Origin of the sequence: Geobacter metallireducens GS-15, assembly GCF_000012925.1 — a bacterium.
Taxonomy (GTDB): domain Bacteria; phylum Desulfobacterota; class Desulfuromonadia; order Geobacterales; family Geobacteraceae; genus Geobacter; species Geobacter metallireducens.
Genome location: NC_007517.1, coordinates 341,040 through 455,427, shown reverse-complemented (window position 1 = coordinate 455,427; position 114,388 = coordinate 341,040). Strand labels below are relative to the sequence as shown.

Below are 114,388 nucleotides of genomic sequence, written 5' to 3'. Positions count from 1 at the left end.
CCCGAAGGGGTCCTGGGCCATAAGAGCCACCCGCACCCCCCGAAGCACGAGCATCAGGAACATGGCCGCGATGACGATGACGCCGATGAGCCCCAGCTCCTCCCCAACTACCGAGAGGATAAAATCGGTGTGGGCCTCGGGGAGGAAGAACATCTTCTGTTTCCCCTCGCCGAGCCCCTGGCCGATGATGCCGCCGTTGCCGAAGGCGAGCCAGGACTGGATGATCTGGAAGCCGGTGTTGGTGGGATCCTCCCAGGGATTCAGGTATGCCAGGATACGACGCCGACGGTAGTCAACGTTCATGACGAGGAAGTAGAGAAACGGCAGCGTCAACACCACCATCCCGAGGATGTAGCGGGGCCGCGTGCCGGCGGCGAAAAGCATGAGAATAGCCACCCCGCCCATGGTGAGAGCGGACCCCAGGTCATGCTGCTTGAGAAGGATCGCCAGTAGAATGGCGAGAAGTACCATGTAGGGAGCGAAGCCGGTGGAGAAGAACTTCACCTTTTCCTGCTTCTTGTCGAGGGAATAGGCCATGTACATGATCAGTGCGATCTTGGCCAGTTCCGACGGCTGGAGATTGAAGCCCGGGAACCTGATCCAACGGGAGGCACCCTTGGCGGCACCGCCGATCCCCGGAATGAAGACGAGGAGAAGGAGCAAAAGGCAGCCGAGAAGAATCGGAACGGCATACTCCCGCCACTGGCGATAATCGATCCGCATGGCAACAATCATGGCCGCACAGCCCAGGATGGCGTAGATCCCCTGGCGCTTCAGGAAGTAGAACCCGTCGTGGAACTTCTTGGTGGCCATGACCGAGGAGGCCGAGTAGACCATCACCACCCCGAAGCAGGTAAGGGCCACCGCCATCAGGAGTATGACCAGGTCGTAACGCTCGATCTCTTTCAGGTTCAGTTTGAAGTTCAGGTTCACGGGCGCTCTCCCGTGCCGAGGGCGTTTACGGCCGCGCGGAAACGCTGGGCCCGTTCCTCGTAGTCACGGAACATGTCGAAACTGGAGCAGGCTGGCGAGAAGAGGACTACCCCTCCCGGCTCCGTGAGGCTCGCTGCCAGCTCGACCGCTTCCTCGAGGGTCGTGGCCATGCGGGTGTCGGTAAGGCTCCCCAGTTCCCGGGCCATCCGTTCCTTTGCCTCGCCGATGAGGACCATGTGCCGCACCCGCTCCGTCACCAGGGGGGCCAGGGGTGCATACGATCCCCCCTTGTCCTTCCCTCCGGCAATGAGGGTGATGTCATTGAAACTGGCCAGGGCCTTCTCCACACTTCCCACGTTGGTGGCTTTGCTGTCCTCGTAGTAACGGACGCCTGCCAACTCCCGCACCAGCTCCATCCGGTGGGGGAGCCCGCCGAACCCTTCAACGGCCGCAAGGGCCTGTTTTGCGTCGCACCCCAGGAGGAGGGTCGCGGCGAGGGAGGCCATGATGTTTTCGATATTGTGGACTCCGGTGATCCGGAATCGGGCGGTGGGGAAGCGTTCCTCACGCCCCTGGTGCCGGAAGGTGATGACGCCGTCCCGGTGGAAGACCCCCTCGGCAAGCTCCCGCTGTTGGCTCATGGGGAATACCGTCGCGGCAACCCGCCCGGCAATGCCGGCCACGATGGGATCATCCACGTTCAGCACGGCGTAGTCAGTCGATTCCTGGTTCTCGAAGATCCGCACCTTGGCGTCAATGTACTCCTGGAACGTAGCATAGCGGTCCAGGTGGTCCTCGGTGATATTGAGGAGCACCGCCACCCGCGGGCGGAAGGAGCTGATCCATTCCAGCTGGAAGGAACTGATCTCCACCACCACCCGTTCCACCGTCTCGCCTCCCTCTACAAGCTCGATGAGAGGATTGCCGATGTTCCCCCCCACGAAGGTCCGGAACCCGCAGGCGCTGAAGATCTCCCCTGTCAGGGTCGTGGTGGTGGTCTTGCCGTTGGTCCCGGTGATGGCCACCATGGGGACAGTAACGAACCGGGACGCCAGTTCGATCTCGGTAATCACCTCACGTCCGGCCCTGCGGGCCGCCTGGAGATAGGGGCTCTCCTGGGGGACGCCGGGACTCACCACCACTACGTCGGCAGCAGCAAAATCAGCCTCATCGTGGCGGTCTAGCACATACCGCACGGAAAGTCCTGCCAGCTCCCGGAGGGGACCGGCCAGGGCGGACTCGTCGCGAAGGTCGGTCACGGTCACCCGCGCCCCGTTTCGCGCCAGAAAGCGGGCCACCGCCACGCCCGTGCGGGCAAGGCCTACGACCAGTATGTTCTTTCCCGAAATTTCCATGCTATCTCAGCTTCAAGGTCGAGATCGCCACCAGGGCCAGGATAATGGTGATGATCCAGAACCGCACGATGATCTTCGGCTCCGCCACACCCTTAAGCTCGAAGTGGTGGTGGATGGGGGCCATGCGGAAGATCCGCTTCCCCCGGTACTTATAGGACCCCACCTGGAAGATGACCGACAGGGCCTCAACGACGAACACCCCGCCAACGATGACGAGGAGGATCTCCTGCTTGGTGATGACCGCCAGGGTCCCGAGCCCGCCGCCGAGGGAGAGGGATCCCACGTCACCCATGAAAACCTCGGCTGGGTAGGCGTTGTACCAGAGAAAGCCTATTCCCGCGCCCACCATGGCTCCGCAAAGGACAGCCAACTCGCCGGCGCCGGGGACATAGGGGGTCTGTAAATAGCTGGACAGCTTAGCATTGCCGGCTATGTAAGTAAACAGCAGATAGGTTGCTGCGTTGATGGCCACGGGACCGATGGCCAGACCGTCGAGGCCGTCGGTCAGGTTCACGGCATTGCTCGCCCCCACGATGACCAGCATGGCAAAGGGGATGTAAAACCAGGAAAGGTCGGGGTGGAGTCGCTTGAAAAAGGGGAAGGCGAGCTCAGTCGACATATTCACCACAAAAACGAGGAAGCAGACCGCCATGCCGGCGATCAGCAACTGGCCGGCCATCTTCTGGCGGGGGGAGAGCCCCTTGGGGTTTTTCTCCACCACTTTCTTGTAGTCGTCGGTGAAACCGATAAGTCCGTACCCCACGATCACAAAGAGAGTTGTCCAGACGTAGCGGTTTGTCAGGTCGGCCCACAGAAGCGTCGGAATCACGATGGATGCAAGGATGAGAATCCCGCCCATGGTGGGGGTACCCGACTTCTTCAGGTGGGATTCGGGACCGTCAGTGCGGATAACCTGCCGGGCTTGGAGCGCCTCCAGCTTCCGGATGACCCAAGGGCCGAGAATGAACGACACCAGCAGGGCGGTGATGACGGCGTAAATGGTCCTGAACGTCAGGTACTTAAAGACGTTGAAGATCCTGAAGTCGCTCGCCAGCGGATAAAGGAGATGGTAGAGCATTAGGCCGAGGCCCCCTTCCCGAGGGACGCGACAAAGACTTCACGCATCTTTTCCGCGACCCGATCCATGGCCAATCCCCGGGATCCTTTCACAAGAATGAAATCGCCCGCCGCGGTGGTTCGCCGCAGGTCCGCCACAATGGCGTCATGGCTCGTGGCAACCGTAACTGCATCGTCCGCAAGCCCTCCCTCGAGTGCCCCAGCAGCAACAATGCCGGCCATTCCCCCCATCACGTAGAGACGATCGACGCAGGTGGCTGCCAGAAGTCCCAGCTGTCGGTGGGCCTCCTCGGCCCCTTCGCCCAGTTCGAGCATGTCGCCAAGAACCGCCACCGCCCTGCGTCCTGCGCGGATTTCCCGCAGAGTGGTGAGAGCTGCCGCCATGGAGGCGGGGTTAGCATTGTAGCTGTCGTCGATGAGGATGACGTCCCCCACCTCCTCCAGATTGAACCTCCTGGCATAGGGTGAAAATTCTCCCAGACCCCGGGCGATGGTCTCGGTGGGAACACCAAGGACATGGGCAGCCGCGGCAGCGGCAAGGGCATTGGCGATATTGTGACGGCCGAAGGCCCGCAGGGTGACCGGAACCGATTCCGTGGAAAGCCGGAGAATGAAACGCTGGCCATTGCGCCCAAGATTCTCGACCGCCTCGGCAGTGACATCGGCGTTGTGGAGCCCGAAGGAAACACGACGAACTCCGTCGGGGGAGGGACAACGGGCGATGAGGGGATCGTCGGCGTTGAACACGGCGCACCCCTCTGCAGGGAGCCGCAGGAAGAGCTCTCCTTTGGCCCGTGCCACCCCTTCGACACTTCCCAGGGTCTCCAGGTGGGCTGGATAGGCGTTGGTGATGATCCCCACATCCGGACGGGCAATCTCAGCCAGACGGTCGATCTCGCCAAAGGCGCTCATCCCCATCTCCAGGACAGCCCAACGATGGGAGTTATCGAGGCGAAGAAGCATCTGGGGAAGCCCGATCAGGTTGTTGAGGTTCCCCTCTGTCTTGAGCCCGGGGCCGGTCTGCCCCAGGATGGCGGCCAGCATCTCCTTGGTGGTTGTCTTGCCGTTGCTCCCGGTCACGGCCACCACTGGAATGGCAAAGCGCTGCCGATGAAAACAGGCCAAATCGCCAAGGGCCTCCAGGGTATCGTCGACGGCGACGGCGGAGACACCGGGCGGAAGTTCGTTCTTCTCCAGCCACTGGTGCTCCGCAAGCACAACCTGTACCCCGCGATCGCATGCAGCGCCGAGGTAATCGTGGCCGTCAAACCGTTCACCTCGCAACGGCACGAACAGCTCGCCGGGCTGAACCGTTCGGGAGTCGGTTGACACCCCCTCCACACCGGCAGTTTTCCCTTCGCCGCCGAGGGTGCCTCCCGTTGCCTCACGTATGTCTGCCAGAGAGAATAACACGCTATCCCTGTCCTTTGGATGACAGTTCCCGAAAAGCGGCAGCAACCTCTTCCCGATCGTCGAAGTGGTGCTTCATCGTCCCGATAATCTGGTAGTCCTCGTGTCCCTTGCCAGCGAGGAGCAGAACATCCCCAGGACGTGCCACGCGGGCGGCCAGCCTGATTGCCTCGCGTCTCGATTCCACCGCAGCAAATCCTTTGGCATCGAAACCGGTGATGAGTTCTTCCGCCCCATACTCCCGGAGCCCAAGAGAACGGATACCGCCGAGAATCTCGCCAATAATCGCTCCGGCATCCTCGGTTCGCGGGTTGTCGGAGGTGACGATGGATAGATCGCTGAAACGCCCTGCAATCTCCCCCATGACGGGCCGTTTTCCCCGATCCCGGTCTCCGCCGCAGCCGAATACAGTGATGATCCGGCCGGTGGCGATCTCGGCAACGGTCTTCAGGACATTCTCCAGGGCGTCGCCCGTGTGGGCATAATCGACCAGCACCGTGATCCCATGGTCGTTATCAACCCGCTCAAGGCGTCCAGGGACCCGGACATCCCCCTCGATTCCCCCGCGAATTGCATCCGGGGAGAGTCCCAGGGCCACGCCAGCCGCCACAGCCGCCAGGATGTTGTAGAGGTTGAACCGCCCCAGAAGCCGCGAGTGAAACGGTATCGTACCAAGGGGGGTAACGAGGGTACCAGAGATTCCATCGACAGAAAAGGTGACCATCTCGGCCCGGACCATGACTGAAGGAGACAGCCCGTAGCTCACCACCGGCGCAACCGCGTCACTGGCGAGTCGGGCGCCATAGGGGTCGTCCACGTTAATAACCGCGGCACGTCGGGGTTTCGTGTCGTCCGCTGCCAGAAGCTCGGTAAATAGCCGCGCCTTGCTTTCGAAGTACGACTCCATGTCCCGATGATAGTCCAGGTGGTCACGGGTGAGATTGGTGAAGACGCCGACATCGAAGCGGCATCCATCCACCCGTCGCTGCTCAAGGGCATGGGAGGAAACCTCCATGACCACACCTTGGGCGCCCCGGTCCACCAGATCGCGTATGGTCCGCTGCAGATCTACCGACTCGGGAGTCGTGTGGGGAGCCGGGATAGTCTTGTCACCGAAGCGGTAACTGATAGTCCCGAGAACCGCCACAGGGATGCCGGCTCGGGCCATGACGGCCTCCACCAGGTACGTAGTGGTCGTCTTTCCGTTGGTCCCCGTGATACCGACCACGGGAATACCATCGGTGGGGTTGCCGTAGAAGGCTGCGGCAGCACGGGACATGGCAAGACGCGCGTCATCGACCTTCAGCCAGGTCATTCCTTCGGGGACCCGCGACGGATCCTCCACCACCACGGCAACCGCGCCACGGTCGCGGGAGGCGACAATGTAATCATGGCCGTCTGTCGCCACGCCCCTCAACGCGAAAAAGAGACCGCCGGACCGCACCTGCCGTGAATCGCAGTAGAGCCCTTCGATCTCCAGCGCCAGAGATCCTCCTGCTTCAGAGGGATTAATGACCCGTGCCAGATCTTCCAGTCTCATGTTCCCTCGCCATAGAATTTACTTGTGCTCATTTTCATCTTTCTTCAGCCAGCCTTGTTACGCCGTCGGCGTGAACTTGACCCAAACCTGGTCGCTGGGCTTGATCCGGTGCCCGGGAAGGGGGCTCTGCTCCATGGCCCGCCCGCTTCCGTGAAGACGTACGTTGAGCCCCTTCTCTTCCATAACCTTGAGCGTCTGGCGCATGCTCATCCCCCGGAAGTTGGGCATCACAATCCCCTCCCCCTCCTCGACGATCGCCCCTTCGGCGGCCTCGGTGGCCTCCGCGGCCTCCGGAATTGCCTTGGCTTCCACTGTCTTCGGCTTGCTCCTGACGACGGTGTCGGGCGGAACTTTAAGGTAGCAGAGGGTCTGCAACGCGATGCTGCTGAAAGCTGGAGCGGCCACCACACCGCCATAGGGGCTTGTCTTCGGCTCATCAATCACCACAAGAATGGTGATTCGGGGACGGTCTGCGGGGACAAATCCGATGAAGGACGCGGTCCGTTTCGTGGCGGAGTACCCGTGGGTGACCGGGTCCACCTTCTGCGCAGTGCCGGTCTTGCCGGCAACCCGGTAGCCTTCAACCGAGGCATTGGTTCCGGTCCCCCCCTCGGCGGCAACCCCTTCCATCATCCGGGAAACCGTTTTGGCCGTTTCAGGGGAAATGACCCGTCGGCGCACCTGTGGCTCGAAAGACGTGACTACATTCCCTTCGCTGTCGGTGATCTTCTCGACCAGATAGGGTTTCATGAGAACACCGCCGTTGGCAATGGCCGATACGGCGGAGGCCAGTTGCAGCGACGATGTCGTCACACCCTGACCAAACGAAATAGTGGCGAGATCGATGCCGTACCACTGGCTCCATGGCCGTAGACTTCCCCCCACTTCACCGGGCAGATCAACCCCACTCCTGTCGCCGATTCCAAAATTCTTCAGATAGGTGTACAAGCGTGACGGTCCCAGGCGGCTCCCGATTTTGGCGGCGCCGATATTGCTGGAATACTTGAGGACCTCGGCGATACTGAGCCGGCCGTACTTGTGCGTGTCGTGGATCGTCCTTCCGCCGATCGCGTAGCTTCCTCCCTCGCAATTTATGCCGTCGCCGGGCCGGATCACCTTTTCCTCCAACGCGGCGGCGACCAGGAAGGTCTTGAAGGTGGAACCGGGCTCATAGCTGTCGGCAACGGCGCGGTTACGCCATACCTGCGGAGAGTAGGAGGCATGGGAGTTCAGATTGAAGGTCGGATAATTTGCCATGGCCAGCACCTTGCCGGTGTGGGGATCCATCACGAGCGCGGTACCGGCGCGGGCTCCGCTTTTTTCCACCGCCTGGGCCAGTTCCTTCTCGGCGATATACTGGATGTTCTTGTCCAGGGTAAGGGTGACGTCGTGCCCCATGGCCCCATTCTGGATCACCGTCCCCTTGAGGGCCACGTTGCGTCCCAGGGCGTCCCGCTCGGTCACCAGATAGCCGGTTCCACCAAGGATCGTAGAGTCATAGCGTCGCTCTACTCCCTCCAGTCCCTCGGGGTCCAGGCCGGTGAACCCGATCACGTGGGCAGCCACCTCTGAGTTGGGATAAAAGCGCTTTGTCTCCTTGACGAAACCGATCCCCTCGAGATCCAGGTCCCGGATTCGCTTCACCACATCGGGGGTAAGCCGCCGTTGGAGCCAGACGAAGTTCTTGTTCCCCTGGAGCTTCTTCAGGATCGACTCCTTTGGCATGCCAAGGACTGGCGCCAACTGCGCCGAAGCCTCGCCCAAGTCCTCCATGGACTTTGGCTCGGCATAACAGGAATCCATCTCAACCGAAACGGCCAAGGCGGCGCCATTCGCATCGTAGATCGTCCCGCGAACCGGCGTAAGGGGAATAATCTTCTGGTGCTGCCGATCGGCGAGCTTGAGAAGGTAGTCGCGCTTGATCACCTGAAGGTAAAAAGCTCGGCAGAACGTCAACGCAAAGAGGAGAACGAAGAACCCCCCGATGAAGCGGATACGGAGAGTTATCCATTTCTCCGCGTCGTACCTCATTTCACTACCACCACCTGCTGGTCAGTGGGGAGCGCCATGCCGAGGTCCCCCTTGGCAAGGGCCTCGATCCGGGCCGGAGTTTTCAGGGATGCAACCTCGAGCCGCAGCCTGTTCTGCTCTTCCTGGGCTTCCTTAAGGAACCGGTTGGCCTCGGCGATCTCCAGGTTCAAGTCAATGACCCGCACCCGGGACCACACATGGAAAACCGAAACGAGTGTCAGCAAAACCATGACCGCCAGAAGAAAAGGAAACATCTCCCCCCTCTGGGCATACATCGCCTCAAGCTTTTTCGGTGCCGCCACCTTGGTAAAATCGGTTCTCGCCTGCGCCATACTCCCTCCAATAACTCTCACAGCTTTTCCACTGCCCGCACCTTGGCGCTCCGCGCCCTAGGGTTTGTCGCCACCTCGTCCCCTCCCGCCATTACCGGCTTTCCGGTAAGGATGCGGACGCGAGGTTTGTTGCCGCATACACATCGGGGGAGCATTTTCGGGCAGGTGCATCCCTGGGCATAGCGGCGGAAAACGGTCTTGACGATCCGATCCTCAAGGGAGTGGAACGAAATCACCACCCCCCTCCCCCCCGGGGCCAGACGTTCGATACCGGCCACAAGGCCCCGCTCCAGGCTTCCGAGTTCGTCGTTCACAGCAATGCGGAGCGCCTGGAACGTCCGCGTGGCCGGATGGATTCGCTCTTCCCACGCTGCCCGGGGAATCGCCCCCTTCACACAATCAACCAGCTGAAGCGTACTCTCTATGGGCCCGTGCTGCTCCCTCGCCTTGACGACGAACGAGGCGATCCGCTTCGCCCACCGTTCTTCTCCGTACTCTCGGATTATTCGAGCCAGCTCGTCTGCAGAAAGTTCATTCACCAGATCGGCAGCAGTCTCGCCGGTTTCCGGGTCCATCCTCATATCAAGGGGTGCATCCACCTGAAAACTGAACCCCCGCTCCGCCGTATCAAGCTGGTGGGATGAAACACCAAGATCCAGGAGGAAGCCGTCGATGGTGTCAATCCCCAGCGTGGCAAGCGACTCGTCCATGGCTGCAAAATTTGATCGAACGAGCCTTACCCGGTCCCCGAAGGAGGCGATCCGCTTGCTGGCCGCGGCCAACGCCTCCGGGTCCCGGTCGAACCCGACCAGAACGCCATCGGGCGAAGACGCCTCAAGAATCATCCGGGCATGACCGGCGCCTCCCAGGGTCCCATCCACATAAACTCCGCCCGGCCGGGGGGAGAGCAGGGCAAGCACTTCCGCCGGCATGACCGACAGATGGCCAAACTCGGCCACTAGAGACCCAGCTCCGCCACCGCCTCGGAGTCCGAGGGGAACGCCTTCATATCATGGGCACGCACCTTATCCCATTCGGACTGGCTCCAGATTTCCACTTTTTTCATGGCTCCCACAAACAGGATTTCCCGCTCCAGAACCGCATTCTTGCGAAGGTGCGGGGGCACCAGCACCCTTCCCAGCTTATCGGCCGAACATTCGACCGCTGGCGCAACGATAGTGCGCATGATGCTGTTGCGCTGGGCCGAGGTAAGCCCCTTGCCGTTCAGAAACGACTCCTCAAAGATAAACCATTCCTGATAGGGGAATATAAGGAGCCCCGAGCTATAAACCCCGCCCCCGAGATCCACGGGAACCGAATTCGTGACAAAAAAGCGCTCATCGCCAAAGCTCTCCACGAGCACATCCCTGAACCTGGCCGGCAGGCTCGTCCGCCCCTTGGCGTCGATGGTTGTCTCGTAGATCCCCCGGAACATTCCCGCTCACTCCTTGCCACACTTTACCACAATTTACCACTTCGTGGCACAAATCATACCGACCCCCCCGGGGGTTGTCAAGGCAAAACCGGCCTGCGCCGTGTGTTTTTTTATCCATATTTTTCAATACGTTACCACACACATGACAACAGTGAACCGAGACACCGGATCCCCTGTCGGCAGCAACAGCCCCGGTGACAAAAAACCAACAATTAAGAACACTTAAACGAATTATTCGGGAAGGGAATGATACAACGTGAAAAAGGGAGGAATGAACTGGGAGGGAAAGAGGGGGCCAAGCCCCCCATGAATCACTTGTCTTTTTTTCGATCAAGAAGAGAAACAACTTTCCCCCCCTTACCCTGATCTTTTTCTTCCTGGGGAGTGGGGAAAGGTTGCGGAGGAGAAGGGGCAGAAGCAGAATCTCCCAGGACCGGAGAGACCACTTTCTCCATACGGATAGGAGTTCCTCCCATGGTGAAGGGGGCTCCGTTGATCTGTGCCTCCTCAAGAATCCAAGTATAGATCTCCAGCGGCACCGTCAACACCAGGAGCCTGACTCGCCACCAACCAGCCTTGACATCCGGCGAAATATCCTCGATCCGAGCGTAGAAGCCGGGCTTGCTGTCGATATGAACCAACACAAGATCATTGATCGTTGTCGCCATTGGCACACCTTTCCAGATTATTGGTTGTATCCCAGGATCGCCATCCTTCGCGCCGCACCGGCACGGTGGGCAAAAAGCTGCTCCAGCTTCCCATAAAGAGCCCTGAGTTGCCGTTCGCCTCGGTAGAAAGCCGCAATCCTTTCCGGTTCCCACAGCTCTTCGATCCGCTCGCAATTGAAGGTAATGCAGGGAAAAGGGCGGAGTGATGGCGCCATCATGCAGCCGTAGTCATCGAGATAGGGGCAGACATCGCGGTTAAAGCGTGGGGTAAAGAGGGGTTCTCCTTCTGCCAGAAAAACCAGAATGTCGGCCACGGTGACGTGATACTTTCCCCGCAGACAGCATTGGCCACCGCAGGATGCGCAGATAGTCCCGCTACCCATCTCCTGGGCGAGGGAATGAAGCTCCCGCCTGGCCCCCCTGATCGCCGTGGCCAGCGTCTTCACCTCTCCCTGCAGGGCCGACGGCAAGGCGGCATAGTCGGCAGAGACGGCGGCGATGGCACAATCCCAGCGCTCACGATCGTTCATGGAATACTCTTTAAAAAAATAATTGGCCGAAGCAGCCCATAAGCCGGGTTCTGTTCCCGCCGCGGGTTACCCCTTGGCGGGCGATGACCATTCCTCTGGGACCGCCGTTACCGACGGCCTCAAGCAGCCAACCCGGAAGCTCGGACGGGCCGTCCTTAACGCTTCCCTATTCGGCCTTGCTCCTGGTGGGGTTTACCTGGCATCCGACGTCACCGCCGGACCCGGTGAGCTCTTACCTCACCCTTTCACCCTTACCCGCCTTCGCTAACGCTCCGGCAGGCGGACTTCTCTCTGTGGCACTATCCCTGGGGTCGCCCCCGCTGGACGTTATCCAGCACCATGCCCTGTGGAGCCCGGACTTTCCTCCCTCCGCGAACGGAGAGCGGTCATCTGTTCTGCTTCGGCCAAACCTTGAACTCAGCCAGGACTATTGAGCGTCCTGACGCAGAAACAGCATCCGCTGGCAGTGGGGACAGAGCACCAGGTCATCCCCCCGGAAGAGGCTATTGTAGAGCTGCGGCGGGAGATTCATGTTGCACCCGGAGCAGTTGCCTGCACGCGCCTCCACGATGGCAATCCCCTGGCGCCGCTCACGTAGGGCCAGGTAACGCTTGACGAGGGAGGCGGGGATCGCCTTTACCGTTGTCTCCTTGGCAGCCGCATCGGCGGCGAGCTCCCGGTCGATCCGGTCAAGCCCCTCCTGGATCTCCGCTTTGCGGCTCGCCATATTTTCCTCAAGAGAGGCCAGGTCGGCTTCACGGGCAGCGATATCGGCAGTGAGCTCCTCGGCCTGGGCCGATTTCTGAAGGATCTGCTCCTCCAGTTCAGCCTTAAGCTTGCGCGCAGCCGTGATCTCCTTGACCACCGCCTGGTACTCCTTCTGGGTCTTGATCTCCTTCTGGCGGACCTCGGAACGGGCGATATTCTCGTCCTCCGTGACCAGATTCGCCTCAAGCCCCTCCTTCTCCTCTTCGAGAAGCGCCAGCTCGCCCCGCTTCGCATCGACCGCAAGCCGGGTCTCTTCCACCTGCTGATCCAGCTCCACCATCTGATCGAGCAGCGTCTGCCGCCCTCCCTGACGGCCGTCGATTTTCAAGTCGAGCTCCTGCAACTCCTCAAGCATAAACAGATTCTTGCGCACCAATCAACCTCCCTTAATCCAGTATGTTACCTTCACAGTCAGAGCGATACCGTTATCGCCACGTGAACGGATCACGCTCCACCCTGAAGGGAATAACCTCTGCCTCGAAACGGCGCGACGCGAGTTCCGCCGCCATCCGATTCGCTACACTCTCCACCATGAGTACCTCCGTGCCGAAGTGTCCCCCGTCGACAAGGGCCACGCCAAGGGCTTCGGCATCGCGGCCCTCGTGGTACTTCACATCACCCGTCACCAGCACATCCGCGCCCTGTCGCTGGGCGTCACGCAGCAGCGACATGCCGCTCCCGCCGCAGAGTGCCACCTTCCTGACCGGACGGGCGCCATCTCCGACAAACCGCACGCCGGCAAGGCCGAGGCGCTCTTTGACTTCGTCGGCGAAGGCACTGACCGTAGTCTCCTCCGCAAGGACGCCAATTCTGCCTAGTCCCTGCTCGGGCCCCCGGTTCAGGAGCGGGAAGAGATCAAAAGCGGGCTCCTCGTAGGGATGCGCCTTAACCAGGGCGGTCACGGCTGCCGGAAGGTTCCGCTTCTCAAGAAGCACCTCGATTCGCGACTCCTCCACATATTCACGCCTTCCCACCTGGCCGATGAACGGTTGCGCGCCCGCCAGAGGCTTGAAGGTGCCGGTACCGGCACACTGAAAGGAACAGTCACTGTAGGCGCCGACGACGCCACTGAAGCGAAAGAGAGCATCCCGCACCCGTTCCTCGTGCCCTGTTGGCACAAACACGACAAGCTTCACGAGACTTTCAGAGGTCGTCACTTTTAACGGCCGGCAGTTGCTGACGCCGAGGCGCTCAGCCAGGAGATCATTCATCCCGCCAGAGGCGATGTCGAAGTTGGTGTGGAGAGAGATAACTGCCAGGGCGTGGCTTGCGGCTTTCAGAACGAGACGTCCGGTGGGGTCTGCGGAGGAGATATGCTTGAGGGGACGAAAAATGAAGGGGTGATGAGTGAGGAGAATCTGACATCGGTCGGCGATTGCCGCATCGATTGTGTCCGGAGTGCCGTCGAGGGCCACCATGATCCGGGTAGCGGGCGCCGACGGATCCCCCACCATGAGCCCCACGTTGTCCCACTCTTCAGCGAGGCCATGCGGAGCTATTTTATTAACAATTCCAACTATGTCCGAGACTTTTGGCGTAATCATTCGTGGCGAAAGAAAAAGAGTGCCACCCTTCGGGCCGCACTCTTTTTTGAAACCGTATGAGTGGTCGTTGTTGACCGGTGATTTCGGGGCATCCCCTGCTTCATCCTGACAAATTTCGGGTGGTGGGCCCACCAGGACTCGAACCTGGGACCGACCGGTTATGAGCCGGTTGCTCTAGCCAACTGAGCTATAGGCCCGAAAACGAAGATTCGATACTACGCAAAGGGGCGCGACGTGTCAAGGTTTTTTCCGCATCAACCGGCTGGAGAGCAGGAGATGAAGCCAATAAATTCGCTCCGTTTCCCAATCGGGACATTCAGTACAGATCATACTTCAAGAGTCGGCAGTCGAGGGGGCCGTTGAAAAGAGCAATCCTGCGGGAGGCCTTGAGTCCTACCTCCTTGGCGAGGTCAAGGTTCCCCGTGAACAGCCAGGCAGTGTACCCGGCGCAGCGCTGTTTGAAGACATCACCGATCTGGCGATAAAAGGATTTCAGTTGTTCCTCATCACCCAGACGCCGGCCGTAGGGAGGATTCGTAAGGATGACTCCCGGCGCAGGAGGCGGAACGAGATCTCGCAGGTCCCGCGCCTCAAAGGAGATGAACTTCTCGACGCCGGCGCGGCGACTGTTGCCACGGGCCACGGCAAGAACATCCTCCAGACGGTCGCTGCCGAGAATGGGCACGGCAAGTGTTGTCCGCTCCGTCTGCCGCGCCTCCTCAAGGAGACGCCGCCAACGGGGGACATCAAAGGCTGGCCAGCGCTGGAACCCGAAGCGCTCCCTGACAAGCCCGGGCGCTCGGTTCAAGGCCTTGAGGACTGCCTCTATGAGAATCGTCCCGGAGCCGCAGAGGGGGTCGACCAAGGGAACCGTCCCATCCCAATCGGTGAGAAGCACAAGGGCCGCGGCCAGGGTCTCCCGCAAAGGAGCCTCGCCGGCCTCGGCCCGGTACCCGCGACGGTCAAGTCCGGTGCCGGAACTGTCGAGACTGATGGTGCAACGGTTGCGGACTAAATGGACATTCACCAGGAGATCGGGATCCTTGGGATTCACGCTGGGGCGGCGTCCGAACCGGTCCCGGAGGGTATCAACAATGGCATCCTTGGTCTTGAGGGCCACAAACCCCGAGTGGGTGAGGGCCGAATCGCGCAGCACGCATTCAACGGCAAGGGTCGTGTCAGGGGTGAGATAGCGGTCCCAGGGGAGGGCACGGACCCCGTCGTAGAGATCCTGAGGCGAGTGGCACGGAAATTCGGTCAGGGTGATAAGGATGCGGCTCGCGGTCCTGAGCCAGAGATTGGCCCGGTAGCAGGCGGAAAGATCCCCCGTGAAACGGACTCCCCCCTTATCCATGGTCACTCCGCCGAGGCCGAGGCTGGTCATCTCCCGAGCAAGCACCTCCTCCACCCCCTTGGCGGTGGTGGCAAAGAATGACTGCTCGCCGACGAAGGGTCCGGCCGCTGCTTTTCTCCTGATGATCGTCAAGGGGATTCCTCCGCAAGAACGGCATTGATGGCGGCAACTCCCTCCCGGGCGCCGCAGGGGAGAGAGAGGTGAGGCGCGCGAATCTGGGGCTCCCGCGGATTGATCCGCACGGCCAGCGCCTCGGAACGGGAACCAAGTTCCTCGGTCAGATAACGAATAGTCGGGATGGCGGTGCCGGCCCCCATCTCGACCACCACCAGGCGGCCCCCCCGGGTGTCGGCGAGGAACTCGTCAAAGTTCCGCTGCTGCCGGGCCGAGCGGTCACTCACCCAGCCGTAGTCGCCGAACATGAGGATATTGGGGCGAGCCACGGCGCCGCAGTGAATGCAGCGGGGGACGTGCCCAGCCCGCATGGTCGCCTCGTCCACCGGAATGGTCTCTCGGTTCTCCCAGATGGCCATGGTGCAGGGCGTCGTGCACTGGAGATGGTGGATGGAGCCGTGGACTTCCAAGATACGATCGTCGGCAAACCCGGCCTTCTGAAACTGGCCGTCCACATTGGAGGTGACCACGAAATAATCAAGGCCGTACCGTTGGACCCATTCCCGCAGGATGTCGAAGCCGGCATGGGGGACCGTGGCCCGGTAAAGGTTGGTCCGATGGCCGTAGAATCCCCAGCCGAAGGACGGATCCCGCTCGAAGTGGTCGGGATTCGCGGCCCCCACAAAGGTAATGCCGAGCTTCTGGTAAGGGGGATACGCCTTCCAGAACCCGGTGTCGCCACGGAAATCAGGCAACCCCGAATCAACCCCCATGCCGGCACCGGCGGTCATGACGATGGCATCGGCGTGCTTCACCGCCTCGGCGGCAACGCGAACTTTCTCCTGAAGGTCCATGGGTTCCCCCTCAGATGGCGACCCGAACCAGGGTCGGATTGAGAAGCTTCACCACGTCACGGGGATCAATCCCCACGAGATATCCCCGCTTGCCGCCGTTGATGTAGATGCAGGGCAAGTCAAGGATCGTTTCTTCCATGCAGACCGGCATCTGCCGGCGGGTCCCGAAAGGAGAGGTCCCCCCCACGAGGTATCCCGTATGCTTCTGGGCCGTGTCGGGGGAGCAGGGAGAAACCCCCTTCACCCCCAGAACCCGGGCCAACTCCTTGGTGGAAACCTGGCGGTCCCCGTGCATCAGGACGATTAGCGGATTTTTCGCCTCGTCCTCCATGATGAGAGTCTTCACAACGGCGTGCTCGTCCACCTCCAGCTCCCGGGAGGAGACGGCGGTCCCCCCCTTTTCCTCATAGGCATAGAGGTGGTCGGTGAATGGGACCTTCGCGGCGCGCAACGCCCGCACCGCAGCCGTGACCGGCGCTTTGCTCTCCTTAGCCATAGCTCCTCACACTACGAATGGTCCAGCAATGCGAAAGCCGCGCCGGATACCGACGCGGCTTTCATGGTTGGGATTCGCGGGCGCTATTCCACGAAGCTCTTGAGCTTCTTGGCCCGGCTCGGGTGCCGGAGTTTCCGCAGGGCCTTGGCCTCGATCTGCCGGATCCGCTCGCGGGTAACCTCGAAATCCTGCCCCACTTCCTCCAGGGTGTGGTCGCTCTTCTCGCCAATGCCGAAGCGCATCCGGAGCACCTTCTCCTCCCGGGGGGTGAGGGTGGAGAGGACCCGGGAGGTCTGCTCCGAGAGGTTGGCCTTGATGACCGCCTCTAGGGGCGAAACGACCCCCTTGTCCTCAATGAAATCCCCTAGATGCGAATCTTCCTCCTCCCCGATGGGGGTTTCGAGGGAGATGGGTTCTTTGGCGATCTTGAGAACCTTGCGTACCTTGTCGAGGGGGAGATTCATCCGCTCGGCGATTTCCTCGGGCGACGGCTCCCGGCCGATTTCCTGCACCAGTTGGCGGCTGGTCCGGATCAGCTTATTGATGGTCTCGATCATGTGGACCGGAATCCGGATGGTCCTCGCCTGGTCGGCGATGGCGCGGGTGATGGCCTGACGAATCCACCAGGTGGCGTAGGTGGAGAACTTGTACCCCCGCTGGTACTCGAACTTGTCCACCGCCTTCATGAGACCGATGTTCCCCTCCTGGATCAGGTCCAGGAACTGGAGGCCCCGGTTCGTATACTTCTTGGCGATGGAAACCACCAGCCGGAGGTTCGCTTCAACCAGCTCGGACTTGGCCAGCTTCGCCTTGGCCTCGCCCCGGTCGATGGCGTGGAGGGCGTCGGAAAGTTCCTGGGCCTTGAAGCCCGACTCGTGCTCCAGCTTCTTGAGCTTTTTCTCAGCGGCGCGGATCTTCTTGTCGAGCTTTTGGGCATCCTCAAGGTTTACCTTGAGCCCCTTGGCCTTTTCGTCGCCCTTGGCAACAATCTCCTTGAGGCGTTCGCCGTTGATGCCTGCTTCGGTTTCAACCGCCGCAATCTCTGTCAGAATGGCTTCCACTTTGCCCGAAAGTTCCTTGAGGCGCTGGGCAATCTTGGTGATGTGGCGGTCCTTGAGCCGAAGGGACTTCACGAGATCGGCGAACTTTTCCCTGATCTCGTGCTGTTCGGCGTGGAGCTCTTTTTGGCGTTTCGCAGCAGCGCCCTCAGCGTCGAGCTCTTCGGCAATGGCCTCCATCCTCACGTCAAGATCCCGGATCTCATCGATAATGGAGAGGACGCGATTGGCCTGGACGTCTTCCTCGTCCTCTTCCAGTTCCTCTTCTTCAACTTCCTTGCTGATCTCGGCCGCGCTTATCTGGAACTTGCGGAGTTTGTCGCCAAGGGCGATTATCTCCTTGACGGTAATGGGAGTGGTAAGGATGACACGGGCGATGTCGCGTTCCCCTTCCTCGATCCGCTTGGCGATCTCAACCTCACCTTCGCGCGTGAGAAGCGACACGGAACCCATTTCCCGCAGGTACATCCGGACCGGATCGCTCGTGCGCCCCAGGACCCCCGGCTCGTACTCCATCTCCTCCTGCTCCCCCTCCATCTCCTCTTCCTCTTCGAGGTCGAGCTTCATCTTGGGGATTTTGACCTTCTGCGATGAATCGACGAGGTCGATGTCCATCTCACCGAACATGCTCATTACATCGTCAATCTGCTCCGTTGAGAAGTCGGGAGGCAGCACGTCGTTGACTTCGTCATAGGTAAGGAATCCCTTCTCCTTGCCGATGTCCACCAGCTGCTGCTTAACTTCGTCCGAACTTTTCTTGGCCATCAAATTCACCTCATTGCACGCTGTTCTTATTAAGATAACTGCGATTTACGGTTTCGCAAGGCATCAATCTCAGCCAGGAGATCCCGGTAGCGAGGACTATCGGGGTCGGTCGCCGCCAGTTCCCGAGCCAACTCCTTCATCCGGCCGAGAGAGTTCCGCTCCAGAGCCGCACGGCACTGGTCAAAGGCCTTGTGGACATCAACGTCGGCCAGATGGTCGTCGTTGACAAGAAATGCGGCGATACGGCCCCGTTCCTCTCCCCCTTCCACCAGATCGAGAATCTCGCTCCATTCGACTGGCTTCCCGGCTCCGATACGCTCCAGGATTGCCTCGGCGACGGGAAGGAACTGCGGGCCGAAGATACGCGCAGGGTCGTGGTTCCTTACCCGTTCAGCCACCTCAGGATAGCGCCCCATGAGCGAGAGGAGCATCTCCTCGGGGGTGGCACCCTTTTTCCGGCGAGACTGCGCGGGAGCCCTCTCGTCCCGGGGAGCAGCAGGGGACGAGGAACCACCGATCTTCCGCGCCAAAGAGCGAACATCGACACCGAGAACCCGGGAGATTTCCCGCACATAGAGTTCCCGCTCGATGGCATTGGAGACCCTTGCAAGCCGCGGGGCCATCTCGTCGATGACCTTCACCTTCCCCTCGACGGTACCGGTATCCTCGTCCCGCACCAGCTGACGAAAGAAATAATCAACCACCGGACGCGCTTTTGCCAGACGGGCCGAAAACGTCTCGGCACCCTCTTTCCGGATGAAGCTGTCCGGATCCTCCCCGGCGGTCAGCTCCACCACATGGGCGGGGAATCCGGCATCGAGGCAGAGGTCCATGGCCCGCAGCGTCGCTTTCCGTCCGGCGCTGTCGGCGTCGAACAGGGTATAGACATTCCCCGCGTAGCGCTTCAGAAGCTTGATATGCCCCTCGGTGAGGGCCGTACCGCAGGTGGCGACCACGTTCCTAACCCCTGCCTGGTAGAGGGCCAAATGGTCAAAATACCCCTCCACCACGATGGCGCTCGCCGTCTCCCGCATGGCTCCCTTGGCGAGGGAGACGCCGAAGAGGACCTCGCTCTTGTGATAGATGGGCGATTCGGGAGAATTGATGTATTTGGGTAGCGAGTCGTCGAGAACCCTGCCGCCGAACCCGATGGCACGGCCATGGATGTCGGTGATGGTAAAGAGAAGCCGGTTTCGGAAGGTGTCATAGAACCCGCCTCCGTCCCGACGTCTCACAAGACCTAGCTTCTCCGCCAGTTCCAGCGGCACCGAGCGATGCTGGAGATGACGGGCCAAGAAGTCCCAGCGGTCCGGGGCAAAGCCGAGGCAGTACGCCTCTGCCGTGGCCCGATCCACACCACGTCCTTCCAGATAGCGACGCGCCGTCCCCCCCTCCTCGCTCCGTTCGAGGGCCTCGCGGTAGAACCCCACGGCCAGATCCATGATACCGTGGAGTTCCTCCCGTTCGTCCAGGCGCCGCTTTTCCGCAGCGGATACGGGACGATCCTCGATCTCAACCCCCACCCGCTTGGCAAGAAACTTCACCGCCTCGGGGAACGAGAGCCCCTCCATCCTGGCGATGAACGTAATCGCATTCCCCCCCACGCCGCAACCGAAGCAGTGGAAGATCCCCCGGGCCGGATTCACGTTGAAGGAAGGGGTCTTCTCGCCATGGAAGGGGCAAAGCCCCTGGTAGTTGGCTCCCGACTTCCGGAGGCTCACGTAGTCGGACACCACGTCCAGAATCGAGGCCCGCTCCCGGACCTCCCTGATCTTATCGTCGGGGATCAGTGACATCTTTAGTCCGATTTTCTCCGGCAGGCCGTTTCTCAACAGCATTTTTTCGCCAACCAGTCACAATGTCCTTCCCGCAGTCGGCGAGGGCCCGGGCAGAGCCGGATGCGGCTATCCTGCCCCGTACCCCCTGGGGAACGGAAGGGGAACTGGCCAGATAAAGGACAATACTGAGAAGAAGCCCTCCCTGCAAAAGGCCGAAGACAATTCCCCCGACGCGGTTGACCCCTCCGAGGAGGACAATTTTCAAGATTACGGTGAGAAGGTGTCCGACGAGAAAGAAGAGGAGGCCGATCGCCAGGAGGATGCAGAGGAACGCCACTGCGGACGCCACCCGGGGGGGAAGATGAATAAGATTCCCCAGGAACGCGCCAGCGGCCTGGTAATAGGTAAAGGCCGCCCACCCTCCGGTCACCAACCCGAGGAGTGAGCAGACCTCGCGGACAAAACCCTTCATGAACCCCTTTGCCGCAAACCCCAGCAAAACGGCCCAGAGCAGTATATCGAGGAGGCTCATGCCGAACTCGTAACCTTAACAACGGGCAAAAGAAGAAGGGGGCAATCCAGAGAATCGCCCCCATAGCTCATATTAGTATTGTGATGTCAGAAAAAGAGCGCAACGCTACGCAAGCTTTTCCTTAACCACTACACTGACCAGGGAACCGTCAGCCCTGCCGGTCACGTGAGGCATGATGGCTTTCATCACCTTCCCCATATCCTTCGGGCCCTGGGCTCCACTGTCTGCGATGGCCTGCACGACCAGCGCCTCAACCTCTTCACGGGAAAGCTGCTGCGGGAGGAAGGTGAGAAGCACTGCCAGCTCTTTCTCCTCCTTCTCGACGAGGTCGGTCCGACCTGCCTCGCCAAACATCCGGATCGACTCCCGGCGTTGCTTGACCAAGGTGGAGAGAACCTCCGTTATCTCCCCATCGGTAAGCTCGTGCCGCAACTCGATTTCACGATTTTTGACCGATGAGCGAATGAGACGGATGACGGAGAGCCGTATCTCGTCCCGGGCCTTCATGGCCTGCTTCATCTCATCGTTCAGTCTGTCCCGCAGCATGAATATCCCTGATTAGTCCATCATCTTACGCTGTTTTTTCATGGCACGCTTGCGCGCGGCGATAGCCTTTTTCTTCTTCTTGATGCTCGGCTTCTCGTAATGCTCGCGCTTGCGGACCTCGGAGAGGATCCCCGCCTTCTCACACTGTTTTTTGAACTTCTTCAGCGCAAGCTCAAAAGGCTCAGCTTCTTTTACCTTGACACCCGGCATGCATATTCCCCTCCCTCCTCTATGTAAAGTGGCCACTTGGGCTTATAGAAGAAATTACTCATGGGCCGGATATTTTTTCACAGACCACACATAATATGCGGCTACCGTATTTGTGTCAACAATTTTTTACAGATATTCAGGAGGTTTTCATTCCTTGGGCCGCGACGCCTTCTCGGCGATGCCGGAAGTACCGAAGCGACGGCGCAGTTCCGCGTAGATCTCTTCGGGGTCGATGTCGTAGTAGCCCAGGAGCACGAGAGTGTGAAAAAAGAGGTCGGCGGTCTCGTAGACAATCTCCTCCCGCTTCCCCCCCTTGCCGGCGATGACCACTTCAGTGGCCTCCTCGCCGAGCTTCTTGAGGATCTTGTCGATCCCCTTCTGGAGGAGCGATGCGGTGTAGGAAGAATCAGCGGAAGCGCCCTTGCGCTCCTTGATCACCCGATAAACAGCCTGCAGAATATCGTCACGTTCGTTCATAACCGGACCGGGACCCCCCGCCCACGGAGATACTCCTTCGCCTCGCCGATGGTGTACTCCTTGTAGTGAAAAATGGAGGCGGCAAGACATGCCGAGGCTCCCGCCTTTACGAAGCCGTCGTGGAGATGCTCCAAGTTCCCCACCCCGCCGGAGGCGATGACCGGGATGGAGACCGCATCGACAATGGCGCGAGTCAGAGAGATGTCGTAGCCGTCCTTGGTGCCGTCCCGGTCCATGCTGGTGAGGAGGATCTCGCCGGCGCCGTACTCCTCCATCCGTCGAGCCCACTCCACCGCGTCGATGCCGGTGGGGTTGCGACCGCCATGGGTGTAGACCTCCCAGCGGTTTTCGCCCGGGACCTGCCGGGCGTCGATGGCCACCACGGTGCACTGGGAGCCGAAGCGCTCCGCCGCCTCCCGGACGAACTCAGGGCGATGGACCGCCGCCGTATTGATGGAGACCTTGTCGGCACCGGCGTTCAGGAGATTGCGGATATCGTCCACGATTCGGACGCCGCCCCCCACGGTGAGCGGCATGAAGACCCGCTCGGCGGTGCGGCGCACCACGTCGATGATGATGTTCCGCTCGTCAGACGAGGCAGTGATGTCGAGGAACGTGAGCTCGTCGGCCCCTTGGCGGTCATAGGCTTCCGCGATCTCCACCGGGTCGCCGGCGTCCCGCAGCTCCAGGAACTGGACCCCCTTGACGACCCGCCCCCCCTTCACGTCGAGGCACGGAATAATCCGCTTGGTCAGCATGTTACGCCCCTCCTCGCTTCGTGAGGGCCACGGCCTCGGCCAGGTTGATGGCCCCGGTGTAGACTGCCTTGCCCGTAATGGCGCCGGCGATGCCGCTCGCCTCAATGGTCATGAGGTTCTCGATGTCCTTCAGGGACGACACCCCGCCGGAAGCGATGACCGGGATCGAGATCGCCTCGGCCAAGGCTCTGGTCGCCGCGATGTTGGGCCCCTGCATCATGCCGTCACGAGCGATGTCGGTGTAGATGATTGCGGCGACGCCGTACCCCTCGAACCGCTTCGCCAGATCCACCGCCGTGACGCCGGTCACCTCGGCCCACCCCTGGACCGCCACCATGCCGTCCTTGGCGTCGATCCCCACAACGATCCGTCCGGGAAAGAGGCGGCACGCCTCCTCCACCAGCTCCGGGTTGCGCTGGGCCGCAGTGCCGAGGATCACCCGGCCGATGCCAAGCGATAGGTACGCCTCAATGGTGGGGATGTCCCGGATGCCCCCCCCTAGTTGGGTCGGAATGGCAATGGCCTTGACAATCGCTTCGATGGAGGCCCGGTTTTTCGGCTCACCGGCAAAGGCGCCGTCCAGGTCAACGATATGGAGTAGTTCCGCCCCCTGGCGCTCCCACGCCCGGGCCTGGTCGGCCGGATTGTCGCAGAAGACAGTGTCCTTCTCCATGAGCCCCTGTTCGAGGCGGACGCACTTTCCTTCCTTGAGGTCGATGGCAGGTATGACGATCATTCAAAAAAACCTTTCACCACGGAGGCACGGAGACACGGAGAAAGGCCCATAGGAGAATTACTCCGTGCCTCCGTGTCTCCATGGTGGATTTTATGCTTTTGAAAGCGCGAAATTTTTTAAAATACTTAAACCCACCGCCTGGGACTTCTCGGGGTGGAACTGGGTGGCGACGATGTTGTCCTTCCAGACGGCGGCGCAGAAATCAATACCGTAACTGCTCGTAGCGGCAACGACACCCTCTTCATCGGGCTTTGCGTAGAACGAGTGAACGAAATAAACGTTCGCTCCATCCTCAACATCGGAGAAAGCCGAAGGGCGACGTTTGATGGAAAGCTGGTTCCACCCCATGTGGGGGACCTTGAGATCCTCGCCTCTTTCGCGCATCCCCTCGGGGAAGCGGAGGACGTGGCCGGGAATGACGTTCAGCCCCTGGTAAAGGCCGAACTCCACGCTATCGGTGAAGAGGAGCTGCATCCCGACGCAGATGCCGAGGAAGGGGCGTCCATCCTGGATCACCGTGAGAATCGGCTCCACGAACCCACCCTGCTCCAGGTTGCGCATACAGTCCCGGAACGCCCCCACGCCGGGGAGGACCACCTTCTCCGCCTCCAGGACCACCTTCGGGTCGGCGGTCACCACCGCCTCGAACCCCACCTTTTCGAACCCCTTCTGGACGGAGCGGAGATTACCCATGCCGTAGTCGATGATTGCGATTGTTGCCATATCAGAGCTTGCCCTTCGTCGACATGACCCCTTCGATCCGGGGATCCACCTGGGTCGCCTGGTCCATGGCCCGGGCAAAGGCCTTGAAGCAGGCCTCGACCATGTGGTGGACGTTGTCGCCGTACATGACGTTCACGTGGATATTGGCGCCCAGGTTGTTGACCACCGCCTGGAAAAACTCTCGCACCAGCTCCACGTCAAACTCACCGATCTTCACCTTGGGAAGCGCGACGTGGTAGACGAGGTAGGGACGCCCCGAGATGTCCACCGCTACACTGGCAAGGGTCTCGTCCATGGGGACGCTGGCCTGGCCGTAGCGCCGGATTCCCTTCTTGTCGCCCAGGGCTTCCTTCAGCGCCTGGCCGAGGACGATGCCGATATCCTCCACCGTGTGGTGGAAGTCGATGTCGATGTCCCCCCTGGCGTCCACCTGGAGGTTGAAGAGGCCATGGCGGGCGAAGAGGTCGAGCATGTGGTCGAGAAACGGCACCGAAGTGCAGATCTTCGCCTCGCCCGCCCCGTCGATCTCCAGGGAGAGTTTGATCTGGGTTTCTTTGGTGACGCGTTCGATGGTGGCTTTCCGGGACATGGAACCCTCCTCGTGGGGATCGAAGTTAGCCAATCTCTTTCAGGGCGGCGAGGGTCTGCTCCATCTCCTCCCGGGTGCCAATGGAGATCCTCATCCCATGGGCCAGGAGCGGGTCAGAGAAGTGACGGACCAGGACCTTGCGGGCGTAGAGCCCGTCGTAAACCCGCTTGCCGTCGCGATCAGGGGGAGTGGCAAACAGGTAGTTCCCCTGGGAGGGGATAACGTCATAGCCAATGGAGCGCAGTTCAGTGGTGAACCATTCCCGCGTCTCGCGGATTCTCCGGCAGCATTCCGACAGATATGCCTGATCGCGGAGTGCGGCCACGCAGGCCGCCTGGGCCAGGCGGTCGAGATTGTAATGGTCACGGATCTTGTCCAAGGCCGCAATCACCTCCGGACGGGCAATGGCGAGGCCGATACGCATGCCGGCCAGGGAATAGCTCTTGGAAAGGGTGCGCGTCACCACCACATTCTCGTGTCTTCTCACCAGCTCCAAAGCATTGGATTCGGCAAATTCGGCATAGGTTTCGTCCAGTACCAGCATGCCGGCGCAACGCCGGGCCAGCTCGTCGATGTACTCGAGCGGGAAACTGGGACCAAGCGGTGCGTTGGGGGTGGTGAGGAAGAATACTTTCCCTTCGTAGCGCTCCGGAAAACCGGCGATCCGAAAGTCGCCGGTCAGGCCGAACGTGCGTACCCGGGCCCCCTGGACCTCGGCAAGCGTGCCGTAGTAGGAGTATGAGGGGTGAACGTAGCCGATCTCCTCCCCTTCGGCGGCAAAGGCACGGATCAGGTTGTTCAGCACCTCGTCGGAGCCGTTGGCCATGATGATCCAGGATGGGTCGAAACCGTACAGTTCTCCGGCCACTTCGCGCAGCTTCTGGCTGGAGGCACTGGGGTAGATGCGCAGGGCAGCCCCGTCCGGTCCAAGTTCCTCAAGAATGGCCTTTACCACCTCCGGCGACGGCGGATACGGGTTTTCGTTCGTGTTCAGCTTGATCCACGAGGCGATATCGGGCGGCTGGTAACCGGGGATGTACCCCTTCATGGAGGCGATGTTCTGTCGAAGTGGAATCATTTCCGGGCCTCTCCTTCCCCCTTCAGTCTCACGCTCACCGACCTGCCGTGGGCTTCCAGCCCCTCCAGTTCGGCGATCCGGACGATGCCCCCCCCCAGACGATTCAACCCGCTCTCGCTGAAGTAGACGATGGAGGACTTCTTCACGAAATCGTCCACCGACAGAGGTGAGAAGAACCGGGCCGTGCCGCCGGTGGGAAGGGTGTGATTCGGACCGGCCAGATAATCCCCCGCCGCCTCGGGAGTAAAGTGACCGAGGAAGATGGCCCCGGCGTTCCTGATTTTCGGCAGGACATCGAAGGGGTTCGTCACGGCCAGCTCCAGGTGCTCCGGGGCGATCCGGTTGCTGAACGCGATGGCCTCGTCGAGGCTTCCGGCCACGATGACGGCACCGTACGTTTCCCACGATCTCCGGGCAATGGTCTCCCGGGAGAGCTCCGCCAGTTGCCGCTCCACCTCCGCCGCCACCCGCTCGCCGAAGCCGCGGTCGGTGGTGATGAGGATGGACGAAGCGAGTTCGTCGTGCTCCGCCTGGGAGAGGAGGTCTGCGGCGATGTGGGCCGGGGTGCCGCTTCCGTCGTTGATGACGAGGATCTCGCTGGGGCCGGCGATCATGTCGATCCCCACCTGGCCGAAGACCAGCTTCTTGGCCGTGGCCACGTAGATGTTCCCCGGGCCGGTGATTTTGTCCACCTTGGGCACCGTGGCGGTTCCGTAGGCCAGGGCCGCCACGGCCTGGGCGCCGCCGAGTCGGAAGATCCGGTCCACGCCGGAGAACCGCGCCGCCACCAGGACATGGGGATTGATCTCGCCGCCAGGAGTCGGGGCCACCATGACGACCTCGCCGACGCCCGCCACCCGGGCCGGTACCGCGTTCATGATGACGCTGGAGGGATAGCTCGCTTTGCCGCCGGGGACATAGATCCCGACCCGCTCCAGGGGAGTCACCATCTGGCCGAGAAGGATGTCGGGCTCGCCGGTGGAGAGCCAGGTCTCCTGCTTCTGCTTCTCGTGGAAGCGGGCCACCCGCTCCACTGCCAGCTTGAGGGCCGCGATCTCCTCGTCCTTCACCCGGGCAAAGGCGTAGTCGACCTCGTCCTCGGTTACCTGAAGCGAGGCGACGGAATCGGCCTCAAGCCGGTCGAAGCGCCGGGTGTACTCCAGGAGCGCCTCATCACCCCGCGCACGGACATCGGCGATGATGTCGAGGACCACCTGTTCCACCTCGCGGCCGGTCTCCTCGCCCCGGGCGAGGATGGCGGCGAATTCCATGTCGAAGTTCGTATCCCTGATATCGAGGAATTTCATACGTGCTTCTCCAACCCTTCGATGATCTCGGTGATCCGGGGGTGCTTGGTCTTGAGGCTCGCCCGGTTGACGATGAGGCGCGTGGTGATCTCGGCGATGGTCTCCACCTCCACGAGGCCGTTCTGCCGCAGGGTCTCGCCGGTGGAGACTAAGTCCACGATCCGCTCGGAGAGCCCCACCAGCGGCGCCAACTCGATGGAGCCGTAGAGCTTGATGATCTCCACCTGCACCCCCTTTTTGGCGAAGTACTTCTCGGTCACGTTGGGGTACTTGGTGGCGATCCGGATGTTGCTCCAACTGGAGGGGTCGTCGTCCCTGGCAAGCCCCGCTGGCTCCGCCACCATCATCCGGCAGTAACCGAACTTGAGGTCCAGGGGCTCGTAGAGGTCCTTCTCCTGCTCCATGAGGGTGTCCTTCCCCACGATACCGAGATCGGCGCAACCATACTCCACGTAGGTGGGGACGTCAGTGGCCCGGACAATCATGTACCGCATCCGCTGCTCGCGGTTCTCGAAGATGAGCTTGCGGGTGTTGGAGAGAAGCTCGTCGCAGTGGATTCCGATCTTGCCGAACAGGGCAACGGACTCTTCGAGAATCCGCCCCTTGGGGATGGCGATGGTAAGAAAGTCGCTCATAAAACTAAGGGACCGGGGACCAGGGACCGGGGACCAACAATGGCACCCGCTCCCGCCGCCGGCTCACTCCTTTACACGTTTGATGTCGGCCCCGAGGCCGGCCAGCTTCTTCTCGATGGAATCATACCCCCGGTCCAGGTGGTAGATACGGGAGATCTCCGTGGTGTTGTCGGCAGCAAGCCCGGCCAGGATCAGCGAGGCCGAGGCCCGCAGATCCGTGGCCATGACCGGCGCGCCGGAGAGCTTCTTCACCCCCTTCACGGTGGCGGTGTTCCCCTCAATGGTTATGTCGGCCCCGAAGCGCAGCAACTCCGAAACGTGCATGAAGCGGTTCTCGAAGATGTTCTCGCTGATGACGCTCGCCCCGTCGGCCACGCACATGAGGGCCATGAACTGGGCCTGCATGTCGGTGGGGAAGCCGGGATAGGGACGGGTCTTGATGTTGATGGCCCTGGGGCGCCGGGGACCCTTGACCCGCACCACGTTGTCACGGTTGATGATCTCCACGCCGGCATCCTGGAGCTTGAAGACGAGGGCGTCCAGGTGCTCCAGCTTCATGTTGTGAATCTTGATGTCGCCGCCGGTAATGGCCGCCGCCACCATGAAGGTGCCGGCCTCGATCCGGTCGGGCATGACGTCGTGGACGACCGGCGCCAGCTCCTTCACCCCGATGATCCGGATGGTGTCGGTGCCGGCCCCGTCGATCCTGGCCCCCATCCTGTTCAGGATGTCGGCCAGGTCGATGATCTCCGGCTCCCGGGCAGCGTTCTCCAGAATCGTCTCACCCTTGGCCAGGGCAGCCGCCATCATAAGCTGCTCGGTACCCCCCACGGTGGCGATGTCGAAGTTGATCCTCGCCCCTTTCAGCTTTTTCGCCTTGGCCTCCACGTAGCCGTGCTCCAGCCGGATGTCGGCACCCAGGGCCGCGAGCCCCTTAAGGTGGAGGTTGATGGGGCGGGCACCGATGGCGCAGCCGCCGGGGAGGGAGACCCGTGCTCGGCCGTGGCGCGCCAAAAGCGGCCCCAGGACCAGGACCGAGGCCCGCATGGTCTTTACCAGATCGTAGGTGGCCTCCACGTCGTTCACGTGGGTCGTGTCGATTTTGACGATGTTGCCGTTTCCCTCCACCACGGCGCCCAGGGATTCCAGGACCTTGATGGTGGTGTTGATATCGCGCAGGAACGGGACATTGCGGATTTCGTTGAGTCCGGGGGCGAGGATGGTGGAAATGAAGACGGGGAGGGCCGCGTTCTTGGAGCCGCTGACCGATACGTCACCGGTCAGTTTCTTTCCCCCTTTGATTATCAGCTTGTCCAATGGAATGCCTCTGAAATTGATGTGGGGGTGCAATTCGTTGCACCCGGGACGTGATGAATCACGCCACTACGGAATCCGTCCGCCGACCACCCGGTCGATGCCGTTGAGATCCTTGGCCGTAAAGCAGCCGGTGAAACCGGCCTGCTTAAACATCCCGAGCACCGCCTCTGCCTGGCCGATACCCAGTTCGACCATGAGCCACCCGCCCGCGTTCAAATGCTCCAAAGCGGCCGGGACGATGATCCGGTAGAAATCGAGACCGTCGGCGCCACCGTCAAGAGCCGCGCGGGGCTCGTACTCCCGCACCTCCGGCTGGAGCGTATCCAGGTCGGCAGTGGGGATGTAGGGGGGATTGGAGACGATCAGGTCGAACCGCTGGTCTGCGAAGGGCTCGAAGAGGGACCCTGCGCAAAGGATCACCCGGACGCCGTGGCGCTCAACGTTTTGCCGGGCCAGGGTGATGGCTCCGGCGGACTGCTCCACCCCCCACACCTGGGCATCGGGAAGGTTCTTTGCCAGAGCCACGGCGATGCAGCCGCTCCCGACGCCGATGTCGAGGACCGTGGCGGCGTGGGGGGCACGGCGGAGCGCCTCCTCCACGAGCACCTCGGTGTCGTGCCGGGGGATGAGCACCGCCGGCGTCACGGCGAAGTCGAGGCCGCAGAACTCCTGGGTACCGAGGACGTACTGGAGTGGTTCCCGCTTGGCCCGTCGCGCCACGAGTCCCCGGACCGCCGACAGTTCTTCGGCGTTCAAGGGCTTGTCGAAGTTAACATAGAGTCCCACCCGGTCGAGACCCAGAGCCGCGGAAAGAAGCCACTCTGTCTCCAGACGGGCGTTCTCAACGCCTTTCTCCGCCAGGTATCCTTTGGTCCAGTCAAGAACCCTGCGAATAGTCCAGGTCTCAGGCTTTTCAGTCATTGTGCCGCCTCCGCCGTCCGTGCGGATCAGGCTGCTTCGGCCTGGGCCTTGAGGGCCTCCATCTGGTAATGGGCCCGAAGCGAATCCACCACCTCGGCAATGTCCCCCTCCATGAGGGCATCGAGACGGTAGAGGGTGAGGCCGATCCGGTGGTCGGTCATGCGCCCCTGGGGGAAGTTGTAGGTGCGGATCCGCTCGCTCCGGTCACCGCTTCCCACCTGCTGCTTGCGGTCGGCGGCGATGCGGGCGTTCTGCTCCTGCTGGAGGCCGTCCAGAATCCTGGATTTGAGGACCTTCATGGCCTTGGACCGGTTCTTGATCTGGCTCCGTTCGTCCTGGCACTCCACCACGATGCCGGTGGGAAGGTGGGTGATCCGGACCGCCGACTCGGTCTTGTTGACGTGCTGGCCGCCTGCCCCTGAGGCCCGGTAGACGTCGATCTTGAGGTCCACCGGGTTGATGTCAATCTCGATATCCTCGGCCTCGGGGAGGACCGCAACGGTGCAGGCACTGGTGTGGATCCGTCCCTGGGCCTCGGTCTCCGGCACCCGCTGTACCCGATGGGTCCCCGACTCGTACTTGAGCTTGGCAAAGACCGCCTGCCCTTCAATAAGGGCCACGACCTCCTTGAAGCCCCCCCGTTCCGACTCGGAGGCGGACATGACCTCCACCTTCCAACGGTTGCGCTCGGCAAAGCGGGAGTACATCCGGAAGAGGTCACCGGCAAAGAGGGCGGACTCGTCGCCGCCGGTGCCGGCGCGGATCTCCAGGATGACGTTGCGGTCGTCATTGGGATCCTTCGGCAAAAGGAGCAGCTTGATCTCCCCCTCCAGTTCCTCTTGTTGCCGCTCCAGATCCTCCAGCTCAGCCTCGGCCATCTCCTTCATCTCCGGATCGGCCAGAAGTTCCCGGTTCCCCTCGATCTCGGCAAGGACCTTCTTGTAGCGGCGATAGGCCTCGACCAAGCCCGTCAGGTCGTTGTGCTCCCGGGAGAGTTTACGGAACTCGGGCTGATTGGCGATCACCGTCGGGACGGCCAGGAGCGATTCCAGCTCCTGGTACCGGATTTCAAGTTCTTCTATCTTGTCGAACATCAACGCAATCCTTCAGAAACGAAAATCAGGGCCGGCGGGACATCACACCACCAGCCGGTCGTCCTTGTAGCCGCCATTCTCTTCCAGGGCCTCGGTCATGGAGCGAATCGCCACCTCCACCTGGCTGTCGTCGGGCTCCCGGGTGGTGAGCCGCTGGAGCGCCAGGCCGGGGGCGATGATGAGCCGCACCAGGGGGTGTCGGTCGTTCTTGGCGCTCCACTTGAGGAACTCGTAGGAAACCCCGGCGATGACCGGCAGGAGCGCCACCCGGGCCCCGGCCTTCATCCAGAAGGGCCAGAGCTTGGGAATGAGCGAGAAGATGACGATACTCACCAGCATGACAATGAGGAGAAAGCTCGTGCCGCAACGGGGATGGAGGCGGCTGTACTTCTGGACCGTGGCGGCCGAAAGCTCCTCTCCTGCTTCGAAGGCAAAGATGGTTTTGTGCTCGGCGCCGTGGTACTCAAAAACCCGCTGAATGTCCTTCATGCGGGAAATGGATACGATATAGAGGAGAAAAACCGCCACGCGGATGATGCCGTCCACCAGGTTGAACATGATGTTGGACTGGCCGATAACCGGGACGAGGAGTTTGGTAAGGTAAAGGGGAAGGACAAAAAAGAGGAGGACGCCGAACCCGAGGGCAACGGCCATGGTCCCACCCATGGCCCAGGAGGAGAGTTCCTCCTTCTCTTCCTCTTCGGCCAGCGCCTCGTTGGCGGAAAAGTTGAGTGCCTTGAGTCCTATAATGAGAGAGGAAAAGAGGGCAACCGCTCCCCGGAGGATCGGGAGCTTCACAATGGGAAAGCGCTCCGAGAGTGGGGGGACCTCCTCCCGCTTGACGGCTATCTCGCCCGAAGGGCGCCGGACCGCGATGGCCATGGAACGGGGCGCTCGCATCATGACCCCTTCGAGAACAGCCTGCCCACCTACATTGATCCGCTCCGCAAGGATGAGCAACTGCACCAGCAGCAACCGGAACCACCTCGTCATACGTACATCTCCTTGAATCTCTTCCTGACCTCGACGATCTTACCGCAGGTCATGGTCCCTTCCGGACAGGGGCCGGCAACGCAGCCGGGTCCGGCATCCCGGAAGATGGTGGGGGCAACCCCCTTCACAAGCCGCAGCATCTCCACGGCCATGGCCCGGATCTCCCACTGGGCCCGCTCGCAGCAGCGCAGGCCGAAGAAGTGGAGAAGTTCCCGGGCGTTCATGGTCATGATGATCTTCGTCTCCGCGGCGTTGGGGAGGATGTAGCGGGCGTCCTCGGCCGGGATGCCGGCCTCGAAGAGTTCGGCATAGGTATCGTGGAGCGCCTTCAGCTGCGATCTGAAGCGGGCAGCAAGATCGGGACGCCCCGCGATGGAGGGGGGAATCACGGCAGAGAATTGCTCCGTATGGGTCACGTAGCGCTGGGACTGCTGGGAGTAGGAGGCGATCCGATGCCGGACGAGCTGATGGCTCGTGGCCCGCGATATCCCCTCGATGCCGAAGGTGAAGGAGGCATGCTCCAGCACCGACTGGTGCCCCAGCGACATGATCTTGTCGAGAAACGCGGAAATGTCGGAACGCGACAGACGCTCCTTCAGCTCATCAATGCCGATGGGGGAGTAGCAGAGCCGCGCGGCGAGGGCAACGGCCATTTCGGGATCAGGGGTGTGCTGGAGTAGGGTAACCTTCATGAAGTCCCTTCACGAGGCGATTTGGATACAGCGCTTCAAGAAACAGATAAGGGGATTTCGCCATGGACAAAATCCCCTTCCGCTCAAATCCGCAAGGCCGGGGGCCTGTTACTGCATGCCGTACTTTTTCCGGAAGCGCTCGACGCGGCCGGCGGTGTCCACGAGCTTCTGCTTGCCGGTGAAGAACGGATGGCAGGCAGAGCAGATTTCGGTGGAGATCTCGGTTCTGGTGGAACGGGTCTGGAAGCTGTTGCCGCAGGCGCACTTCACGGTAACCTCGTTGTACTTGGGATGAATCCCTTCTTTCATATCGTCCTCCTTGGGGGCCTTTGCCCCGGTGCCATGTGATCTGTCGGAAAGTTAAAACGTTAACAAACGGGCTATTTTTTTTCAAGACTTTTTTCCGCCACCCCGCAGAGGGAGACGGGACGCCTACCTGCTCATGGAATCGAGAAATTCCTGGTTGCTCTTGGTCTCGGAAAGCTTCTCCAGGAGGAACTCCATGCTGTCCACCACGTTCATGGGATGGAGGACCTTGCGGAGAATCCAGGTGCGGTTGAGGGAGCCCTTTTCCACAAGAAGCTCCTCCTTGCGGGTCCCCGATTTGTTGATGTCAATAGCCGGAAAGGTCCGCTTCTCCACGAGCTTGCGGTCCAGGTGGACTTCCATGTTGCCGGTCCCCTTGAACTCCTCAAAGATGACTTCATCCATCTTGCTCCCGGTGTCCACTAGGGCCGAGGCAATGATGGTGAGGGAACCTCCCTCCTCGATATTGCGGGCCGCGCCGAAGAAGCGCTTCGGCTTCTGGAGAGCGTTGGCGTCCACGCCGCCGGTGAGGATCTTGCCGGAGGGGGGGAGCACCGTGTTATAGGCCCGGGCGAGGCGGGTGATGGAGTCGAGGAGAATCACCACGTCCCGCTTGTGCTCCACGAGGCGCTTCGCCTTCTCGATGACCATCTCGGCTACCTGCACGTGGCGGGTGGCGGGCTCGTCGAAGGTGGAGGAAACCACCTCCCCCCGGACCGAGCGCTGCATGTCGGTAACCTCTTCGGGGCGCTCGTCGATGAGAAGGACGATCAGGTAGACCTCGGGATGGTTCTCCGCAATGGAGTTGGCGATGTTCTGGATGAGCATCGTCTTGCCGGTGCGGGGCGGCGCCACAATGAGGCCCCGTTGCCCCTTGCCGATAGGAGAGACGAGCTCCAGGACCCGCATCGGCATATTATCCGGCGCGGTCTCCAGCTTCAGCTTTTCGTCGGGATAAAGGGGAGTGAGGTTATCGAAGAGGATCTTATCCCGGGCCACCTCGGGTGGCTCGAAGTTGACCGTCTCCACCTTGAGGAGGGCAAAGTAGCGCTCCCCCTCCTTGGGGGGGCGGATCTGGCCGGAAACGGTGTCGCCGGTATGGAGGTTGAACCGGCGAATCTGAGAAGGAGAAACATAGATATCGTCAGGCCCCGGCAGATAGTTGTAGTCCGGCGCCCGGAGAAAGCCGAAGCCGTCGGGAAGACATTCCAGGACCCCCTCGCCGAAGATCATACCGTTTTTCTCGGTCTGGGCGTTGAGGATGGCAAAAATCAGATCCTGCTTGCGCAGGCTTGAGGCACCCTCGATGTTGAGGCCCTTGGCGATTGCCGCAAGCTCATTGATTTTTTTGCCTTTAAGCTCCTGAAGATTCATCGGTTCTCCTGTGGACGGGCGCAACGGGATAGTTGCTGAATGATGGCGGGCTCATTGTCGGGGTCATTCATCGGATAACTGAACGTAACGAAAGCGGGAAACGCACCTGTTTGTGGATACGTGGAATCTGTGCTCTTATGTAATCGAATGTCGTAACTTTTCCGAATAGGCGTAGCGACGCACGTTGATTATGGTTTTGAGTGGAGCGCCTGATTTGTAAAGGAATGAAAGAACGCCGGGGGTATTTCCAATGGACAAATATGAGGTCGTACAGATCTATAAGTAATCCGATTCCTCCCCTCTTGTCAACAGGAATTATCGCAAATCCATCTCAACGAAACCCGTTAAGCAAAACCTTGTCTCACCCGCCATTGCGCGCCACCATTGTCAGCGGCAGACTCCACTTGACTATTGACGCATTTTCCCTAAGGACGTATAGTCCGCAAAGGTACGCACCAGTAAAATGGCGTCACACCGCGAGTGCTGCGACCACACACAGCGCTTCTGCCTCTCCCGGAGACCATCCATGGAAGCATCAACGGCAGGGCCTGACAATCCTGTCAGCCTGGTCATAGCCGGCGCGCTCCTGATCGGCGCGTCGGGCATTCCGGGCCTTTTTCTCCCCAAGAAGCTGGACTGGGGGCAGAAATGCGCCTCTCTCACCGTCGTTCTCGGCTCCATCCTGGGAATCATCGGTGCCCTGGCAACGCTCTTTACTGAACGGACCGTCTCCTACACCCTCGTAAGCTCGCTTCCCTTCGGCCCCCTTGAGGCCGGCATCGACCCGCTCTCCGCCTTCTTCCTCCTCCCCGTCTTCATCGTCAGCGCCTGCTGCGCCGTGTACGGCATCGGCTACTGGCCCGCCAGCCACCACCCCCGCACGGCACCGCGGCTCACCTTTTTCTTCGGCGTCCTCGCCGCTTCCCTGGCATTGGTCCCCCTGGCCCGGAACGGAGTCCTTTTTCTCATCTTCTGGGAGATCATGGCCCTTTCCGCCTACTTTGCCCTCGCCACCGACGATCTGGAGCAGGAGGTTCGAGACGCATCCCTCATCTATCTCGTGGCAACCCACGCAAGCACCCTCACCCTCTTCGCCTGCTTCTCCCTGCTAAAAGCGACTGCCGGTTCCTTTTCATTTCCTGCGACAACGGCGCTGGACGGAACAACTCCCCTTGGGGCCGCCATTTTCGTGACCGCTCTCCTGGGCTTTGGCCTCAAGGCAGGGGTGATGCCGCTTCACGTCTGGCTCCCGGGCGCCCATGCCAGCGCACCGAGCCACGTGTCGGCCCTCATGTCGGGAGTCCTCATCAAGATGGGAATCTACGGCATGGTCCGCATCCTCTCCTTCTTCGGAGTGGTCCCGCCCTGGTGGGGGATGGTTCTTCTTATGGCGGGAATTGTGTCGGGAATCCTCGGGGTTGCCTTTGCCGTGGGACAGCACGACCTGAAGCGGCTCCTGGCCTACCACAGCATCGAAAACATCGGCATCATCGTCATGGGGCTCGGCGTTGCCCTCATCGGCAGGGGAGCGGGACTGCCGCTCCTGGTGGTCCTCGGGCTCGGGGGGGCGCTTCTCCATATCCTGAATCACGCCCTTTTCAAGTCCCTCCTCTTCCTCGGGGCCGGTGCGGTAATTCACGAGGCTGGGACCCGGGAGATCGACAGCCTCGGCGGGCTGGGCCGACGGATGCCCTGGACCGCGGCCCTCTTTCTCACCGGCGCCGTGGCCATTTGCGGACTCCCCCCCCTGAACGGCTTTGTGAGTGAGCTTCTCGTCTATCTCGGCTTTTTCTCCGGCCTCGTGCAGGAAAAGGGGGCCGCGGCCCCCCTGCTGGGGCTGGCGGCGCCGGCCCTGGCCATGGTGGGAGGGATGGCGGTCCTCTGCTTCGTGAAGGTATTCGGCACGGTCTTCCTGGGGTTACCCCGGTCGTCCGACGCGGCCGGGTGCCACGAACCGGGGTGGGCCATGCGGGGCCCCATGATGCTCCTTGCCATACTCTGCGCAGCCATCGGCCTCCTCCCCGTGGCACTCCCACGCTTTCTGGAGCCGGCCCTCTTTGCCTGGAGCCCCCAGCTCCCCTTTGCCGGCGTCCGGCTGGCGGATGCGGCGCCCTTTGGCTGGATTACCCTCATGGGGCTCATCCTCCTTCTGGCGATTCTCGGCATCGGCGCCTGGCTCTGGAAGCGGGTAACGGATCAACCTCGGGGGAGAGTCGGCACCTGGGGCTGCGGCTTTGCCCGTCCCACTGTCCGGATGCAGTACACCGCCTCTTCCTTTGCAGAGATGTTCGTGAACCTATTCGCCGCGGTGCTCCGCCCCCGGGTCCACCCGCCCAAGGTTCAGGGCCTCTTCCCGGGGAAAAGCGCCTTTTCGAGCCATGTTCCCGAAGCGGTACTGGAACTGGTCATCACGCCGCTCCTCTCGGCCATGGACCGGAGGTTCTCTCTGGCCCGCAAGCTCCAGCACGGCCGGCTCCACCTTTATATCCTCTACATCTTCGTGACGCTGGCGCTCTTGCTGGCGTGGGCCTATTAAAGGAGCAGGAAGGGAATGGTCGACGCCGTTATCCATATCCTGATTACCCTGCTCATGCCGCCGCTGCTGCTCGGGGTGATCAACCGGACCAAGGCCATCTTTGCAGGCCGCACCGGTCCACCGCTTTTTCAAGCGTACTACGACCTGGCAAAGCTCGTGCGCAAGGGGTCGGTCTTCAGCGAAACCACGAGCTGGGTCTTCCGGGCGGGACCAGTGGCGGGCCTGGCGGCAACGCTTGTGGCCTCGCTCCTGATCCCCCTCGGGGAGCACCGCCCCCCTCTCTCTTTCAGCGGCGACATGATCCTCTTCGCCTATCTCTTCGGGCTGGCCCGCTTCTGCACCACGGCGGCGGCCCTGGATACCGGTTCCAGCTTCGAGGGGATGGGGGCGGCCCGGGAGGCCACCTTCGCCTGCCTGGCCGAGCCGGCCCTCTTCTTCTCCCTGGCGGTGCTGGCACGGCTCTCCGGCTCCCTCTCCCTGACCCCCATGCTGACCGGGACTGCCGCCACCTCCTGGCTTTCGGCCGGCGCATCGCTCCTCCTGCTGGTGGGAAGCCTCTTCATCGTGCTCCTGGCCGAGAACTGCCGGGTCCCTTTCGACGACCCCACCACCCACCTGGAACTGACCATGATCCACGAGGTGATGGTGCTCGACCACAGCGGCCCCCTCTTCGGCGCCATCCTCTACGGGGCGGCCCTGAAACTCTTCGTGCTGGGTGCCCTGTTCACCGACATCGCCCTCCCCTATGCCACCGGCATCCCCGTGGTGGACTGGGTCCTCTTCGTGATCGCCATGATGATGCTGGCCGTGGGGATCGGCATGGTGGAATCGGTCATGGCACGGCTGCGGCTCCCCAAGGTCCCCCAGATGCTGGCGGCGGCCTGCATCCTGGCGGCGTTTTCGCTGCTCCTGGTGCTGAGGTAGACCATGACTTCCCTGGTGGACCAGCTCATCGTCCTCGTGATGCTCATCAACTTCGCGGCCCTCGGTTCGGGGCGCCTGGCCGTGGCGATCCGCGCCGTGGCCATCCAAGGGGTCATCCTCGGCATCCTCCCGATCCTCGTCCACTCGTTCTCCTGGCACCTGGTGGTCATTACCGGCGGCCTCATCCTGGCAAAGGGAATCATCATCCCGTGGCTTCTGACCGGCGCCATCGTCCGGGCCCGGATATCCCGGGAGATGGAGCCCTACCTGGGGTATGTGCCGACGCTTCTCATCGGCGCCATCACGACGGGGCTCTCCTTTGTCTTCGCCGCCCGCCTCCCCCTGGCTCCGGAGCACCAGGGGCTCCTCTTCGTGCCGGCGGCCATCGCCACGCTCCTCACCGGCTTCATCGTGCTGGTGACCCGGCGTAAAGCCATCTCTCAGGTAATCGGTTACCTGATGCTGGAAAACGGTATCTTCCTCTTTGGACTCCTCCTGACCGAGGCGATGCCAGTCATGGTGGAGGCGGGGGTCCTGCTGGACCTCATCGTCGGCATCTTCGTCATGGGGATCATCATCAACCAGATCAGCCGCGAGTTCTCGTCCATCGACACGTCGCGGCTCACCACCCTCAGGGACTAGCATGATTACCGGCATCCTCCTCATACCGCTTCTGGGCGCCATCACGGCCTGGCTCATCCCTTCTGACCGGAGCCGTCCCTGGGTGCTTCCCGTCGTCGGGACGCTCCACCTGGCCCTGACGATCGAGGCGGCACTCACCCCCACATCCCCTTCGGTGGGGATGTGGCTCCACCTGGACGCCATCGGGAAGCTCGTACTCCTCTCCGTGAGCCTTCTCTTTTTCGCATCCGGGCTCTATGCCGTGGAATATCTCGCCTACCGCCGGGAACGGCCGAACCGCCTCCTCTGCGCCATGCTACCGGTCTGCCTTTCGGCCATGACGCTCGTGGCCTTTGCCCACCACCTGGGGCTCCTCTGGGTGGCCATCGAGACGACCACCCTCACCATGACCCCCCTCCTCTACTTCAACCGCAACGCCCGCTCCATCGAGGCCACCTGGAAGTACATGCTCATCTGCTCCGTGGGGATCGCCCTGGCGCTCCTGGGGCTCCTCTTCCTGGCCTACTCCACCGTGGTGGCCCGGATCGAACCGACGCTTCTCCTGGAACCCCTGGTGGCGAACGCGCGGCTCCTCTCCCCCGCCTGGCTCAAGGCGGCTTTCGTGTTTCTCCTCGTGGGCTACGGGACCAAGATGGGGCTCGCGCCGCTCCACACCTGGAAGCCCGACGCCTACGGCGAAGCGCCCGGACTCGTGGGGGGGCTCCTGGCCGGAGGGCTCGTGACCTGCTCCTTCGTGGGGCTCCTGCGGGCCTACCAGGTCTGCGTGGCAGCCAACGGGACGACCTTCCACCGGGACGCCCTTGTCCTCATGGGCCTCCTCTCCATGGCCACGGCCGCCGTCTTCATGGCACGCCAGGCCGACTTCAAGCGGATGCTCGCCTACTCCAGCGTGGAGCATGTGGGGATCCTGGCCGTGGCCCTGGGGCTCGGCAAAGGGGCTCTGGCCGGGGCACTCCTCCATCTGGTGAACAACAGCCTCACCAAGGGGGTCCTCTTCCTGGCCGCCGCCAACATCCACCGTTCCTACAACAGCAAACGGTGCGAGCAGGTGCGGGGAGCACTGCGGCGTCTCCCCTGGTCGGGAGGGCTCTTCCTGGCCGGGTTCTTCGCCGTCACCGGCTCTCCCCCCTTCGGCCTCTTCGTGAGCGAATTCTCCATCATCTCCAGCGCCATGACCCAAGGAGGAGAGTGGATCGGCGGTCTCATCCTCTTTTTTCTGGCCGCCATTTTCCTCGGCATGGCGCGCACGGTCCTGCCGGTGGTGATGGGGGAATCGAGCCGCATCGAACATACCGGTTACCGGGACCGCTTCCTCACGGTGGTGCCGCCGCTCATTCTTATGGGAGTCGTCCTCATGCTCGGTATCTGGATACCGGAACCACTCAGCCGCCTCATTACGGAAGGAGCGGCCCTATTAGGAGGAAACGTGCCGTGACCCGCACCTTCTCCCTCACCTGCCTGCGCAACGGAGAGGCGGTGCCGGTGGCCTCGGTGCCGCTCCTTCCCCTCGAACAGTTCCTCCAGGATATTATCGACGCCACCGACCGTGGATGGCGGGTCGCCTCCTGTTTCGGGGTCCCCACCGACGCCGGCGCCACCCTCTGGTGCCTCATGGCCGCCCCCAACGACGGGCTTCTGGGGCTCATGCGAACCGAGGCGGGAATGGCCTTTCCCTCCATCTGCCGTCTCGTCCCCCAACTCCACCTTTTCGAGCGGGAGATCGCCGAACAGTGCGGCATCACCCCCGAGGCCCACCCCTGGCCCAAGCCGGTCCGGTTCCACCACCCCTTCATGCCGTCACGTAAAGGTTTAGGCGGGAAAGTGGCGGGTGACACCGACTACTACCGGGTGGAGGGGGAGGAGATCCACGAGGTGGCGGTGGGACCGGTCCACGCAGGGATCATCGAGCCGGGGCATTTCCGCTTCCAGTGCCACGGCGAAGAGGTCTTCAGCCTGGAGATTGCCCTCGGCTACCAGCACCGGGGGGTTGAGGAGGGCATCCTGAAGGGCCCCCACCCGAAAACCCTCTTCCAGATGGAGACCATCGCCGGCGACACCACCATCGGCCACACCCTGGCCTATGCCATGGTCATGGAGGCGCTCGGGGGGACGGTTCCGTCGGCCCGGGCCGAGATCATCCGGGCCATCTCCCTGGAACTGGAACGGCTCGCCAACCACACCGGCGACCTGGGGGCACTGGCCGGGGATGTGGCCTATCTTCCCACCGCCTCCTTCTGCGGCCGGATCAGGGGGGATTTCCTCAACATGACGGCCCATATCTGTGGAAGCCGTTTCGGCAGGGGTATCGTACGCCCCGGCGGGGTCGGTTTCGACGTGGGCGAACGGCAGGCGGGCGAGCTCCTCGATCGGCTCGCCGCCGCGAGCGACGATCTGGAAAATGCGGTGGGGCTCCTCTGGGACACCCAGTCGGTCATGGCCCGCTTCGAGGGGACAGGAAAGGTGAGTCAGGAGACGGCCCGGGAGATCGGCCTCGTGGGTCCGGCGGCCCGGGCATGCGGTATCGACCGGGACGTGCGGCGGGATACCCCCTTCGGCATCTACGGCGTGAGTCCGGTGGCCGTGGCTGTTGAGGAAAACGGTGACGTCTTTGCCCGGGCCCATGTCCGCTGGCGCGAGGCGGAGGCCTCCCTCCACTTCGTAGCGGAGCAACTCCGCCAGTTGCCGGCCGGCCCTCCTGTGACGAATACCGCCACCCCTGCGCCGGACAGCGTGGCCGTGGCTCTCACCGAGGGGTGGCGGGGTGAGATCTGCCACGTTGCCATCACCGACGGCACCGGCCGTTTTGCCCGCTACAAGGTGGTCGACCCGTCGTTCCACAACTGGACCGGACTCGCCCTGGCCCTGCGGAATCAGCAGATTTCCGACTTCCCCCTCTGCAACAAGAGTTTTAATCTCTCCTACTGCGGGTTCGATTTGTGATATAAGAGACGGGTTTGCTTTTTCACTCCACCCGACAGAGGCTCACCGTGCAGAAAAAAGACAAATCCGATTACATGATTCTTGCCGTCTCCCACGCCCTCGATCTCCTGGAGCAGTTCCACGGAGAAGGGGTGTCCGAGCTCGGCGTAACCGAACTGGCAAAGCGGCTCAGGCTCCACAAGAACAACGTATTCCGGCTCCTGGCCACCCTGGAGGCCCGGGGGTACGTGGAACAGAACCGGGTCACCGGCAACTACCGGCTCGGACTCAAAACCCTTGAGATCCGCCAGACCATGATCCGCCAGATGGCGCTCCTCCCCTACGCAAAACCGGTTCTTGAGGAATTGGTCAGGGAATGCGATGAAACCGCTTACGTTTCCATCCTTAAGGAAAACCTGAGCATCTACCTCTACGGGGTCGAAAGCCGTGCCACGGTCCGGGTCGTCTCCCGACTCGGTTCCCGGCTGCCCGCTTACTGCACCGCCGCCGGGAAGGTGATGCTCGCTTCCCTCTCCGAACCGAAGCTTGAGCGTTACCTGGCCCGCAAGGAACTGGTCCCCTTCACTCCCAACACCATCACCGACGCCACCCGGCTCCGGGAGCACCTGAAGGAAATCGCCGCCGCCGGCTACGCCATCGACAACGAGGAGCTTGAAATCGGAGTCCGGGGGGTGGCTGCCCCCATCCGCGACTACCGGACTGAAACGGTCGGGGCGGTCATCATCTCAGGGCCGACCATGAGGTTCTCCGACGAGCGCGTCGCCGCAGAACTGGTCCCCCTGGCCCAGAAAGCCGCCGAAACCATCTCCGTAAAACTCGGCTATAGCGGGGCCGCAGCGGAATAGGTCCCCCCCAGGGGAGGCGCACCATGCTCAAGGCACTCTTTGCCAGACGTCACCAGGGACACCGAACCATCGCCTACCCCGCTGGGCCGGCGCAACTGCCGGAACTCTTCCGGGGGGCCCCCTTCCTGGATCCGGAAATGTGTCCCGGCGGGTGCGCCGACTGTGCCAACGCCTGTCCTCATGGCGCCATAACGGCCGGGACCGGGGACCAGGGACCGGGGACCGGGAAAACCCTCGCCCTCGACATGGGGAAATGCCTCTTCTGCCCTGAATGCGCCGGCGCCTGCCCCCACGGCGCCATCTCTTTCACTGGCGATCACCGGCTGGCCGTTAACCGGCGGGAGGACCTCATCGTCCGGTCCGGAGAGGTCCGGAGGCTCGCCCCCCCCCTGGACGCGACGCGACAATTCCTCTTCAGCCACTCCCTCAAGCTCCGCGAGGTCTCGGCAGGGGGGTGCAACGCCTGCGAGGCCGACACCAACGTCCTCTCCACCGTCGGCTTTGACCTGGGGCGCTTCGGCATCCAGTTCGTTGCCTCCCCCCGCCATGCCGACGGCATCTTCATCACCGGCCCGGTTACCGAGAACATGCACCTCGCCCTCCTCAAGACCTGGGAGGCGATCCCCGAGCCGAAAATCGCCATCGCCGCCGGGGCCTGCGCCATCAACGGTGGTCCCTTCATCGACTCCCCCGATGTTCACAACGGCGCCGACGGCCTCATCCCCATCGACCTCTACATCCCCGGCTGTCCACCCCACCCCCTCACCATCCTCGACGGTCTCCTGCGGATCTTGGGGAGGCTGGAGGAGTAGCATCTATCCGGCTGCCAGCATAAAAAAACGCGACGGGAAAGCCCGCCGCGTTCAAGTATTCGAGTCTTTTCCCATATTTTTGCCCCTGCCTACCCCTTCCCGATCTTTCGCCGCACCACCAACTGCGCCACCATATCCACCACCACGACGGCGGTCACTACCATGAGCATGACGCCGTTCTGCCGGAAGTACCCGAGACAGTTGAAAAACATGTAGAGAGCCACCACCCCGCCGAGCATGGTCCGCATCCCCCGCACCGACAGCTCCGCCGTCTCCGGGTCGGGGGTGAAGCGGCGCATGATCATCGGCGCCACGTGGTAGCCGATGGCGGCATCGACAAGGGTGAGGATGAGATTGAGGATAAAAAGGGGGAGAGGGTACTCTGTCATGACGGCTCAGATCTTGTTGATGAAGACTTCCCGTGGCTTGCTGGTCCCGTCGCTTGGGCCGACGATCCCCTCCTGCTCCATCCGCTCGATGATTCTCGCGGCGCGGTTGTAGCCGATCCGCAGCCGCCGCTGGACCATGGAGATGGAGGCCTGGCGCGTCTCGGCCACCAGGGCCACGGCGTCATCGTACCGCTCGTCCACCATATCCTCGTCGTCGCCGCTGCCGGAGCCGCTCTCTTCCTTCATCTCCAGGATCGACTTGTCGTAGACCGGCTTCCCCTGCTTCTTGAGGAAGTCCACCACCCGCTGCACCTCGGCGTCGGAAACGAAGGCCCCGTGGACCCGCTGCATCTTGGCGGTTCCCGGGGGAAGGAAGAGCATGTCGCCGGCCCCCAGGAGCGACTCGGCGCCGTTGGTGTCGAGGATGGTCCGGGAGTCGATTTTGGAGGAGACCTGGAAGGAGATCCGGGCCGGGAAGTTGGCCTTGATGAGGCCGGTGATGACGTCCACCGACGGCCGCTGCGTGGCGAGGATGAGATGGATGCCGGCGGCCCGGGCCATCTGGGCCAGGCGTGCGATGGACTCCTCGATCTCCCGGCCGGCCACCATCATGAGGTCCGCCAGTTCGTCCACGATGACGACGATGTACGGCAGGTGCCCGTGCTCCAGCTCCTCCTGCTTGGCCAGGAACTGCTGGATCGCCTCCTCGTCGTCCGGGGACTCGTCCACCACGTCTTCCAGCACAACGGTCCCCTGGGCCTTGAGCTCCTCGGCCTCCTTCTCCTCCTTTTCGAGGCACTGGTTGTAGGAGCCGATGTTCCGCACCCCCTTGTCGGCCATGAGGCGGTAGCGACGCCCCATCTCCTCCACGGCCCACTTCAGCGCCAGGGATGCCTTCTTGGGGTTGGTGACAACGGGAAGAAGCAGGTGCGGGATCCCCTCGTAGATGGAAAGTTCCAGCATCTTCGGGTCCACCATGATGACCCGCACGTCCTTGGGGGTAGCGGTATAGAGGAGCGACAGGATCATGGTGTTGATGGATACGGACTTTCCCGATCCGGTGGCGCCGGCCACCAGGAGGTGGGGCATTTTGGCCAGATCGGTCACGACCGGGGCGCCGGCGATGTCTTTGCCGAGAGCGAGCGGCAGCTTCATCTTGCTGCCGTGGAACTCCTCGCCGTTGAAAATCTCCTTAAGAAAGACCGTCTCCCGCTCCCGGTTCGGGATCTCGATCCCCACCACCCCCTTGCCGGGAATGGGGGCCACGATCCGGATCGACATGGACTGGAGCGCCATGGAGAGGTCGTCGGAGAGGGAGGCTATGCGACTCACCTTGATGCCGGGGCCCGGGGCGAACTCGAACATGGTGATCACCGGGCCGGGGCAGATCTCCACCACCTCGCCGTCGATGCCGAAATCCTTGAACTTCTTCTCCAGAAGCCGGGCGTTCATGGTGAGGATGTCGCGGTCGAGGCGCTTCTCGGTCTGGGGAGGGGTATCGAGGAGCGAGAGCGGCGGAGTGCGGTGGTCCCCCTCCGCCTTGATGAAGTCGAAGGCCTCCTGGAGTGGGGCGATCTTGGCCTTTTCCTTCTTCTCCTCTTTTTTCTGGACCGGCGGCGGAGGGGGAACCGCCACGTGGACCGGCTTGATTTCCGGTGATTTTTTCTTCTCGGCCTTCTCCCCCGTATCGAGGAGCTGGCGGTTCAGCTCCTGCCGCTCCCGACGTCGGGCCCAGCGCTCCTTCAGGTTCGCGAACCACCAGTCGGCGAAGAGGACGAAGGAGAAGCGGGACAGGACCATGGCCGAAGCGGCCAGGAGGGGGAGGATGATAAGGATGGCTCCGGGGATGCCGAAGTAGGTCTTGAGGAACGTTGCCGTCTTAGTCCCAACGGCACCGCCGGTGAGGACTTTTTGACCAAGAAAGACCGTGTCGGGCTTAAAAAATCCGAACAACGACGACAATGAGATCAACAGCGTAATAAAGGCAAACGCTTTATAATTTTTCCAACGCAACTCCTTAAAGCGGAGAAGTTTGTACGAAAGATACAGCAGACCCGTTGGGACAGCATAAGAGGCAAGCCCAACGATCTGGATGAGAAGGTCGGAAAGCTCCGCTCCCAATCTGCCGCCGAAATTGTGAACCCCTGTTTCGGAATTGTACGTATTTGACGAGGGGTCGCCGGCATTGAACGACACAAGGGCAATGAGGATGAAGAGCCCCAGCGCGCCGAGGGCCATCCCCTGGATCTCCTTCTTCAGTTTTTCTTTCTTGTCGATCTGTTCGTCCATTCCTACATCTCTATAATCAGCGGCAGGATCACTGGCCGCCGCTCAATGGTCTTGTTGAAGAAACGTCTCAGGATGCGCCGCACTTCCTGCTTCACCTCGTTCCAGTCCTTGAGGACTTCCGGCGACATCCCGGCCAGGAGGTCCAGGACTATCTTCTTCGTTTCATCCAGGTACTCCTGGCTCTCGTCCTCGAAAACGAACCCGCGGGAGACGATGTCGGGACCATAGAGAATCTCGCCCGTCTGGGGGTTGATGGAGATGATGACCACCACCATTCCGTCCTCGGAGAGGTGCTTGCGGTCCTTGAGGACCACCGCCCCCACGTCGCCGATCCCCTTGCCGTCGATGAATACCCGGCCGTTCGCGACGCTGCCGGCCACCTCGGCCGCTCCGTCGGCGAAGCGGATCACTGCACCGTTCTCAACCACGAGGCAGCGCTCCTCCGGGACCCCCACCCGCTGGGCCAGCCGGGAATGCTTCACCAGGTGCCGGTACTCGCCATGGACCGGCACGAAAAATTTGGGCCGCACCAGGTTGATCATCAACTTCAGCTCCTCCCGGGAGGCATGGCCCGACACGTGCACCTCGGACACCTTCTCGTGAAAGACCTCGGCCCCCCGGCGGTAAAGGTGGTTGATGAGGTCGGAGATGGTCTTCTCGTTCCCGGGGATGAAGCGGGAGGAGAGGATCACCGTGTCCCCCTTCTCCAGCTTGATCTGCTTGTGGTCGTCCATGGCGATGCGGGTCAGGGCGCTCATGGGCTCTCCCTGGGAACCGGTAGTGATCATGCAGACCTGCTCCGGCGGCAGGCGCGGCATCTCCCGAAGGTCGATCAGCACATCGTCGGGGATACGCAGGTACCCCAGCTGCCGGGCAATGGCCACGTTGGCGATCATGGAGCGGCCGTTCAGGAGCACCTTGCGACCGCAGCGGGCCGCGGACTCCACCGCCTGCTGCACCCGGTGGATGTTGCTGGAGAAAGCCGCCACGATGATCCGCCCCGGACAGCGGGGAAATATCTCGTCAAAGGCCTCCCCCACCAGCCGCTCCGACAGGGTGTACCCCTGCCGTTCCACGTTGGTGGAGTCGGAGAAGAGCGCCAGGACCCCCTCGGAGCCGTAGCGGGCAAAGGAGGCCAGGTCAGTCAGCTCGCCATCAACAGGGGTCTGGTCGATCTTGAAGTCGCCGGTGTGGATCACCACCCCCTCGGGGGTGCGGATCGCCAGGGCGCAGCCGTCAACAATGGAGTGGGAGACCCGGATGAACTCCACCTTGAAGGGGCCGACGGTTACCGACTCCCGAGGCTTCACCACGCTCAGGTCCGTGGAGCTGTCGAGGTCGAACTCCTTCAGTTTCTCCCGCACGAAGCCGAGAGTGAGGGCTGTGCCGAAAATGGGAACGGGAAGCTCGGGAAGGACGTAGGGAAGGGCGCCGATGTGGTCTTCATGGCCATGGGTCAGGAAGATCCCCCGCACCCGGTCGGCCCGCTCACGCAGGTAGGTGATGTCGGGGATGACGATATCGATGCCGAGCATGTGGGGCTCGGGGAACATGAGTCCGCAGTCGGCCACGATGATGTCGTCGCCGTACTCGTAGACCATCATGTTGAGGCCGATCTCCCCCACCCCCCCCAGGGGGATGACGCGCAGGCCGGCGGGTTGGTTCTGATCAGTTTCCATGGCACCCTACCTCGGGGCGGGAGGGGGGTACCCCTGCCGTCCGAGAATCTCCGCGATCTTCCGATCGCACCCCTCGATCCACTCCTCCCCCGGCTGCGCGAGCCACCGGGCCGCGTAGAAGGAGCTCCGGAGCGACCGGTAGGCAATGAGGGCCCGCTCCAGGTCGCCGGCCCGCTCGAATTCGCCCCCCATATCCCAGAGGCGCCGGGCCGAGTTCTCCACCAGGGAGCTCCCCGGGGTATACATGTGGATTGCAGCCTCGTACCCGGAAATGGCGGCCAGGTAATCACGGGCCGCCAGGGCAGCTTCTCCCCGCTGGAACTGGGTCCGCTGCCGCCACCAGGTATTACCCCCGATGAGGAGGAGGGAAATGACGGCGATCACCGTCACGTTGGCAATGATGTTCTTGGTCCGTTCGATCACTGGTTCCTATCCGAAAAATCCCGGCACAACGGCAAGAAGAGCCCCCACCAACACGGCAACCAGCCCGCAGAGTGCGGCAACGGCCGCCAGAACATCCCACGGTTTTGCCAACCGGTGGGCCGCCGGCAGTCCCCAGGCCATGGCCGCGCCCCCTATGGCGATGAGTGCGAGGGAAAGAAGTTGCATCCTAACGTTCCAACCCGGCCTGGATGGAGTCCCGCACCCGGTCCATGAGGGGCTGCCCCTTGAGGGCTTTGCTGCCGGAGGTGGGGATCGGCGCACCGAACCGGACCGAGATCTCCGCGCCGCGGACAAGGTTGCAGGTATTGCGGGGGTTCACCCGCATGCTGCCGTTGATGGTGAAGGGGACGATCGGCACTCCCGCCCGCTCCGCCAGGATGAAGCCCCCCTTCTTGAAGGGGAGGAGCGAACCGTCGACGGTCCGGGTCCCCTCGGGGAAGACGATGACGCTGGCCCCGGCCCTGATCCTCTTTGCCGCGGCGTCAAGGCTCCGCAGGGCCTTGCGGCCGTCACTCCGGTCCACGGGAATGTAGCCGGCCCGCCGCATGGCGGACCCGAACAGCGGAATGCGGAAAAGCTCCTCCTTGGCCAGCCACGAAAACCGGCGCGGGACGGCCCGGGAAAGGACGAGGATATCGAAGTTCCCCTGGTGGTTCCCCATGAAAATCACCGGTTCCCCTGCCGGCACCTGCTCCGCGCCGCTCACCCTCAGACGGACCCCGGCCAGTATGAGGCCGGCGCGGCTCCAGGCAAGGGCGCACCGGTGGGCCAATCCCCCCCGGGAATCGACGAGTCCGCCGAGCATGGCAAGCACGCTGAAAAAGGCGGTGAGCGGCACAAAAAAGAGCAGATAAATCAAACCGTTAAGCATTCACGACTCCGGGTGTAAATCCGGTTAACCTTACGACTTTTTCCATCCTTCGTCAAACCAAATATAGCTTGCCAGAATCCCCCCAATTCCTATACACTGCAGCGGTTTTCGGCATACATCAACGCCCCGAAGGAGGGCTCCCATGGCAAGTCTCAACAAGGTAATGCTCATCGGCAATCTCGGCAAGGACCCCGAAGTCCGCTACACCCCGGGCGGTACGGCGGTGGCCAGCTTCTCCCTCGCCACCAGCGAGAAGTTCAAGAACAGGAACGGCGAGTTCGAGGAGAAGACCGAGTGGCACAACGTGGTCCTCTGGGGGCGCCAGGCGGAGATCGCCGGCGAGTACCTGGCAAAGGGGCGGACCGTCTTCATCGAGGGGCGGCTCCAGACCCGCAAGTGGCAGGACAAGGAAGGCCGCGACCGCTGGTCCACCGAGGTGGTGGGGGAGCGGATGCAGATGCTCGGCGGCAAGGGCGAAGGGGGCGGCGGGCGCTCCGGCGGACGCGGCGGCCAGGAAGGCGGCTTCGGCGGCGGCCCGGCCTACGACGAACCTGCCTTCAACCCGGATGACGATATTCCGTTTTAACCCCGGTAGCCTGAAACCTTGAACGCATGAAAGCCGCAGTTCACCGAAACTGCGGCTTTCATGCGTTCAGGAGGATAGTCCAGGATTATCAGCCGGCCATGGCCCCGAAATCCCTCTCCACCTGACGGGGGTCCTTTTCAAGCATGGCATGGACATGCTGCGACATGGGATCGGGGAAGATGTACTCGTCCCCCTTCTCCACCCCTGCCAGAATGGCGGCGGCAACCTGCTCCGTTGTCGCTTTGGGCATCTCCTGCCCCGCCGTCATCTTCGTGTCCACCGGGCCGGGATAGACGCCGATCACCCGGATTGCCCCGGGTGCCAGTTCGGCACGGAGCCCCTGCAACAGGGAGTGCCCCGCGGCCTTGGATGCGCAATAGGTCCCGTTGACGGGGAGGTTGACCAAGCCGATGATGGAACAGACGTTCACGATGGCCCCGCCGCCGCGAGAAGCCAGCACCGGCGCGAAGGCCCGGCACATGGCCAAGGTGCCGAAGTAGTTGACCTCCATCTCCAGCCGGGCGTCCTCAAGGGTGGTGGGGCTCATGAACCCCGTGCAGCGGTTGACGCCGGCGTTGTTGATGATCAGGTCCACGTCCCGGCACTGCTCCGCCGTGCCAGCCACGCTGGCGGCTTGGGTCACGTCAAGGCGGAGCGCGACGACCCTGTCGTCACCACCGTGGGCCAAATCAGCCACGGCGTCGATACTCCGGGCAGCGGCGTAGACCTTGGCAACTCCCTTGTCCAGCAATGTCCTGACCAGGGCGCCGCCGATGCCGCCGTTGGCACCGGTAACCAAAACGGTTTTACCTTTGAGATCCATAATGACTCCTTTCGCGGTGAGCAGTGAAAATGCCTCCACGGCATGCTTTCATCAGGGAAGCCAGCTGACGTTATTGAGCGGGATCCCTTCCTTGTAGTAGAGGGAGGGGGAGAGAAGGACAAAGAAGATATGCACATCGTCGTAGCCGTACCGGCCCAGGATGCCGGCGAGGGTTGCCGCGATGGCATCATGTTTTTTCTGGTCCCGCGGAAAAATGAATATCTCCAGCGAGCGGGGGGTGGCCGTTATCTGCACGATGTTCAGCAGCTCGATCTTGACCACTTCCGGCGGGACGACCGCCACGCGGGAGAACTCCTCCACGACCAGGGGACCGAGCTTCCGCAGAAAGCCCTCGTCGAATCCCTTGAATCTCAGATAGGGCATGATGCTCCCCTGAAGTCCCGCCACGGCGCGAGGCGCGGCCACAGGATCGGCAGGACTGCGCGACGCATCATCTCTTTCCCCTCCGCCGGGCCTCGTTCACGGTGGATTCAAGCCGTTCGATGAATTCCGCCACCCGGGCAATCTCGTCGTCGCTGAAGGGGCTGAGGAGATCGTTTTCCAGGGCCGTCACCGTTTCCTGGATCCGAGCCACAATCACGCGGCCCTCGGGAGTCAGGTTGAGCAGCTTCGCCCGGCGGTCCGTGACATCTTCTAAACGCTCTATCAGCCCTTTGGCGATAAGGGTATCGAGGAGACGGACGAGTGAGGGCCCCTCGATGCCGATCGACGCTGCCAAATCCTTCTGCCGAGTCCCATCACCGAGGAGATGGAGGTGAAGGAGGGGACGCCAGGTGGCGTCGGTCAAGCCGGCAAACTGGAAGTCAGTATCCAGGACCTGGCGCCAGTGCCGTGTCAGGAGACCGAGCCGATAAAAGAGGTTGCTGCGACCAATTTTTTCGTCAGACAGGTTCATGCAATATAAATAGCATACTATTTATTTGTTCACAATTTATTTTCCTGCTGGTACACTCTGCACTCCGCGTCAACTATGTTGGGACAACCAGCCCGGGTCCCGCGCAAAAAGCGCTTGCAAATCACGGGGGGGAACCGCATAGTTTCCAGGCGAAAGCATGACGTTCACGGAAAGGGACAATGATCTGATGACATGGGCCGGAAGACGGGAACGCCGTGACCGACAGGGGGGTTAGGGGATACGGGATGACGGGAAGAGGATTTACGACACGACACTTCAGGGAGCGGAAAAAGCGGATCTCCATCCGCCGCAATGTCATGAACCTGTCGCTTCCGGTCCTCCTCTCGTCCCTCTTCCAGCGTCTCGTGGCCATCGTCGACATCTTCCTCGTGGGGGGGCTCGGCGCAGCGGCCATCGCGGCCACGGGGCTCGGCCAGCTCCTCGTCTTCGTGACCATGACGGTCTTCTGGGGGCTTGCCACTGGCACCACGGTGGTGATCGCTCACCTCTGGGGAGCGGGACAGCGCCGGGAAGCCCGCCGGGCCGCCTTTGCCGCCTGCCTCGCCTGTGCCGCCATGACGGCGGCGGCCTCGACCTTGGGGTGGTTCTTCAGCGGCGATCTGGCCGCCTTTCTCGGCGCGAAGGATGACGTCCTCCACCTGGCCGCCGGCTATACCCGGCTGGTCTTTCTCTATCTGGCCTTCACCACGGGGCTCAACATCCTCTCGGCCATCATGCACGGCACCGGCAACACCCGGACCCCCATGACCGCCATTCTCCTTGTGAATGTCCTCCACGTGCTCATGGCCTGGCCCCTCATCTACGGCAAGCTGGGTCTCCCCGCCATGGGGGTGACCGGCGCGGCCATCGCCATCAACGCCTCCGAGGCCATCGGCTTTTTCTACCTCCTGATCCAGGCCATGAGACTCCGCTATATCCGGGTGGGGCGCCCCGACACGGGGCTCTTCCAGCGCATCTGGCGGGTGGGGTGGCCCGTGGCCCTGGAGCGGGTCGCCCAGCAGGGAGGGCAGCTCTTCTACTCGAAATTCATCATCAGCTACGGCACCGCCGCCTACGCGGCGCACCAGATCGGGCTCTCCATCGAGTCCCTCTCCTTCATGCCCGGGGCCGGCATGGGGATCGCCGCGGCCACCCTCATGGGGCAGGCCCTCGGAGCAAAAAAATACCGCCGGGCGCGGATCAGCCACCGTGAGGCGCTGCGTCTGGCGGTCATGGTGATGGGGACCATGGCGGCCGTCTTCCTGACGCTGCCCGGGCCCCTCATCGGACTCTTCACCCATGACCCGGCGGTCATCGAGAAGGGAATCGTCTTCCTGCGGCTGGTGGCCTTCGCCCAGGTCCCCCTGGCCCTCTCCTTCGTCTACGCCGGGAGCCTGCGGGGGACCGGCGACACCTTCTACGTCTTCCTGGTGACCCTCGGCACCATGTGGGGGGTGCGGGTCTTCCTCTCATGGGTGGCGGCCGACTGGCTCCACCTCTCCCTCTACGCCGTCTGGGGGGTCTTCGTCATCGACTGGTACGCGAGGGCCGTCGCCTTCTGGTGGCGGTACCGGCAGCGGGACCTCCACGCGGTAGTCATCTGACACAGAAAAGGCGGGGATATCGTCCCCGCCCCTCCTCGTCCGACGCATGTCGATCTCTTCCTATTTCTGGACCCATCTCCCGTTAGCCAGCTGTGTCCACCACCCCGGCTTTGCCGCCTCCCTCTTGGCATCGGCATAGGTGGCAGCCGCCTTGGGGAGCACCTGGCCGATGGTCGCTTTGGACTCGGGCTGCTTGTTGAGCTTCAGGATCGCCCGCGCCATGGCAGTGATGACCGTCTTGCGGTTCGCCACCTCCGCCTTGACCAGGGCCTCGTCCTGGGGCGTGGCCTTCCCCTTGTCGCGGATCGTCACGAGCCCCTGGTTGGTCTCTCCAACCACCCCCTGGTCCCGCAGGAGGTCCAGCTGCGGAAGCCGCGCCTTCATCTCGTCATAGGCCTTCAGCACCTCGGGCATGCCGGAAATCTCGATGGCCAGTTGATCCGCATAGTTATCGGCGGCAAAGGCCTCCCCAACCAAGGCAAAGGAGGAGAACCCCTTCAGGAGTTTGCTCTGGGGCCCAGGCGCCGGTTTTTCTTCGGCTGGCTTCTGCCCGTCCGGGGCTGGCTTCTCTTCCCCCGGCTTCAGGAGCATCTCGTCAAGGGATTTGTAGGCCTCCTTCACCGCCTTTTCGGGAAAATAGACATTGACGGTGATGATGGCGCAGGCGGCAAGCATGCCGAAGAGTCCTGCCAGCAGGGCTTTCATGATGGTTCGTTTCATGGATTCCTCCTCGTTTCGCAAGGTACTGCCGGTACTATAGCACATCTGCCCGGAGATGGGAGCGCAAGAGCGTGTTCCTCAGTCACGCCACTGGAAGTCGGTCTGGACAGGGGGCTCGGCCGCGGGGGCCTCGTCACCCCGCGAGACCGCCTTCCCCCTGGTCGCCGCCTCTTTCAAGGCGCTGAAGAGGTGGTCAATGGCGATCCGGTTCTGAACCGGCGCCACGGTGACACTCAGATCCCGCATTCCCAGCAGGTTCGTATGGGAAATGTCCAGGGTCGTGAAGGTAAGATAGCCCTCCTCCAGGTAGGCACTCACCTCGCCGCGGTCGAACGGGCGATCGTCCCGGAAGAAGAAGCCTTTCAGCTTCTTGCCGGCGAGCCGCTGGAGAAACTCCTTGGAGAGGAGCATCTTCTCTCCCTTCGTATTCCGCACCCAGAGATCGGTAATGCCGTCGAGCCCTGCTATCCCTTTTCCCGCGCCCTTGAGGCTCGCGATTCCGTCCAGGCGGCCCGAGACATACCCCTTGATTTTCGGAATGGCATCGCAGAAACGCCGCAGGCTCAGGTCGTACACCAGGATATCGCAGCCGTAGGCAAGCCCCCCCTTCATGGCAACGAACCCCCTGCCGAGCACCTCCCCTCCCGAAAGGCCCGAACGCAGGGAGGTCAGCTCCACGACACCATTGGCGCTCCGCAGGAATGCCGTCGTCTCTCCCAGTTCCAGGGGGCCGAAACGGAGTTTGCCGACCGTCAGGGTCCGATCAGCCGTCGGCGTCTGTCGGAACTGCTCCAGAAGTCGCGTAAAATTCTCCTTGGTGAATCCCACTTCGTCCCGGGCTCGCCGGTACGTGCCAGGAGAGGACTCAAGGGAGAAGGGAACGGTGCCGTGCACGCCGCTCACCAGGAGCTTCTGGGACGGGACGTCGAGGCTCACCCCGTCGAAGGTGAGAGTACCGTCAACGCCCCCCCCCTTCCCTTTCAGCACGGCGGTCCCCTCGGCTGCCACGCTCCCCGCGACGGTCGCCTCCTGGATGAAGCGGGGAAGTGCGTTCACTACCGGATCAATGAGGCGGTCAAGGGGAGTTGCGGGAAGGGAGAAGGTAAGACGCCCGGCCCGCTGGGGCGAGAGAACCCGCTCCATCTCCCCCTGCAGCCGAAGGGTGGCCCCCTCTCCGAAGGTGGCGGAACTCTCCTGCAGCACGACCCGCTCCCCCTCCACCCGCCCGGCGATACGTGCTCCCCCGCCCGAGAGAAGGCGCTTCCCCCCCTCCCCTGCCAGGGCGACGCCGTCAGCACGGAGATCGATCCGGGCCGACAACCCGCCGGCGCGGGCAAATGAACCGGCGACCGTCCCGGACACCAAACCATCGGCCGGGACTACCGGCTGCTTTCCGGGAAGAAGCGTCCTCGCGAGCGCCAGCTTTCCGTCCTTAACCCCCAGAGAAAAGGATGCGCCCGTTGCAGGCGAGCGGGGATCGAAGGATGCCTGACCGCTCATGGTTCCGTCCAGGAGCTTCCCGCCAAGGTCTACCTCCCCTGCACTCCGCGACAGGGTGAACCGAAGCGACGGCGCCCCCACCGGGGCTCCCCGGAGGGCTAGCCGTTCGGCGAAAACGGCTCCCCCCCCCTCGAACCAGCGGCCCTTGGGATCGGCATGGAGACTGCCCCGGAGCGAGGCCGAAAGGCCCGTTGCCTCGACATCGCCGCGACGAACTGCTCCGCCCGCCAACTGGAGCAAGAGGGGACGAGGCTCCGGAGCAGCTCCCGCCTTCACGGCCGGAAGCGTCAGGGTCGCGCGGCCGGCGGAGACCATCGTTGCGGCGAAACTCCCCCTGACATCTTCCAGGGTAAGGCTCCGGTCTGCAAAGGAGAAGGTGGTGCTGATTCCCCCCCCGTTCCCGTTGAATTCCGCCCCGTCGAGCCGAGCCGTACCCGTGGCTGACAGATGCTCTCCGCTCCGTTTGAAGCGGGAGTGAACCTCCCCTGTGCCGAGGATGGCCCGCTTCCCCTGCACTTCAGCCGCCAGGGAATCAACCCGAATGGCAGCTTCACCATCGAAATCCGCCGCCCCCTTCCCCTGGAGGTCGAGAGCCAGAGAGGTTGTGCCGCTGGTGGGGCGAAGGCCGTAGCGTGACAGATAGGGCGAAAAGAGCACGAGGGACGTTGATGGAACATGGAGCGACGCAAGCAAGGGGCGTTGCGAACCAGGCCTGAAACTGAGATGGCCGGTGAGCGGCACCCCCATGATGCGGGCCGCCAGTGACGGCACCTGGACATCCAGGGGCTTGAAACGTGGTGTCAGGAGCAGGGCGAAGGGAAGTTCAATCTTCTCGACAAGGGCATCTTCCGTATTTCGCGGGGTGGAGAATGTTCCCTTGGCAAGGATCCCCCCGGGAGCCGACGCCAGGGAAACTATCCCTTCCCCCCCCTTGACAAGGAGGCGGCCGCCAAGGGAAACCACCACGTCCCGGGCAACGCCCCCCCCCTCAATGGCGATCATCCCCCGGGCACCGTCACCGGCGACATGGAGATTCCGGCTTCCCACCTGCCCGGCCAGGGAAAGAGGGCGCCCTGTCACGGCTGCGACCAGGGGGGAAAGGCGCTTCAGATCCACCTCGTCCAGGCTGACATCGGCAGAGAAAGCCCGCTCCTTCCGCACCCGGTTCACCTTAGCAGCAACCCGGGCCGTTGCGAGATCCGCGAGGGTTATGGCGAGGCTTGTAACGTGGGCCTCGTCCCGCCGGGGATCATAGTCCCCCCGAAGGTTCACGCGACCGGCAAGAAGGAGAGTCCCCTTGCCACCCCTGACAGCGATCTTGCCAAAGTCCATGATCCCGTCCGCCCTGAGTACTCCCCCCTCAAGCGCTACCCTGAGCCGCAGGGCACCGGTCCCCTGCTCCAGGAACAGCTCATGGCGCTTGATCACATCAGCAAGGGGGGCGAGGGTCAGGGAAGGGGCCGTGAGCATCAGGTCAAAGGCGGACGCCGGACCGGGACGGGCGTTCCCCTCGATCCGGTAGCGGTTGCCTGCGCCGTCTGCGAAGGCCAGATCCAGACGTGAATCGGTCGACCCCCGCGTGGCGAGGTCCCTGATCCGGAATGCAATGCCCGCAACGCTCCGTCCCTCCACAGTCATCGACCAGGAACGGAGTATCAGTTCGTCGATCCGCGTCTCCCTGGCGGGAGATCTCTTCTTCGGCAACCGACGCTGCAGTTCCACCACGTTCCAAACCCCGCCCCTGTTTTTTTCCGCGACAACCCTCGCTCCGCGGATTTCGATGCGACTGAACCTGCGGTCGCCCCAGAGGAGCCCAAACCAGCGTGGAGTAATGGCAAGGGTGTCGACGACAGCCAGAGGGGCGGCGGAGAAACCGGGGGGATTGGCCACTGAAAGACCCCGGATAACGACCGTACCGCCGCGGGTTTCCAAGGCGGCAACGGTCACGGGGGAGCGCAGGGAGTCCGTGAGAAGGCGGGAGAGATGGCTGGCCGCCTGGGGCGAGGTCAGATAGAGCTTGAAGGCGACGGGAACGAAGAGGATGAAGAGCGCAACGCATGCCAGGATGCACGCAAGGGTACGGCGTCGTACCGGTTGAGTCGGTGCTGGCTCCAGGGCAGGGGTCATCGCGGCATCTTCCTCCTGAGACGAGACTGTAACCGGGATAGGGGCCGTTGACAAGGGCACATGGTCGTTCGGCCTGAAAGGAGAGCCCCCCCCGAAGCTTTCCCCCAAAGAGTTCAGCAATGAAAAAACCCCGCACCGGCGGGGTTTCTTATCACATGTATAATTATATCAGCAACGTCTCCCCATGGGGGACGCGCGGAAATTATTTTTTCTTGGCGGCAACGGCGTCCTTGAGAGCCTTGCCCGGGCGGAACTTGGGAACCTTGGCAGCAGCGATCTTGATCTCTTTGCCGGTTTGGGGGTTACGGCCGGTACGGGCCTTGCGGGTGGACACCTCGAAGCTCCCGAATCCAACCAGGGTCACTTTGTCGCCCTTCTTGAGGGCATCGCTCACGGCACTGATTACGGCGCCCACCGCCTTGTCGGCGGCAGCCTTGGTGAGGTTGGCAGATTTCGCTACGGCATCCACAAGTTCAGCTTTGGTCATGATCAACCCTCCTTGTTAAGGTAATTCTGGCGAATACTATAGACAGAAATTTCCACATTGCAAGGGATTATTTGGAGAAAAATAATTTTTTCATGGGTCGTAAACCGTTGCCCCGCAAGGGATTAGCGACTTTCGGACCGTCGCGGCAGACGCCCAGCGCGCACCCATTCCGGCAACCCATCGGAATCGCTGGCATTTTCTTCGGTGGTGGGTGTATCCTGCTCGCCATCGTACGCCGTGGGCTCGGTACCGGCGACAAAGCACTCCTGAGTCGCCCCCGGACTCCCTTCCCGGGCCAGGCGTCCGGTGCGGACATTGATGGTGGCAAACGTGATGTCCGCCGGCTGGATAAAGTTCTTCACGGGGATACCCGCCAGGGCCCGCTGCATGAACTCGGTCCAGATGGGTGCCGCGGCCTGCCCGCCCGACCCTCCGGCGCCAAGGGAGCGCTCCTGATCGTACCCCACCCAGACCCCGGCCACCAGCTGCGGCACATAGCCCACGAACCAGGCGTCCTTCATGTCGTTGGTGGTGCCGGTCTTTCCCGCCACGGGGCGGCCCAGGGCCCGGGCCCGCTGGCCGGTGCCGCTCGTGACGACGCTCTCCATGAGATTGGTGATGATGTAGGCGGTTTCGGGCGCAATGGCCGGTACCGCTCCCCCCCCGGGAACGGCGCCCGTTGCGGGTGGGAGGTCTGCATTGGTGAGGGTGGCCGTGCTCTGGTTGGTGAAGGTCGGAATGACCGGCGGTGCCGTCTCCTCCAAAACCTTGCCGTCGGCATCCTCCACTTTGGTGATGAAGTAAGGCGTTGTCCGGTACCCTCCCGAGGCGAATACGGCGTAGGCGGAGGTCAATTCAAGGGGGGTCACGCTGGACGAACCGAGGGCCAGGGTAAGGTTGGCGGCCAGGGGGGAGGTGATGCCGAGTTTTTTGGCATAGTCGATGGCAGCGCCGACGCCGATCTGTTCCAGAATCTTGACGCTCACCACGTTGATGGAATTGGTGAGGGCTTCGCGCATGGTCACGATGCCCCGATAGATGTTGTCGTAGTTTTTCGGTTTCCAGGCCTTGTCCCCGCCCCCCTCGTATTCGACGGGGGAGTCGTCGAAGGTTGTTGCCGCCGTGAGCCCCTTGTCGAGGGCGGCGGCGTAGATGATCGGCTTGAAGGCAGAGCCGGGATTCCGCTTTGCCTGGACGGCCCGGTTGAACTGGCTCCTGCGGAAATCATACCCGCCAACCATGGCCTTCACGGCACCGGTCAGGGGATCAAGGGCCACCACCGCCGCCTGGGCCTCGGGCTCCTGGTCCAGGGAGAAGATGGCCCCCTGCTTGTTCACATCAGGGGTGAGCACCGAAACGAAGACAACGCTCCCCAAGGGGAGCGACTTCCCTTTCCCGTCCTGCTTGCCCCAGGCGTTCACAAGCTGCACCTTGCCGGCCCAGGCCATGTTCTTGCGGGAGATGGTGCCGGTCCGGTCTCCAACCCGCACGGTTGCATCCCCCTTTGCCGGATCCACGGCGGTGACGACCCCCTGGTAGGTGCTCCCCTGCTTGAGGGACGCGGTATCGATCCCGTCTTCCACTTTCTTACTGAAGGTATCCACCTCGGTTTCCCCAAGGTACTTGACCGCTCCCCGGAACCCCTGGCGCTTGTCCACGTTTTTCAGGCCGTTCACCACCGCATCAAAGGCCCCCTTCTGCATCTCGGCATTCATGGTGGTGTAGATCTTCAGCCCTTCCTTGTAGAGCCGGTCCATCCCATAGGTCTCCTCCAGCTTGATCCGGATATGCTCAAGGAAATAGGCCGACTGCTCGCTGTTTACCTTCTTCATGGACCTGACCACGATGGGGGTCGCCCGGGCGTGGTCCGCCTCGGCCTGGGTCACGTACCCCTCCCTTACCATCCGCTCAAGGACGTAGGCCTGCCGTTCCCGGGCCCGGTCCAGGTGCTTGATGGGAGAGTAGGAGTTGGGGGCCTTGGGGAGCCCGGCGAGCATGGCCATCTCGGCCAGGTTCAGCTGCTCCACGTTCTTGCCGAAGTAGGTCTCGGCAGCCACCTGGACCCCGTAGGCGCCTCCCCCCAGATAGATCTGGTTCAGGTAGATGTAGAGGATGTCGTCCTTGGAGAGCATCTTCTCCATGCGAGTGGCAAGAATCGCCTCCTTGAACTTGCGGGCAAAACTCTTCTCGGAGGTGAGAAGCATCGACTTCGCCACCTGCTGGGTGATGGTGGACGCCCCCTCCTTCTTCCGCATAGCGAGGAGGTTTTTCACCGCGGCCCGGGCGATCCCCAGGTAATCGAGCCCCTTGTGCTGGTAGAAGTTGGAATCCTCGGCCGCCACGAAAGCCTGGATCAGCTTCCGGGGAATTTTCTCCACCGGCACGACGATGCGCCGCTCCAGGTAAAACTCCCCAACAAGGCTGCCATCATCGCCAAAGACCTGGGAAACAATGGGAGGCCGGTAGTCGGCAAGACGGTCGACCTTCGGCAGGGAGGCGTAAAGATAGGTGAAATAGCCGAACACAGCGAGAAGGGCCACAACACCAAGGGTAACGAGCGTTATGACGACAACTTTCCATGGATTTTTGTCTCTCCGCCGGTTTACATTCCGGGGGTCAATGTTCTGTCTGCCGCTGGCAGGCGTCATGAGCGTCTCCAAATCTGGTATACTACGATGGCGATAACGTTTCACCTTAGCGCAGATGCGCATTTCAGTTCAAGATAGTTATTGAATCTCAGGGACAGGGCAGCCGTGGATATGCCATTGTTCCGCAGGGGGGGCCTGGTATGGCAATGAACGGTAGTTCGGGGAAACGGACAGGGACGTGGCGGATACGGGCAGGAGCGGCCATGGCCGGGCTGGCACTGCTGCTCACGGGTACGGTTGCCCGCGGCATGGAAGTCACACCCTTCCGGACAGGGAACATGGCGCCACTCGTGCAAATCCACGGTCTGCCGGTGCCGGACAGCGCCAGGATCCTGGCGTCGAGGGAAGGCGAGGTTTCCGCCGTGGCCGATCTGTCCAACAACTACGCCGTGGATTCCAAGGGGAACGAGCACATCATCCTCGACGGCGAGACATACCGGTTCGCCCTCGATCTGCGCTACGGCCTTGTTCCCGGCGTGGAGGCAGGCATTGAGATTCCCTTCATCGTTCAGTCGGGAGGATTCCTCGACGGCTTCATCGAATGGTTTCACAAGGCCTTCGGCTTCACCAACGGCGGGAGGGAGTACGCTCCCCGGGACCGGCTCCGCTACCGGTACGACACGAACGGCACCGATCGGTTCAGGATCGACGACAGCAATGCAGGTATCGGCGATATCCGCCTGACGGGGGGAATCCAACTCTACGATGACGGGGCGACGGCCCCCCGCCGCGTTGCCCTGCGGAGTGCCCTGAAACTCCCCACCGGCGACAGCGACAAACTGCGGGGAAGCGGCAGCGTCGACTTCGCCCTCTGGCTCGCCGCCAGCGACGATTACCGGCTCGGCGACTGGGGGCACCTGACCCTCTTTGCCAACGCCGGCGGCACAGTGATGGGGGATGGCGATGTGCTCGGGGACCAGCAGCGGAACCTGGCGGCCATGGGGACGTTCGGCTTCGGCTGGAGCCCCCTCGACTGGATGGCACTTACGGTTCAGACCACGTGGCATTCCTCCCTCTACGAGGGGAGTGACCTGAGGGAAATCAGCACCAACTCCCTTCTCATGACGGGAGGGTTTTCCTTCGCCTTCACGGAGCGGACCTTCTTCGACATCGCTCTTTCCGAGGATCTGAACGTGAAAACCTCGCCGGACGTGAACTTCCACCTGGCGCTACGGCAGCGGTTTTAATTATCTTTGGACTGGCGCCGCTCGTCGCGGATCATGTCGAGGGCGAGGAGCGCCACGCCAACGCAGATGGCGGAGTCGGCCACGTTGAAGGCGGGCCAGTGGTGGGTTTTCCAGTAGACGTCGAGGAAGTCGATCACCTCGCCGAGCCGCACCCGGTCGATGAGATTGCCGACAGCACCGGAGAAGATGAGGGAAAGGGAAACTGCCGCCAGTCGCTGGTCGTCCCGGAGCTTGCGGAAGGTGATGGCGATGGCCGCCATGGCCACCAGCGTGACTGCGATGAAAAAGGGGCGGCGGTAATCGAAGTTCGAGAGGAAGCTGAACGCCGCCCCCTTGTTCCGCATGTAGGTGATGCTGAAGAGCCCGGGGACCACCGGAATGGACTGGTAGAGCTCCAGGGTCCGGTCCACGAGAATCTTGGTCGCCTGGTCGATTACCAGGGACACCGCCGTGACGATTGAGAAAATGCGGTAGTTGGGCTTCATGGTCCTATTTGACCGCCGCAACGCACTTGGGGCAGAGGGTCGGATGCTCGGCATCGCCACCGATTTCCTCGTCATAGTGCCAGCACCGCTCGCACTTGTCGCCCGGGGCCGCGGTGACGCCGATCTTCAGCCCCTTCACCCCCTCAGCCTCCACGAACTCGCCGGCGATCTCCCCCACCAGCTCCACCTTCGAGACAATGAAAACCGTGGCCAGTTCCCCGGCGTACTCCTTCAGGAACCCAAGCAGTTCGGGCTCGGCGGACAGGGTCACTGCCGCGTCGAGGGAGTGGCCGATGGTTTTCTGCACCCGGGCCTGTTCCAGGGCCTTGGAGACATCGCCCCGCACCGCCATGGTCCGCGCCCACCGCTCCACCAGGGCCTCGTCTTTCCGCTCGGGACAGAGCTCCGGGAAGGACGCCAGGTGGACACTCGCCTCGGCCCGCTTCGGCATGTATCCCCAGACCTCGTCGGCGGTGAAAGAGAGGACCGGCGCCATGAGCCGCACCAGGGATTCCAGCACGAGATACATGACGGTCTGGGCGCTGCGGCGCTCCGGAGAGTCTTTCCGGCTCGTGTAGCGCTCCTTGATGATGTCGAGGTAGAAGGCGCTCATCTCCACGGTGCAGAAGCCGTTCACGGCGTGGTACAGGATGTGAAACTCGTACTCGTTGTAGGCGGTGAAAACCTTCTCCTTGAGCACCTCCAACTGGTGCAGTGCCCAGCGGTCCAGTTCCGTCATTTCCCCGAAGGGGACCATGTCGGTGGCCGGGTCGAAGTCGTAGAGGTTCCCGAGGAGGTAGCGGCAGGTGTTGCGGATCCGGCGGTAGGCCTCGGCCAGGCGGGTGAGGATCTCCTGGGAAATCCGGACGTCGTCCCGGTAGTCCTGGGCCGCCACCCAGAGGCGGAGGATCTCGGCGCCGTACTTTTTGATCACCTCTTCGGGGGCCACCACGTTCCCCACCGACTTGCTCATCTTGCGGCCGGAGCCGTCCACCACAAAGCCGTGGGTGAGGACCTCCTTGTACGGTGCGGTGCCACGGGTCCCGACGGAGGCCAGGAGTGACGAGTGGAACCACCCCCGGTGCTGGTCGCTCCCCTCAAGGTACATGTTGGCCGGCGAGCCGAGCTCGGGGCGGTTTTCCAGGACCGCGGCGTGGGAAACCCCGGAATCGAACCAGACGTCCAGAATATCCATCTCCTTCTCGAAGGCGCTCTTGCCGCACTGCGGGCAGACGGTCCCCGGCGGGAGGAGCTCGGCAGCCTCCTTTTCGTACCAGAGGTCGGCCCCCCCCTCCATGAAGAGATCGGCCACGTGGTGCATGATCGTGCCGTCGGCCAGAATCTCGCCGCACTCCGTGCAGTAGAAGGCGGTGATGGGAACCCCCCAGGAGCGCTGCCGGGAGATGCACCAGTCGGGACGGTTCTCGATCATGCCGTGGATCCGCTCGCGTCCCCATTTCGGCACCCAGGAGACCCGGTCGATCTCCTCCAGGGCCTTCTTCCGCAGGTCGTTTTTCTCCATGGAGATGAACCACTGCTCCGTGGCCCGGAAGATGATCGGTTTCTTGCAGCGCCAGCAGTGGGGGTAGGAGTGCTCCACGCTCCCCTGCCCCACCAGGGCCCCCACCTCCTGGAGCTTCTCGATGACCGTGGCGTTGGCGTCGAAGACGAACTGGCCGCCGAAGAATTCCAGGCTCTGGATGTAGCGCCCCCGATTGTCCACCGGGTTGTAGATGTCGAGCCCTTCCACCAGGGCCAGCTCGTAGTCTTCCTGGCCGTGGCCCGGGGCGGTGTGGACGCAGCCGGTACCGGCGTCCAGGGTCACGTGCTCACCCAGGAGGACAATGGAATCCCGGTCGTAGAAGGGATGCTTGCACCGCTTCCGGTAGAGAATGTCGGCCCGGAAAGTGGCGATGACACTCCCCTGCACGCCGGTGGCGGCCATGAAGGCATCCTTGAGCCCCTCGGCCACCACGAGCACCTCGCCGCCGGCCTCCAGGGCCACGTACTCCAGCTCCGGGTGGAGGGCCACGGCCAGGTTGGCCGGGATGGTCCAGGGAGTGGTGGTCCAGATGACCAGGGACACCTTCTTTCCGGCCAAGGCCGGCACCGAGGCGCTGATGTCATCCTGGAGGAGAAATTTCACGTAGATGGAGGGGGAGGTCTTGTCGGCGTACTCCACCTCGGCTTCCGCCAGTGCGGTGACACAGGAGGAGCACCAGTGGACCGGCTTCTTCCCCTTGTAGAGGCCGCCATTGGCGGCGAAGCGGGCCAGTTCCCGGGCGGTGATCCCCTCGTAGTCATGGGTCATGGTGAGGTAGGGACGGTCCCAGTCGCCGATGACTCCCAGCCGCTCGAATTCATCCCGCTGGATCTTCACGAATTTTTCGGCGTATTCCCGGCACTGTTTTCGCATCTGGAGCTTGGTGGTCTCATGCTTCTTGGACCCCAGATTTTTCTCCACCTGGAGCTCGATGGGGAGGCCGTGGCAGTCCCACCCCGGCACGTAGGGGGCGTCAAACCCCTGCATCCGCTTGCTCTTGAGAATGATGTCCTTGAGGATCTTGTTGAGGGCATGGCCGATGTGGATGTGGCCATTGGCGTAGGGGGGGCCGTCGTGGAGGACGTAGCGGGGCTTCCCCTCCCCTGCCGCGGTGAGCTTGCCGTAGAGATCGTTCTTCTGCCAGCCGGCGAGGATCTCCGGTTCCCGCTGGGGAAGATTGGCCTTCATGGGAAAATCGGTGACCGGCAGATTGAGGGTATTCTTATATTCCATGGACGTCCTCCACTACGGGGTAATCGACGAGAAAAACAGCAGGGCAAAGGTCGAAAAAGCGTCTAACGTTACCGGTATGCCGTTGAAAAGTCAAGGTTAAAGGGTCGACAAGCACCCATTGACCCAAAGGGTGAGGAAGGTTAGAATTGTCATGCGAAATGGCCATATGACCGGCACGTCAGTCCGTCATCTCACCACCACACAACCATCGCCGGACACAGTCCCGGGAACAGGACTCCCCATGGATCACCAGTTACGCATGCTTATCCTGGAAGACTCCGAAGACGATCTGCTTCTCTTGCTTCGAGAACTGCGCCGTGGCGGTATCGACCCCGTCTACGAGCGGACCGAAACGGACGCCGGCATGCGCGCTCTCCTGGACGAACGGGAATGGGACGTAATCATAGCCGACTACAACATGCCCCGGTTCGGCGCCATGGTGGGGCTGGAGATCGTCAAGGAACGGGAGCTCGACATACCGTTCATCATTGTTTCAGGCAAGATCGGCGAAGACCTGGCGGTGGCAGCCATGAAGGCCGGCGCCCACGATTATCTCATGAAGGGCAACCTCTCGCGCCTGGTGCCGGCCATCGAGCGCGAAGTGAGGGAGGCCGGCGAACGCCGGCGCCGGCGCCAGGCCGAAGCGGCCATGCGGAACCAGTTCAACCAGATCAGCACCATCTTCGACTCCCTCAACGCCCTGGTCTACGTGGTTGACATGGACAGCTACCGGCTCCTCTACCTGAACAAGTACGGCGCCCAGCTTTTCGGCGAGAACTGGGAGGGGCGCCCCTGCCACGAGGTGATCCAGGGGGGAAAGACGCTGCCATGCGACTTCTGCACCAACGACAAGCTCCTGCTGGACGGCAAGGCGCTCCCCCCCTACATCTGGGAATACAAGAACATGACCACCGGCCGTTGGTACCAGTGCATCGACAAGGCGATCCGCTGGACCGACGACCGGCTCGTCCGGATGGAGATCGCCATCGACATCACCGAACGCAAAGAGATGGAGCGGATGAAGGACGAGATGATTTCCGCCGTGAGCCACGAGATGCACACCCCCCTCACGGCCATGATCGGCTTCACCGAATTCCTGCTGGAAAACGAGGTAGACCGGGAGCAGCAGAAAAACTGCCTCCAGACCATCCACAAGGAAACCGAGCGGCTGAGCGAGCTGATCAACAACTTTCTCCAACTCCAGCGGCTCAAGGCAAGCATGGTCAAATTCCGGATCATGCCGGTGTCGGTGGGGCTTCTGCTGGCCGACGCCGCGGCCCTCTACACAGCGGCATCCCGGAAGCACACCATTGTTGTGGAGTGCCCCCCGGATCTTCCACCGGTGCGCGGCAACGAGGAACAGCTCTACCAGGTGGCCGGCAACCTCATCTCCAACGCCATCAAGTACTCACCGGCCGGAGGGACCGTCACCCTCGGCGGGAGGGCCGATGACGACATGGTCGTCTTCTGGGTGAAGGACAACGGGGTCGGCATCTCCCCCGAATTCCAGGAACGGGTTTTCGAGCGGTTCTTCCGAGTCGACAACAGCGACCGGCGAAAGGTGGGAGGGGCCGGGCTGGGGCTCACCCTCGTGCGGGAAATCGTGGCGGCCCACGGCGGGCGGGTGTGGGTGGAGAGCACTCCCGACGCCGGAAGCACCTTCTTCGTCTCCCTGCCGAGAATGAAGTAATCCCTTCAGTGGGAAAGCCAGAGGTAATCGGCTTCCTCCGCCTTAATCCGGCCGTTGCGGACCACCGGGTCGGGCAGAACCACCCGGCTGGAGAGGCCGGGCCTCTCCCGGTCCACCTGAACCGGCATTCCCCCCCTGATGGCATGGCCTCCTCCCGTGATGACCACCACGGTCCGCCCCGGATTCTTCCTGAGATATTCCACCATGTGGTAGGCCATGGACTTGTTCCAGAGCATCTGGGCTTCGCAGAAGTTCCTGAAGGTGTTGGCGCTGAGGCCGTGGCTTGAGTAGGAGCGGTGAATCATGGCCATGTAGCTCTCATCCACGTCGCAGGTGATGTTGGGGGGAAGCTTCCGCCGCTCATCCTCCGTCAGGGAAGCGAATCCCTCCCGGCCCACCTTGCGGGTAATGTCCCGGGGGACGTTGAGACCGATGAGGGGAATCCGCTTGTCACGGGCAAAGAGAAGGATGTCGCCATAGAGGGACCACGGCAGGTTCCACTCCCTGCGGTAGATCCGCTGAAACGCGGCCGTGCCGGTCTGCCCCGCCACCCACCGGTCGAGCTCCTGCTGGCTCCCGGCGGTAAACATCTCCATGCCGATGGCCAGCGGAACCCCGGCCCGGTGCAGTCCCCGGATGATCCGCAGCTGCAGCACGTGGTGATCGGGATTGTCGTGAACCTCTCCCACGTAAATCACCGCAACCTTCCGCAAATCCCCCATCATCTGCTTAAAGCTGATCTCTTTGCGGTCCGACAGCCGCACGATGAGGTCGTGGCTGAAGCAGCTCCGAGCCGTCAGGGCAGCCACAACCAAAACGAGGGCGATGCCGGCGAACCTGCCGAAACGCTTCACGACTCCTCCCCCAACGCCGGCACCGTTGCCTCTCACCGGGCGAATCTCACGATGCTCCCGCCGCCCGGAGGACGCGAGGTCTCCTTGACCCGGTTCTCCCCTCCGGAAAAGACCAGGAGCCCGTAACGGCCGTAGTGGGTGATCTTGAGGGCCGCCGCCTCGGCCCCGGCCGGCGCGTCGGCAAGGAGCAGCGCTATCACCCTGCCGGATGCTTCAGGGCGATTCAGCACCATGAACACGAGGTCGCCGGGCCCTTGGTACCCCATACCGTTCACGGCAAATCCCCCGGCCGCCGCTGTCACTCCCGGCGGCAGCGGCGGCAGAAGCCCGGGCCGCGTCGGCATTCCGCAGAGCAGGAGGTCGCGGTCTGCCAGAGAGCTCTCCCCGGCGGTCTCTTCGCGGAGCAGCGGCGCGTCGCCCTGGCCCAGAGAGCGAAGGAAAAGCCGCAGCATCTTGTCGTCGGCACCGCACGTACGGGTCACGACCGCCGCAAGGGTCCGGCTCCCCTTGATCCGGTTCACGGTAAGGGGGAGTTCGTCCCGGGACAGAATCCGGAAGAGATCCACCTCGGGGTCGAGCACCACCTCCTCGGGGTTCGTCGGTACCGGCACCGCAAACGGGGTCTCCTCTCCTGTCAGCGCCACGGTCCGGTCATACCCCCTCCCCCCTGCCTCCACCCGCACCGTCACCCCAAGGTCGTATCCCTCGCCATCACGGCGGACCGCTCCGGTCACGAGCCAGCCGGCGCCGTTTCGCTGCTGCGTCACCCCTGACAGTGCCAGGCGCGGCCCACCCGGCTGGTGGAGCCAGGGGGTCACGAAAGATGAGAGTTCCTCCCCCGAGGCACGGGAAAAAGCCCGCACAAAATCGTCCCAGGTAGCCGCTGAAAAGCGCTTCTCACGGAAGAGTTCCCGAAGCGCCCCGAAGAACGCCTCGTCGCCAATCCGCTTCCGGACCATGTGAAAGAGCATCGCCCCCTTGCCGTAGCCGATGGACCGGGAAGCCGAATCCTTCCGGCCGAGGAACCGCTCCAGGGGGAAATCGTCACCAGCCCCCACCAGGGACGCGTAATCGGCCAGGATGCGGAAGCGGTAATCACGCCCATCCCGAGCCGATTTCCGCTCCTCCAGGAGGTAGTCGGCCAGGTAAGTCACGAGCCCCTCGGACCAGTTCCCCTGCCGGTAGTCGACGAGAACACCGTTTCCCCACCAGCAGTGGGCAATCTCGTGAGGGAGGCTCGTGTGAACGATAAAGGGAAGGCGGATCACCGTGCCGCCGATGAGGGTATAGGAGGGAAAGCCGTAGCCCGTGGGAAAGAAGTTCTCCACCACGGCAAATTTTTCGAAGGGGTAGGGGCCGAACTTTCCGGCATAGAAGCGGATATAGCCGGCGGATGCCTCCAGGTAGCGCGCTGCAAGGCTGGCGTTCTCCGGATAGAAGTAGGAATAGAGGGGGATGCCGCCAAGACTCCGCTCTCCGATGACGTAGGGACCGGCCGAGAGGGAGAGTCCCTCCACGGGCCGGGCCTCCTCCCAGGTGGAGGAGGTGGTCCCCTTGTCCGTGGAACGGGCAATACGCCGACCGGCAGCAATGGCCTCGATCCCGGCAGGGGCCGTAACCGTCACGCGCCGGCTCTCCGGCAGAGTCTGCGGAGCCGGGTACCAACCGGCGTCGCTGCCGAGATAGGTTCCCCTGGTGGTTATGGCGCCGCTCACGCCGTAGGAGGGGTCTTCGCTGTCAACCGGCCGCTCCGGCGCCGGATCGTTGAAGGTGCATTGGTAGCGGATCAAAACCCGACGGGGCGAGGCGCCGCTCTCCCCGGGAAGTGCCACGGCAACGGCTTCGCCGGCCCGGCTAAAATCCGCTTTCCGCCCGTCGACGGTCACCCCGTCCACCGCAGCCCTCTGGTTGAGGGAGACGGTGAGCCGTCCGGAAGCGCCCCGGGGTAGCTCCAGAACGCTCGTGCCGAGAAGGAGATGGCGCTCCGGTTCCAGGCGGACCGTTATCTCCTGGCGAAGCAACCGGACCTCGCCCCGGGCCGTGCAGGCGGAGAAGAGCACCAGCGGCGAGACGAGCACTATCAGGAAGAAAACGAGCGTCTTCATGGGATACAACTATATCACCGAAACGCCCCACTGAAAGCTCCTCCCCCGTGGCGCTACCGTCTGCGCTTCTCGCCGGCAAGGGAGAGGATATCTGCCCGGGACGCCTTCCATACCCCGTCCTCCCGCACGAGGCGAACCGATCTGGTTGCATACTCGGTCCCTCCCGGCCCCCCGTCCAGCCCGAAGCGGCCCCGAACCGTGACGGTATCGCCGCTGCGGGCCGACACCGTCACCTCCTGAAGCTTCTCCCAGCAACAGGCGGGGCGGCGGGAGGCTTTGGCCAGCTTGCGGGCAAACCCCTCCCGGCTTTCCCGACCGCTCACGCTCGTCCGATCATAGAGAAGCTCGTAGTTACCGTCGCGCCAGGTATCGAGGATATCTTCCAGGCTTTGCCGGGCCTCGGCAGCCATCCCCGGATCGGCGGGCCGTGCCGTGCGGGCACTGGCCGGACCGGCAACGGCAAGCATGACGACCGCGACCGCCACCATACGACGAATGATATGCATGTACCCCTCCCTCAGCTTGTGCTGTCCACCATGGTTAAAAACAACCAATCCTATCGCAGCATCGGGAAGGGCGCAAGGGTTTTGCTCGACCGTTTGCTAGACAATCCGGTCCACGGACTCGGCAACGAGCCTGAGTTTCGTCATGAGGGCATCGAACTTCTTGGGCTTGAGGGACTGGGGACCGTCCGACGAGGCCCGTTCCGGATCGGGATGCACCTCGATCATTAGCCCGTCGGCCCCGGCGGCAACGGCGGCCAGCGCCATGGGGGCCACGTAGTGGTAGTTACCGGTACCGTGGGAGGGGTCGGCAATGACCGGCAGGTGCGTCATCCCCTTGAGGACCGGGATGGCGGAGAGGTCAAGGGTATTGCGAGTTGCCGTCTCGAAGGTGCGGATTCCCCGCTCGCAGAGGATCACCGACTGGTTCCCCTCGCTCAAGACGTACTCGGCGCTCATGAGGAACTCCTGGATGGTCATGGACATGCCCCGCTTGAGGAGTACCGGCCGCCTGAGCTGCCCGACCTTCTTGAGCAGGGCGAAGTTCTGGGCATTGCGGGCGCCGATCTGGAGGATGTCAGAGTACTCGGCCACGAGATCCGCCGTCTCGGGATTCACCACCTCGGTAACGATGGGAAGGCCGGTGATCTCCCGGGCCTTGGCCAGAAGCTTGAGTCCTTCTTCCTCAAGGCCCTGGAAGGAGTACGGGGAGGTGCGCGGCTTGAACGCCCCACCGCGGAGCACCTGGGCGCCGGCGGCCTTCACCGCCTTGGCCGTCTCGATGATCTGCTCCTCCCCTTCCACCGAACAGGGGCCGGCCATGACGATGATCTCCTTGCCGCCGATGCTCACCGCATCGCTGATCCGGATGATGCTCGGCTCCACCTTCACCTCCTTGGAGGCGAGTTTGTAGGGCTTGAGGATCGGGACCACGCTCTCCACCCCGTGCATCGATTCGATCGATTGCAGCACCAGCTTCCCCCGCTCGTCCCCCACGGCCCCGATCACGTCCCGCGTGGTTCCGTGGATCACGTGGGGCTTGTACCCCAGCTCCTTGATCCGCTTGATTACCTCGTCCCGGTCCTTTTTCGCTGCACCTGCTTTCATGACGATGATCATCCTTTCCTCCCTGTGGTCCCGGAAAGACGAAAGGCCGGAGGATTTCCCCCGGCCTTTGACTGTCACGATATTGGTCTTAACAACTGAAAAAGCCGGGGGTGGTCTCTCTGTCCACCCTCGGCTTCCGGTTTAGTGTGTAGTGTTTTTCAGCTTCCCTACAACAAACCCCTACCCTGGGCAGACGGCCTAAAATAAAAGCCGCACCAAAAGTAAAAGCTAACGTAGGAAAAGAAGCCGAAATTGATCATGGGTCGTATAGTCGCCCAACCCATTAGAATATGTCAAGCCCTAATTTCTGCAGATGCAAACCCTTTGACATTTTCCGTCCCCTTCCGCTAGGGTTACACAATGGAGCAGCTCCTGACAACCCATAGCCTTCCGGCCCTCTTCGGCCTGAGTTTCCTTGCGTCTACCCTGGTCCCCATCGGTTCCGAGTGGCTTCTGGTCACGCTCCTCCTCAAGCATCATGACCCGGCGCTGGCGGTGGGCGTGGCAACCGTCGGCAACTGGCTCGGGGCCTGCACCACCTACGCCATCGGCATGTGGGGCGGCCCCTTTCTGGTGCGCAGAGTCCTCAGGATCGACGAGGCGACGGAGCGCCGGGCCGACCGTCTCTATGGCCGGTACGGCTCCTGGTCCCTTCTCTTTTCGTGGCTGCCGGTCATCGGCGACCCCCTCTGCCTTGTGGGAGGAATCCTCCGGGTGAGGTTCATCCGGTTCTCGCTCCTTGTGGGGAGCGGAAAACTGGCCCGCTACGCCTTTATCGCCTGGATCACCGTGCGGGGGATGTGATGCCCAAGCGGAATATCGAAAACGCCATTGTTCGGATGCTGAAGCGTAAGCCTTTCTACGGCCGGTTCCTCCTGGGACTACGCCGGGAGGGAGGGAACGGCGGCCACCCCCTCGGGGTGACGGTGCGGGACGGGGTGCCAACCCTGGCTGTGAACGCCCCTCTCTTCGGGGCCGAGCCCCCGCAGGTTCAGGAAGGGCTCCTGGAGCACACCATCAAGCACCTGATCCACCTCCACATGTTTCGCCGCAAGGGAAGAAACAACCACGACTGGGACCTGGCCTGCGACTTGGCCATCAACCCCTCCATCGAGCACCTCCCCGCCGATGCGCTCCTCCCCCGGGCCTTCAAGCTGGAGGAAGGGCTTGCGGCTGAGGAGTACTACGCCCTCCTCGTCGACCCCTTCGACACGGGAAGCCTCAAGGGGTACGGCACGGGAAACGCCTCGCGGGATAGCGGGGGGAAGAAGGAGTCCGGGGAGGACGAGGAGCAGTCCGTGGCGACAGTGGACGACCACGCCATCTGGGACGATGCCGATGCCACGCCGGTGCGTCTTGCCGAGGAAGTGGTGCGGGGGATGGTGCGCGACGCCTACCGGGCCTGTGACGGAGAGGTGCCGGCCGACATCCGGCAGGTGGTGGCGGGGATGCTCGCCCCCTCGCCGATTCCGTGGCGCCAGGTGCTCCGGCAGTTCGTGGCGACGGCGGGGAGAACGGGCCGGCAGACCACCTGGATGAAGGAGCATCGCCGTTTTGTTCATATCACGCCCGGGACCCGAAAAATGCGGCGCCTGAACCTCCTGATCGGAATCGACGTGAGCGATTCAACCAACAGCGTCGAACTGCGGGAGGCCTTCGCCCAGGAGTTGGTCCGGATCTCCCGGGGACGGGAGTCAACTATCACCGTACTTTACGCCAACAGCCGAATCCAGAGGATCGACGCTTTCCGTGGAGTTGCGTCGGTAGTTGAAATCTACGAAGGGGGAGGGTTCACCGATCTGCGGCCGGTTTTCAGTTTTGCGCGGACCATGCACCCCCTCCCTGCTGCGGTTATCTACCTTACCGACGGCATTGGTCCGGTGCCGGAACCGATGGAATTCCCTACCCTCTGGGTGCTGACGCGGGATGGTGAAAAGCCGGCGCCGTGGGGGGCGGAGGTTAGACTGGAGGTATGACTATGGAAGAATTCACGCCAATGACTGCCGAGTCGGTGTGGGAGATTCTCGTTAGGGAAGGAGCGGAGGTATTTGCCCGCGAGGGGAGAAGTGACAGCTACGGAGCGCCGCGGGATTTCTCCTTCGAGGTGAAGGCCCTCTTTCCCAACGGCATGGGGCTCCATATCGTGGCGCGTCAGTTCAACTACCGGGACCCGTGGGAGGCCGCAGGCCGGGTGAACGACATGGTGGATGTGTCGCTTCTCCGTGACGGCTCCTACTCGCCCTTCCCCAAGGGATACCCCTGGTTCCAGGGAACCGACCAGGAGGAAGGAATCGACGAGAAGGGACTGCGCGAGATTATTGGCTGCGTCAAGGGGCTGAATCCGAAGGTCTATCTTCTCCAGGAACTGACGGGGGACTTGTAGCCCATCCAGGTATCGTTCAGGATCACAGGCCACAAAAAAACGCACTGCCCGAAAGCAGTGCGTTTTTTTGATGACGTCAGTTGTACTGTTACGGTTACTTGCGCTTCTTCAGCCCGCAGTCGATGTTGGCCACTACGCGGCGGTTCTTCTGGCGCCCTTCTTCGGTGGCGTTGTCGGCAACCGGCTTGGTCTCGCCATACCCCTTGGCAGAAAGACGCTTGGCGGAGATTCCGAATTCGTCGACCAGGTTCTTCATGACGGCCTTGGCCCTGCGCTCGGAGAGCTTCTGGTTGTACTTCACAGTTCCTTTGCTGTCGGTATGCCCTTCGATCACCGCAGTGGCGTCGGGATACTCTTTGAGGAAGTCGGCCACTCTCTTGATCTCATCGCGGAACTCGGGCTTGATGTTGGCCTTATCGAAGTCGAACTCAACCTTCAGGGTGATGCAGACCTTCTCCGGGCAGCCGTTCTTGTCGACGGCGGCATTTTTCGGCGTATCGGGGCACTTGTCCAGGTAGTCGGGTACGCCGTCACCATCCGTATCCAGTGGGCAGCCGACGCTGTCGACCTTCACGCCGGCCGGGGTGCCGGGACACTTGTCCAGGTAATCGGGTACGCCGTCACCGTCGCTGTCCAGCGGACAGCCGACGCTGTCGACCTTCACGCCGGCCGGGGTGCCGGGGCACTTGTCCAGGTAATCGGGTACGCCGTCACCGTCGCTGTCCAGCGGACAGCCGACGCTGTCGACCTTGACGCCGGCCGGGGTATCGGGGCACTTGTCCAGATTGTCGGGTACGCCATCGCCGTCACTGTCGAGGGGTGCAGTAGCGACAACCTTTTTGGGCTCGGGCTTGGGCTCGGGCTTCGGTTCAGCCTTGACCGGAGCCGGAGCAGCCTTGCCGCCGCCGAACTGAAAATCGAGGCCGGCGGTGACTTCCTGATGATTCAGAGCATCGTTGAAGGTAAAAATGTTGCGGCCATCGGCGCGAAGCGCAATACGATCCACAAGGAAGAGCTTCACACCGCCGCCGGCAGTGAGTATCCCGTCGGTCCGATCTGCATCGGGCACACCTTCACGGCCTTCGTAGGTAATACCGCCGAGCCCCGCTGCCAGGAACGGCACAACCCGTGACTGGGGAATAAAGTGATAGAGGAGCTCGGCGCCATAACGATAGACATTGGAGCTTCCATTGCCGTTATCGTACTTGGTGTCGGTATAGGCTCCCGAACCCTCGACTGCCACGTTCTCGGTGAAGTTGTAGCCGAGCCTGAGACCGCCGGTGGGCCGGCTCTTGAGATCAGAGTCCCGGTCGAAGAACGTGTACCCACCGAAGGGGCTCACCGACAAAGCACCTTCCTTGATGCGGCTCTCACTGTGGGCGGTAGCGGAGAATGCCAGACACGCCGCGGCAACGGTAATTGCTACTTGCTTCTTCATTCCATACCTCCTTGACGTTGAATTCATACCTCGTGGATGCAACACCTTTTACCTAAAGGCAAGCAAACAGAGATCATTTAATTATTTCAAACGACATGATAAAAGCTTTTATCGAAAAGTCAATTATTGAACTCAAATCAATGTGACACCATTATTGAAGAGAGCGCACTAGGCTTGAAATTTCAACACAATACAACTCATACAAATTCCCTTTCAATCTATCTGCTCTCTCGGCGGCGCGGCACTCCAGCGTCAATATCTCGCCAAAGCCGATGGACCGCAGACCGGTCAACTATGCTTCACGCCCAGTCAAACCAAGGCTCCGCAACGAAAACAGCCCCACGACTGAATGCCGATGGGGCTGCTCTGCGCAGGGAAAGGTGGTCCCCTCCCTGGAACCATTACACGAATCACTGCAAAAATTAATGGGCCTGTTCTTACACTAGATACAAAGCCAAAGTCAAGAACAAATGTCCCGTGTCACTCACGGCGCCCTGCGGAGAACTGCAGGAGAGGCTTATTTGCGCCACGGCCTGAGGAACAGATAGACGATGAGCAGAAATGGGGCGGACGAGAAGGCGGCCTCGAAATTGCCGAGAAACAGCTGCCAAGTCCCGAAGAAAACCAGGGCGATGACGAAAACGACAAGAAAGATTGAGACTAGCCTGTTCACGGGAGGAATGATACTTTCACCAGGGTCGCTACGGCAACAGGGGCGAGATGTAGACGTTGAATAAAAAGAGAAGGCCCCGGATTGCTCCGGGGCCTTCTTCGTTTCGCAGGGCTCGTATCAGTTACACCCTGGTTACGTTGGCCGCCTGCAGGCCTTTCGGGCCCTTGACGACGTCGAACGTTACCCTATCACCTTCAGTAAGGGATTTGAAACCGTCGCCGTTGATGGCCGAGAAGTGGACAAATACGTCCTCGCCGTTCTCCTGCTCCAGAAAACCAAACCCCTTGCTGTCGTTGAACCACTTTACTGTACCGTTTGCCATGTTCTTTCTTTCTCCTGCTGCTGTTGTTAGTTCGTCCTGGTACATCCACGGACATAGGGCACTCTACCAGCTTTTCCACCCAAAAGTCCACGAATAATTTTCACAGGGGAAAAATATTTCCCGATGCCAGGGAAGCCTCCGGAACCCATACCATCTGCTTCCGCTACGTGACCCCCAGCTGTTTCATTTTTTCCCACAAGGTTTTCCGGGAGATACCGAGGAGTCGAGCGGCATCTCCCTTCTTGTTGCCAGTGGAGCGCAAGGCCTCTTCGATAGCGTTTTTTTCCATGGAATGAACACTATCGGCCAGGGAAGCGGGACCGGCGGACGGGGAAAGCGGCTGAGCACCGGCTGGGTGCGGAGCGGTGAACTCCGACGGGAGATCTCCGAGGCGCAGATTGCTGCCAAGGGAGAGGGCAACGGCCCGCTCGACAGCATTTTCCAGTTCCCTGACATTGCCCGGATAGTTGTATTCCAGGAGGGCCTTCTGGGCCTCCGGGGCGATTTCCATGACCGGCTTGTGCATCTTCTCGGCGAACCGGTTGAGGAACTGCCGGGCCAGGGCGAGGATATCCTCGGTCCGCTCCCGCAGGGGGGGGATATGGATCGGGATGACGTTGAGGCGATAGAAGAGGTCTTCCCGAAACCGTCCCGCCGTCACCTCCCGGCGCAGGTCGCGGTTGGTGGCGGCGATGATCCGCACGTCCACCCTGATCTCCCGGGTGCTCCCCAGGCGCTCCACGGTCCTCTCCTGCAGCACTCTGAGCAGTTTGGCCTGGGCCGCCAGGGGCATCTCCGCGATCTCATCGAGGAAGATGGTTCCCCCGTGGGCCTGCTCGAATTTCCCCTTGCGCTCCTTGATGGCACCGGTAAACGCCCCCTTTTCATGGCCGAAGAGTTCCGATTCCAGGAGGGTATCGGGGAGGGCCGCGCAGTTGACCTTGATCATGGGGAGATCCTTGCGCGCGCTGTGCTGGTGGACGGCCCGGGCCACCAGCTCCTTGCCGGTGCCGCTTTCGCCGGTGATCAGGATGGTGGAGTCGACGGCAGCGGCGGCATTGATGATCTGGAAGATGGGGCGCATGACATCGCTGGAGCCCACCAGGTCGCAGCAGCCGAATTCGGACAGCACCTGCTCGCGAAGGGTGAGGTTTTCCGCCTTGAGCCGCTCCTTCTCGGTGATGTCGCGGCTCATCATCAGGGTTCCGAGATAGTTGCCTCCCTTATCGCGGATGGGGTAATAGCTGTTCTCGAAAACCCTCCCCCTCGTCTCGATGATATGGACATGAAAGGGGAGGACGCCGCTCCTGAGGGCGGCCAGCAGCTTGCGCACCCGCTCGGACGTATGGTTGGAATGGGTGCCGAAGATGGAAAGGATATGGCGCCCCAGGTAGTTTTCCGCCCGGATGCCGCGGATCTTCTCTGCGGCCGCGTTGATGTAGGCGAAACAGTCCTCCGTATCCAGGAAGACGATTCCATCCCCCATACTTGCCAGAATCGCCCGGTACACAGCGGGATCAATAGTTCCTTTTTCACTCCCCATGGCTCACCCTCACGTCATTGTATTTCAAAGAGTAGCATAAGTCCCGCTCCCCACTCAGCGTATGGGCGATATCTGCTGGCTTCGGGCGACCAGGTAGTATACGACTCCCAGGACCATCAGCGTCCCGGCCAGGAAGACCTGGGTCTCCAGGGGATCGTGACGGAGCGTCGAAATCAGGATTTCCCGGATGATGGCGATGATGACCACGCCGATGAACACCTGGATATTGAAGCGCCCCCCTTTCAGGGTCTTGATCTCGTTGTCCATGAGCTCGATCATCATCCAGAGGATGAGGAGCGTACCGAGGGCGCTCAGGATCCCTTTCTCGACGGAGCCCCTGAAGACATGAAATATCTCCCAGAAAAACAGACCAACGACCGAAAGGGACACGCCGACCAGGGCGAGCACCAGGACCAGGTTGAGGCCGTAGGTGAAACGCTCCGTTGCCCTGACCAGCAGCGATTCCAGCCGTTTGGAAATGAAGACCTTCTTCAGTTCCTCCTCGATGTAGGAGGCCGTCATGATGTCGAGGTTGATATCGAGAATCTTTTCCACCGCCTCTGTTTTCTTCCGCCGCTCGTCCCGGTCGGGAAAGTTCTCCCTGATCATGCCGACCGCAAAACGCCGCACCTTCTGCATGGCCGCGTTCACGAAATGGGCGTTGAGCCCGATTTTGACATGAACATGACCGACGCGCTGGAGATCGTGCAGGTACTGATTGTCGTAAACGCCCCGGAAGAGGTTGACGAACCATCCGCCGTGGCTCAGCTTGAGCCGCTGGAGGACCGTGTCGTCCTGGAGAAACGCGGCCGTTTCCGGAATGCCGAGGAGATAGTCGTAAAAGTCCTCAATCATCAGCTCCCGGTTTGCCTGGGCTATGGAGAGGAGCGACTTCAGCGTTTCGGCATCCTCGTCGCCGAACAGGTAATGCGCTTTGATTTCCTGCATGGAATACATAGAGGCACTCCGTTCATCGGCAGGCAGTCCTGACGTTTCCCGAGATTACTATATTTTTCATTATACACGGCTTGTGAATGAATTCAGGAAATAGAACGGAAACGTGACGAAAGGGCGAAAGGGGTGATCCTACCCCCCGACCGCCGCCATGGCAAAGGCCCGGTGCTCGGCCCTCTCCATCGACATGCCGTGGCACGCCGGCTTGGCGCAGGCCAGGTTTCGGAGAGCCTCGGCCAGGGGCTTCGAACCTTCGCACCTGAGAAAGGGCTTGAGGTCGATTCCGCCGTCGGAAAAGAGGCACGACTTTGCCATGCCGGTGGAGGTGACCCGAATCCGGTTGCAGTCGGCGCAGAAGTGACCGGAGAGGGCCGTGATGATTCCGATGGTGCCGGCAGCCCCCCTCAGGCGGAAATCCCGGGACGGCCCCGCCAGGCTCCCCTTTCCCACCGGTTCCAGGGAGAACTGCGTCCCTATCCGTTCAAGGATTTCCTCCCCCGCAATGGTCAGATTCTGCCAGTTCTTCTCCCTCGTGGCCGGCATGGACTCGATGAAGCGGACCGCGTAGGGATGCTCGATGGTGAGCCGCGCGAAGTCAAGCACCTCGTCATCATTCACCCCCCGCATTACCACCATGTTGATCTTGGGGGGCGGAAATCCGGCCGCCTCCGCGGCGGCGATCCCGGCAAGCACCTGCCACACGTCGCCACCTCGTGTGATGGCCCGGAACGTGCCGGGACGGAACGAATCGAGGCTCACGTTGAGCCGCTGCACCCCGGCCCGGCGCAGTTCCCCCGCCATCTCCGGCAGGAGGAACCCGTTGGTGGTGAGGACCAGTTCCCGAAGCCCCGGGAGTTTTGCGAGCCGGGCAAGGAACGGGACGATCCCCTTCCGCACCAGAGGCTCCCCGCCCGTCACCCGGATCTTCTCGATCCCCACGGCAACGGCGGCCCGGGCGATCCGAAAGAGATCCTCGTAGCTCAGGATGTCGCCGTGGCCGAGCTTCTCCACCCCCGCGGCCGGCATGCAGTAACGGCAGCGGAGATTGCAGCGGTCGGTCACCGAGAGGCGCAGGTAAGTGATTCGCCGTCCGTAGGTATCGATCAGTTCCATCTCAGGGGTGACCCATCTCGAAGTGCCGGTCCAGGAGCTGCACCTCCACCTCGCTGCCAGCGACGATGGCGGCGTCGGGAGGGAGCTTCACGAGCCCGTTGCCGCTGGTGAGGGATGAAAGCCGCGCCGACCCCTGGTCGCCGGTGGTGGCCAGCCGGTAGCGCCCCGCCTCGAGGCGGACCGACACCCGTACAAAGTGGGGCCTCCCTCCCCGGTTCCTGATGGCCTCCTCCAGGGTTCCCCGGACCACGGGCCGAAGGATGCGGGCATGCCCCATCATCGTCAGGAGGGCTGGACGGACGAACTGCTCGAAGGCGACCATGGCCGCCACCGGGTTCCCCGGCAGGGCAAAGACCGGTTTCCCCCGGACCATGGCAAAGGCCACCGGCTTCCCCGGCTTCATGGCCACCTTCCAGAATTTGATCTCTCCCCCCAGGTCCAGGAGCGCATCGCGGACAAAGTCCCTGTCCCCCACCGACACGCCGCCGGTGGTGACGAGGAGATCGGCCTGGAGCCCGTCGCTGATCTTGCGCCGGGTAGTCTCCAGATCATCCCGGGCGATGCCGAGCATGAGCGGCTCGGCCCCCGCCTCCAGAAGCTGGGCGGCAATGCTGGTACTGTTGCTGTTGATGATCTTGCCCGGCTCCGGGATGGAGCCGGGTTGCAACAGCTCGTCGCCGGTGGAGAGAACCGCGACGCGGGCCTTGCGGAACACGGTGGCTGTCGTCTTCCCCAGGGAAGAGAGGATGCCGATCTCCGGAGGGCGCAGGAGGCTTCCGGAGGCAACGACCAGATCACCGGCGTTCACCTCCTCGCCACGGCGGCGGATATGGTCGCCCCGCTTGACCATCCCCCGCAGGCGAATGGTTGTACCTTCCTCCAGCACATCCTCCACGGGAACAACGGTATCGCAACCGGGGGGAATCGGAGCGCCGGTCATGATTTTCATGGCGCAGCCGGGGGAAACCGGCTCCGTCGGTGCCACGCCGGCAGGAAGGAAGCCGCAGACCTCGAGGCTTCCCCCCTGCACGTCGTCGTAGGCAAAGGTGTAGCCATCCATGGCCGAATGGTCGGCCCCCGGGATATCCCACGGCGCGTGGACATCCTCCGCGATCACCCGGTGAAGCGCGTGCAACAGGGGAACCTCCTCGGTTCCCAGAAGCCCCGTGTGGGAAAGGATGATCTGTTGCGCTTCTTCAATGGAGATCATGGCATCACCTCTTTAGGCCATCGATTCGGTGGCTAAACGGTAGGGGCGGCGCGGCAAGCAGCGCCCCTACCGCAGGTTCCCATATTTACTTCTTGTGGCAGTCCGTGCAGCCGACCGGGCCTTTCTTCAGCTCGGTATGGCACCCCTTGCAGGTCTTGTGGGCCCAGTCCTTGCCGAAGTCCTTGATCTTGCCCGGTCCGTTTTCGTGGCACTTCTTGCAGTCCTTCAGCATCTCCTGGTGCATTTTATGGGGGAATGTCACTTTACCCATTGATGCGGGGAATTCAAATACGTCGGCGGCGAAAACATGTGCGGCAAAGGCAGAAGTGGCGACGAAGGCGATGGTGATAGCTGTTTTTTTCACATTGTTCTCCTTTTGTTGGTTAGATGCCTGCTGGGAAACGGCATTAGCAGGGGACTTCAGCGTTCTTACGCGAATAATACCACCAGGTGAGGATGATACAGCTCGCGTAGAAGGCGATGAACCCGTAGAGGGCCACCTGGGGGCCACCGGTGGCGGCAATGGAGGTGCCGAAGCTCTTGGGGATGAAAAACCCGCCGTAGGCCGCAAATGCCGAGGTGAAGCCCAGGACGGCGGCCGCCTCCTTGTTGGCGTCCTTGATTGCCTGCTCCTCCGCCTCCTTCCCCCTTCCCGCCGCATCGCGCTGCCGCTCGGTCAGGAAGATCACCGGGATCATGCGGAAGGTGGAGCCGTTGCCGATGCCGGTGGTGGCGAAGAGGAGGATGAACATGGCGAGGAATCCCCAGAAGTTGCCGCCGACTCCGCCGTGGGGGAGGAACGCCAGCACGCCGAACACGGCCCCGGCCATGATGATGAAGTTCCAGAAGGTGACCCGCGCACCACCGAGCTTATCGGCCAGCCACCCACCGACGGGACGGATCAGTGCGCCCACGAGGGGGCCGAGGAAGGCGTACTTGACCGGGTTGATGCCGGGGAACTGGGACTTGGTCAGGAGCGGGAGCCCCGCCGAGTAGCCGATGAACGAACCGAAGGTGCCGAGGTAGAGGATGCACATGAGCCAGTTGTGCTTGCGCCGGAAGATGATGGCCTGGTCACTGAAGGATGCCTTGGCGCTGGCGATGTCGTTCATGCCGAACCAGGCGACCAGGGCGGAGAGGGCGATGAACGGCACCCAGACGAAGCCGGCGTTCTGGAGCCACATAGGCTTGGTCACCCCGTTGATGACGCACTGCTGGGGATCGCCGCAGAGGGCGGCGAACATGCCGGTGGAGATAACCAGCGGCACGAGGAACTGCATGGCGCTCACCCCCAGGTTCCCCAGGCCGGCGTTCAGCCCCAGGGCGGTCCCCTTCAGGGCCTTGGGATAGAAGAAGCTGATGTTGGCCATGCTGGAGGCGAAGTTGCCGCCGCCGAACCCGCAGAGGACGGCCAGGATCAGCATGGTCGAGTAGCTGGTCGCGGGGTCCCGTACCGCAAAGCCGATCCCCATGGCGGGAATCAGGAGCGATGCCGTGCTGATGGCGGTCCACCGGCGTCCCCCGAAGATGGGGACCATGAAGGAGTAGAAGATGCGGAGCGTCGCCCCCGCAAGCGCGGGGAGGGCGGTCAGCCAGAAGAGCTTGTTGGTGTCGTACTTGAAGCCGATGTTGGGGAGGTTCACGCAGACCACGCTCCAGACCATCCAGACCGCAAAGGCCAGGAAGAGGGCCGGGATCGAGATCCAGAGGTTGCGGGTGGCAATGGCCTTCCCCCTGGTTTCCCAGAAATGCTGGTCTTCCGGGGTCCACTCCGTCAGAACGTGCGATGATGCACTCTTTTTCGTTTCCGTTGCTGTCAATACGTCCGTTGGCATCGTTATTCTCCTTCCATGGGAATTGGCTGTTATTGGCTGTTATTCGAGAATGTCGGCGGTCTTCAGCTTGCGATGAACGTTTTCTTTCTTCAGGGCCAGGTACATCCAGAACAGGGAAACGCACGTGGAACCGTACAGGAGCATGAAAGCGGTGCTCCGGACACCGGTCAGGTCCACCAGGGCGCCGAACATGATGGGGAGGACAAACCCGCCGAGCCCGCCAATGAGCCCCACGATGCCGGAGATCACGCCGATGTTGTGGGGGTATTCATCGGAGATGTGCTTGAACACCGATGCCTTGCCGAATCCCCACGCAATGCCGACAACGAAGAGAAGGGAGGTGAACACCCATACGTTGAGCCCCACGTGGCGCGCGACGGGACCGTTCACCGTGGTGACAACCACATCGAAGTGGGGGATCGAGAGGAGCAGGAGGCACCCGCCGGAGACCCACATGACCCAGCAGGTGACGGTGTGGGCGCCGAAACGGTCCGACAGCCACCCTCCCAGGGCGCGGATCACGCCGGAGGGTAGCACGAAGATGGCGGCCACCAGGGCCGCGGTCCGGATGTCGAAGCCGTACTCGTTGATGTAGTACTTGGTCATCCAGAGGGAGAGCCCCACGTAGCCCCCGAAGACGATGGCGTAGTACTGGCAGTAGCGCCAGACCTTCGGGTCCCTGAGGGCCGCCAGCTGGTCTTTGATGGTCACGGTGGAGCTCACTTTGTGGCTGTGCTCGGTGAAGGTGAATGCCCAAAACAGGATGGCCGTCACGAGCATGGCCACGGCATAGACCTTGGGGACCATCTGCCAGCCGTAGGCCACCACCAGGGAGGGGGCCAGGAACTTGGTGACCGCGGCCCCCGCGTTCCCGGCGCCAAAGATCCCCATGGCGAATCCCTGACGGGCCTTGGTGAACCAGCGGGCGGTGTAGCTGATCCCCACCGAGAAGGCGCCGCCGGCAAGACCGATGAAGAGCCCCAGGAGGAGAAAGTGCCAGTACGCCGTGGCGGCGCTCACCAGGTAGATGGGGACGATGGTGCAGAGCATCAGAATGAAGAAGACAATGCGTCCGCCGTACTTGTCGGTCCACATCCCGAGCGGCAGCCGAATCAATGAGCCGGAGAGAATGGGGGTTGCGGCCAGGATGCCGAACTGGGTCTCGTTCAGGCCTAGGGCGCCCTTGATCGGGATGCCGATGATGGAGAACATCACCCAGACCGCGAAGCAGACAGTGAAGGCGAAGGTGTTCATCGTCAGGACCGAGATCTGCTTGTACCTGTGGGTCGCCATGGTGCGCGTCCTGACCTGGGTCCCCCACGTTGCCGCCGTTGCCGTCTTCTGCTCGTGCCTTTCCATGGCGTTCTCCTTGAATGCCGTTACTCCACCTTCCCCTCGGGCCGGGAGCGCCAGCGGTAGAGGATGGGTGGATCCTTGAGAAAATCGAGAGGCCAGTAGAGGAGGTGGACCAGCTTGGTGAACGGCAGGAGCGCCACGATCAGGAATGCCCCTGCCGCGTGCAGCTTGAGGATGAGGGGGAAGTCGGCCAGGTACTCCACCTTCGGGTTGAAGTAGAGGAGCGAATAGAGGTAGGGAACCGCCGTGTGGAGGTACCACTGGGAGCCCCAGCGCATGAAGAGGCTGATGTAGACCCCGGTGAGCGTCTGGAAGGTCAGCAGAATGAGGAGCACCCAGTCGGCGGGATAGGTTACGCGCTTCAGCATGGGAGCGTTGACGCGACGCAGCAGGAGCACCACGCAGCCGAAGAGCGCGAAGAGCCCCAGGCCGAGCCCCACGCTCTCCAGAAAGACCAGGACCTCAACGTTCCCCAAGAGCGACTTCATGGCACCGGGGGCCACAACGCCAAGGGTGTGGGCCAGTATGATGGGGATGATCCCGTAGTGCCAAGGGTTGGCCCCCCAGTAGAGGGTCTTCCGCTCCAGGAACTGGGTGGAGTAGGCCGACCAGGTGAGACGGTTCGAGTAATAGCGGTAGGGGGTGACGACGATGAGCATCGCCAGGGCCACATAGGGAAGGGCCACAAAGATAAAGGTGTTCAGCACGGTGTTCAGCATGGGCTTACCTCCGGATGCGCAGCCGTTTTCGGGCGGTTTTTTTCAAGAACGCCATCGCCGATCCCTTCCGCGGGGTGCTCTCCCCGGGCGGAGTCCTCGCCGCAGATGAGGCGGACGGCCTCGACCGCGGGCCTCCAGGGGGAATCCCGGCGGGATGCCGCGAAGCTGTCACTGAGCTTCTCGACCCCCGGCAATACGTGCCGGTCAATGAACGATCTCCGTGCGTCGTCCTCTCCCCCGCGGACCAGATGGGCCAGGAACCAGAGTATGACGGGGAGATGATCGGGAAGCTCGTTGCCGAGGGGGGTGTAGCCGTGGCGGCCATACTCCCCCTTCAGGGCAATGAGATACGCCCCCTTCTTCTGGTTGTCGCCAAAGAGGTGGTGCCCCAGATAGGGGGCCACCGCCGGGTTGAAATCGAAGGTCGCCACGTATTCCTCCTGGAGCTCCGCCAGGGTCGATGCGGCCATGAACTCTCCGAAGGTGTCGAGGGGGCACTCCAGCCCCTCTTCGCTCAGATACCTCTGGACGGTGCCGATGGCCCACAGGAGGCTCTTTTTCTCCTGGGGATAGTCGAGCATCCGGGCGAGGGATGAATAGATATCCGCTGTCATCGTTTTCCCCTCCCCGTCTTCTTGAGAATGCCGAAGCCGCTGGCCCCCTTGCGGGTGTGGGAATCGAGCTCTTCCCGCTGCTGGGGCGGAATGATGTTCCGCTCGTTGTAGCCGCCGATGGTGAAGAGACGGTAGAGACGTTTCGCCCCTGCCTCGTCGAGCCCGGCCTTCCCGAGGCTCGCCTCGTCCGTGGGCTGGTTGAGGTTCTTGGCCCGCATGTGGATGCGAAGGGCGATGAGCTTCTCCAGGGCCGCCGCCACCACGTCCCGGTTGCCGCCCCCGAAGAGGCTCGCCAGGTACCCGATGGGGGCGCGCAGGGCCTCCCGGGTCGGGATCGTGCCGTGCTCCACCAGCTCGTGGAGCTCGCCGCCGGAGGTCAGAACCGGCGAGAGGGAGGGGATGTAGTAGGCCATGGGCATGGTCCGAAACTCGGGGTGGAGCGGCAGGGCGAGTTCGAACTCCTTGATCAAGGCATAGACCGGCGACTTCTCGGCGGCCTCCAGCCACTGCTCGGGGACGCCATTCTTCCTCGCCCCTTCCCGGACCGCCTCGTCCCGGGGATCGAGGATCACCCCCCGATGGGCCTCGACGAGCTGGTTGTCGGGCTTCAGGAGCGCCTGCTCCACCTTCTCGGCGTCGTAGAGGAGGACCCCCACGTAGCGGATACGGCCGACGCAGCTGTGGGCGCAGGCGTTGCACTGGCCGGTCTCGGTCCGGGGGAAGCAGAAGATGCACTTCTCCGCCTTGCCGCTGTTCCAGTTGAAGTAGACCTTCTTGTAGGGGCAGGCGCTCGTGCAGAACCGCCACCCCTTGCAGACCTCCTGGTCCACCAGAACCACCCCGTCCTCCCCCCGCTTGTAGATGGCCCGGGACGGGCAGGAGGCGACGCAGGCCGGGTTCGCGCAGTGGTTGCAGATGCGGGGGAGGTACTGCATGAACATCGTGCTGTACTGCTCGATGATCTTTTTGTCCTCCAGGTTCACGTCTGCCGACGCGTAGACCTGGGAGCCGGAGAGGTCGTCGTCCCAGTTGGGGCCGGCCTTGATATGGGCCATCTTCTCCCCGGTGATCTGGGAAAAGGCCTCGGCCACGGGCTGGTCATCCCCCCCCTTGGCCCCGTAGAGGTTGCCGTAGTCGAAGTCGAAGGGCTCGTAGTAGTCCTCCAGCTTCGGCATGTTGGGCTGGAAGAACATGTTGAGGAGCGTCGGCCCCTTCCCCATGGCCTTGAGCCGCAGGTTATGCCCGTCGGCGACCCATCCCCCCTTGAACTCCTCCTGGTCTTCCCACTTCTTCGGGTAGCCGACGCCGGGTTTCGTCTCCACGTTGTTCCACCACATGTATTCGGCGCCCTTGCGGTCGGTCCAGATGTTCTTGCAGGAGAGGCTGCAGGCGTGGCAGCCGATGCATTTGTCCAGGTTGAACACCATTACCAGTTGTGCTCTGACATCCATTGTCTCACCCCCTCAGCTTTCTGACGACCACGTAGCTGTCCCGGTTCACGCCGGTCGGTCCCCAGTAGTTGAAGTAGTAGCTGAACTGGGCGTAGCCCCCGAGCATCAGGGTCGGCTTCAGGCGGATGCGGGAGAGGCTGTTGTGGACCCCGCCCCGCTTGCCGGTCTTCTTTGACTTCTGGATGTTGATGGTCCGCTCCGGCGCGTGGTACATCACCGCGGCCCCTTTCGGGATCCGGGAGGAGACACAGGCCCGGGAGACCACCACGCCGTTGAAGTTGTAGACCTCGATCTCCTCGTTGTCCTCGATGCCGGCCCCGGCTGCGTCCTCGTGGTTGAGCCAGACCACCGGTCCCCCCCGGCCCAGGGTGAGCATTCGGAGGTTGTCGCTGTAGGTGGAATGGATGCTCCACTTGCCGTGGGGGGTGAGGAAGTTGAGGACAAGCCCCTGTTCCCCCTCGGTCTCGTCCAGAATCGCCGGGTTGAGCTTCGCCTTGAAGGTGGGGAGCCCCTCGTGGAACTCGCCGTAGTAGGGGTGGTCCAGGTAGAGGGACTGGCGCCCCGAGAGGGTGCGCCACGGCACGTCGTATTCCACGTTCAGGGTATAGGGGGCGTAGGGACGCCCGTTGTTCACGAGGCCGCTCCAGACCGGGGTGCTGCAGTAGCGCTGGGGCTTCTGGGTCACGTGCTCCCACTTGATCCGCAGGTCGCGGCTTCCGGCGGCGATCCCGGCCAGGGGCTTGCCGACCCGCTTCTCCAGGTTCTGGTAGGCCCGGTAGGCCAGCTCCCCGTTGGACTCCGGCGCGAAGGAGAGGAGCACGTCGGCCACGGTCTTTTCGTCTTCGATGTCCAGGAACGACTTGCCGTTCCAGGTGCGGGTCGGCATGGTCTCCAGGAGCTGCTCGTGGACGTCGTCCGCCTCCCAACTGACCCCGTGGGCATGGAGGTGGCCGATATGGGGCCCCACCGACACGTAGCGGTTGTAGAGGTTCACGTAGTCCCGCTCCACGATGGCCAGGTTCGGCATGGTCTTGCCGGGGATCGCCTCGCACTCGCCGAGCTTCCAGTCCTTCACCTGCCGCTGGGCGATCTCGCCCGGGGTGTCGTGGAGGAGCGGCGCGGCGATGATATCCTTCACCGGCGTGGGGAGGTGCTTCACCGCCAGCTCGCTCACCTTCTTGGCGATGCGGGTGAAGATCTTCCAGTCAGATTTCGACTCCCAGGACGGCGGCACGGCGGCGTCCAGGCAGTTGATGAAGGAGTGCATGTCGGTGGTGTTCAGGTCCGACTTCTCGTACCAGGTGGCCGTGGGGAGGACGATGTCCGAGTAGAGGGTGGAGGTGTCCATCCGGAAGTTGAGGTCCACCACCAGGTCCATCTTCCCTTCGGGGGCCTTGTCGTGCCACACGAGATCCTTCACCTGCCCCTTGGCCACCTCCTTGGCGCTCACGCTGCTGTTGGGGGCGCCGATGACGTGCTTCAGGAAGAACTCGTGCCCCTTGGCGCTGGAGGAGATGGCGTTGGCCCGCCAGATGAACCAGACCTTGGGGGAGTTCCCCTGGCCATCCGGGTCCTCGATGGCGAAGCGGGTTTCTCCGCTCTTCAGGCGATTCACGAGCCAGGAGCGGATTTCGTCGTCGCTCTGGGCGCCGGCGGCCTTGGCCGCCTCCACGAGCCGCAGGGGGCTCTCGTTGAAGTGGGGGGCGAAGGGGAGCCAGCCGAGCCGGGCCGCCTTGGCGTTCATGTCGGCGGCGTGGAGGGGCATCCGCTCGCCGGTCTCGGGCTTGAGGTAGTCGACGAATGTCCGGTCGTAGCGCCACTGGTCCGAGTGGATGTACCAGAAGCTCGGGGTGTTCTGGAGCCGGGACGGCTTTACCCAGTCCTGGGCCATGGCGATGGATGTCCAGGGAGCCAGGGGGACCACCTTCTCCTGCCCCACGTAGTGGGCGAGCCCCGCGCCGTTGCGGCCGACGCTGCCGGTCAGGATCAGGGCGGTGATGGCGGCCCGGTAGATGAGGTCGTTGTGGTACCAGTGGTTGACCCCGGCGCCGATGATGATCATGTTCCGGCCGCCGCTCTTCTCGCCGTTCTCGGCCCACTCCCGGGCGATCTTGATGAGGGATTCGGCGGCGATGCCGGTGTACTTCTCCTGCCACTTGGGGGTGAAGGGCTTGTCGGAGTCGTAGCTCTTGGGATAGTCCCCCCCGAGGCCCCGGGAAACGCCGAACTGGGCCATGAGAAGGTCGTACACGGTAGCCACCGTCACGGGGCCGTTCTTCGTCTCAATCCGCCGGACCGGCACCTCGCGGACGCTCTCCCCTTCCGCTTCAAACCGGAAGCGGACCTTCCCGGTCTCGCCACCCAGGAGGGTCAGGCGGCAGTCGATGGGGGTACCGTCCACGAGATCCGTCATGTCCAGGTTCCACTTCCCCTCCTGCTTGCTCCAGCGGGTGCCGAGGCTCCCGTGGGGGATCTTCACGTCCCCGGCGCCGTCGGCCACGCAGAGGGTCCAGTCGGCATGCTCGAGGGAGGCGCTCCGCTCGAACTCGGCAGCCCGGAGGAATTCCCCCTGCTTCAACGCTCCGTCCTTCTCCTCCAGCTTCACGAGGAACGGGAGGTCCGTGTACTTGAGGGCATACTCCTGGAAGAAGGGGACCTGGCGGTCGGCGTAGCACTCCTTGAGGATCACGTGGTTCACCGCCATCCAGAAGGCGCCGTCGTGCCCCTGCTCCACCGGGAGCCAGTTGTCGGCGAACTTGGTGGCGATGTTGTAGTCCGGCGACATGACCACCACCTTGGTCCCCCGGTAGCGGGCCTCGGTCATGAAGTGGGCGTCCGGGGTCCGGGTCATGGGGACGTTGGAGCCGCAGAGCACAATGTAGGAGGCGTTGTACCAGTCGGCGGACTCGTTCACGTCGGTCTGCTCACCCCAGACCTGGGGCGACGCCGGCGGGAGGTCGCAGTACCAGTCGTAGAAGCTCATGGCGACCCCGCCGAAGAGCTGGAGGAACCGGGTACCGGCCGCGTAGCTGATCATGGACATGGCCGGGATCGGCGAGAAGCCGATGACCCGGTCCGGGCCGTACTTCTTCGCGGTGTAGATGGAGGAGGCGGCGATCAGCTCGGTCACCTCGTCCCAGTCGGCCCGGCGCATGCCACCGGTCCCCCGCTTGCTCACGTAGGCCCGACGGGATTCCGGGTTCTCCACGATGCTCTTCCAGGCCTCCACGGGGTCTTCGTGGCGGCTCCGGGCGTCACGCCAGAGATCGATGAGGGCGCCGCGCATGTAGGGGTACTTCACCCGCAGCGGGCTGTAGAGGTACCAGGAGTAGCTGATCCCCCGGGTGCACCCCCGGGGCTCGTGGTTGGGAATGGTGCCGTCGAACTGGGGATAGTCGTTGGCCTGGAGCTCCCAGCCGACGATGCCGTCCTTCACATGGACCATCCAGCTACAGCTGCCGGTGCAGTTCACCCCGTGGGTGCTCCGCACCACCTTGTCGTACTGCCAGCGGTTCCGGTAGAACTCTTCCCACCCGCGGTCACATCCGCACCGGTCGTCCTTGAGCCTTTCCTGTGTCATTTATCTGGTCCTCCTTTTGTAGAGAGTCAAGCCGACGAGGAACACGACGAAAGTCCCCGCGCCGTAGGCGGGGAAGAAGGACGCAGATGGTGTGCTCTTAGTGAGGGCGGCATCCTTGTACAGGGCGATCAGGCTCGTTACTTCGTCATCGGTCAGGGGGCGGTTTTCGTAGATCTTCTTCATGGTCGGGAACTTGAGGGCCTTGAGCGCCCCCCGCATCCCCTTCTCCCCCATCTTCTGGTAGGAGGCGCTCAGGTTGGAGACGGCGAGGTTTCCTCCCGTAATGCCCGGGGTCGAGATCCGGTGGCAGGCGATGCACGGCGCGCCCCCGTTGGCCAGGGGCTTTTGCCCGGTGAAAAACGCTTTCCCCTTGGCAACCAGCGCCGGCGTCACCACGACTTCCGGATGTTCGTCCGCCGGCGGTGACCCGGTCTGGGCGCCGCCCCCCCCTCCCCTGAGCCAGGTGATGATCTTGATGGCGTCGTCATGGCCGATGCCGAGCTTTGGCATCTCGTAGCCGTATTTCTTGATCAGCTCCTTCCGAGCCGGATCGGTCGCCGCCAGCTTGTCCGGCTCAATGATGATCGATTCGAGCCACTCCTCGGACCTCCTGTCGGTCACCCCCTTGAGGTCCGGTCCCCCCGAATCGCCGCCGCCGACGGTGTGGCAGCCTGAACACTGTTTGTCGAACAGGTCCTTGCCCGGATCACCGTATGCGTGCGCCGCAAGGGACAGCACCAGAACCAGACATACGCGGCTGACTGCTGCTCGGAGAATTCCTCTCGCCATGACGTTCCTCCCGTTACGTGGATAAGTGTACAATATCTAATTAATTCGACACATTAGCCTAAGTAGAGTCTATCCGTAAAATAGCGTTTTGCAACCTTGCTGCCTTGACTTTAGTCAAGTAATCAAAATTGGCGCCAAACTTTTTCTCAGTGGGTATCCTCGCACTTGAAAACCGGGAAAATCTTGTTCAGCCCCCAGAAAAAGATGAACGGCAGCACCCCCACCAGCAGGGCACCCAGGAGCCCCTCCTTGAAGGTCTCGATGTCGTGGGGGATGATCGGAAGCTCGTAGTGCATGTAGCCGGAAAAGGAGGCCGAGAAGGCCTGGCCGCCGATGACCAGGTTCCACCGCATCATGAAGACCCCCATGAGGACCAGGAGCGTGGCCACGACCGCCCGTCGCACCGTGAGCCGCGGCAGGAGGAAGAGGGCCAGGGGGACCAGGTTGCCGATCCCGTACTGGATCACGAAGACATTGACGAAATCCTTGCCGTAGATGAGGCTCCGCACGATCTCCCACGAGCTGAACTTGGCGTAGTCCCGAAAGAGGAGGTCCAGAAGCTCCAGCCCCAGGGCCGCCAGGAGGGCCAGGACCAGGTATTTTGCGGTCATGGTGACCTCGTACATCTCCACGGTCCTGATCTCGTCCGGAGTGGGGAGGCTCGGGTCGCTCTTCCTCCTCCAGGCGACCATGAGCTTGCGGACCTCCATGGTCACGATGTAGCTGAGGACGCAGAGGGCGATCCCCGACACCACGGCGGAGCAGATGAAGATGAAGGGCATGAGGGGGGTCGTCCAGAGGGCATTGGCCTTCACGGAGCCGAAAATAAATCCGGCATAGCCGTGGAGGAGGCAGGCCACCGGAATCCCGGCAGTCGCCATGATCTTCACGGCCCGTTCATCCTTTGCCAGAGCCTGCTCGCTGATGTCCCAGGCACCGAGGGTGAGGGCCGAAAAGAGGAGCTGCCGTCCCCGCTCGGGGATGGTTTTGTCCCGCTTTTCCCTAAGCGCCAGGGCCGTCTCCACGAAGTGCCGCCGGTAGACGAACCAAAGCTCCGAGGCGACGATCATGCCGTAGGTGGAGAAGGCGATGCCGAAGGCGGCAATGGCCGAGGTGAAGTGGGGTGTCAGCATCACCTCGATCCCCCGTTCCGGGTGCTGGAGATGGAGTTGGAGCGGGATCATCGCCACGGGGAGGAGGGCGAAGGAGAAGACCAGTGAAAACCGCGCGATATCCTTCAGCTGCTTGATCCCGAAGACGTGATAGAGGGAGGAAAGGACAAAGGCGCCGGCCACGAGGCCGGTCATGAACGGGTACATGACGATCTGGATGGTCCAGTAGATGTACTCGTTGGGGTAGACGAACAACTCTTTCAGCGTCCATGCTTCACCGTGTACCATGGCTATTTCACCTCCCGGGAAAGAGCGAGATAGTAGACCTGCGGCTTGGTGCCGTACTGCTCCTTCAGGACGCCGACCCGTCCCGACATGATGGTCTTCGTCACGGGATCGTCGGGATCCCGCAGGTTGCCGATCTTCCGGGCACCGAAGGGGCAGGCGTCCACGCAGGCCGTCTTCATCCCCTTACTGATCCGGTGATAGCAGAAGGTGCACTTCTCCGCCGTCTTGTAGGCCGGATTGAAGGAGCGGACCCCGTAGGGGCACGCCATGATGCAGTAGGCGCAGCCGATGCAGTGCTTCCGGTCCACCAGCACCACGCCGTCGGGGGTCTGGTAGGTGGCTCCCACGGGGCAGACCTGGACGCAGGCGGGGTTATCGCACTGGTTGCAGAGCTTGGGGACGAAGAACGCCTTCTCGACATCCTTCGCCTTGACCTCGCGATACCCTTCCTCGCCCTGATCGATCCGGTCCGTGGTGAAGCCGTCCCGGGCTCCCCGGGGAGAATCCACGTAGGTCTTCCCCTTCCGGGTCACCACGTACCGTTCCACCCAGGTGCGGGTGATGTTGGTCTCGTGGGGGATCTCGTTCTCCGTCTTGCACGCCTTGACGCAGAAGCCGCACCCGACGCAGGCCTGGGTGTCCACCAGAAAGGCCCACCGGACCGGCGATTCGTCTCCCTTTTGAGCCAGGAGCTTCCTCGGGCTGATGAGTTCCAGGGCCGAGAGGGGCACCGCCAGCCCCGCGATGACCGTGATGCTATTCTTGAGAAAGTCTCGCCTGTTCATTGCTTTGACTCCTTGAGGCTCATGCAAAACTACTGCGGGGCCGGTCTGCGTTGTTGCCGCTCACTCGAAAACTCAACGTACCAACGGGTACGCCTCGCTTCCTCGCTCGCTTGCGCCTAGCATCCCAGCCTCCTCATCACGTTTTGCATGAGCCTCCCTTGTGACCGGGTTGTGGGGATCATGGCACAGGACGCATTCCGCCTCGGGGTTGTGGGTCTCGGGGTTGATGCCGGCGATGGAGGCCCTGCCGCTGGTGGGGGTGATGAGGGCTGCATGGCAGCGGAGGCAGAGCTTGCGGCTCCGGTCGATGGTGAGGGTGGGCGGGTCCTCGGGATGGTTCAGCGCCGGCCCGTGGCAGTTCTCGCAGGAGATGATCCCGTGGGGGGTGCGGGCCAGGCTCTCCGCCTTGTCGGCATGGCATTCCTTGCAGTACGCGGCCGTCCGGTACTTCACGGTCACGGCCTTCCACTCGGCCTCATTTCCCTTGCGGTGCCAGCCGTACATGTACCCTCGCTCGTGGACGCCGAAGTCTTTCGGCACCAGGAACGTTCTGGCAACGAGGACCAGTGCGATCAGGGCCACGGCGATATAGAGCGGCCGCCAGACGTGATTCCCCATGGGATACTCCCCTTTCTTCGATGTCTCATCATGTTTCGGGACAACGGGATCTCGCCCCGACAGCTGAGATAAAATATTGTTCTACCCAAAGCACCTTTCCGTCAAAACTCCCGCCGTCCCTTACATTATGAACCAACAACCTGACATCACAATGGCAAGTGACGTACCAAAAGTTCCGGCCGAAATAAAAAAACATAACCATGTGATAGTAATAAACTAATCAAAGAAAGACGCTGCGGGAGGGATGAGCGGGGGACAGGGATGACGTTACCTTGCGGTAACGGATGGGTGGGAAACGTTACGTGCCCCGGTTCCGGAAGGAACACCGGCCGCGGGGGAAGAAGGGGGACGGCCAGCGGGAGCTGCCGGGTGCCGACACAGAGTTTATGGTGGCGCAGGAACGCTTGCCTGAATGGCAAACTCTTAATGTTTGACATCCGGCCGCCTGCTGGATACAACAGGCGCAGACAGGAATTGCATAGCTGCGGGGGGGGGGATGCTGAAATAGCTGTTAATCGCTCTGTCGCTGAGCAACTCCGAAAATATCCAAAATGGGTAGTTGAGCAAAAAATTTAGGTTCATCCGGGAATTCCGGGGAAAGCGGCCCTGATCTTGAGAAAGAAGTATTCGTGATCCCGGAAGCCGTAGGCCATTCTTTTGATCACCTTGATCTTGTTATTGATGCCTTCGAGGATTCCGGTGTGAAGGGGCCAGAGGCAGTGATTGAGGATTCCTTGGAGATAGCCCTTTAGCCGGCGGGCAAACAGGATGAGTGGCGGTATTCCACTCTCCATCGCCCTTTGGTGCCACTGCTCCCAGAATAGTCCCGCCTCTTCAATGCAGGTAAACTTCCACAGTTGCTTCAGATCGTCTTTGAGCAGGTAGACCGTAAGGAGGCTGCGGTTTGCCTCCAACAGTTCCTGGAGGCGAAGCATGTCGTCGCCCTTGACGTTCTCGCTGTTTCGTAGCAGCAACCACCGCGATGTTTTGACTACCTTCCGTGCCTTCTTGTCTTCCTTCAGGCGGTTTGCCTCATCGACTCGCACCCTGTCGATCACTTCCCTGCCATACTTCGCCACCACATGGAACAGGTCGTAGACTATGTCTGCCTGGGGCGAGTGCTGCTTGATTTCCTCCTCATATGATGCGTTCATATCCATCACGACCGCTTTGAGCCGTTTACAGCCATGTGGGCCAAGCTGCGTGAAGAAAGGACGGATACTCTCGCGACTCCTGCCTTTGCCGATCCATAAGACTTCCTTACGGTATGGCTCGATGATAACCGTCGCATAGCGGTGCCCCTTGTGAAGGGCGAACTCATCCATCCCGAGAACTTCGATGTTTGAGAGGTCGACGGTGCCGACCCGCTCTGTGAGTGAGCGCTTGTCGATTTCCTTCACCTGGTCCCAAGAAAGCCCCAGATACTGCGCCACGTGCTTCACAGACACGACACCACACAGTCGCGCTACGCTCTCTGCAAGCCTGCGCGTCACGCGGGCGTATTTCGCCAGCCATGACAGACGCTCCAGCGTTGGCCCACACTGAGGGCACAGCAGCCTGCGGCGGTGAACGATCAGATAAGTCTGAGCATCGAGAATCGGCAAATCTCGAATTACGCGCTTGGTCGTTTCATGGACGCTTGTGCAACGCCCACCGCACGAGCCACACACCATCTCATCCTGGGACAGGGCAATCAGTTCTACCTCGATCCGTTTGGCATCACTTGTGACGATAGTGCGTGCCCCAGCAACACGATATCCTTCCCACCCTCCCGCAATTGCGATAACATCGGAATACGACAACGGCAGCCTCCTGCGATCTTTTTTGGTTGGGGAACCATCAAGATACCGCAGTGCTGCCGTTGTTGTTTATTAATCTTCCCCGGAATTCCCTGAAGAACCAAAATTTAACGGAGGTCCAAATGAAGAATCTTAGTTTTTGTTGTTTGCTTGCATGTGTGCTTTTGACAATTCTGTGCGGATGTGCAAACCCACGCCAGGTAATGGTAAATCCCAACACGTGGCAACAAACTGTATGTGCATCAAGTGGGTGGGGCTGGTTGGGAGCACCTTTAGCTTACAAGAACTATAACAACTGCGTAAATAATCAAAAAGTATTGGGGCTTATCCCACTAGAGGAATTAGAAGCTAAGGACACTCCTAGATTTGATACACTCATTGATGCAACCGACAAGAAGGCAGCGCGACCAGAATGGCAGGCTGGGCAATTTTGGGAGTATTCATTAAGCAGTGGCGGAACTAGCCGACTTACCGTGCAGAAAATCGGGAGTTATAATGGAACCGCAGGTTACAATGTTTTTAATGCTAATGGCAGAGAATCTTTTTATGACCAGTCTCTTGGTCTCATGATTGTCTTTGGTAGTGGTGGTGTTGAAACTGAATACGATCCAGCCCTACGCCCTTTCGACTTCCCGCTCTTCTTGAGCAAAAGTTGGAATGCCACTGGCGATATGCACCGCTCAGGTGGTCACATTGATCTTTCAAACCACCATGAGGTTAAAGGATATGGACGGATCAAAGTGCCTGCTGGTGAATTTGATGCTTTTTATATTTTGAACAGAAGCGACTATGGCGCGAGAATCAGCGAACTCTGGTACAGCCCGGAAGTTAAATAGTCGTCCCTGAAAAAGTCCCCAAACGGTCTCAGTTGGTCTGAAACCGGCAGGGTAAGCACTCCAGCAAGGGCATCAGGTTCAGATCGATGCCCCTGAATCGCTCTTTGAAAAGCCACAAAAGGATAGCTCTGAGGAGCTTCCTGATGTTGAAGCCGCACCCGGCCAGGATGGCGTTGATTTTGTCGCCTTCTTCGCCCTTCAGGTAGTTGCGGTCCATCCGGTGGTCTTGCTTGACGTGGCCGATAATCGGCTCGATGCCGCTGCGCCGCCGGTACCATTTCCAGGCGCTGGCCTTGATACTCTTCTTTTTCTTGTTGGCCAGATGAATCTCGGTGCTGTTAAGGGTTGCCGGGGCGCCTTTGTAGCCTTTGTCGCAATAAGCATGCTGGGGGCGCCAGCCACTGATGGCCTGTGCCTGATCGAGCGCGTCTTGCAGTGTATGCCCGTCATACGGGTTGCCATGGACGGCTTGGACGCCGACGATCCAGCTGTTCTCTGAGGTGCTCACCAGCGATACCTTGCAGCCGAATTCGTATTTCTTGTGGGCCTTGCCCTTGGCGATGCATTCCACTTCCGGGGCCTGCATGCTGTAGAGTTTGTTCTTATCGTTTCGCTTCTGGCCAAAGATCCGCTTCGCCCGCTCCAGCATGGTGGCCAGCAGAGGGGCCGGTGCCTCGCATTTGCGTTGGATGTCACGAATCACCTGTTAGCGGCAATGTAAAAATGACCCACCTCGGAAATTGAAAATTGACCCACTCTTCCTGATAACCTAGCCGACCTGGAGGGTCGGCATGATCGGAAAGGAAGAGTGTATGGAAGTCAGAATTCTCAAGAAACAGGGCAAAAGCATCCGGGAGATCTCGCGGATCACCGGGCTATGCCGAAACACGGTCAGGAAGTTCCTCAGATCAACGGCCGATCCCAGATACAAAGAACGGGCGAAGCGGCCGGGGAAGCTAGATCCATTTAAAGCCTTTCTCGAAGAGCGGGTGAAGGCGGCGCTGCCACACCGGATTCCTGCTCCGGTGCTTGCTCGGGAAATTGCCAGCTTTGGCTACGATGGCTGCGAGCGCACCGTAAGAACGTTTTTGGCGACACTTTACTCCCGTGTCACTCCGGAGCCGGTTGTCCGGTTTGAAACGGAGCCCGGCAAGCAGATGCAAGCCGACTGGTGCGAATTGCGCAGGGGTAAACACCCATTGTACGCGTTCGTTGGAACCCTTGGTTTCAGCCGCGATTCGTTCGTCGTCTTCACCACCAGCCAGGCCTTTGATGTCCTTCGTGAGTGCCATGAGATGGCATTTTCCTTCTTCGGCGGCGTCCCGCGTGAAGTGCTCTATGACAACATGAAGACTGTGGTTCTGGAGCGAAACGCCTTCGGCGAGGGCAAGCACCGCTTCCACTCCGGCCTGTGGGACACAGCCAAGCATTTCGGGTTTATCCCCCGGCTGTGCAAGCCGTACCGCGCCAAGACCAAGGGAAAGGTCGAGCGGTTCAACCGCTACCTGCGGTACAGCTTCTACTATCCGCTGGTCTCGCGCCTTAAGCAGGCAGGATTAACTCTCGATGTCGCGACCGCCAACATCGAGGTCCGTAACTGGCTTAATGACGTAGCCAACTGCCGAATCCATGGCGAGACCAGCGAGCGCCCCTGCGATCGTCTCAAGATCGAGCGCGCGGCAATGTCGCCGCTGCCGCCAAGGGTTAAGGTTGAGCAGGGCAAGCCGGAAGTCATCACTCCCATGCCGTGGCCGGTGATCCCACTTCAGCGCCCCGCCTCCTTCTATGATCAGATCCTTCAGGAGGGGCGGCTATGAGCGACATCCAGCACCAGCGTATGGTCACCCTCTGCGACGACTTGAAGTTTCTGGCGGTGACCGATGTGTACGCCGACCTTGCCGATGCTGCGGCAAAGCAGGAGTCGTCATACATCGACTATCTCGAGCAGGTACTCAAGGCCGAGAACGACGTCCGGCAGGGGCGCTCGCGCCACACCATGGCAAAGCTCGCGGGCTTTCCCGCGATCAAGACCCTTGAGGATTATGACTTCGATTTTGCCACCGGCGCCCCGAAGCAGCGAATCCTGGACCTATCGGCAATGGCGTTTCTGGAGCGTCGGGAGAATGTAATCCTGCTCGGTCCCAGCGGTACCGGCAAGACTCACCTCGCCATTGCCCTCGGCTACCGGGCAACCCAGTGCGGCGTGAAGGTGCGCTTCATTTCCGCTGCGGACCTGATGCTGCAACTCGAAAGCGCCCAGCGCCAGGGGCGGTACAAGGAAGTAATGCGGCGCAGTGTCCTGGGGCCGAGACTACTCATCATCGACGAGATTGGATACCTTCCGTTCAGCGAAACACAGGCAAACCTGTTCTTTCAGGTGATCGCCAAAAGGTACGAAACAGGTTCCGTCATCCTCACCTCGAACCTGAGCTTTGGGGAATGGGAACAGGCTTTCGGCGGCAACACGGCACTCACATCAGCAATGCTCGACCGGTTGCTGCACCACGCCCATGTCATTCAGATCAGGGGTGACAGCTACCGATTGAAAGAGAAGCGCCGAGCTGGCATTCTCGGGCAGCAACTGCCGACACCCCAGATGGATGATTAACCCAGGAAGGTGGGTCATTTTTCAATTGCCGATCAACCGGTAAAGTGGGTCAATTTTCGATTGCCGTTGACAATCACCCGGCCAAGGTACAGGCGCAGCCGCTTTTGTTCCCGCCTGGCCCGCTTCGTCTGCCGGGCGTGACTGTAACGACCCTGCATGATGAAGGCTCGCTTGCCAAGCCGCTCGTAACTCTGGCGAAGCTCGATGCCGCCTCTTTTGGCGAGCCGCACCAGAATACGCCGGGCCTTGTGGTAGAGCCGGGCGTCGGTCGGAAAGGCGATGGCCTTTTCCTGGACCGTGGTGTCGACGTTGACTCGCTCCAGGTCTTTTTCGGTCACGTACTCCTTGCCCTTGGCCGTCTCGATGGTCACCTGGAGCAACTTCTCCATCCCCTTGGGTCCGATGCGCTTGCGCCACTTGACCAGGGTGGTCGGATCGAGCGGGAACTGGTGCTGGAAGTGTTCGAAGCCGCAGAAATACTGCCAGTAACCATTTTCGATGAACTGGGCTACCACCGTCTCATCGCTCACATTGTAGGCATGCTTGAGGTAGTGCAGCCCGACCAGCAAACGGATCGGCAGTCCCGGTCGACCGATTTTGGCGACGTAGTGGGAACCAAACTCCTTGTCAAAGACCGTCCAGTCGATGGTGTTGGCCAGGCGGAACAGGGGATGCCGGCGGTTGAGGATCTGATCGAGTCGGGAACGAAACAGATCTTCTTGGCCGGTGGCGCTTGTTTTTGGTTTCATGAAATCACCAGGTTTTGAGTGTGTTGATTCAATTGCTGGCGATTTTACCACACAATAAACGCAAATTATATCAATAACATCAGTATGTTATACTTTTTCAGGGGCGACTAAATACTATGTCAAAGGCGTGGTTTATACAAACAATGGCAAAATTGTTGAAGAGCTTATCCGCTACAACTTAGGAAAATAAAGGGAAATAAGCCATGTCTAACTCCTTGAACGATCAGATAGATTTTCATATACCCGAGAGGCACGAGTTCTGTTCAGGGTATGAGATTTACAATCAAAGAGAGAGAAGAGGGCCTATATGGTTCGATGCGTTGGAGGTCATCAATAAGAACTGGGGCAACGCTTCTGAAATGGAGCGTGGAGTCAGTCGAATAATACGAGGATGGAACAGATTTTACGCTCGCTATGATAAAAATGCTGTAATTGCGTCCATTGATCGAAATATTGATTCGCTTAGCAATCTCAGAGACAGAGGAATAGAGACCCTCACCACACTTGATTCGGAGTTACTCACAACTCTGTTTAATGATTTTTTATCATCGTTAAAACGTTTAAATGACAATCGAAAAAGCCCTGTCTCAGTAGCAAAGACGCTGAGTTTGTTTGCACCGGCATTTCTTCCAATATGGGATTCCAACATTGCGTGGAAGTATAATTGTTTTTACATTGACGGTGATTCTCACATCAAATACCTGAAATTCTGTGAAAAGATAAAATACTCTCGGAAAGAGTTCGAAAATTTGTTCCGCACTGCGACGATCGTCCACTTCTCAAGAGAATCGACGAATACAACTATTCAAAGTACACAAAGCACTGGATTTAAGGGGGCCACGGGAAAGAAAAAAAGGGACAGGCTACTTTTCGAGGAAAGAATCGCTGAGGGGATGAAGGCATGTGGAAAAACTAGCCCGTCCCCTATTTTCTTTGTGGACTCAGGCTGCAAGTAGTTCTTTGATTACCTCAGGTTTCTTGATGGCAATAGTGATGAGAGATTTCGCCGCACCGGATGGCGTCCGACGCCCCTGCTCCCACTCCTGAAGGGTGCGGAGCGATACCCCGAGCATTTTTGCGAACTCCCTCTGCGAAAGACCGATCTTTTGGCGAGCCGCAGCTATTGGAGAAATTTCCAGGGTGGAAACACGCCCGACCTTGCCGGCCTTGATGTCTCGCACGGCCTGGAGGAGTTCTTCGCCAATGTTTCTCTTTGCATCGCGTGCCAGCAGTTCTTTTTCATCGAGTGACATGTTCCATCTCCTCTTTGAGTGCTTTGAGAATATGGCCGGGAATGCTGTCAACAGCGCTCTTGGCGTAAATCAGTAGCAACCAGATTTCGCCTGCTTCTGAACGGGCAAAATATAGAACCCTGACCCCGCCGCTTTTGCCGGTGCCGCGACGGTTCCAGCGAACCTTGCGGACTCCCCCGGAACCGCGCACCACATCGCCTGCATCAAGTGTGGCAGCAAGGAACGCCTGAAAAATCCGATATTCGTCGTCAGTCAGATAATCATGAACCTGTTTGGTAAATAACGGTGATTCGACGAACGTGACCATGTAGTCAATATACGGCATTGACGTATAAAATCAACTCCCAATTTGCAGAGAGCATCAAACTTTCTTTAAGGGAGACTAGGAACGTTGTTTAATAGTTTGCCAACTCCGTGTCATTGACAAATAGACAACGCCCCATTGAGACGACCTCTGCCGCCAACACACCATCCTTCTCACTGACAGTTGCGAAGCTACCCAGCCACCCGCTTCGTGGCGGCCCGACTTGGGCGGCTGGCCCTTCCTTCAATTTCCCGAGCTTTAGTCTCTTGGACGAGCCGCAACTCCAGACGGCAGCCGAGGGCGTGTGCGTACTTCTGCAGCGTGGCCAGAGAGGGAGAATGTTTTCCTCCTCCTGACTCAAGCCGTGCAATAGCAGACTGTGTCGTGCCGATGCGTTCGGCAACTTCCGCCTGTGTAACTCCAGCGGCTGCACGCGCTTTCAGAAATTCGTCCAGAAAAGCAAATTCCTCGTCAAGCCGGTCATATTCGGCTTTCACATCCGGGCGTTCGAGCGCACGGGCTTTAAGTTTTTTGTGCGTGAGCATTCTTGACCTCCTTCATCCTCCTCCGCGCCAGTTCAAGCTCTCTGGGCGGAGTCTTGTCCGTTTTCTTCGTGAATTGATGCAGCATCACGATCTTCTTGCCGACCATGGTGCAGTAGAACACCCGCGCTATACCTTCCGAGGCCTTAAGCCGCAGTTCGAGCAGCCCTTCCCCATGGCACGGGTGTGCGGCATGCCGAGGTCCGGACCGTAAGCCTCCATGCGGTCGGTATACCGAAGGTACCTACCGAGAAAGCCCGCCGGCATTGTCAGTATTTCCTCTTGAAGCGATTCGCTGTAATAGGTGATCGTCCAAATCATGAAAAAACATAGCACATTTGCTATATTCAATCCAGGCTTTTGTACTATACGCAGCGCGCCTCCTTCCAGCGCAGAATGCCTGAAAACGAAACCAGAGGCCGTCACAGAAAATAATAGAGGGAAGCGGCAGCGTGGAGCCCTTGATGGGCAACAGACAATTGGGGCACTACTTTCCCATGGGGGGCATGAAAATGCCCACAAGGGGGAGACGGCAAAGGACGGGAAGTCGTGGCTCCTCCTGAAGAAGAAGGACCGTTACGCCACCGGCGAAGACATCCTCGGCGAGAACCGTTCGGTGTTCTCCGGCAGGACCCAGGAGAAGGCGTTCAAAACCGCCCCGGGGAAAGGGTCCGGACAGAAAAGAAGAGAACGGATCCGCCTTCGGGAGGCGCTGGAAAACCCGGCGCTGAAGGAGGCACCCGCACCCCCCATGCCCCGTGACATCCGGCCGATGCTGGCGACCCCGGCCGAGGCCCCTTCGACCACCCCGATTGGGTCTTCGAGGTGAAATGGGACAGATGCTCCGCTTCTACGCGCAGCGCCTCAACGCGCTGGAGATCAACGACACGTTCTATCACATGCCGGCGGAGAGGGTCCTCGCCCCCTGGGCGGAGCAGGTCCCCGACGATTTCACCTTTGCGCTCAAGGCGCCCCAGGTCATCACCCACCTGAAGCAGCTCCGGAACGTAGAGGAGGAGGCCGGCTGCTTCTTCAGAACCCTGTCAGTTCTAGGGGAGGGGCTCGGGCTCGCAACCATGGGAGAGGGCCTTCATCTTTTTCAAGCACGAGGAAGAGGAGGGGAGCCCCATCACCGGCCCTGAAACCGCACTGCAGTTTCGCGGGATTGCCGGGGGGTGAGGTAAGCGACGGCGACCGTCGGGGGAAGGAATCCCTAATATGAAAAAATTGCCATGAAAACCGGTGCGTCACACGCTTTCCACGGCGGGTGTGGATAAGTCGCGCGCAACTGTGGATATGTTTCAGGATTGTCACGTATCATTGGGCACTTCTGCATCCTGCACAACGAATAAGCACCACGCGTAACCACATGAAATCACGTGTCAATAACAAATTTTCCGTGTATACACTTCAGACTGCTTCAGGGTTGGAACAGGTAACGGAACAAGTGCCGGAAACAGTGGATAAATGTCCCAAATCGCAACGGGAAAGATACTTCCCTGTTACACTCCCGGGCTAAATCAAAAACTCCTTCTCTCTCCCACTCCGTATTACATTGGCATACTGCACCTTGAACAGAGTTCTCGGCTTTCCCTGGAATTCCTCGACACGACTGTCCAGCACCTCGAATTCGGCATCAATGTCAATCTCCCGCTTGTACTGAAACCGGTCCCACCGGCCCTGGTCGATGACGTGAATTTTTTCGCCTTTTTTGCACGTTGCGATGAGCACCGGCACGGCATCCCGCTCGTTGTTGTCCCAGAGATACGCCACGTCGGCCTGGGGGAAAATCCGCTCGACGGATGCCGGCATGTCACGGTGGGCTTCCAGAAAGTCCTGAAAACTCGGCCGCAATGATTCTCCAATGTCGGCGTGTTTATTCAGAAAGACCGTAAACGCGTTGTATTCGCCGGCCACATGCCGGGTCAGCGACCGTTTCCAGGCTTCGGTGGCCTGTGCCGTAAAAAAGTTGCATTCAATGTGACGGCCGGCATTACGGCCAATCGAGATGTACTCCTCAGCCCTTTTCGACACGCAAAAGGGCCAATCCACCGTCACTCTCCCGGCATCACCGTAAATTACCGTGGAGCGCTCGCGACCGTACACCATGCTGACATGATCCCTGACATCCTGTTCCTGAACATCTCCGCGGCACCTCCCCGCTTCCTTGACGACCATTGCGTCGTAATCAAGATGCACGAACTCCCCGCTACCCTTGGTTTCATAGTTTGTTCGAATGTACGTTGTTTTCCCCGATGCGGGGGGGCCGCCAACCAATTCCAGAATTTTTCCCATGATTTTCACCTCCTGCGAAAACCGGACGGGTGACAGACGAGCCATCGAGATTCCTTGCCATGACTAATGGCAAGTGGTGTACCAAATACTTCGGGCCACACAAAAAATTGCATCGGCTTGATAACATTGATTTATTCAGAATACAGCGCGCGGGAAAAGGGATAAGGAACCGTGCCGTCGTTACCGTACGGTAACATAGTGGGAGAGAAGAGTTACCTCGTTCCTGCATAAGGAACCGAAGAGGGAAAGGATAAAAAAGGCCGGAGCGTCCCCCGGCCAGAGAAAGGAGCACCCATGGCTGTAAGTGCTCGTCCACTCAAAAATGTATCGGACTGACTATGCGGCGACCATATGACGGTCTATGCCGAGCTCCTCTTTTGAATATCCCAAGGCGAGGCCGATCATCTGGGAGAGGTGGAGGACCGGAATGTTTCCGGCCGCGGCACGTCCCGACAGAGCCCTGTCCTGGTAGGCATCGAGGGCGGTGTGACAGAGGGGGCACGGGGTGACGATGTAGTCGGCCCCGGCCCGGAGCGCATCCTCAAGGGCGTTCCCCGTCATGGCGAGGGACTGCTTCTCCGCCACCAGGAGGGTATGGAAGCCGCAGCACTTGTTCTTGGAGCCGTACTCCACCAGGCTCCCGCCAAGGGCCTCAACCAGGCGGTCCAGGGACGAGGGGGCGGCGGGGTTGTCCCTCCCCAGGAGGGAGGAGGGGCGCAGGATGTGGCAGCCGTAGAACGGGGCGAAGCGGACCCCCCAGAGAGGGGCGGTCACCTTGCCGGCAAGCCTCTCCAGTCCGTAATCCTCGTTGATGACCCAGAGGAGGTGCTTCACGTCGCTGGCCCCTTCATAGCGGAGCCCTTCGTCCGCCAGATGGGCATTCACCAGCTCCCGCTTCTCGGGGGAGGTGCCCAGGAGATGCTTGGCGCGGCGCAGGGTCAGAAGGCAGGTGCTGCAGGAGGTCACGAGATCGAGCCCCAATTGCTCCGCAAGGGCGATGTTCCGCCCGTTGACGATGATGAAGTGGTCGGGGCTCACGTAATCGAGGTTGCTCCCCCCGCAGCAGGTCCCGTTCTCCAGGGTCACCAGTTCGAGGTCCAGGTCCTTTTTCCACAGGTGGAGGGACTGGTCCACTTCCCTGGTCATGGACTCGTTGATGCAACTCAGGAAATAAGCGTATCTCATAGGCACTCTCCGCTTCGTGGCGCCGACCGTAGGGGCAATTCATGAATTGCCCCTACAGCCTCCCCGCCCGGATTTGCCTCCAGGCGGCTGTAAATGTCGCTGACCCGGTCGATGTCGGGAATCGGCCGCACCCACAGGGGTGGAGTCCGACCCTTGAGCCCCATCTTGACCGCCAGGGGTACCATCCTGAGGCTCCCGATCATCCCCTTGGTGCGGAGCGGCAAGGTGACCTCCCTCAGCCTGCCGAGGTCGCGGATGTCGTCGAAGAATGCCTGGGCGTGACGGGCCCCCTCGGAGTCGGTCATCCCCCGCTCAAAGGCTTCCTCCCGCAGGCGGTGGATGCCGTCCATGATCGGTATGTTCTTGGTGCAGTGCTCCATGCACTTGTGGCAGTGGGCACAGTCCCACAGGCCGTGGTCGGAGGAGACCCGCTCCAGCCGCTCACAGGCGAGGGTGTCGCGGGAGTCGTTATTCATGCGGAACGCCTTCACGAGGACCGGCGGCGAGATGTAGCTCCGGTTCACCTCCATCATGCTGCACTCCGAGTAGCACGACCCGCAGAGGATACAGTCCGATGCCGCGTTGATGGCCTCGAACTCCCCGTCGCTCACGAGATGCTCTTTCCGACCCATTTCCTCCTGGGGGATCGCCGGCTTAACCCAGCTGTAATTCTCTTTCAGCTTGTCCATGATCGGGTCGATGTCCACCACCAGGTCCCGGATCACTTCCAGATTGTTCAGGGGCTCGATGAGGATCGTGTGTTCTCCGTCCCCCCCCAGCTCGTCCCAGACCTGGGTCGTGCAGGCAAGCTTCGAGACCCCGTTGATGCGGACCGCGCAGGAACCGCAGATTCCCGCCTGGCAGAAGGCCCGGAAGGTAAGGCGCGGCTCCAGGTGCTCCTTGATGTGGTTCAGGGCGCGCAGGATGGTAATCCCCTTCTCGACGGCAATCCTGAAGTTGTCGTAAAAAGGAGTGCGGTCAACCTGGGGGTTGTAGCGGTAGATGCGGAATGAAACCTCTCGCCGTTCCATTAGTAACTCCTTGTCTCGAGGGAGTATTTCCCCATGGTGACCGGCTTGTGGCCGAGACGGACCTCGCCATCCCGCTCCATGGTGCAGAGGGAATGGATGTGCCACGCTCCGTCGTCACGCCGGGGGAAGTCCTCGCGGTAATGGGACCCCCTGCTCTCCTGCCGGGCCAGGGCGGTGATGGCGACGCAGGAGGCCAGGTCGAGCATGTTCTTGAGCTCCAGGATCTGAATCAGGTTGGTGTTGTAGACGGTCCCCGTGTCGAAGAGCCGGATGCGCCGGAAGCGCTCCCGCAGGGCCAGGATCTCTTCCACCCCCGTGCGGAGCCTCTCTTCGACCCGATAGATCCCCACGTTGTCCCCCATGGCCTTTCCCATCTCCTCCCTGATGATGCCGTAACGCTCGTAGCGCTCAGGATTGGCGTACGACCTGATTTCGTCGGCCATCCCCGCAACCGCGCCCGGGGGTATCCCCAGCGCCCTGCGCCGGGGGGCCTCCTCGGCCGCCTCCTGTCCCGCTCGTTTCCCGAACACCAGGATGTCCAGGAGCGAGTTTCCCCCCAGCCGGTTGGCCCCGTGCACGGAGACGCAGGCGCACTCCCCCACGGCAAAGACGCCGCGGACCGCGGTCTTCGCCATGTGGGCGTCGATCCCCCCCATGGAGTAGTGGGCCGTGGGACGGACCGGGATCGGCTCCGCGATGGGGTCCACCCCCTCGAAGTGCATGGAGAGTTCCCTGATCTGGGGGAGCTTCTTCTTGATGGCCTCGGCACCCAGGTGGCGGAGATCCAGTTCGATGTAGCTCCCGGCATCGCTCTCGAAGCCGTTCCCCTCGATGATCTCCGTCTCCATGGAGCGGGCCACCAGGTCCCGGGGACCCAGCTCCATCTTCTGGGGGGCATAGCGGACCATGAAGCGCTCCCCGTGGCGGTTGAGGAGATACCCCCCCTCGCCCCTCGCCCCTTCCGTCACCAGGAGCCCGCTCTTGCGCAGGCCCGTCGGGTGGAACTGGATGAACTCCATGTCCTTCAGGGGAATGCCGGCCCGCAGGGCCGCGGCCTGGCCGTCACCGGTGTTGCCGGCCGCGTTGCTGGAGCGGTTCCAGTACATCTTGGCGTGGCCGCCGGTGGCCAGGATGACCACCGGGGCCACAAAGGTCTCGATGGCGCTCGTGGCCATGTTCAGGGTGATGACCCCCTGGCAGTCGCCGTCGGCATGCTCCAGGGAGAGGAGGAAATATTCGTTGAAGAACGTCACCCCCCGGCGGAGGCACTGCTCGAACAGGGTGTGGAGGAGGGTATGGCCGGTCTTGTCGGCGCAGTAGCAGCAGCGGTCCTTCACGGTCCCGCCGAAGGGGCGCTGGGCGATGGTGCCATCAGCGAATCGCGAAAACGGCGCCCCCAGGTTCTCCAGCTCCCGCACCACCGACGGGGCCTGGCTGCAGAGGTAGTCGACGGCATCCTGGTCCGCCAGGTAGTCGCTCCCCTTGACGGTGTCGAAGACATGGAGATCCACGGTGTCGTCCCGGTCCTTGTTCCCCAGGGCCGCGTTGACCCCCCCCTGGGCCGCGGAGGTATGGGAGCGGGTCGGGTAGACCTTGGAGATGACGGCCACGGAAACCCGCGGGTTGGTGCGCACCGCCTCCAGGGCGGCGAACAGCCCTCCTCCCCCTGCCCCGACGATGACTATGTCGAATTTGTGCTCCATGACTGCCTCCCTGCGTGGGTGTTGCGGCTACAGGGCCACCTGGGCCACTGCCGGCAAATCCTCGACTGCCCGGAAGATCTCGATCTCGCTGATGATCCCCGCCAGTTCGTTCCCCCGGAGCACCACGAGCCGCCGGACGCCGAGCCGGTTCATCATCCGCAGCGCGTACTTCACCCGCATGGTCGGGTCGATGCTGTAGACCGGCTTGGTCATGATGTCGTGCACCTGGGTGTTCCAGATATCGCGGTAGATGTTCTCCCCCGGGTCGATGACCTTGCCGAGGATGTCCCGCACCGTGAGGATGCCGTACACATCGTCCTCGTTGCGGGGAAGGACCACAAGGCTGGCAACCTTTCTCGTCTTTATGAGCTGGATCGCCTGGGCAACGGTCTGGCTCCCTTCAATGCTGGCCACTTCCCGCTGCATGTACTCGGATACGGGGGTGTTGCGGATTTTTTTCAATGCCTCCATGGAGCCACCTCCTTGTTCCAACGGTCGTTTTCTTCCCCCTCTCCCCGGGGGAGAGGGTGCCCGAAGGGCGGGTGAGGGGTACGCTACGCCAGATACACCAGCTCGCCGGGATTGGTGCGGCAGTCGAGATCCTGTCCCCTGCCCAGGTGGTCGGCGATTTCGGCCGACACCCCCGCCATCCGGCCGTAGAGGAACATGATGAAGACGATCTCCTGGGCATCCTGCTCGCTGATTTCGCCGTCCCGGAGCTGCTTCCAGAGGAGATCCAGGGCGATGCACGCGATGACCGCATCGACGTTGACGCAGTAGACGTTGCTCGTTATCCCCTCGGCGTGGAGCTCCGTGACCAGGTGGTGGTAGAACTCCAGGAAGGGATTCTGGATCTCCTTCCCCTTGAGAAGATTGCGGATGAAGACCTCTCGCGGGTCGTGGTTTTCGGCCTTGTCGCGGAACACCGGATGGTTGATGCACGGAATCCGCTCCGTCGCCCCTTCGATCTTCGCCTTCTTCTTCCGGACCACGAATTCCTGGGTTGCCCGGGCTGCCAGCCCCTTGAGGACCGGGTCCAACTCCACCGGGGTTCCCTGGTACGGGTCGGTCTCCGAGAAGATGTCCAGGAGATAGCTCACCGATTCGAAGCCATTCCCCCCGTGGGCCAGGCCGGTGTTGGCCAGGAAGCCGGCATAGGCCGTGGCGATGTGGTTGCGGGCGCTGATGCTTTCCTTGGCTCCCTTGGCGCTGAGGGTTCCCGGGCCGTTGGTGACGGTGAGGTTGAGGAGCGCGTTGTAGGTGAAGAGCTCCTGCTCCTGCGGAACCCGGTTGAAAAGCACCTGGAAGCAGGTGGACGCAAAATCGGTAGAGAGGATCGTCGGATCCATGAGCGCGTGGAGTTTCTGCCAGAAGGGATTCCGCTCCGGGTTCACGGGAGAGACGCCAACGATGATCCCGTTCAGCCCCAGGTACGTCCCGAGATCCTGGGCAACCTCCCGGGCGATGCGGCGCTCCGCCAGGGGTTTCCAGGCGAGCCCCAGGAGGATGGCGGAGGCGAGAAGCGTGAAGGAATCAACGGGTTCTCCCTCGGCGCGACGTTTCTCGCTATACACCTGGGCGAAACGGGTGAGGATTGTCTCCTGGCCATGGGTCCGGAGCAGTGCTCCGAAATACTCCGCCAGCTGTTCCGAACGGGGGTCCTCCACGGCGGCGGGGAATCCCTCGCCGTCGCTGCATGCTTTCTCGATGAGCTCCTCGTTGATGGAGAGATCTCCCCCGGTCTCGTGGAAGAACCGGTCGATGAGCCAGGAGCTCGTGGCCCGCAGCGACTCAAAGAGGGGATTGTTCCCCGCAAGGAGCACCTCGGCGCCGATGGCGGCGTTGGGGGTGCAGCCGTTGGCCCTCCCCCTAGCCACAGTGGCGATATTCTCGCTTCCCCGGGCCGCGAACCAGTTGAGGAGCGGGTTGATGACGGCCATCTGACCGGCGTCGGGCATGGTCTTCAGGACCGAGTAGGCCGTCACGGCGCCGAAGGGCTCCTCGATGAGATCCAGGAGCTTGCGGCCGTGGAGCGAGATGGTGAAGTCGGCCGGGTCGATGGCGCTGGCGCCGGAGCGGTTGCGCATGGGCTCCCGCATGATGCGGGCCCCCACCAGCTTGTTGAACTTCTCGATCTCCTCCCCGTAGGGGGAGATGGCCCGCACCGGATGCATCCGGAGTTGCTGGGGCATGGTCAGATCCTGATCGTTTACGAACCACGGCTTGAGGCTCAGATCCCCCGTGGAGGGAAAGTCGGGATTTTCGCCCATGAGCTCCATGCAGGCGGTGACCGCCTCGGGCACATCCTGGATGGTCCTGATCCGGATCCCCCGTTTGGAGACCTCTGGCCGCTCCGGATCAAAGACCGGCACCCCGAAGAAGTCATCGAACCAGATCTCCTTCGCCTCGGCGTCGTCGCCGCTTCCCGCCATGGCTCCGGCGTGGCCGCAGGAGCGGGTCAGGTTCTTCTTCCACCGCCCGGTCACGCAGGCGATGATCGGCTTGGTCAGCTTGAAGCGCCCCTCGCTGATCCAGTCAAGGGCCTGCTTCTCGTAGTACCCCCCCGGTTCCACGTAGACCACGATGGCCTTGGTGCGGGGGTCGTTCTCGGCGCAGTAGAGGAATTCCGCCAGGGCGAAATGGATGTAGACGTCCTTGCCGCTGCTGAGGATGGTGGAGGTTCCGAACCCGGCGGTCTTCAGGTACTCGGAGATGGTGGTGCTGAAGTTGCCGGAGTTACTGTAGATGGCGACACTCCCCTTCCGCAGGCTCTGGGCCGGAACGTCCCCCCCCAGGGCGCCGCCGATCCGCACCTGATCCCAGGAGTTGGCAATCCCCAGGGTGTTGGCCCCGATCACGTCCACCTTGGCGTTCTGGCAGCCGTAGCGGATCAGGCGCGAATCCCGGGCCGAGACCTTCTCGGTCACGATGACGATCCGCTTCAGGTTGACGTTACGGGCGCACATCTCCGACACCGCGTGGGAAACGGCGCTGGGGGGGAGATAGACCACGCCGGTGTCGAAGTGGATGCCAGCCCTGATGACGTCGGAGATGCTGCCGAAGACCGGGATGTCCCCCACGGGGGTCTCGAAGGTTCCGCCCGACTCACCGTACTGGACCCCGGCAACCACGTTCCCGCCGCTGTAAGCGTGGGAGACGGGGGTGACGAGTGAGCTCTCGGTCCCCCGGATGTTCATGATGCAGACCCGGGAATGCTTGTTGGCCAGCTCGTGGAGCGACTGGACACCGACGTGGTAGGGAAAGGGATTATTTTGATAGTTCATTGGTTATCTCCTTCGTGAAGTCGTTCCGTCTCGCGACGCTGCTCACGCCGCCTTGGCCTTGATCTGCTTCGGCGCCACCGCGACCGGTTTCGGCTCAAGAAACGAATCGATCTCGATGGCATGCTGCAGAACGCTCATCATGCTGCTGTCATGGCCGAAGAAGCGGTAGGGGACACGAAGGGAGTCGAGGACGTCCCTGCCGTAGACCATCCCCTCCACCACCATGGGACCGCCCCGCCCCGCCACCACGAAGACGTCGGGGTTCAGGCGGATGTGCTCCCGAAGCGAATCGAAGATCGCCTTGAAGGTGGTGAAGATGTTGGTGTTGTTGGCCCGTCCCCCGATCAGGAGCACCACGTTCGCCTGGGGAAGCCAGTGCTTGAAGGTGATGTCGGCAATGGCCCTGATCTTCTCGTAGGGGGGGTTGCCGCCGAAGTCGGAGGAGATGATGGCCCGGTCCGCCAGGATCTCCGTGGCAGCGCTGTTGGCCCCGCCCCCGAAGATGAAGGGGAGGATCGTCCCCTTGGGGTTCACCTCCGTCACGTCGCTCTGCCCCTGGTGGGTCCGCAGGACATTGATCTCCGACTCGAACTGGGTGATGGTGGTGGAGAAGATCTCCTCCGGGTAGCCGAGCCGTTTCCAGGCCGGGTTGTCCTGGTCGAAGGAGGCCTTGATGTCGCAGGCGAAGGGGACGTAGCGCCCCTTCACCTTCCCCATCCGGATGGGGTTCAGCTCCAGGGTGGTGAGGCCGTAGTTGTCATAGACCTGCCAGAGCTTCGGCAGATGCTGAACGAGGGAACTGATGTACTGGGGGGGGCACTTCAGCTCCCGCAGGGCATCGTTGATATGGAACGACTTCACGCCGGTGACCGGGTTGAAGACGATGGTCCGCTTGTCCTCGGGGGGGACATCTTCCACGTCGACCCCACCCTTGGTGGTCAGGAGGAGGACCGGCATCCGGTATTCACTGGACTCGGAGATGCTCACGTAGATCTCGATGTCCGAGGCGATGTATCCTTCAAAGGTCACGCCACAGGCCTGCACCTCGCGGTTCCCCTGGTGATGGGTGGCAAAGAAGAGGTCACGCTTGGCGACCATCGCGTCAAAGACATTGGAACAAATGCGCACTAGACCAGCCTTACCCTTTTTCCCCACGCCACCGAGGAACACCGGTTTGACAATACACTTGCCGCCATGGGATGCAATCAGCTCATTGATCTCATCGTGGGAAGCATCCTCTGTCAGAACCTGCGACACGGGAAACTCCACCAGATCGAGCAGCCTTCTTCCATACTTTAATCCTGTCAACTGCATAGAGACCTCCTCATGCCCTTTGTTAACGTCGCTCAGCTTTTGATAGTGCTGCATCGGCTGCAGCCAACTAATCTTCCGGATTTTGACAGTCTGCCACGGCCCTGACACAGAGATCAGGCGGCTGACCATACACCAGGAAGAGCAGGTTGCCGATATAATGGCAATCGGCATACCAAAAGTGATGGTCACCATAAAAAAAATTAACTATCTGATTTTGCGGAGTTTTTTAAGGGCACTCACTGGCAGGAGGTGCCGGCGGGCACAAGCAGATGTTTCCATAGCGTAACGTGGCGGGTGAGAAGGGTTACGCGGATTCGGATGATCCGCGTTCTTTCATATGGTTCGAAATGGGGTACATTTGTAGGGGCGGTGCTTGCCGCGCCCCTACTGGCAGAGCAAGCGCCACCCCTTCACGTGGGAATGCCAACCCAGCGGCACGGCATTTGAATCACAGCAGCAACAACAGGGACACAACCATCACCGGAGGATGAAATCATGGCGGAACGAGAGCTGTTCTGGAAGGCGGACGACCAGGCCGTGCGGCTGAACGAGCTGATGACCCTGGACCCGGCCCTGAAGGATATCCCGCTGCGGCGCGATGTCCGCTCCCTGGGTCGGTTGCTGGGTGAGGTGATCAAGGAGCAGGCGGGGCCGGCTGCCTACGATGCCGAGGAAGAGCTCCGTCGGCTGGCCATCAGCCATCGGGCACTCGCCGACCAGGAGGAAGCGGTCCTCGACAGCCCCGCCGAGCAGGAACTCCAGGAACGGGCCGTCAGGATCGTGGGAACGATGACCGTGGCCGAGACCTACCAGATCGTCAAGGCCTTCGGGACCTTCTTCGAGCTCACCAACCTGGCGGAGACCAACCACCGGATGCGCCGGCGCCGGGCCACGCAACTTTCACCCGCTGCCCCCGTGAAGCCCGGTTCCCTGCTGGGCACCCTGATGCGGATGCGGGATGGGGGAATAACGGCCGAAAAAGCCCTCGATCTGCTGCGGCAGGTGGAGATCATGCCGGTCTTCACCGCTCATCCGACGGAAGTGGCGCGGCGTGTGGTCCTCTTCAAGCGACGCCGGATCGCCCGGGAGCTGGCGGAGCTTGACCTCCTCCCCCTGGCCGGCGACGAGGCTGACCGGCGACAGGAGGCCATCTTCGCGGAGATCACCGCCCTCTGGCAGACGGACGAGGTGCGCCGCCGTCCCCAGGGGGTGACCGACGAGATCAGGATGGGGCTCGACCACTATCCCGGCTCCCTCATGGCGCCCCTGGCGGGCCTCTATGAAGAAATGGCCGAGGATTTCCGCCAGGTCTACGGCGCGGACCTCCCCGATGCTGCCTTCCCCACCGTGATCCGCTTCGGCTCCTGGATCGGCGGGGATCGGGACGGCAACCCCAACGTGACAGTCGGCACCACCCGACACGCCCTGGAATCAGCCCGCCAGATGATCCTCGCCCGGTACCTGGACGGGGTCGAGGAACTGAAGGAGCTCCTGACGCCGTCAACCAATCGGGTGACGGTCTCGCCGCAGCTCCGGGAGGCCCTGGAGCGCTATGTCGCCGCCCTGGCCGGAGCAGCCGCGGAAACCGGCATCTACCCCGAGTGCGAGCCATACCGGAAATTCCTCCGGTGTGTCCACCACCGCCTCATGCAGACCCGCGACGGGGAAGACCACCCCGACGCCTATCCCGATGCCGGAGCCTTCGCCGCCGACCTCATGCTGGTGCGCACAAGCCTCGCCCAGGGGGAAGGGGAGCGGCTGGCACGCCGCTACGTGGACCCGCTCCTGCGGCAGGTGGAGACCTTCGGCTTCCACCTCCACGCCCTCGATATCCGGCAGCATGCCCGGATCCATGCCCGGGCCGTGGCAGAGCTGGCCGCCGG

The 114,388-nt window shown here is 61.6% G+C and carries 106 protein-coding genes, 1 tRNA gene, 1 other RNA gene and 2 pseudogenes (2 of these 110 only partly in view); 21 read left to right on the top strand and 89 right to left on the bottom strand.

Annotated features, from left to right (window positions below; all coding sequences use genetic code 11):
• The 38 genes from ftsW to rho form a co-directional block, all read right to left on the bottom strand.
• Nucleotides 1–933, bottom strand: partial view of a putative lipid II flippase FtsW gene (ftsW, locus tag GMET_RS02055; RefSeq protein WP_004512383.1) — the 5' portion only. The gene continues 195 nt to the left of window position 1, outside the view; the window shows 933 of its 1,128 coding nt (coding positions 1–933); it begins with the start codon at nt 931–933; its stop codon lies beyond the left edge, outside the window.
• On the bottom strand, nt 930–2,288 hold the full coding sequence (murD, locus tag GMET_RS02050; protein ID WP_004512382.1) for a UDP-N-acetylmuramoyl-L-alanine--D-glutamate ligase: 1,359 nt from the start codon (nt 2,286–2,288) through the stop codon (nt 930–932). The genes ftsW and murD overlap by 4 nt, the downstream gene beginning before the upstream one ends.
• A gap of 1 nt (nt 2,289) precedes the next feature.
• Nucleotides 2,290–3,366, bottom strand: a complete 1,077-nt coding sequence (gene mraY / locus GMET_RS02045; RefSeq protein ID WP_004512381.1) for a phospho-N-acetylmuramoyl-pentapeptide-transferase — start codon at nt 3,364–3,366, stop codon at nt 2,290–2,292.
• Entirely contained in the window at nt 3,366–4,778 is a 1,413-nt protein-coding gene (locus GMET_RS02040) for a UDP-N-acetylmuramoyl-tripeptide--D-alanyl-D-alanine ligase (RefSeq protein ID WP_004512380.1), read from the bottom strand. Before GMET_RS02040 ends, mraY begins: the two co-directional genes overlap by 1 nt.
• A gap of 1 nt (nt 4,779) precedes the next feature.
• Nucleotides 4,780–6,315 (bottom strand): UDP-N-acetylmuramoyl-L-alanyl-D-glutamate--2,6-diaminopimelate ligase, encoded by a 1,536-nt coding sequence (locus tag GMET_RS02035; protein WP_004512379.1) that lies wholly within the window; start codon nt 6,313–6,315, stop codon nt 4,780–4,782.
• Nucleotides 6,316–6,372: 57 nt separating this feature from the next.
• On the bottom strand, nt 6,373–8,346 hold the full coding sequence (locus tag GMET_RS02030) for a penicillin-binding protein (RefSeq protein WP_004512378.1): 1,974 nt from the start codon (nt 8,344–8,346) through the stop codon (nt 6,373–6,375).
• Entirely contained in the window at nt 8,343–8,678 is a 336-nt protein-coding gene (gene ftsL / locus GMET_RS02025) for a cell division protein FtsL (RefSeq protein WP_004512377.1), read from the bottom strand. The genes GMET_RS02030 and ftsL overlap by 4 nt, the downstream gene beginning before the upstream one ends.
• Before the next feature lie 17 nt (nt 8,679–8,695).
• A complete protein-coding gene (gene rsmH, locus GMET_RS02020; RefSeq protein WP_004512376.1) occupies nt 8,696–9,637 on the bottom strand; it encodes a 16S rRNA (cytosine(1402)-N(4))-methyltransferase RsmH in 942 nt (313 codons plus the stop codon).
• Entirely contained in the window at nt 9,637–10,113 is a 477-nt protein-coding gene (gene mraZ / locus GMET_RS02015) for a division/cell wall cluster transcriptional repressor MraZ (RefSeq protein WP_011365663.1), read from the bottom strand. Before mraZ ends, rsmH begins: the two co-directional genes overlap by 1 nt.
• Nucleotides 10,114–10,424: 311 nt before the next feature.
• Nucleotides 10,425–10,781, bottom strand: a complete 357-nt coding sequence (locus GMET_RS02010) for a hypothetical protein (RefSeq protein WP_004512374.1) — start codon at nt 10,779–10,781, stop codon at nt 10,425–10,427.
• Nucleotides 10,782–10,798: 17 nt separating this feature from the next.
• The gene (locus GMET_RS02005) at nt 10,799–11,311 is read right to left on the bottom strand and encodes a hypothetical protein (protein ID WP_004512373.1); all 513 of its coding nucleotides are present in this window, start codon (nt 11,309–11,311) and stop codon (nt 10,799–10,801) included.
• 23 nt (nt 11,312–11,334) lie between these two features.
• An RNA gene (gene rnpB / locus GMET_RS18190) (RNase P RNA component class A) lies at nt 11,335–11,714 on the bottom strand.
• Between the two features lie 24 nt (nt 11,715–11,738).
• Entirely contained in the window at nt 11,739–12,452 is a 714-nt protein-coding gene (locus tag GMET_RS02000) for a zinc ribbon domain-containing protein (protein WP_011365662.1), read from the bottom strand.
• Between the two features lie 52 nt (nt 12,453–12,504).
• A complete protein-coding gene (locus GMET_RS01995; protein WP_004512371.1) occupies nt 12,505–13,623 on the bottom strand; it encodes a Nif3-like dinuclear metal center hexameric protein in 1,119 nt (372 codons plus the stop codon).
• A gap of 120 nt (nt 13,624–13,743) precedes the next feature.
• Nucleotides 13,744–13,820, bottom strand: a tRNA-Ile gene (locus tag GMET_RS01990).
• A 119-nt stretch (nt 13,821–13,939) separates the two neighbouring features.
• Entirely contained in the window at nt 13,940–15,109 is a 1,170-nt protein-coding gene (locus tag GMET_RS01985) for a THUMP domain-containing class I SAM-dependent RNA methyltransferase (RefSeq protein WP_004512370.1), read from the bottom strand.
• Nucleotides 15,106–15,945 (bottom strand): SIR2 family NAD-dependent protein deacylase, encoded by an 840-nt coding sequence (locus tag GMET_RS01980; RefSeq protein ID WP_004512369.1) that lies wholly within the window; start codon nt 15,943–15,945, stop codon nt 15,106–15,108. The genes GMET_RS01985 and GMET_RS01980 overlap by 4 nt, the downstream gene beginning before the upstream one ends.
• Before the next feature lie 10 nt (nt 15,946–15,955).
• Nucleotides 15,956–16,441, bottom strand: coding sequence for a Cys-tRNA(Pro) deacylase (gene ybaK / locus GMET_RS01975; RefSeq protein WP_004512368.1), 486 nt, complete (start codon nt 16,439–16,441; stop codon nt 15,956–15,958).
• Between the two features lie 83 nt (nt 16,442–16,524).
• Nucleotides 16,525–18,264: an RNA polymerase sigma factor RpoD gene (rpoD, locus tag GMET_RS01970; protein ID WP_004512367.1), complete on the bottom strand. Its 1,740-nt coding sequence runs from the start codon at nt 18,262–18,264 to the stop codon at nt 16,525–16,527.
• A 29-nt stretch (nt 18,265–18,293) separates the two neighbouring features.
• Nucleotides 18,294–20,060: a DNA primase gene (dnaG, locus tag GMET_RS01965; RefSeq protein ID WP_004512366.1), complete on the bottom strand. Its 1,767-nt coding sequence runs from the start codon at nt 20,058–20,060 to the stop codon at nt 18,294–18,296.
• Nucleotides 20,038–20,574, bottom strand: coding sequence for a CvpA family protein (locus GMET_RS01960; RefSeq protein ID WP_004512365.1), 537 nt, complete (start codon nt 20,572–20,574; stop codon nt 20,038–20,040). Before GMET_RS01960 ends, dnaG begins: the two co-directional genes overlap by 23 nt.
• A 105-nt stretch (nt 20,575–20,679) precedes the next feature.
• Nucleotides 20,680–21,120, bottom strand: coding sequence for a GatB/YqeY domain-containing protein (locus GMET_RS01955; RefSeq protein WP_004512364.1), 441 nt, complete (start codon nt 21,118–21,120; stop codon nt 20,680–20,682).
• A gap of 12 nt (nt 21,121–21,132) precedes the next feature.
• A complete protein-coding gene (rpsU, locus tag GMET_RS01950; RefSeq protein ID WP_004512363.1) occupies nt 21,133–21,330 on the bottom strand; it encodes a 30S ribosomal protein S21 in 198 nt (65 codons plus the stop codon).
• Between the two features lie 147 nt (nt 21,331–21,477).
• The gene (locus tag GMET_RS01945) at nt 21,478–21,807 is read right to left on the bottom strand and encodes a phosphoribosyl-ATP diphosphatase (protein WP_004512362.1); all 330 of its coding nucleotides are present in this window, start codon (nt 21,805–21,807) and stop codon (nt 21,478–21,480) included.
• The gene (gene hisF / locus GMET_RS01940) at nt 21,804–22,565 is read right to left on the bottom strand and encodes an imidazole glycerol phosphate synthase subunit HisF (protein WP_004512361.1); all 762 of its coding nucleotides are present in this window, start codon (nt 22,563–22,565) and stop codon (nt 21,804–21,806) included. Before hisF ends, GMET_RS01945 begins: the two co-directional genes overlap by 4 nt.
• 1 nt (nt 22,566) lies before the next feature.
• Nucleotides 22,567–23,301: a 1-(5-phosphoribosyl)-5-[(5-phosphoribosylamino)methylideneamino]imidazole-4-carboxamide isomerase gene (hisA, locus tag GMET_RS01935; protein ID WP_004512360.1), complete on the bottom strand. Its 735-nt coding sequence runs from the start codon at nt 23,299–23,301 to the stop codon at nt 22,567–22,569.
• A 90-nt stretch (nt 23,302–23,391) separates the two neighbouring features.
• The gene (gene hisH, locus GMET_RS01930) at nt 23,392–24,024 is read right to left on the bottom strand and encodes an imidazole glycerol phosphate synthase subunit HisH (RefSeq protein WP_004512359.1); all 633 of its coding nucleotides are present in this window, start codon (nt 24,022–24,024) and stop codon (nt 23,392–23,394) included.
• A gap of 1 nt (nt 24,025) precedes the next feature.
• On the bottom strand, nt 24,026–24,613 hold the full coding sequence (hisB, locus tag GMET_RS01925; protein ID WP_004512358.1) for an imidazoleglycerol-phosphate dehydratase HisB: 588 nt from the start codon (nt 24,611–24,613) through the stop codon (nt 24,026–24,028).
• Nucleotides 24,614–24,638: 25 nt separating this feature from the next.
• Nucleotides 24,639–25,691, bottom strand: coding sequence for a histidinol-phosphate transaminase (gene hisC, locus GMET_RS01920; protein WP_004512357.1), 1,053 nt, complete (start codon nt 25,689–25,691; stop codon nt 24,639–24,641).
• Nucleotides 25,688–26,998, bottom strand: a complete 1,311-nt coding sequence (hisD, locus tag GMET_RS01915; RefSeq protein ID WP_004512356.1) for a histidinol dehydrogenase — start codon at nt 26,996–26,998, stop codon at nt 25,688–25,690. The genes hisC and hisD overlap by 4 nt, the downstream gene beginning before the upstream one ends.
• Complete coding sequence (hisG, locus tag GMET_RS01910) at nt 26,995–27,633, bottom strand: ATP phosphoribosyltransferase (RefSeq protein WP_004512355.1); 639 nt, start codon at nt 27,631–27,633, stop codon at nt 26,995–26,997. Before hisG ends, hisD begins: the two co-directional genes overlap by 4 nt.
• 63 nt (nt 27,634–27,696) lie before the next feature.
• Entirely contained in the window at nt 27,697–28,950 is a 1,254-nt protein-coding gene (gene murA, locus GMET_RS01905) for a UDP-N-acetylglucosamine 1-carboxyvinyltransferase (RefSeq protein WP_004512354.1), read from the bottom strand.
• A 66-nt stretch (nt 28,951–29,016) separates the two neighbouring features.
• Nucleotides 29,017–29,871 (bottom strand): peptide chain release factor N(5)-glutamine methyltransferase, encoded by an 855-nt coding sequence (prmC, locus tag GMET_RS01900; RefSeq protein ID WP_004512353.1) that lies wholly within the window; start codon nt 29,869–29,871, stop codon nt 29,017–29,019.
• 26 nt (nt 29,872–29,897) lie between these two features.
• Complete coding sequence (gene prfA / locus GMET_RS01895) at nt 29,898–30,965, bottom strand: peptide chain release factor 1 (RefSeq protein WP_004512352.1); 1,068 nt, start codon at nt 30,963–30,965, stop codon at nt 29,898–29,900.
• A 42-nt stretch (nt 30,966–31,007) separates the two neighbouring features.
• Nucleotides 31,008–31,958, bottom strand: a complete 951-nt coding sequence (locus GMET_RS01890; protein ID WP_004512351.1) for a DUF1385 domain-containing protein — start codon at nt 31,956–31,958, stop codon at nt 31,008–31,010.
• The gene (gene thyX / locus GMET_RS01885) at nt 31,955–32,650 is read right to left on the bottom strand and encodes an FAD-dependent thymidylate synthase (RefSeq protein ID WP_004512350.1); all 696 of its coding nucleotides are present in this window, start codon (nt 32,648–32,650) and stop codon (nt 31,955–31,957) included. Before thyX ends, GMET_RS01890 begins: the two co-directional genes overlap by 4 nt.
• Nucleotides 32,651–32,758: 108 nt before the next feature.
• The gene (rpmE, locus tag GMET_RS01880; protein ID WP_004512349.1) at nt 32,759–32,959 is read right to left on the bottom strand and encodes a 50S ribosomal protein L31; all 201 of its coding nucleotides are present in this window, start codon (nt 32,957–32,959) and stop codon (nt 32,759–32,761) included.
• Nucleotides 32,960–33,082: 123 nt separating this feature from the next.
• The gene (gene rho, locus GMET_RS01875; protein WP_004512348.1) at nt 33,083–34,330 is read right to left on the bottom strand and encodes a transcription termination factor Rho; all 1,248 of its coding nucleotides are present in this window, start codon (nt 34,328–34,330) and stop codon (nt 33,083–33,085) included.
• Nucleotides 34,331–34,856: 526 nt separating this feature from the next.
• On the opposite strand from rho, the gene GMET_RS01870 reads away from it, so the two are divergent.
• Genes GMET_RS01870 through GMET_RS01840 form a run of 7 tightly spaced genes read left to right on the top strand, consistent with a single transcriptional unit; the run spans nt 34,857 to nt 43,029 of the window.
• Nucleotides 34,857–36,866 carry a proton-conducting transporter membrane subunit gene (locus GMET_RS01870; RefSeq protein ID WP_004512347.1) on the top strand — a complete coding sequence of 670 codons (2,010 nt, stop codon included), beginning with the start codon at nt 34,857–34,859 and terminating at the stop codon, nt 36,864–36,866.
• A 15-nt stretch (nt 36,867–36,881) separates the two neighbouring features.
• Nucleotides 36,882–37,790, top strand: coding sequence for a respiratory chain complex I subunit 1 family protein (locus GMET_RS01865; protein WP_004512346.1), 909 nt, complete (start codon nt 36,882–36,884; stop codon nt 37,788–37,790).
• Between the two features lie 3 nt (nt 37,791–37,793).
• Nucleotides 37,794–38,432 (top strand): hypothetical protein, encoded by a 639-nt coding sequence (locus tag GMET_RS01860; RefSeq protein ID WP_004512345.1) that lies wholly within the window; start codon nt 37,794–37,796, stop codon nt 38,430–38,432.
• Between the two features lies 1 nt (nt 38,433).
• Entirely contained in the window at nt 38,434–39,867 is a 1,434-nt protein-coding gene (locus GMET_RS01855; RefSeq protein WP_004512344.1) for a proton-conducting transporter membrane subunit, read from the top strand.
• Nucleotides 39,864–41,372: an NADH-quinone oxidoreductase subunit C gene (locus GMET_RS01850; protein ID WP_004512343.1), complete on the top strand. Its 1,509-nt coding sequence runs from the start codon at nt 39,864–39,866 to the stop codon at nt 41,370–41,372. The genes GMET_RS01855 and GMET_RS01850 overlap by 4 nt, the downstream gene beginning before the upstream one ends.
• A 47-nt stretch (nt 41,373–41,419) precedes the next feature.
• Complete coding sequence (locus tag GMET_RS01845; protein WP_004512342.1) at nt 41,420–42,217, top strand: IclR family transcriptional regulator; 798 nt, start codon at nt 41,420–41,422, stop codon at nt 42,215–42,217.
• A 23-nt stretch (nt 42,218–42,240) separates the two neighbouring features.
• Entirely contained in the window at nt 42,241–43,029 is a 789-nt protein-coding gene (locus GMET_RS01840) for a 4Fe-4S dicluster domain-containing protein (RefSeq protein ID WP_011365661.1), read from the top strand.
• Between the two features lie 89 nt (nt 43,030–43,118).
• On the opposite strand, the gene GMET_RS01835 is transcribed toward GMET_RS01840, so the two are convergent.
• The 6 genes from GMET_RS01835 to GMET_RS01810 are packed head-to-tail and all read right to left on the bottom strand — an operon-like array spanning nt 43,119 to nt 48,701.
• Nucleotides 43,119–43,418: an MATE family efflux transporter gene (locus GMET_RS01835; protein WP_004512340.1), complete on the bottom strand. Its 300-nt coding sequence runs from the start codon at nt 43,416–43,418 to the stop codon at nt 43,119–43,121.
• 6 nt (nt 43,419–43,424) lie between these two features.
• Nucleotides 43,425–45,707 carry a DNA translocase FtsK gene (locus GMET_RS01830; RefSeq protein ID WP_004512339.1) on the bottom strand — a complete coding sequence of 761 codons (2,283 nt, stop codon included), beginning with the start codon at nt 45,705–45,707 and terminating at the stop codon, nt 43,425–43,427.
• Between the two features lie 2 nt (nt 45,708–45,709).
• Nucleotides 45,710–47,386, bottom strand: a complete 1,677-nt coding sequence (locus GMET_RS01825) for a ribonuclease J (RefSeq protein ID WP_004512338.1) — start codon at nt 47,384–47,386, stop codon at nt 45,710–45,712.
• A gap of 6 nt (nt 47,387–47,392) precedes the next feature.
• A complete protein-coding gene (locus GMET_RS01820) occupies nt 47,393–47,809 on the bottom strand; it encodes a tetratricopeptide repeat protein (RefSeq protein WP_004512337.1) in 417 nt (138 codons plus the stop codon).
• A gap of 6 nt (nt 47,810–47,815) precedes the next feature.
• A complete protein-coding gene (locus GMET_RS01815; RefSeq protein ID WP_004512336.1) occupies nt 47,816–47,995 on the bottom strand; it encodes a hypothetical protein in 180 nt (59 codons plus the stop codon).
• 1 nt (nt 47,996) lies between these two features.
• On the bottom strand, nt 47,997–48,701 hold the full coding sequence (locus GMET_RS01810; protein WP_004512335.1) for a lysophospholipid acyltransferase family protein: 705 nt from the start codon (nt 48,699–48,701) through the stop codon (nt 47,997–47,999).
• Nucleotides 48,702–48,843: 142 nt separating this feature from the next.
• Between GMET_RS01810 and GMET_RS01805 the strand changes: the two genes are divergently transcribed.
• Nucleotides 48,844–49,287, top strand: a complete 444-nt coding sequence (locus GMET_RS01805) for a single-stranded DNA-binding protein (RefSeq protein WP_004512334.1) — start codon at nt 48,844–48,846, stop codon at nt 49,285–49,287.
• An 88-nt stretch (nt 49,288–49,375) separates the two neighbouring features.
• On the opposite strand, the gene GMET_RS01800 is transcribed toward GMET_RS01805, so the two are convergent.
• From GMET_RS01800 to GMET_RS01790, 3 genes are all read right to left on the bottom strand, one after another.
• Nucleotides 49,376–50,110, bottom strand: coding sequence for an SDR family oxidoreductase (locus tag GMET_RS01800; protein WP_004512333.1), 735 nt, complete (start codon nt 50,108–50,110; stop codon nt 49,376–49,378).
• 51 nt (nt 50,111–50,161) lie between these two features.
• Nucleotides 50,162–50,494 carry a DUF1904 domain-containing protein gene (locus tag GMET_RS01795; protein WP_004512332.1) on the bottom strand — a complete coding sequence of 111 codons (333 nt, stop codon included), beginning with the start codon at nt 50,492–50,494 and terminating at the stop codon, nt 50,162–50,164.
• A 67-nt stretch (nt 50,495–50,561) separates the two neighbouring features.
• Complete coding sequence (locus tag GMET_RS01790; RefSeq protein WP_004512331.1) at nt 50,562–51,026, bottom strand: MarR family winged helix-turn-helix transcriptional regulator; 465 nt, start codon at nt 51,024–51,026, stop codon at nt 50,562–50,564.
• Between the two features lie 245 nt (nt 51,027–51,271).
• Here GMET_RS01790 and GMET_RS01785 point away from each other — a divergent pair, with 245 nt between their 5' ends.
• Nucleotides 51,272–52,630 carry an MATE family efflux transporter gene (locus GMET_RS01785; RefSeq protein WP_011365660.1) on the top strand — a complete coding sequence of 453 codons (1,359 nt, stop codon included), beginning with the start codon at nt 51,272–51,274 and terminating at the stop codon, nt 52,628–52,630.
• Nucleotides 52,631–52,690: 60 nt separating this feature from the next.
• Here GMET_RS01785 and GMET_RS01780 read toward each other — a convergent pair whose 3' ends face one another.
• From GMET_RS01780 to GMET_RS01765, 4 genes are all read right to left on the bottom strand, one after another.
• Nucleotides 52,691–53,350 (bottom strand): DUF1318 domain-containing protein, encoded by a 660-nt coding sequence (locus tag GMET_RS01780; protein WP_004512329.1) that lies wholly within the window; start codon nt 53,348–53,350, stop codon nt 52,691–52,693.
• A 78-nt stretch (nt 53,351–53,428) separates the two neighbouring features.
• Complete coding sequence (locus GMET_RS01775; protein ID WP_011365659.1) at nt 53,429–56,977, bottom strand: hypothetical protein; 3,549 nt, start codon at nt 56,975–56,977, stop codon at nt 53,429–53,431.
• Between the two features lie 202 nt (nt 56,978–57,179).
• A complete protein-coding gene (locus GMET_RS01770; RefSeq protein WP_004512326.1) occupies nt 57,180–57,464 on the bottom strand; it encodes an HU family DNA-binding protein in 285 nt (94 codons plus the stop codon).
• Nucleotides 57,465–57,586: 122 nt separating this feature from the next.
• Nucleotides 57,587–60,112 (bottom strand): penicillin-binding protein 1A, encoded by a 2,526-nt coding sequence (locus tag GMET_RS01765; protein ID WP_004512325.1) that lies wholly within the window; start codon nt 60,110–60,112, stop codon nt 57,587–57,589.
• Between the two features lie 140 nt (nt 60,113–60,252).
• On the opposite strand from GMET_RS01765, the gene GMET_RS01760 reads away from it, so the two are divergent.
• A complete protein-coding gene (locus tag GMET_RS01760; protein ID WP_011365658.1) occupies nt 60,253–61,299 on the top strand; it encodes a DUF3187 family protein in 1,047 nt (348 codons plus the stop codon).
• On the opposite strand, the gene lspA is transcribed toward GMET_RS01760, so the two are convergent.
• Entirely contained in the window at nt 61,296–61,784 is a 489-nt protein-coding gene (gene lspA, locus GMET_RS01755) for a signal peptidase II (RefSeq protein WP_004512323.1), read from the bottom strand. The genes GMET_RS01760 and lspA overlap by 4 nt on opposite strands.
• Nucleotides 61,785–61,788: 4 nt before the next feature.
• Entirely contained in the window at nt 61,789–64,560 is a 2,772-nt protein-coding gene (ileS, locus tag GMET_RS01750; protein ID WP_004512322.1) for an isoleucine--tRNA ligase, read from the bottom strand.
• Nucleotides 64,561–64,819: 259 nt separating this feature from the next.
• On the opposite strand from ileS, the gene GMET_RS01745 reads away from it, so the two are divergent.
• Nucleotides 64,820–66,250, top strand: coding sequence for an ATP-binding protein (locus tag GMET_RS01745; protein WP_238378965.1), 1,431 nt, complete (start codon nt 64,820–64,822; stop codon nt 66,248–66,250).
• 5 nt (nt 66,251–66,255) lie between these two features.
• Here the strand turns inward: GMET_RS01745 and GMET_RS01740 are convergent, their stop codons facing one another.
• From GMET_RS01740 to aroF, 4 genes are all read right to left on the bottom strand, one after another.
• On the bottom strand, nt 66,256–67,104 hold the full coding sequence (locus GMET_RS01740; RefSeq protein WP_004512320.1) for a ChaN family lipoprotein: 849 nt from the start codon (nt 67,102–67,104) through the stop codon (nt 66,256–66,258).
• A gap of 32 nt (nt 67,105–67,136) precedes the next feature.
• Complete coding sequence (locus tag GMET_RS01735) at nt 67,137–69,209, bottom strand: M1 family metallopeptidase (protein ID WP_004512319.1); 2,073 nt, start codon at nt 69,207–69,209, stop codon at nt 67,137–67,139.
• A 53-nt stretch (nt 69,210–69,262) separates the two neighbouring features.
• Complete coding sequence (locus GMET_RS01730; RefSeq protein ID WP_004512318.1) at nt 69,263–69,715, bottom strand: hypothetical protein; 453 nt, start codon at nt 69,713–69,715, stop codon at nt 69,263–69,265.
• A gap of 96 nt (nt 69,716–69,811) precedes the next feature.
• The gene (gene aroF, locus GMET_RS01725) at nt 69,812–70,831 is read right to left on the bottom strand and encodes a 3-deoxy-7-phosphoheptulonate synthase (RefSeq protein ID WP_004512317.1); all 1,020 of its coding nucleotides are present in this window, start codon (nt 70,829–70,831) and stop codon (nt 69,812–69,814) included.
• Nucleotides 70,832–71,179: 348 nt separating this feature from the next.
• On the opposite strand from aroF, the gene GMET_RS01720 reads away from it, so the two are divergent.
• The 3 genes from GMET_RS01720 to GMET_RS01710 are packed head-to-tail and all read left to right on the top strand — an operon-like array spanning nt 71,180 to nt 73,202.
• On the top strand, nt 71,180–71,623 hold the full coding sequence (locus GMET_RS01720; RefSeq protein ID WP_004512316.1) for a YqaA family protein: 444 nt from the start codon (nt 71,180–71,182) through the stop codon (nt 71,621–71,623).
• Entirely contained in the window at nt 71,623–72,795 is a 1,173-nt protein-coding gene (locus GMET_RS01715) for a vWA domain-containing protein (RefSeq protein ID WP_004512315.1), read from the top strand. Before GMET_RS01720 ends, GMET_RS01715 begins: the two co-directional genes overlap by 1 nt.
• A 2-nt stretch (nt 72,796–72,797) precedes the next feature.
• Entirely contained in the window at nt 72,798–73,202 is a 405-nt protein-coding gene (locus GMET_RS01710; protein WP_004512314.1) for a hypothetical protein, read from the top strand.
• 94 nt (nt 73,203–73,296) lie between these two features.
• Here GMET_RS01710 and GMET_RS01705 read toward each other — a convergent pair whose 3' ends face one another.
• The 19 genes from GMET_RS01705 to GMET_RS01620 all read right to left on the bottom strand — a co-directional run bounded on the left by GMET_RS01705 (nt 73,297) and on the right by GMET_RS01620 (nt 95,404).
• Nucleotides 73,297–74,640, bottom strand: a complete 1,344-nt coding sequence (locus tag GMET_RS01705) for an OmpA family protein (RefSeq protein WP_004512313.1) — start codon at nt 74,638–74,640, stop codon at nt 73,297–73,299.
• A gap of 517 nt (nt 74,641–75,157) precedes the next feature.
• Nucleotides 75,158–75,313, bottom strand: coding sequence for a hypothetical protein (locus GMET_RS18715; RefSeq protein WP_187148461.1), 156 nt, complete (start codon nt 75,311–75,313; stop codon nt 75,158–75,160).
• A 121-nt stretch (nt 75,314–75,434) separates the two neighbouring features.
• Nucleotides 75,435–75,635: a cold-shock protein gene (locus tag GMET_RS01700; protein ID WP_004512312.1), complete on the bottom strand. Its 201-nt coding sequence runs from the start codon at nt 75,633–75,635 to the stop codon at nt 75,435–75,437.
• A 163-nt stretch (nt 75,636–75,798) separates the two neighbouring features.
• A complete protein-coding gene (locus tag GMET_RS01695; protein WP_004512311.1) occupies nt 75,799–77,178 on the bottom strand; it encodes a sigma-54 interaction domain-containing protein in 1,380 nt (459 codons plus the stop codon).
• Nucleotides 77,179–77,232: 54 nt separating this feature from the next.
• Complete coding sequence (locus tag GMET_RS01690; RefSeq protein WP_004512310.1) at nt 77,233–78,135, bottom strand: protoglobin domain-containing protein; 903 nt, start codon at nt 78,133–78,135, stop codon at nt 77,233–77,235.
• Between the two features lie 129 nt (nt 78,136–78,264).
• Complete coding sequence (gene moaA, locus GMET_RS01685) at nt 78,265–79,245, bottom strand: GTP 3',8-cyclase MoaA (protein ID WP_004512309.1); 981 nt, start codon at nt 79,243–79,245, stop codon at nt 78,265–78,267.
• A gap of 1 nt (nt 79,246) precedes the next feature.
• Nucleotides 79,247–80,455, bottom strand: a complete 1,209-nt coding sequence (gene glp, locus GMET_RS01680) for a molybdopterin molybdotransferase MoeA (protein WP_004512308.1) — start codon at nt 80,453–80,455, stop codon at nt 79,247–79,249.
• A gap of 85 nt (nt 80,456–80,540) precedes the next feature.
• Nucleotides 80,541–80,819, bottom strand: a complete 279-nt coding sequence (locus GMET_RS01675) for a cytochrome c7 (protein ID WP_004512307.1) — start codon at nt 80,817–80,819, stop codon at nt 80,541–80,543.
• Between the two features lie 43 nt (nt 80,820–80,862).
• On the bottom strand, nt 80,863–82,290 hold the full coding sequence (locus GMET_RS01670; protein ID WP_004512306.1) for a NarK family nitrate/nitrite MFS transporter: 1,428 nt from the start codon (nt 82,288–82,290) through the stop codon (nt 80,863–80,865).
• 39 nt (nt 82,291–82,329) lie between these two features.
• The gene (locus GMET_RS01665; protein ID WP_011365655.1) at nt 82,330–83,649 is read right to left on the bottom strand and encodes an MFS transporter; all 1,320 of its coding nucleotides are present in this window, start codon (nt 83,647–83,649) and stop codon (nt 82,330–82,332) included.
• A gap of 20 nt (nt 83,650–83,669) precedes the next feature.
• Nucleotides 83,670–84,365 carry a respiratory nitrate reductase subunit gamma gene (gene narI / locus GMET_RS01660; protein WP_004512304.1) on the bottom strand — a complete coding sequence of 232 codons (696 nt, stop codon included), beginning with the start codon at nt 84,363–84,365 and terminating at the stop codon, nt 83,670–83,672.
• Nucleotides 84,359–84,979 carry a nitrate reductase molybdenum cofactor assembly chaperone gene (narJ, locus tag GMET_RS01655; RefSeq protein ID WP_004512303.1) on the bottom strand — a complete coding sequence of 207 codons (621 nt, stop codon included), beginning with the start codon at nt 84,977–84,979 and terminating at the stop codon, nt 84,359–84,361. Before narJ ends, narI begins: the two co-directional genes overlap by 7 nt.
• Entirely contained in the window at nt 84,976–86,430 is a 1,455-nt protein-coding gene (narH, locus tag GMET_RS01650; RefSeq protein WP_004512302.1) for a nitrate reductase subunit beta, read from the bottom strand. Before narH ends, narJ begins: the two co-directional genes overlap by 4 nt.
• A gap of 4 nt (nt 86,431–86,434) precedes the next feature.
• Nucleotides 86,435–90,010: a nitrate reductase subunit alpha gene (locus GMET_RS01645; RefSeq protein ID WP_011365654.1), complete on the bottom strand. Its 3,576-nt coding sequence runs from the start codon at nt 90,008–90,010 to the stop codon at nt 86,435–86,437.
• Nucleotides 90,011–90,799, bottom strand: coding sequence for a c-type cytochrome (locus tag GMET_RS01640; RefSeq protein WP_004512300.1), 789 nt, complete (start codon nt 90,797–90,799; stop codon nt 90,011–90,013). It abuts the gene before it with no gap.
• 146 nt (nt 90,800–90,945) lie between these two features.
• Nucleotides 90,946–92,199: an NrfD/PsrC family molybdoenzyme membrane anchor subunit gene (gene nrfD / locus GMET_RS01635; RefSeq protein ID WP_004512299.1), complete on the bottom strand. Its 1,254-nt coding sequence runs from the start codon at nt 92,197–92,199 to the stop codon at nt 90,946–90,948.
• A 2-nt stretch (nt 92,200–92,201) separates the two neighbouring features.
• The gene (locus GMET_RS01630; RefSeq protein ID WP_004512298.1) at nt 92,202–92,984 is read right to left on the bottom strand and encodes a 4Fe-4S dicluster domain-containing protein; all 783 of its coding nucleotides are present in this window, start codon (nt 92,982–92,984) and stop codon (nt 92,202–92,204) included.
• A 72-nt stretch (nt 92,985–93,056) separates the two neighbouring features.
• Nucleotides 93,057–93,602, bottom strand: a complete 546-nt coding sequence (locus GMET_RS01625) for a cytochrome c3 family protein (RefSeq protein ID WP_004512297.1) — start codon at nt 93,600–93,602, stop codon at nt 93,057–93,059.
• 578 nt (nt 93,603–94,180) lie between these two features.
• Nucleotides 94,181–95,404 (bottom strand): ISL3-like element ISGme5 family transposase, encoded by a 1,224-nt coding sequence (locus tag GMET_RS01620; protein ID WP_011365652.1) that lies wholly within the window; start codon nt 95,402–95,404, stop codon nt 94,181–94,183.
• A gap of 119 nt (nt 95,405–95,523) precedes the next feature.
• Between GMET_RS01620 and GMET_RS18220 the strand changes: the two genes are divergently transcribed.
• Nucleotides 95,524–96,237, top strand: a complete 714-nt coding sequence (locus GMET_RS18220; protein ID WP_004514802.1) for a hypothetical protein — start codon at nt 95,524–95,526, stop codon at nt 96,235–96,237.
• A gap of 28 nt (nt 96,238–96,265) precedes the next feature.
• Here the strand turns inward: GMET_RS18220 and GMET_RS01615 are convergent.
• Nucleotides 96,266–96,943: pseudogene (locus tag GMET_RS01615) on the bottom strand (IS5/IS1182 family transposase); the annotation flags it as partial.
• Nucleotides 96,944–97,028: 85 nt separating this feature from the next.
• Here GMET_RS01615 and istA point away from each other — a divergent pair.
• Together istA and istB are read left to right on the top strand one after the other, a co-directional pair.
• Complete coding sequence (istA, locus tag GMET_RS01610) at nt 97,029–98,054, top strand: IS21-like element ISGme4 family transposase (RefSeq protein ID WP_004514801.1); 1,026 nt, start codon at nt 97,029–97,031, stop codon at nt 98,052–98,054.
• A complete protein-coding gene (gene istB, locus GMET_RS01605) occupies nt 98,051–98,845 on the top strand; it encodes an IS21-like element ISGme4 family helper ATPase IstB (RefSeq protein ID WP_004514800.1) in 795 nt (264 codons plus the stop codon). Before istA ends, istB begins: the two co-directional genes overlap by 4 nt.
• Nucleotides 98,846–98,898: 53 nt before the next feature.
• Here the strand turns inward: istB and GMET_RS01600 are convergent.
• A pseudogene (locus GMET_RS01600) lies at nt 98,899–99,594 on the bottom strand (IS5 family transposase); the annotation flags it as partial.
• 203 nt (nt 99,595–99,797) lie between these two features.
• Between GMET_RS01600 and GMET_RS01595 the strand changes: the two are divergent.
• A complete protein-coding gene (locus tag GMET_RS01595; RefSeq protein WP_004514029.1) occupies nt 99,798–100,550 on the top strand; it encodes a hypothetical protein in 753 nt (250 codons plus the stop codon).
• On the opposite strand, the gene GMET_RS01590 is transcribed toward GMET_RS01595, so the two are convergent.
• From GMET_RS01590 to GMET_RS18930, 4 genes are all read right to left on the bottom strand, one after another.
• Nucleotides 100,536–100,847 (bottom strand): helix-turn-helix domain-containing protein, encoded by a 312-nt coding sequence (locus tag GMET_RS01590; protein ID WP_004514028.1) that lies wholly within the window; start codon nt 100,845–100,847, stop codon nt 100,536–100,538. The genes GMET_RS01595 and GMET_RS01590 overlap by 15 nt on opposite strands.
• Complete coding sequence (locus tag GMET_RS01585; protein ID WP_238378964.1) at nt 100,834–101,154, bottom strand: type II toxin-antitoxin system RelE/ParE family toxin; 321 nt, start codon at nt 101,152–101,154, stop codon at nt 100,834–100,836. The genes GMET_RS01590 and GMET_RS01585 overlap by 14 nt, the downstream gene beginning before the upstream one ends.
• Nucleotides 101,155–101,342: 188 nt before the next feature.
• Complete coding sequence (locus GMET_RS01580) at nt 101,343–101,696, bottom strand: helix-turn-helix domain-containing protein (protein WP_004514026.1); 354 nt, start codon at nt 101,694–101,696, stop codon at nt 101,343–101,345.
• Nucleotides 101,674–101,817: a type II toxin-antitoxin system RelE/ParE family toxin gene (locus GMET_RS18930; RefSeq protein ID WP_238378963.1), complete on the bottom strand. Its 144-nt coding sequence runs from the start codon at nt 101,815–101,817 to the stop codon at nt 101,674–101,676. The genes GMET_RS01580 and GMET_RS18930 overlap by 23 nt, the downstream gene beginning before the upstream one ends.
• 195 nt (nt 101,818–102,012) lie before the next feature.
• Here GMET_RS18930 and GMET_RS01570 point away from each other — a divergent pair, with 195 nt between their 5' ends.
• Nucleotides 102,013–102,522 carry a hypothetical protein gene (locus GMET_RS01570; protein WP_004514025.1) on the top strand — a complete coding sequence of 170 codons (510 nt, stop codon included), beginning with the start codon at nt 102,013–102,015 and terminating at the stop codon, nt 102,520–102,522.
• Nucleotide 102,523: 1 nt separating this feature from the next.
• Complete coding sequence (locus tag GMET_RS01565; protein WP_004514024.1) at nt 102,524–102,835, top strand: DUF72 domain-containing protein; 312 nt, start codon at nt 102,524–102,526, stop codon at nt 102,833–102,835.
• 373 nt (nt 102,836–103,208) lie between these two features.
• Here the strand turns inward: GMET_RS01565 and GMET_RS01560 are convergent, their stop codons facing one another.
• The 7 genes from GMET_RS01560 to GMET_RS01530 form a co-directional block, all read right to left on the bottom strand.
• Nucleotides 103,209–103,988, bottom strand: a complete 780-nt coding sequence (locus tag GMET_RS01560) for a hypothetical protein (protein WP_011365650.1) — start codon at nt 103,986–103,988, stop codon at nt 103,209–103,211.
• A 336-nt stretch (nt 103,989–104,324) separates the two neighbouring features.
• Nucleotides 104,325–105,173 carry a CoB--CoM heterodisulfide reductase iron-sulfur subunit B family protein gene (locus GMET_RS01555; RefSeq protein ID WP_004514022.1) on the bottom strand — a complete coding sequence of 283 codons (849 nt, stop codon included), beginning with the start codon at nt 105,171–105,173 and terminating at the stop codon, nt 104,325–104,327.
• A complete protein-coding gene (locus tag GMET_RS01550) occupies nt 105,170–106,204 on the bottom strand; it encodes a succinate dehydrogenase/fumarate reductase iron-sulfur subunit (RefSeq protein ID WP_004514021.1) in 1,035 nt (344 codons plus the stop codon). Before GMET_RS01550 ends, GMET_RS01555 begins: the two co-directional genes overlap by 4 nt.
• Nucleotides 106,204–107,907, bottom strand: a complete 1,704-nt coding sequence (locus tag GMET_RS01545; protein ID WP_004514020.1) for an FAD-dependent oxidoreductase — start codon at nt 107,905–107,907, stop codon at nt 106,204–106,206. The genes GMET_RS01550 and GMET_RS01545 overlap by 1 nt, the downstream gene beginning before the upstream one ends.
• 27 nt (nt 107,908–107,934) lie before the next feature.
• On the bottom strand, nt 107,935–108,378 hold the full coding sequence (locus GMET_RS01540) for a CBS domain-containing protein (RefSeq protein WP_004514019.1): 444 nt from the start codon (nt 108,376–108,378) through the stop codon (nt 107,935–107,937).
• 83 nt (nt 108,379–108,461) lie between these two features.
• The gene (locus tag GMET_RS01535; RefSeq protein WP_004514018.1) at nt 108,462–111,191 is read right to left on the bottom strand and encodes a citrate/2-methylcitrate synthase; all 2,730 of its coding nucleotides are present in this window, start codon (nt 111,189–111,191) and stop codon (nt 108,462–108,464) included.
• 42 nt (nt 111,192–111,233) lie between these two features.
• Nucleotides 111,234–112,505, bottom strand: a complete 1,272-nt coding sequence (locus tag GMET_RS01530; RefSeq protein ID WP_004514017.1) for an ATP-grasp domain-containing protein — start codon at nt 112,503–112,505, stop codon at nt 111,234–111,236.
• Between the two features lie 495 nt (nt 112,506–113,000).
• On the opposite strand from GMET_RS01530, the gene GMET_RS01525 reads away from it, so the two are divergent.
• Nucleotides 113,001–114,388, top strand: partial view of a phosphoenolpyruvate carboxylase gene (locus GMET_RS01525; protein ID WP_004514016.1) — the start only. Its footprint extends 1,408 nt past the window's final position; only the first 1,388 of its 2,796 coding nucleotides appear in the window; it begins with the start codon at nt 113,001–113,003; its stop codon lies off the right edge, out of view.

Bases quoted from the DNA above. Each gene is read 5' to 3' on its own strand.
- murD (WP_004512382.1), bottom strand. From the start codon at position 2,288: ATGGAAATTTCGGGAAAGAACATACTGGTCGTAGGCCTTGCCCGCACG.
- mraY (WP_004512381.1), bottom strand. From the start codon at position 3,366: ATGCTCTACCATCTCCTTTATCCGCTGGCGAGCGACTTCAGGATCTTC.
- GMET_RS02035 (WP_004512379.1), bottom strand. From the start codon at position 6,315: ATGAGACTGGAAGATCTGGCACGGGTCATTAATCCCTCTGAAGCAGGA.
- GMET_RS02030 (WP_004512378.1), bottom strand. From the start codon at position 8,346: ATGAGGTACGACGCGGAGAAATGGATAACTCTCCGTATCCGCTTCATC.
- ftsL (WP_004512377.1), bottom strand. From the start codon at position 8,678: ATGGCGCAGGCGAGAACCGATTTTACCAAGGTGGCGGCACCGAAAAAG.
- mraZ (WP_011365663.1), bottom strand. From the start codon at position 10,113: ATGTTCCGGGGGATCTACGAGACAACCATCGACGCCAAGGGGCGGACG.
- GMET_RS02010 (WP_004512374.1), bottom strand. From the start codon at position 10,781: ATGGCGACAACGATCAATGATCTTGTGTTGGTTCATATCGACAGCAAG.
- GMET_RS02005 (WP_004512373.1), bottom strand. From the start codon at position 11,311: ATGAACGATCGTGAGCGCTGGGATTGTGCCATCGCCGCCGTCTCTGCC.
- GMET_RS01995 (WP_004512371.1), bottom strand. From the start codon at position 13,623: ATGATTACGCCAAAAGTCTCGGACATAGTTGGAATTGTTAATAAAATA.
- GMET_RS01980 (WP_004512369.1), bottom strand. From the start codon at position 15,945: ATGGACCTTCAGGAGAAAGTTCGCGTTGCCGCCGAGGCGGTGAAGCAC.
- ybaK (WP_004512368.1), bottom strand. From the start codon at position 16,441: ATGGCTAAGGAGAGCAAAGCGCCGGTCACGGCTGCGGTGCGGGCGTTG.
- rpoD (WP_004512367.1), bottom strand. From the start codon at position 18,264: ATGGCCAAGAAAAGTTCGGACGAAGTTAAGCAGCAGCTGGTGGACATC.
- dnaG (WP_004512366.1), bottom strand. From the start codon at position 20,060: ATGTCACTGATCCCCGACGATAAGATCAGGGAGGTCCGGGAGCGGGCC.
- GMET_RS01960 (WP_004512365.1), bottom strand. From the start codon at position 20,574: ATGAGCCTCCTCGATATACTGCTCTGGGCCGTTTTGCTGGGGTTTGCG.
- GMET_RS01955 (WP_004512364.1), bottom strand. From the start codon at position 21,120: ATGCTGCGGGACAGACTGAACGATGAGATGAAGCAGGCCATGAAGGCC.
- rpsU (WP_004512363.1), bottom strand. From the start codon at position 21,330: ATGCCGGGTGTCAAGGTAAAAGAAGCTGAGCCTTTTGAGCTTGCGCTG.
- GMET_RS01945 (WP_004512362.1), bottom strand. From the start codon at position 21,807: ATGAACGAACGTGACGATATTCTGCAGGCTGTTTATCGGGTGATCAAG.
- hisF (WP_004512361.1), bottom strand. From the start codon at position 22,565: ATGCTGACCAAGCGGATTATTCCGTGCCTCGACGTGAAGGGGGGGCGG.
- hisA (WP_004512360.1), bottom strand. From the start codon at position 23,301: ATGATCGTCATACCTGCCATCGACCTCAAGGAAGGAAAGTGCGTCCGC.
- hisH (WP_004512359.1), bottom strand. From the start codon at position 24,024: ATGGCAACAATCGCAATCATCGACTACGGCATGGGTAATCTCCGCTCC.
- hisB (WP_004512358.1), bottom strand. From the start codon at position 24,613: ATGTCCCGGAAAGCCACCATCGAACGCGTCACCAAAGAAACCCAGATC.
- hisC (WP_004512357.1), bottom strand. From the start codon at position 25,691: ATGATTCCACTTCGACAGAACATCGCCTCCATGAAGGGGTACATCCCC.
- hisD (WP_004512356.1), bottom strand. From the start codon at position 26,998: ATGAAATTCCTCGATATCAGGGATACGAACTTCGACATGGAATTCGCC.
- hisG (WP_004512355.1), bottom strand. From the start codon at position 27,633: ATGAGCGACTTTCTTACCATCGCCATCCCCAAGGGGCGGATTCTCGAA.
- prmC (WP_004512353.1), bottom strand. From the start codon at position 29,871: ATGACTGAAAAGCCTGAGACCTGGACTATTCGCAGGGTTCTTGACTGG.
- prfA (WP_004512352.1), bottom strand. From the start codon at position 30,965: ATGTTCGACAAGATAGAAGAACTTGAAATCCGGTACCAGGAGCTGGAA.
- GMET_RS01890 (WP_004512351.1), bottom strand. From the start codon at position 31,958: ATGACGAGGTGGTTCCGGTTGCTGCTGGTGCAGTTGCTCATCCTTGCG.
- thyX (WP_004512350.1), bottom strand. From the start codon at position 32,650: ATGAAGGTTACCCTACTCCAGCACACCCCTGATCCCGAAATGGCCGTT.
- rpmE (WP_004512349.1), bottom strand. From the start codon at position 32,959: ATGAAAGAAGGGATTCATCCCAAGTACAACGAGGTTACCGTGAAGTGC.
- rho (WP_004512348.1), bottom strand. From the start codon at position 34,330: ATGAATCTTCAGGAGCTTAAAGGCAAAAAAATCAATGAGCTTGCGGCA.
- GMET_RS01870 (WP_004512347.1), top strand. From the start codon at position 34,857: ATGGAAGCATCAACGGCAGGGCCTGACAATCCTGTCAGCCTGGTCATA.
- GMET_RS01865 (WP_004512346.1), top strand. From the start codon at position 36,882: ATGGTCGACGCCGTTATCCATATCCTGATTACCCTGCTCATGCCGCCG.
- GMET_RS01860 (WP_004512345.1), top strand. From the start codon at position 37,794: ATGACTTCCCTGGTGGACCAGCTCATCGTCCTCGTGATGCTCATCAAC.
- GMET_RS01855 (WP_004512344.1), top strand. From the start codon at position 38,434: ATGATTACCGGCATCCTCCTCATACCGCTTCTGGGCGCCATCACGGCC.
- GMET_RS01840 (WP_011365661.1), top strand. From the start codon at position 42,241: ATGCTCAAGGCACTCTTTGCCAGACGTCACCAGGGACACCGAACCATC.
- GMET_RS01835 (WP_004512340.1), bottom strand. From the start codon at position 43,418: ATGACAGAGTACCCTCTCCCCCTTTTTATCCTCAATCTCATCCTCACC.
- GMET_RS01830 (WP_004512339.1), bottom strand. From the start codon at position 45,707: ATGGACGAACAGATCGACAAGAAAGAAAAACTGAAGAAGGAGATCCAG.
- GMET_RS01825 (WP_004512338.1), bottom strand. From the start codon at position 47,386: ATGGAAACTGATCAGAACCAACCCGCCGGCCTGCGCGTCATCCCCCTG.
- GMET_RS01815 (WP_004512336.1), bottom strand. From the start codon at position 47,995: ATGCAACTTCTTTCCCTCGCACTCATCGCCATAGGGGGCGCGGCCATG.
- GMET_RS01810 (WP_004512335.1), bottom strand. From the start codon at position 48,701: ATGCTTAACGGTTTGATTTATCTGCTCTTTTTTGTGCCGCTCACCGCC.
- GMET_RS01805 (WP_004512334.1), top strand. From the start codon at position 48,844: ATGGCAAGTCTCAACAAGGTAATGCTCATCGGCAATCTCGGCAAGGAC.
- GMET_RS01800 (WP_004512333.1), bottom strand. From the start codon at position 50,110: ATGGATCTCAAAGGTAAAACCGTTTTGGTTACCGGTGCCAACGGCGGC.
- GMET_RS01795 (WP_004512332.1), bottom strand. From the start codon at position 50,494: ATGCCCTATCTGAGATTCAAGGGATTCGACGAGGGCTTTCTGCGGAAG.
- GMET_RS01790 (WP_004512331.1), bottom strand. From the start codon at position 51,026: ATGAACCTGTCTGACGAAAAAATTGGTCGCAGCAACCTCTTTTATCGG.
- GMET_RS01785 (WP_011365660.1), top strand. From the start codon at position 51,272: ATGACGGGAAGAGGATTTACGACACGACACTTCAGGGAGCGGAAAAAG.
- GMET_RS01780 (WP_004512329.1), bottom strand. From the start codon at position 53,350: ATGAAACGAACCATCATGAAAGCCCTGCTGGCAGGACTCTTCGGCATG.
- GMET_RS01775 (WP_011365659.1), bottom strand. From the start codon at position 56,977: ATGACCCCTGCCCTGGAGCCAGCACCGACTCAACCGGTACGACGCCGT.
- GMET_RS01770 (WP_004512326.1), bottom strand. From the start codon at position 57,464: ATGACCAAAGCTGAACTTGTGGATGCCGTAGCGAAATCTGCCAACCTC.
- GMET_RS01765 (WP_004512325.1), bottom strand. From the start codon at position 60,112: ATGACGCCTGCCAGCGGCAGACAGAACATTGACCCCCGGAATGTAAAC.
- GMET_RS01760 (WP_011365658.1), top strand. From the start codon at position 60,253: ATGGCAATGAACGGTAGTTCGGGGAAACGGACAGGGACGTGGCGGATA.
- lspA (WP_004512323.1), bottom strand. From the start codon at position 61,784: ATGAAGCCCAACTACCGCATTTTCTCAATCGTCACGGCGGTGTCCCTG.
- ileS (WP_004512322.1), bottom strand. From the start codon at position 64,560: ATGGAATATAAGAATACCCTCAATCTGCCGGTCACCGATTTTCCCATG.
- GMET_RS01745 (WP_238378965.1), top strand. From the start codon at position 64,820: ATGCTTATCCTGGAAGACTCCGAAGACGATCTGCTTCTCTTGCTTCGA.
- GMET_RS01735 (WP_004512319.1), bottom strand. From the start codon at position 69,209: ATGAAGACGCTCGTTTTCTTCCTGATAGTGCTCGTCTCGCCGCTGGTG.
- GMET_RS01730 (WP_004512318.1), bottom strand. From the start codon at position 69,715: ATGCATATCATTCGTCGTATGGTGGCGGTCGCGGTCGTCATGCTTGCC.
- aroF (WP_004512317.1), bottom strand. From the start codon at position 70,831: ATGATCATCGTCATGAAAGCAGGTGCAGCGAAAAAGGACCGGGACGAG.
- GMET_RS01720 (WP_004512316.1), top strand. From the start codon at position 71,180: ATGGAGCAGCTCCTGACAACCCATAGCCTTCCGGCCCTCTTCGGCCTG.
- GMET_RS01715 (WP_004512315.1), top strand. From the start codon at position 71,623: ATGCCCAAGCGGAATATCGAAAACGCCATTGTTCGGATGCTGAAGCGT.
- GMET_RS01710 (WP_004512314.1), top strand. From the start codon at position 72,798: ATGGAAGAATTCACGCCAATGACTGCCGAGTCGGTGTGGGAGATTCTC.
- GMET_RS01705 (WP_004512313.1), bottom strand. From the start codon at position 74,640: ATGAAGAAGCAAGTAGCAATTACCGTTGCCGCGGCGTGTCTGGCATTC.
- GMET_RS01700 (WP_004512312.1), bottom strand. From the start codon at position 75,635: ATGGCAAACGGTACAGTAAAGTGGTTCAACGACAGCAAGGGGTTTGGT.
- GMET_RS01695 (WP_004512311.1), bottom strand. From the start codon at position 77,178: ATGGGGAGTGAAAAAGGAACTATTGATCCCGCTGTGTACCGGGCGATT.
- GMET_RS01690 (WP_004512310.1), bottom strand. From the start codon at position 78,135: ATGTATTCCATGCAGGAAATCAAAGCGCATTACCTGTTCGGCGACGAG.
- moaA (WP_004512309.1), bottom strand. From the start codon at position 79,245: ATGGAACTGATCGATACCTACGGACGGCGAATCACTTACCTGCGCCTC.
- glp (WP_004512308.1), bottom strand. From the start codon at position 80,455: ATGATCTCCATTGAAGAAGCGCAACAGATCATCCTTTCCCACACGGGG.
- GMET_RS01670 (WP_004512306.1), bottom strand. From the start codon at position 82,290: ATGCCAACGGACGTATTGACAGCAACGGAAACGAAAAAGAGTGCATCA.
- GMET_RS01665 (WP_011365655.1), bottom strand. From the start codon at position 83,649: ATGGAAAGGCACGAGCAGAAGACGGCAACGGCGGCAACGTGGGGGACC.
- narI (WP_004512304.1), bottom strand. From the start codon at position 84,365: ATGCTGAACACCGTGCTGAACACCTTTATCTTTGTGGCCCTTCCCTAT.
- narJ (WP_004512303.1), bottom strand. From the start codon at position 84,979: ATGACAGCGGATATCTATTCATCCCTCGCCCGGATGCTCGACTATCCC.
- narH (WP_004512302.1), bottom strand. From the start codon at position 86,430: ATGGATGTCAGAGCACAACTGGTAATGGTGTTCAACCTGGACAAATGC.
- GMET_RS01645 (WP_011365654.1), bottom strand. From the start codon at position 90,010: ATGACACAGGAAAGGCTCAAGGACGACCGGTGCGGATGTGACCGCGGG.
- GMET_RS01640 (WP_004512300.1), bottom strand. From the start codon at position 90,799: ATGGCGAGAGGAATTCTCCGAGCAGCAGTCAGCCGCGTATGTCTGGTT.
- nrfD (WP_004512299.1), bottom strand. From the start codon at position 92,199: ATGGTACACGGTGAAGCATGGACGCTGAAAGAGTTGTTCGTCTACCCC.
- GMET_RS01630 (WP_004512298.1), bottom strand. From the start codon at position 92,984: ATGAACAGGCGAGACTTTCTCAAGAATAGCATCACGGTCATCGCGGGG.
- GMET_RS01625 (WP_004512297.1), bottom strand. From the start codon at position 93,602: ATGGGGAATCACGTCTGGCGGCCGCTCTATATCGCCGTGGCCCTGATC.
- GMET_RS18220 (WP_004514802.1), top strand. From the start codon at position 95,524: ATGAAGAATCTTAGTTTTTGTTGTTTGCTTGCATGTGTGCTTTTGACA.
- istA (WP_004514801.1), top strand. From the start codon at position 97,029: ATGATCGGAAAGGAAGAGTGTATGGAAGTCAGAATTCTCAAGAAACAG.
- istB (WP_004514800.1), top strand. From the start codon at position 98,051: ATGAGCGACATCCAGCACCAGCGTATGGTCACCCTCTGCGACGACTTG.
- GMET_RS01595 (WP_004514029.1), top strand. From the start codon at position 99,798: ATGTCTAACTCCTTGAACGATCAGATAGATTTTCATATACCCGAGAGG.
- GMET_RS01590 (WP_004514028.1), bottom strand. From the start codon at position 100,847: ATGTCACTCGATGAAAAAGAACTGCTGGCACGCGATGCAAAGAGAAAC.
- GMET_RS01585 (WP_238378964.1), bottom strand. From the start codon at position 101,154: ATGGTCACGTTCGTCGAATCACCGTTATTTACCAAACAGGTTCATGAT.
- GMET_RS01580 (WP_004514026.1), bottom strand. From the start codon at position 101,696: ATGCTCACGCACAAAAAACTTAAAGCCCGTGCGCTCGAACGCCCGGAT.
- GMET_RS01570 (WP_004514025.1), top strand. From the start codon at position 102,013: ATGAAAAAACATAGCACATTTGCTATATTCAATCCAGGCTTTTGTACT.
- GMET_RS01565 (WP_004514024.1), top strand. From the start codon at position 102,524: ATGGGACAGATGCTCCGCTTCTACGCGCAGCGCCTCAACGCGCTGGAG.
- GMET_RS01560 (WP_011365650.1), bottom strand. From the start codon at position 103,988: ATGGGAAAAATTCTGGAATTGGTTGGCGGCCCCCCCGCATCGGGGAAA.
- GMET_RS01555 (WP_004514022.1), bottom strand. From the start codon at position 105,173: ATGAGATACGCTTATTTCCTGAGTTGCATCAACGAGTCCATGACCAGG.
- GMET_RS01550 (WP_004514021.1), bottom strand. From the start codon at position 106,204: ATGGAACGGCGAGAGGTTTCATTCCGCATCTACCGCTACAACCCCCAG.
- GMET_RS01545 (WP_004514020.1), bottom strand. From the start codon at position 107,907: ATGGAGCACAAATTCGACATAGTCATCGTCGGGGCAGGGGGAGGAGGG.
- GMET_RS01540 (WP_004514019.1), bottom strand. From the start codon at position 108,378: ATGGAGGCATTGAAAAAAATCCGCAACACCCCCGTATCCGAGTACATG.
- GMET_RS01535 (WP_004514018.1), bottom strand. From the start codon at position 111,191: ATGAACTATCAAAATAATCCCTTTCCCTACCACGTCGGTGTCCAGTCG.
- GMET_RS01530 (WP_004514017.1), bottom strand. From the start codon at position 112,505: ATGCAGTTGACAGGATTAAAGTATGGAAGAAGGCTGCTCGATCTGGTG.